Source organism: Sphingopyxis sp. SE2, assembly GCF_032227185.1.
In the GTDB taxonomy this organism is placed as follows: domain Bacteria; phylum Pseudomonadota; class Alphaproteobacteria; order Sphingomonadales; family Sphingomonadaceae; genus Sphingopyxis.
Map to the genome: position 1 here is coordinate 4,227,461 of NZ_JAPMXW010000001.1, position 102,276 is coordinate 4,329,736.

At 66.3% G+C, this 102,276-nt stretch carries 96 protein-coding genes (1 of these 96 running past the window's edge); 54 read left to right on the forward strand and 42 right to left on the reverse strand.

What is annotated here, in order from left to right:
* A protein-coding gene (locus OVY29_RS20080; RefSeq protein ID WP_037553627.1) for a rod shape-determining protein crosses the window boundary here: on the forward strand, positions 1-40 show its final stretch. 1,001 nt of this gene lie to the left of the window's left edge; 40 of the gene's 1,041 nt are visible here — the last part of the coding sequence; the start codon falls outside the window, past its left edge; its stop codon occupies positions 38-40.
* A gap of 6 nt (positions 41-46) precedes the next feature.
* Here the strand turns inward: OVY29_RS20080 and OVY29_RS20085 are convergent, their stop codons facing one another.
* The 4 genes from OVY29_RS20085 to OVY29_RS20100 all read right to left on the reverse strand — a co-directional run bounded on the left by OVY29_RS20085 (position 47) and on the right by OVY29_RS20100 (position 4,215).
* The gene (locus OVY29_RS20085) at positions 47-1,072 is read right to left on the reverse strand and encodes an adenosine deaminase (protein WP_313911988.1); all 1,026 of its coding nucleotides are present in this window, start codon (positions 1,070-1,072) and stop codon (positions 47-49) included.
* Positions 1,065-1,640 (reverse strand): phosphoribosyltransferase, encoded by a 576-nt coding sequence (locus tag OVY29_RS20090; protein WP_313911989.1) that lies wholly within the window; start codon positions 1,638-1,640, stop codon positions 1,065-1,067. Before OVY29_RS20090 ends, OVY29_RS20085 begins: the two co-directional genes overlap by 8 nt.
* A gap of 264 nt (positions 1,641-1,904) precedes the next feature.
* Positions 1,905-3,566, reverse strand: a complete 1,662-nt coding sequence (locus tag OVY29_RS20095) for a M20/M25/M40 family metallo-hydrolase (protein WP_313911990.1) — start codon at positions 3,564-3,566, stop codon at positions 1,905-1,907.
* A 124-nt stretch (positions 3,567-3,690) separates the two neighbouring features.
* On the reverse strand, positions 3,691-4,215 hold the full coding sequence (locus OVY29_RS20100) for a hypothetical protein (protein ID WP_052182003.1): 525 nt from the start codon (positions 4,213-4,215) through the stop codon (positions 3,691-3,693).
* A gap of 193 nt (positions 4,216-4,408) precedes the next feature.
* Here OVY29_RS20100 and OVY29_RS20105 point away from each other — a divergent pair, with 193 nt between their 5' ends.
* Positions 4,409-5,122 carry a 2OG-Fe(II) oxygenase gene (locus OVY29_RS20105; protein WP_313912085.1) on the forward strand — a complete coding sequence of 238 codons (714 nt, stop codon included), beginning with the start codon at positions 4,409-4,411 and terminating at the stop codon, positions 5,120-5,122.
* A gap of 127 nt (positions 5,123-5,249) precedes the next feature.
* Here OVY29_RS20105 and OVY29_RS20110 read toward each other — a convergent pair whose 3' ends face one another.
* The 3 genes from OVY29_RS20110 to OVY29_RS20120 all read right to left on the reverse strand — a co-directional run bounded on the left by OVY29_RS20110 (position 5,250) and on the right by OVY29_RS20120 (position 9,135).
* Positions 5,250-7,403 (reverse strand): S9 family peptidase, encoded by a 2,154-nt coding sequence (locus tag OVY29_RS20110; RefSeq protein WP_313911991.1) that lies wholly within the window; start codon positions 7,401-7,403, stop codon positions 5,250-5,252.
* 167 nt (positions 7,404-7,570) lie between these two features.
* Positions 7,571-8,887 (reverse strand): L,D-transpeptidase family protein, encoded by a 1,317-nt coding sequence (locus tag OVY29_RS20115; protein WP_313911992.1) that lies wholly within the window; start codon positions 8,885-8,887, stop codon positions 7,571-7,573.
* Positions 8,887-9,135 carry a hypothetical protein gene (locus OVY29_RS20120; protein WP_313911993.1) on the reverse strand — a complete coding sequence of 83 codons (249 nt, stop codon included), beginning with the start codon at positions 9,133-9,135 and terminating at the stop codon, positions 8,887-8,889. Before OVY29_RS20120 ends, OVY29_RS20115 begins: the two co-directional genes overlap by 1 nt.
* 229 nt (positions 9,136-9,364) lie before the next feature.
* Here OVY29_RS20120 and pip point away from each other — a divergent pair, with 229 nt between their 5' ends.
* The 7 genes from pip to OVY29_RS20155 all read left to right on the forward strand — a co-directional run bounded on the left by pip (position 9,365) and on the right by OVY29_RS20155 (position 19,635).
* On the forward strand, positions 9,365-10,456 hold the full coding sequence (gene pip, locus OVY29_RS20125; protein WP_313911994.1) for a prolyl aminopeptidase: 1,092 nt from the start codon (positions 9,365-9,367) through the stop codon (positions 10,454-10,456).
* Positions 10,457-10,640: 184 nt separating this feature from the next.
* On the forward strand, positions 10,641-12,917 hold the full coding sequence (locus OVY29_RS20130; protein WP_313911995.1) for a TonB-dependent receptor: 2,277 nt from the start codon (positions 10,641-10,643) through the stop codon (positions 12,915-12,917).
* A 25-nt stretch (positions 12,918-12,942) separates the two neighbouring features.
* Complete coding sequence (locus tag OVY29_RS20135; protein WP_313911996.1) at positions 12,943-14,577, forward strand: carboxylesterase family protein; 1,635 nt, start codon at positions 12,943-12,945, stop codon at positions 14,575-14,577.
* Positions 14,514-16,163, forward strand: a complete 1,650-nt coding sequence (locus OVY29_RS20140; protein ID WP_313911997.1) for an AMP-binding protein — start codon at positions 14,514-14,516, stop codon at positions 16,161-16,163. The genes OVY29_RS20135 and OVY29_RS20140 overlap by 64 nt, the downstream gene beginning before the upstream one ends.
* Positions 16,164-16,216: 53 nt before the next feature.
* Positions 16,217-16,909, forward strand: a complete 693-nt coding sequence (locus OVY29_RS20145) for a TetR/AcrR family transcriptional regulator (protein WP_313911998.1) — start codon at positions 16,217-16,219, stop codon at positions 16,907-16,909.
* An 86-nt stretch (positions 16,910-16,995) separates the two neighbouring features.
* Complete coding sequence (locus OVY29_RS20150) at positions 16,996-17,895, forward strand: SDR family NAD(P)-dependent oxidoreductase (RefSeq protein ID WP_313911999.1); 900 nt, start codon at positions 16,996-16,998, stop codon at positions 17,893-17,895.
* Between the two features lie 72 nt (positions 17,896-17,967).
* Positions 17,968-19,635 carry an MFS transporter gene (locus OVY29_RS20155; RefSeq protein ID WP_313912000.1) on the forward strand — a complete coding sequence of 556 codons (1,668 nt, stop codon included), beginning with the start codon at positions 17,968-17,970 and terminating at the stop codon, positions 19,633-19,635.
* Between the two features lie 3 nt (positions 19,636-19,638).
* Here the strand turns inward: OVY29_RS20155 and OVY29_RS20160 are convergent, their stop codons facing one another.
* Positions 19,639-20,928, reverse strand: coding sequence for a hypothetical protein (locus OVY29_RS20160; protein ID WP_313912001.1), 1,290 nt, complete (start codon positions 20,926-20,928; stop codon positions 19,639-19,641).
* A gap of 118 nt (positions 20,929-21,046) precedes the next feature.
* On the opposite strand from OVY29_RS20160, the gene OVY29_RS20165 reads away from it, so the two are divergent.
* Both OVY29_RS20165 and OVY29_RS20170 read left to right on the forward strand, forming a co-directional pair.
* Positions 21,047-22,690, forward strand: a complete 1,644-nt coding sequence (locus OVY29_RS20165) for a carboxylesterase family protein (RefSeq protein WP_313912002.1) — start codon at positions 21,047-21,049, stop codon at positions 22,688-22,690.
* A gap of 30 nt (positions 22,691-22,720) precedes the next feature.
* On the forward strand, positions 22,721-24,991 hold the full coding sequence (locus tag OVY29_RS20170) for an FdhF/YdeP family oxidoreductase (protein WP_037553610.1): 2,271 nt from the start codon (positions 22,721-22,723) through the stop codon (positions 24,989-24,991).
* Between the two features lie 141 nt (positions 24,992-25,132).
* Here OVY29_RS20170 and OVY29_RS20175 read toward each other — a convergent pair whose 3' ends face one another.
* From OVY29_RS20175 to OVY29_RS20185, 3 genes are all read right to left on the reverse strand, one after another.
* Positions 25,133-25,651: a molybdenum cofactor guanylyltransferase gene (locus tag OVY29_RS20175; RefSeq protein WP_037553609.1), complete on the reverse strand. Its 519-nt coding sequence runs from the start codon at positions 25,649-25,651 to the stop codon at positions 25,133-25,135.
* Positions 25,648-26,451, reverse strand: coding sequence for a formate dehydrogenase accessory sulfurtransferase FdhD (fdhD, locus tag OVY29_RS20180; protein ID WP_037553608.1), 804 nt, complete (start codon positions 26,449-26,451; stop codon positions 25,648-25,650). The genes OVY29_RS20175 and fdhD overlap by 4 nt, the downstream gene beginning before the upstream one ends.
* 369 nt (positions 26,452-26,820) lie before the next feature.
* Positions 26,821-27,735 (reverse strand): LysR family transcriptional regulator, encoded by a 915-nt coding sequence (locus OVY29_RS20185; protein WP_313912003.1) that lies wholly within the window; start codon positions 27,733-27,735, stop codon positions 26,821-26,823.
* An 89-nt stretch (positions 27,736-27,824) separates the two neighbouring features.
* On the opposite strand from OVY29_RS20185, the gene OVY29_RS20190 reads away from it, so the two are divergent.
* The 3 genes from OVY29_RS20190 to OVY29_RS20200 are packed head-to-tail and all read left to right on the forward strand — an operon-like array spanning position 27,825 to position 30,737.
* Complete coding sequence (locus tag OVY29_RS20190) at positions 27,825-28,859, forward strand: aldo/keto reductase (RefSeq protein ID WP_037553688.1); 1,035 nt, start codon at positions 27,825-27,827, stop codon at positions 28,857-28,859.
* Between the two features lie 14 nt (positions 28,860-28,873).
* The gene (locus OVY29_RS20195) at positions 28,874-30,037 is read left to right on the forward strand and encodes an MFS transporter (protein WP_037553606.1); all 1,164 of its coding nucleotides are present in this window, start codon (positions 28,874-28,876) and stop codon (positions 30,035-30,037) included.
* 40 nt (positions 30,038-30,077) lie between these two features.
* A complete protein-coding gene (locus tag OVY29_RS20200) occupies positions 30,078-30,737 on the forward strand; it encodes an MOSC domain-containing protein (protein WP_037553686.1) in 660 nt (219 codons plus the stop codon).
* Between the two features lie 75 nt (positions 30,738-30,812).
* On the opposite strand, the gene OVY29_RS20205 is transcribed toward OVY29_RS20200, so the two are convergent.
* A complete protein-coding gene (locus OVY29_RS20205) occupies positions 30,813-31,775 on the reverse strand; it encodes an AraC family transcriptional regulator (RefSeq protein WP_081932966.1) in 963 nt (320 codons plus the stop codon).
* 93 nt (positions 31,776-31,868) lie between these two features.
* On the opposite strand from OVY29_RS20205, the gene OVY29_RS20210 reads away from it, so the two are divergent.
* Positions 31,869-32,606 carry an SDR family oxidoreductase gene (locus OVY29_RS20210; protein WP_313912004.1) on the forward strand — a complete coding sequence of 246 codons (738 nt, stop codon included), beginning with the start codon at positions 31,869-31,871 and terminating at the stop codon, positions 32,604-32,606.
* Between the two features lie 6 nt (positions 32,607-32,612).
* Here OVY29_RS20210 and glpD read toward each other — a convergent pair whose 3' ends face one another.
* A complete protein-coding gene (gene glpD / locus OVY29_RS20215) occupies positions 32,613-34,163 on the reverse strand; it encodes a glycerol-3-phosphate dehydrogenase (RefSeq protein ID WP_313912005.1) in 1,551 nt (516 codons plus the stop codon).
* A gap of 184 nt (positions 34,164-34,347) precedes the next feature.
* Between glpD and zwf the strand changes: the two genes are divergently transcribed.
* From zwf to OVY29_RS20270, 11 genes are all read left to right on the forward strand, one after another.
* On the forward strand, positions 34,348-35,751 hold the full coding sequence (gene zwf, locus OVY29_RS20220) for a glucose-6-phosphate dehydrogenase (protein WP_052182008.1): 1,404 nt from the start codon (positions 34,348-34,350) through the stop codon (positions 35,749-35,751).
* A gap of 197 nt (positions 35,752-35,948) precedes the next feature.
* Positions 35,949-37,790: a phosphogluconate dehydratase gene (gene edd, locus OVY29_RS20225; RefSeq protein WP_037553602.1), complete on the forward strand. Its 1,842-nt coding sequence runs from the start codon at positions 35,949-35,951 to the stop codon at positions 37,788-37,790.
* Between the two features lie 123 nt (positions 37,791-37,913).
* The gene (gene eda, locus OVY29_RS20230) at positions 37,914-38,537 is read left to right on the forward strand and encodes a bifunctional 4-hydroxy-2-oxoglutarate aldolase/2-dehydro-3-deoxy-phosphogluconate aldolase (RefSeq protein WP_037553600.1); all 624 of its coding nucleotides are present in this window, start codon (positions 37,914-37,916) and stop codon (positions 38,535-38,537) included.
* Positions 38,538-38,625: 88 nt separating this feature from the next.
* Positions 38,626-40,164, forward strand: a complete 1,539-nt coding sequence (locus OVY29_RS20235; RefSeq protein ID WP_313912006.1) for an HAD-IB family hydrolase — start codon at positions 38,626-38,628, stop codon at positions 40,162-40,164.
* 3 nt (positions 40,165-40,167) lie between these two features.
* Positions 40,168-42,510: a glycerol-3-phosphate 1-O-acyltransferase gene (locus tag OVY29_RS20240; protein WP_037553596.1), complete on the forward strand. Its 2,343-nt coding sequence runs from the start codon at positions 40,168-40,170 to the stop codon at positions 42,508-42,510.
* Positions 42,511-42,625: 115 nt separating this feature from the next.
* Positions 42,626-44,194, forward strand: a complete 1,569-nt coding sequence (locus OVY29_RS20245; RefSeq protein ID WP_037553594.1) for a wax ester/triacylglycerol synthase family O-acyltransferase — start codon at positions 42,626-42,628, stop codon at positions 44,192-44,194.
* 23 nt (positions 44,195-44,217) lie between these two features.
* Positions 44,218-45,666 carry a DUF3336 domain-containing protein gene (locus tag OVY29_RS20250; protein WP_313912007.1) on the forward strand — a complete coding sequence of 483 codons (1,449 nt, stop codon included), beginning with the start codon at positions 44,218-44,220 and terminating at the stop codon, positions 45,664-45,666.
* A 2-nt stretch (positions 45,667-45,668) separates the two neighbouring features.
* A complete protein-coding gene (locus OVY29_RS20255) occupies positions 45,669-46,517 on the forward strand; it encodes a lysophospholipase (protein WP_313912008.1) in 849 nt (282 codons plus the stop codon).
* Between the two features lie 46 nt (positions 46,518-46,563).
* The gene (locus OVY29_RS20260) at positions 46,564-47,496 is read left to right on the forward strand and encodes an alpha/beta fold hydrolase (RefSeq protein ID WP_037553590.1); all 933 of its coding nucleotides are present in this window, start codon (positions 46,564-46,566) and stop codon (positions 47,494-47,496) included.
* A gap of 202 nt (positions 47,497-47,698) precedes the next feature.
* Entirely contained in the window at positions 47,699-48,700 is a 1,002-nt protein-coding gene (locus OVY29_RS20265; RefSeq protein ID WP_313912009.1) for an NAD(P)H-dependent glycerol-3-phosphate dehydrogenase, read from the forward strand.
* 118 nt (positions 48,701-48,818) lie between these two features.
* A complete protein-coding gene (locus tag OVY29_RS20270) occupies positions 48,819-49,157 on the forward strand; it encodes a hypothetical protein (RefSeq protein WP_037553586.1) in 339 nt (112 codons plus the stop codon).
* A gap of 183 nt (positions 49,158-49,340) precedes the next feature.
* On the opposite strand, the gene OVY29_RS20275 is transcribed toward OVY29_RS20270, so the two are convergent.
* Complete coding sequence (locus OVY29_RS20275; protein ID WP_313912010.1) at positions 49,341-49,964, reverse strand: TlpA disulfide reductase family protein; 624 nt, start codon at positions 49,962-49,964, stop codon at positions 49,341-49,343.
* Between OVY29_RS20275 and argH the strand changes: the two genes are divergently transcribed.
* The 4 genes from argH (at position 49,936) to OVY29_RS20295 (ending at position 53,915) form a co-directional block, all read left to right on the forward strand.
* Positions 49,936-51,345, forward strand: a complete 1,410-nt coding sequence (gene argH, locus OVY29_RS20280) for an argininosuccinate lyase (RefSeq protein ID WP_235211424.1) — start codon at positions 49,936-49,938, stop codon at positions 51,343-51,345. The two genes, OVY29_RS20275 and argH, sit on opposite strands and share 29 nt — an antisense overlap.
* Positions 51,342-51,590, forward strand: coding sequence for a hypothetical protein (locus tag OVY29_RS20285; RefSeq protein ID WP_052182001.1), 249 nt, complete (start codon positions 51,342-51,344; stop codon positions 51,588-51,590). The genes argH and OVY29_RS20285 overlap by 4 nt, the downstream gene beginning before the upstream one ends.
* Positions 51,591-51,712: 122 nt before the next feature.
* Positions 51,713-52,978: a diaminopimelate decarboxylase gene (gene lysA / locus OVY29_RS20290; RefSeq protein ID WP_313912011.1), complete on the forward strand. Its 1,266-nt coding sequence runs from the start codon at positions 51,713-51,715 to the stop codon at positions 52,976-52,978.
* 157 nt (positions 52,979-53,135) lie between these two features.
* Positions 53,136-53,915: a siroheme synthase gene (locus OVY29_RS20295; protein ID WP_313912012.1), complete on the forward strand. Its 780-nt coding sequence runs from the start codon at positions 53,136-53,138 to the stop codon at positions 53,913-53,915.
* Here OVY29_RS20295 and OVY29_RS20300 read toward each other — a convergent pair.
* The gene (locus tag OVY29_RS20300; RefSeq protein WP_313912013.1) at positions 53,886-55,034 is read right to left on the reverse strand and encodes an SMP-30/gluconolactonase/LRE family protein; all 1,149 of its coding nucleotides are present in this window, start codon (positions 55,032-55,034) and stop codon (positions 53,886-53,888) included. The genes OVY29_RS20295 and OVY29_RS20300 overlap by 30 nt on opposite strands.
* 173 nt (positions 55,035-55,207) lie before the next feature.
* Between OVY29_RS20300 and OVY29_RS20305 the strand changes: the two genes are divergently transcribed.
* From OVY29_RS20305 to lepA, 6 genes are all read left to right on the forward strand, one after another.
* On the forward strand, positions 55,208-55,354 hold the full coding sequence (locus tag OVY29_RS20305) for a hypothetical protein (RefSeq protein ID WP_161786524.1): 147 nt from the start codon (positions 55,208-55,210) through the stop codon (positions 55,352-55,354).
* Between the two features lie 52 nt (positions 55,355-55,406).
* Positions 55,407-56,483 carry a HEAT repeat domain-containing protein gene (locus OVY29_RS20310; protein ID WP_313912014.1) on the forward strand — a complete coding sequence of 359 codons (1,077 nt, stop codon included), beginning with the start codon at positions 55,407-55,409 and terminating at the stop codon, positions 56,481-56,483.
* A complete protein-coding gene (locus OVY29_RS20315) occupies positions 56,471-57,355 on the forward strand; it encodes a transposase (RefSeq protein ID WP_200880129.1) in 885 nt (294 codons plus the stop codon). Before OVY29_RS20310 ends, OVY29_RS20315 begins: the two co-directional genes overlap by 13 nt.
* 71 nt (positions 57,356-57,426) lie before the next feature.
* On the forward strand, positions 57,427-59,142 hold the full coding sequence (locus OVY29_RS20320; protein WP_313912015.1) for a site-specific DNA-methyltransferase: 1,716 nt from the start codon (positions 57,427-57,429) through the stop codon (positions 59,140-59,142).
* Positions 59,132-61,681 carry a DEAD/DEAH box helicase gene (locus tag OVY29_RS20325; protein WP_313912016.1) on the forward strand — a complete coding sequence of 850 codons (2,550 nt, stop codon included), beginning with the start codon at positions 59,132-59,134 and terminating at the stop codon, positions 61,679-61,681. Before OVY29_RS20320 ends, OVY29_RS20325 begins: the two co-directional genes overlap by 11 nt.
* Before the next feature lie 274 nt (positions 61,682-61,955).
* On the forward strand, positions 61,956-63,779 hold the full coding sequence (gene lepA, locus OVY29_RS20330) for a translation elongation factor 4 (RefSeq protein WP_037553581.1): 1,824 nt from the start codon (positions 61,956-61,958) through the stop codon (positions 63,777-63,779).
* A 5-nt stretch (positions 63,780-63,784) separates the two neighbouring features.
* Here lepA and OVY29_RS20335 read toward each other — a convergent pair whose 3' ends face one another.
* From OVY29_RS20335 to OVY29_RS20345, 3 genes are read right to left on the reverse strand one after another with little or no spacing between them, the layout of a single operon-like run.
* Entirely contained in the window at positions 63,785-64,342 is a 558-nt protein-coding gene (locus OVY29_RS20335; protein WP_313912017.1) for a hypothetical protein, read from the reverse strand.
* Positions 64,252-64,569, reverse strand: coding sequence for a hypothetical protein (locus tag OVY29_RS20340; protein ID WP_037553580.1), 318 nt, complete (start codon positions 64,567-64,569; stop codon positions 64,252-64,254). Before OVY29_RS20340 ends, OVY29_RS20335 begins: the two co-directional genes overlap by 91 nt.
* Positions 64,566-65,906 (reverse strand): hypothetical protein, encoded by a 1,341-nt coding sequence (locus OVY29_RS20345; protein WP_313912018.1) that lies wholly within the window; start codon positions 65,904-65,906, stop codon positions 64,566-64,568. Before OVY29_RS20345 ends, OVY29_RS20340 begins: the two co-directional genes overlap by 4 nt.
* 197 nt (positions 65,907-66,103) lie before the next feature.
* Here OVY29_RS20345 and OVY29_RS20350 point away from each other — a divergent pair, with 197 nt between their 5' ends.
* Positions 66,104-67,873, forward strand: a complete 1,770-nt coding sequence (locus OVY29_RS20350) for a tetratricopeptide repeat protein (RefSeq protein ID WP_037554884.1) — start codon at positions 66,104-66,106, stop codon at positions 67,871-67,873.
* A gap of 7 nt (positions 67,874-67,880) precedes the next feature.
* On the opposite strand, the gene OVY29_RS20355 is transcribed toward OVY29_RS20350, so the two are convergent.
* Complete coding sequence (locus OVY29_RS20355) at positions 67,881-68,222, reverse strand: helix-turn-helix domain-containing protein (RefSeq protein ID WP_052182168.1); 342 nt, start codon at positions 68,220-68,222, stop codon at positions 67,881-67,883.
* A gap of 166 nt (positions 68,223-68,388) precedes the next feature.
* On the opposite strand from OVY29_RS20355, the gene OVY29_RS20360 reads away from it, so the two are divergent.
* A complete protein-coding gene (locus OVY29_RS20360) occupies positions 68,389-69,024 on the forward strand; it encodes a GNAT family N-acetyltransferase (RefSeq protein ID WP_037554883.1) in 636 nt (211 codons plus the stop codon).
* 213 nt (positions 69,025-69,237) lie between these two features.
* Here OVY29_RS20360 and OVY29_RS20365 read toward each other — a convergent pair whose 3' ends face one another.
* The 4 genes from OVY29_RS20365 to OVY29_RS20380 all read right to left on the reverse strand — a co-directional run bounded on the left by OVY29_RS20365 (position 69,238) and on the right by OVY29_RS20380 (position 70,619).
* Positions 69,238-69,513 (reverse strand): hypothetical protein, encoded by a 276-nt coding sequence (locus OVY29_RS20365; RefSeq protein WP_037554882.1) that lies wholly within the window; start codon positions 69,511-69,513, stop codon positions 69,238-69,240.
* Positions 69,514-69,629: 116 nt separating this feature from the next.
* A complete protein-coding gene (locus tag OVY29_RS20370) occupies positions 69,630-69,836 on the reverse strand; it encodes a hypothetical protein (RefSeq protein ID WP_081933052.1) in 207 nt (68 codons plus the stop codon).
* Between the two features lie 100 nt (positions 69,837-69,936).
* Positions 69,937-70,236: a DUF1153 domain-containing protein gene (locus OVY29_RS20375; RefSeq protein WP_037554894.1), complete on the reverse strand. Its 300-nt coding sequence runs from the start codon at positions 70,234-70,236 to the stop codon at positions 69,937-69,939.
* A 2-nt stretch (positions 70,237-70,238) separates the two neighbouring features.
* The gene (locus tag OVY29_RS20380) at positions 70,239-70,619 is read right to left on the reverse strand and encodes a hypothetical protein (protein ID WP_037554881.1); all 381 of its coding nucleotides are present in this window, start codon (positions 70,617-70,619) and stop codon (positions 70,239-70,241) included.
* Positions 70,620-70,763: 144 nt separating this feature from the next.
* Between OVY29_RS20380 and mnmA the strand changes: the two genes are divergently transcribed.
* The 6 genes from mnmA to OVY29_RS20410 all read left to right on the forward strand — a co-directional run bounded on the left by mnmA (position 70,764) and on the right by OVY29_RS20410 (position 74,746).
* The gene (mnmA, locus tag OVY29_RS20385) at positions 70,764-71,900 is read left to right on the forward strand and encodes a tRNA 2-thiouridine(34) synthase MnmA (RefSeq protein WP_313912019.1); all 1,137 of its coding nucleotides are present in this window, start codon (positions 70,764-70,766) and stop codon (positions 71,898-71,900) included.
* 51 nt (positions 71,901-71,951) lie between these two features.
* Complete coding sequence (locus OVY29_RS20390) at positions 71,952-72,377, forward strand: hypothetical protein (RefSeq protein WP_235211485.1); 426 nt, start codon at positions 71,952-71,954, stop codon at positions 72,375-72,377.
* Positions 72,378-72,833: 456 nt separating this feature from the next.
* Entirely contained in the window at positions 72,834-72,971 is a 138-nt protein-coding gene (locus OVY29_RS20395; RefSeq protein ID WP_200880165.1) for a hypothetical protein, read from the forward strand.
* A gap of 32 nt (positions 72,972-73,003) precedes the next feature.
* Entirely contained in the window at positions 73,004-73,696 is a 693-nt protein-coding gene (locus OVY29_RS20400; protein ID WP_037554879.1) for a DsbA family oxidoreductase, read from the forward strand.
* Positions 73,697-73,750: 54 nt separating this feature from the next.
* Positions 73,751-74,062: a hypothetical protein gene (locus OVY29_RS20405; protein WP_037554878.1), complete on the forward strand. Its 312-nt coding sequence runs from the start codon at positions 73,751-73,753 to the stop codon at positions 74,060-74,062.
* Positions 74,063-74,170: 108 nt separating this feature from the next.
* Positions 74,171-74,746: a thermonuclease family protein gene (locus OVY29_RS20410; RefSeq protein ID WP_152567595.1), complete on the forward strand. Its 576-nt coding sequence runs from the start codon at positions 74,171-74,173 to the stop codon at positions 74,744-74,746.
* On the opposite strand, the gene OVY29_RS20415 is transcribed toward OVY29_RS20410, so the two are convergent.
* Together OVY29_RS20415 and OVY29_RS20420 are read right to left on the reverse strand one after the other, a co-directional pair.
* Positions 74,743-75,366, reverse strand: a complete 624-nt coding sequence (locus OVY29_RS20415; RefSeq protein ID WP_037554877.1) for a hypothetical protein — start codon at positions 75,364-75,366, stop codon at positions 74,743-74,745. The two genes, OVY29_RS20410 and OVY29_RS20415, sit on opposite strands and share 4 nt — an antisense overlap.
* Before the next feature lie 5 nt (positions 75,367-75,371).
* Positions 75,372-76,109, reverse strand: coding sequence for a hypothetical protein (locus OVY29_RS20420; protein ID WP_037554876.1), 738 nt, complete (start codon positions 76,107-76,109; stop codon positions 75,372-75,374).
* 138 nt (positions 76,110-76,247) lie between these two features.
* Here OVY29_RS20420 and OVY29_RS20425 point away from each other — a divergent pair, with 138 nt between their 5' ends.
* Positions 76,248-76,487: a DUF2171 domain-containing protein gene (locus OVY29_RS20425; protein WP_037554875.1), complete on the forward strand. Its 240-nt coding sequence runs from the start codon at positions 76,248-76,250 to the stop codon at positions 76,485-76,487.
* Between the two features lie 320 nt (positions 76,488-76,807).
* Here the strand turns inward: OVY29_RS20425 and OVY29_RS20430 are convergent, their stop codons facing one another.
* From OVY29_RS20430 to OVY29_RS20445, 4 genes are all read right to left on the reverse strand, one after another.
* Positions 76,808-77,305: a hypothetical protein gene (locus OVY29_RS20430; protein WP_152567594.1), complete on the reverse strand. Its 498-nt coding sequence runs from the start codon at positions 77,303-77,305 to the stop codon at positions 76,808-76,810.
* Positions 77,306-77,498: 193 nt separating this feature from the next.
* Positions 77,499-77,654: a hypothetical protein gene (locus OVY29_RS20435; RefSeq protein WP_200880164.1), complete on the reverse strand. Its 156-nt coding sequence runs from the start codon at positions 77,652-77,654 to the stop codon at positions 77,499-77,501.
* A 107-nt stretch (positions 77,655-77,761) separates the two neighbouring features.
* Entirely contained in the window at positions 77,762-77,944 is a 183-nt protein-coding gene (locus tag OVY29_RS20440; RefSeq protein WP_037554873.1) for a hypothetical protein, read from the reverse strand.
* A gap of 278 nt (positions 77,945-78,222) precedes the next feature.
* The gene (locus tag OVY29_RS20445; protein WP_037554871.1) at positions 78,223-78,777 is read right to left on the reverse strand and encodes a DUF4440 domain-containing protein; all 555 of its coding nucleotides are present in this window, start codon (positions 78,775-78,777) and stop codon (positions 78,223-78,225) included.
* Positions 78,778-78,945: 168 nt separating this feature from the next.
* Here OVY29_RS20445 and OVY29_RS20450 point away from each other — a divergent pair, with 168 nt between their 5' ends.
* Positions 78,946-79,452 (forward strand): hypothetical protein, encoded by a 507-nt coding sequence (locus OVY29_RS20450; protein WP_313912020.1) that lies wholly within the window; start codon positions 78,946-78,948, stop codon positions 79,450-79,452.
* 637 nt (positions 79,453-80,089) lie between these two features.
* On the opposite strand, the gene OVY29_RS20455 is transcribed toward OVY29_RS20450, so the two are convergent.
* The 7 genes from OVY29_RS20455 to OVY29_RS20485 form a co-directional block, all read right to left on the reverse strand.
* Complete coding sequence (locus tag OVY29_RS20455) at positions 80,090-80,365, reverse strand: DUF5343 domain-containing protein (RefSeq protein ID WP_313912021.1); 276 nt, start codon at positions 80,363-80,365, stop codon at positions 80,090-80,092.
* Positions 80,366-80,450: 85 nt separating this feature from the next.
* Positions 80,451-80,681 carry a hypothetical protein gene (locus OVY29_RS20460; protein WP_037554869.1) on the reverse strand — a complete coding sequence of 77 codons (231 nt, stop codon included), beginning with the start codon at positions 80,679-80,681 and terminating at the stop codon, positions 80,451-80,453.
* Between the two features lie 129 nt (positions 80,682-80,810).
* Positions 80,811-81,875 carry a ribonucleotide-diphosphate reductase subunit beta gene (locus OVY29_RS20465; RefSeq protein WP_037554868.1) on the reverse strand — a complete coding sequence of 355 codons (1,065 nt, stop codon included), beginning with the start codon at positions 81,873-81,875 and terminating at the stop codon, positions 80,811-80,813.
* Positions 81,876-81,938: 63 nt separating this feature from the next.
* Positions 81,939-82,379: an endonuclease domain-containing protein gene (locus OVY29_RS20470; RefSeq protein ID WP_052182167.1), complete on the reverse strand. Its 441-nt coding sequence runs from the start codon at positions 82,377-82,379 to the stop codon at positions 81,939-81,941.
* 65 nt (positions 82,380-82,444) lie between these two features.
* Positions 82,445-84,400 (reverse strand): ribonucleoside-diphosphate reductase subunit alpha, encoded by a 1,956-nt coding sequence (locus tag OVY29_RS20475; RefSeq protein WP_037554867.1) that lies wholly within the window; start codon positions 84,398-84,400, stop codon positions 82,445-82,447.
* Positions 84,401-85,126: 726 nt separating this feature from the next.
* Positions 85,127-87,418 (reverse strand): EAL domain-containing protein, encoded by a 2,292-nt coding sequence (locus tag OVY29_RS20480; protein ID WP_037554866.1) that lies wholly within the window; start codon positions 87,416-87,418, stop codon positions 85,127-85,129.
* Between the two features lie 114 nt (positions 87,419-87,532).
* Positions 87,533-89,275: an acyl-CoA dehydrogenase gene (locus OVY29_RS20485; RefSeq protein ID WP_313912022.1), complete on the reverse strand. Its 1,743-nt coding sequence runs from the start codon at positions 89,273-89,275 to the stop codon at positions 87,533-87,535.
* A gap of 53 nt (positions 89,276-89,328) precedes the next feature.
* On the opposite strand from OVY29_RS20485, the gene OVY29_RS20490 reads away from it, so the two are divergent.
* Positions 89,329-90,288, forward strand: coding sequence for an L-threonylcarbamoyladenylate synthase (locus tag OVY29_RS20490; protein ID WP_313912023.1), 960 nt, complete (start codon positions 89,329-89,331; stop codon positions 90,286-90,288).
* Between the two features lie 105 nt (positions 90,289-90,393).
* Here the strand turns inward: OVY29_RS20490 and OVY29_RS20495 are convergent, their stop codons facing one another.
* From OVY29_RS20495 to OVY29_RS20505, 3 genes are all read right to left on the reverse strand, one after another.
* Positions 90,394-91,296, reverse strand: a complete 903-nt coding sequence (locus OVY29_RS20495; protein WP_037554863.1) for a DMT family transporter — start codon at positions 91,294-91,296, stop codon at positions 90,394-90,396.
* A gap of 166 nt (positions 91,297-91,462) precedes the next feature.
* Positions 91,463-92,242 carry an SDR family NAD(P)-dependent oxidoreductase gene (locus OVY29_RS20500; protein ID WP_037554862.1) on the reverse strand — a complete coding sequence of 260 codons (780 nt, stop codon included), beginning with the start codon at positions 92,240-92,242 and terminating at the stop codon, positions 91,463-91,465.
* A 10-nt stretch (positions 92,243-92,252) separates the two neighbouring features.
* Complete coding sequence (locus OVY29_RS20505) at positions 92,253-92,777, reverse strand: thioredoxin family protein (protein ID WP_313912024.1); 525 nt, start codon at positions 92,775-92,777, stop codon at positions 92,253-92,255.
* Positions 92,778-92,797: 20 nt separating this feature from the next.
* Between OVY29_RS20505 and OVY29_RS20510 the strand changes: the two genes are divergently transcribed.
* A complete protein-coding gene (locus OVY29_RS20510; protein WP_037554860.1) occupies positions 92,798-94,321 on the forward strand; it encodes an acyl-CoA carboxylase subunit beta in 1,524 nt (507 codons plus the stop codon).
* Between the two features lie 107 nt (positions 94,322-94,428).
* Here OVY29_RS20510 and OVY29_RS20515 read toward each other — a convergent pair whose 3' ends face one another.
* Positions 94,429-95,280: a LytTR family transcriptional regulator DNA-binding domain-containing protein gene (locus tag OVY29_RS20515; RefSeq protein WP_152567593.1), complete on the reverse strand. Its 852-nt coding sequence runs from the start codon at positions 95,278-95,280 to the stop codon at positions 94,429-94,431.
* 91 nt (positions 95,281-95,371) lie between these two features.
* On the opposite strand from OVY29_RS20515, the gene OVY29_RS20520 reads away from it, so the two are divergent.
* The 3 genes from OVY29_RS20520 (at position 95,372) to OVY29_RS20530 (ending at position 97,912) form a co-directional block, all read left to right on the forward strand.
* The gene (locus OVY29_RS20520) at positions 95,372-96,505 is read left to right on the forward strand and encodes an acyltransferase family protein (protein WP_037554859.1); all 1,134 of its coding nucleotides are present in this window, start codon (positions 95,372-95,374) and stop codon (positions 96,503-96,505) included.
* Between the two features lie 12 nt (positions 96,506-96,517).
* Positions 96,518-96,715: a hypothetical protein gene (locus OVY29_RS20525; RefSeq protein WP_037554858.1), complete on the forward strand. Its 198-nt coding sequence runs from the start codon at positions 96,518-96,520 to the stop codon at positions 96,713-96,715.
* Positions 96,716-96,790: 75 nt separating this feature from the next.
* Positions 96,791-97,912 carry a S41 family peptidase gene (locus OVY29_RS20530; RefSeq protein WP_313912025.1) on the forward strand — a complete coding sequence of 374 codons (1,122 nt, stop codon included), beginning with the start codon at positions 96,791-96,793 and terminating at the stop codon, positions 97,910-97,912.
* Positions 97,913-98,021: 109 nt separating this feature from the next.
* Here the strand turns inward: OVY29_RS20530 and OVY29_RS20535 are convergent, their stop codons facing one another.
* Positions 98,022-98,501: a GNAT family N-acetyltransferase gene (locus OVY29_RS20535; RefSeq protein ID WP_037554856.1), complete on the reverse strand. Its 480-nt coding sequence runs from the start codon at positions 98,499-98,501 to the stop codon at positions 98,022-98,024.
* 184 nt (positions 98,502-98,685) lie between these two features.
* On the opposite strand from OVY29_RS20535, the gene OVY29_RS20540 reads away from it, so the two are divergent.
* Positions 98,686-99,261, forward strand: a complete 576-nt coding sequence (locus tag OVY29_RS20540) for a hypothetical protein (RefSeq protein ID WP_052182165.1) — start codon at positions 98,686-98,688, stop codon at positions 99,259-99,261.
* Positions 99,262-99,327: 66 nt separating this feature from the next.
* Here OVY29_RS20540 and ispG read toward each other — a convergent pair whose 3' ends face one another.
* Complete coding sequence (gene ispG / locus OVY29_RS20545) at positions 99,328-100,479, reverse strand: flavodoxin-dependent (E)-4-hydroxy-3-methylbut-2-enyl-diphosphate synthase (RefSeq protein WP_313912026.1); 1,152 nt, start codon at positions 100,477-100,479, stop codon at positions 99,328-99,330.
* Positions 100,480-100,670: 191 nt separating this feature from the next.
* Here ispG and OVY29_RS20550 point away from each other — a divergent pair, with 191 nt between their 5' ends.
* On the forward strand, positions 100,671-101,423 hold the full coding sequence (locus tag OVY29_RS20550) for a TorF family putative porin (RefSeq protein ID WP_313912027.1): 753 nt from the start codon (positions 100,671-100,673) through the stop codon (positions 101,421-101,423).
* A 235-nt stretch (positions 101,424-101,658) separates the two neighbouring features.
* On the forward strand, positions 101,659-102,276 hold a 618-nt coding region (locus OVY29_RS20555), incomplete at its 3' end, for a TorF family putative porin (protein ID WP_313912028.1).

A 102,276-nucleotide genomic window follows, 5' to 3' on the forward strand; every position in this document is an offset into this window, starting at 1 on the left:
CGAGGACCGCACCTATCATGGCGTGCTGATTGCCGCCTGACGCGGGTCAGGCGCAGGCGTCGATCGCGGCGAGGTGGCGCGCCTTGGCGGCGTCGTCGAGGAACGAGCCGGTAAAGCTGTTGCGCGCGAGCGCGAGGAGTTCGGCTTTCGACAGGTCGAGCGCGTCGGCGACCGCCTGGTAATTGGCGTTCACATAGCCGCCGAAATAGCTGGGATCGTCGCTGTTCACCGTGGCTTTGAGGCCCGCGTCGAGCATGGTCTTCAGCGGATGGTCGGCGATATCGCCCACGACGCAGAGCTTGAGGTTCGAGAGCGGGCAGACCGTGAGCGTCATGCCCTCGGCCGCGAGGCGCGCGACGAGCGCGGGATCCTCGAGGCTGCGGTTGCCGTGGTCGATGCGGTCGACCTTCAGCAGGTCGAGCGCCTCATGCACATATTCGGGCGGGCCTTCTTCGCCGGCGTGCGCGACGATTTTGAGCCCGAGGGTGCGGGCGCGCGCGAAGACGCGTTCGAACTTGGCGGGCGGGTGCCCGACTTCGGACGAGTCGAGCCCGACGCCGTCGATGCGGTCCAGATAAGGCAGCGCCGCGTCGAGCGTCGCTTCGGCCTCGGCTTCGCTGAGGTGGCGGAGGAAGCACATGATGAGCTTCGACGTCATGCCGTAACTGGCCTCGGCATCATCGAGCGCGCGTGTGATGCCGGTGACAACGGTTTCAAACGCAACGCCGCGCTCCGTATGCCCTTGTGGGTCGAAGAAAATCTCGACGTGCCGGACATTGTCGGCGTTGGCGCGCGCGAGGTAGGCGGCGGTCAGGTCATAAAAATCCTGCTCGCGGTGAAGCACGCCCATGCCCTGATAATAGATGTCGAGGAAATCCTGGAGGTTCGAAAAGGCATAGGCGGCGCGCACCTCCTCTACCGATCCGAAGGGGATGGCGACATTGTTGCGCTGCGCGAGCTCGAACATCAGTTCGGGTTCGAGCGAACCTTCGATATGGAGGTGCAGTTCGGCCTTGGGCAGCGCCGCGATGAAGGCGGCGCGCTCGTCGCGCGAAGCGAAGCCGTCAGGCACCGGGCACCTCCTCTTGCCGAAGGATGATCGCCGCCTCGGGCTTGTGGCGGCGGATTTCCTCGACCGTCAGCCCGTCGATCTCGTGCGGGAAGATCAGCCACTGGTCGGTTTCGCGGACGAAGAAATCGGGGCGGAGGTCGGTGACGTTGCGGCCGGGCTTGAACCAGACGGTGGCGATGCGGATGTCGCGCGGCATATTGTGGCGGCAGCGCGCCGTAAGTTCGGCGATAAAGGCGCGGATGCTGCGGCCGCTGTCGAAGACGTCGTCGATGATGAGCAGCCGGTCGTCGGGGTTCAGCGTGTCGATCAGATAGCCTAAAGCAAAGACCTTCACCTGCGGGTCCTGGCTGTCGATGCCTTTGTAGGACGAGGTTCGGATCGCGATATGGTCGCAATGGTGGCCGTGATAGTCGAGCAATTCCTGCACCGCGATCCCGACCGGCGCGCCGCCGCGCCATATGCCCACGAGGTGTGTCGGCCTGAAGTCGCTGTCGATGACCTGCATCCCGAGGCGCAGGGAATCGGCGAGCAGATCGTTCGCGCTGATGAAGATTTTTTCCGCGGTCATGAGATGCGGAGTAATCCTCCGGGCGAAAGGTCGCAAGACGCGACGGATTTGGGTGGGGAACTGCCATTAGACGGAGGGCATATCCTCCCTGTGGCGAAGCCATGGGGAGGGGGACCGTCGCCGCAGGCGATGGTGGAGGGGCAGCAACCTCGCGCAACAGCCCCTCCGTCAGCCCTACGGGCTGCCACCTCCCCACGGCTTCGCCGGAGGGAGGATTATAAGGAAGCTGCCGGTCGAAACCCGTCACCTCCGCGCATCGCGCCCCTATTTCCGCGACGCGGCGCTCCGGTCGCGGATAGCCTTGAACTCGCTGCCGGCCCTCCAGCCGGGCCAGCGCGCCGAGCGCGCCAATTCATCGCCGATCTGGTGGAAAATCTCGATATCCTGCACCGCTCCCTCGAGGTTCCAGTCGGGGGCCCAAGCGTCGCACGCCTGATGATAGCATTTGCCCGTATAGGCATCGACCCACGCCTGCCCCGCGTACTTGCCGCCCTCGACCAGATCGGACGCACCCGCGATGCCCATCATCAACAGGACGGGAACGCCGCGTTTGGCGAGGCTGAAATGGTCGGCGCGATAGAAGAGGCCGCGTTCGGGAAGGCTTTCTACGCTGACCGTGCGACCCTGCGTCGCGGCGACGCGGGCGAGATCGTCTTCGAGCGTGCCCTGCCCCTTGCCGACGAGGACGACATCCTTGGCGCGGCCGGCGGTCTGGAGGATGTCGAGGCCGAGGTTGGCGACGGTCTTTTCGAGCGGGAAGACAGGCTTTTCGGCATAGGCTTCGGACCCCAGAAGGCCGCGCTCTTCGGCGGTCCAGAAGGCGAAGGCGATCGTGCGGTCGGGCGGCGGCGCGGCCTTGAACAACCGCGCGATCTCGAACAGCCCCGCGACGCCGAGCGCATCGTCGTTCGCGCCCGCGCGATAGATGCGGCCCTGCTCGTCGGGCGGACCTTCTCCATAGGCGTCCCAGTGCGCGCCATAGATGACGACCTCGTCGGGCCGCTTCGAGCCCGAAATCTTGGCGAGCACATTCTGGCTTTGCACGACCTCCTGCGTCACGGGGACCTCGGCGTCGAAGCTCGTGCCGAGGTCGACGGGCTTGAAATCCTTCCGCCGCGCCGCGACGCGCAATGCCTCCAGATCCTGCCCGGCATCGGCGAAGAGTTTCGTCGCCGTCTCGCCCGAGATCCAACCCTGCAGTGCGAGGCTCGTCACCTTTTCGGGCGGAACGACGAGGCCGTAATTTTCGCCGCCGGCGCTTTTGACGACATTCCAGCCATAGCCGACGCCCTCGGCGTCGTGGACGATCAATGCTGCGACCGCGCCGCGGCGGGCGGCTTCCTCGAATTTGTAGGTCCAGCGGCCATAATAGGTCATCGTCCGGCCGCCGAATTTGCCGAACGCATCCTCGCCCTTCGCCGCGACGAAATCGGGATCGTTGATCAGAAAGACCGCGACCTTGCCCTTCAAATCCTGTCCCTTGAAATCGTCCCAGCCGCGTTCGGGGGCGCTGACGCCATAACCGACGAAGACCATCGGCGCGTTCGCGACCACCGCGCGCGCCTTCGGCTGGAGCGTCGAGACATAGATGTCGGTGCCGAAGCTCAGCGGCGTCGCCGCGCCCTTGCGATCGAAGGCAAGTTTTTCGGGACTGCCGAGGCGCGTGTGGAGCAACGGCACGGGCTGGGTCCAGCCGCCATCGACGCCCGCGGGTTCGAGCCCCATCGCCTCGAGCCGCCCGATGAGATAGCCGACCGTGCGTTCCTCGCCGACCGTGCCGGGGGCGCGGCCCTGGAACTGGTCGGACGCGAGCGTGCGTACCGTCTCGGTGAGATTGGCGGCGTCGATGCCCGTTTGCGCCGCCGCCGGCGCGGCGATGGCGGCGATGGCGGCGAGGAAAAAGGCGGCGGCAAGATGCGTTTTCATGAGGCGTTCCGGTTTGGTAGCGGTCGAGGCAGTTCGAAAGCCGGGTCTTAGCACGGCGACGCGCATTGTGAACCGCTGGCGCGGGTTATCGAGCGCGGGCGGCGTGCGGTGGGATGGAAGCCTGCTAGAGTGCCGCCACCAATGCGGTCAGCGTGGCGGCCGCGATCGCGAACAGCACCGCTACGCGCGGTCCATAGATGCGCACGAGATGCGCCGTTCGAGGCTCGGCGGGCGGCCAATCGGCGATGCCGGCGGGCTCGGCTTCGTCCCGCACGCCGGTGATGCGCTCCGGAACGCCGGGTCGCGACGACAGATCCGGCCCGCTGATCCCGCTTGCCAGCGCAAGCTTTTCGAAGGCGACCGCCATCTTCCCTTCCTTGAGAAGACGGGCGACGCGCCCCTGTCGCGGATCGTCGAACGAGACGGGGAGCGCGCCGACGAGGCGTTCGATCTCGCTATCGAGCGCGTGCAGGTCGTCGATCGCCTCCATCGCGCGCGACCGGTCGCCACGTTCGAGCGCGAGTTGCAGCCGCGTCAACGACAGAAAACCCACGCGGCAGAACTGGAGCCCCAGCGCGTAATCCTCCGCTGCCGGCGGGCCGCCGTGACGGACCGGGTCGGGCTCGTGCCGGGTCGAAAGGGCGCTCATGATCCTTGCTCCTGCCTTCACCCGCCCCTGTGGGATCGACTAGAGAGAAAATGCGCGGGCGCGGAAGCCCCGATCAGGCCCGCTGTGCCCCGGATGCGCCGGACGGTGGCGAGATCGGGGACTTCAGTTTGAAAGCAAGAAACGGAGCGCACACCGGCGTGCGCCATGGCATTGTCGGCGCATGACGAAGACGATGGAAACACGCATCGGCGCGCATATCGACGTGCCGGATGGAGACCCGATCGCCGCGGCGCTTGATCGCGACGGATGGGCGGTGCTGCCGGGGTTGCTGAACGCCGCCGATTGCGACGGCACTGCGGCACTTTATGCCCAGGACGCGGAGTTTCGCAGCCATGTGATTATGGCGCGGTACGGCTTCGGGCGCGGCGAATATCGCTATTTCGCCTATCCGCTGCCGCCGCTGGTCGAGGCGCTGCGCGGGATGCTCTATGCGCGGCTCGCACCGATCGCCAATCGCTGGCACGAACGGATGGGGATGGCGGCGCGCTTTCCGGCCGATCACGCCGAATTTCTCGCACGGTGCCATGAAGCGGGACAAAGGCGACCGACGCCCTTGCTGCTGCAATATGGCGCGGGCGATTATAATTGCCTGCACCAGGATCTATATGGCCAGCATGTCTTTCCGTTGCAGGTTGCGGTGCTGCTGTCGGCGCCCGGCGATGATTTCACCGGCGGCGAGTTCGTGCTGACCGAGCAGCGCCCGCGGATGCAATCGAGGGCCGCGGTCGTGCCGCTGGCGAAGGGCGACGCGGTCGTCTTCGCGGTGAATACGCGGCCGGTGCGCGGTTCGCGCGGGAACTATCGCGTGGCGATGCGCCACGGGGTGAGCGCCATCCGGTCGGGACGGCGGCACACGCTGGGGCTGATCTTTCACGACGCGGCGTGAGGGCCGCGGGGGCTGTTGGTTTACGCAACGCTGCTGAGTAAGGCCGCTAGCGGCGCCCGCCTTCGCAGGGGCGACGGTTAAAGAAACGCCCGCTTCCACCCCATAGCCAACCTGCTCGATGACCCGGTTATTCCCCCGCCGGGCGCGTCCAGCCCTTCCGGTATTTTTCGAACCAGGCGAGGATCGCCGAGGCCTTGGCGGCCGATTGCGAGGGGCGCGCGGCGATGCTGCCATGGCTGGCGCCGGGCACCTTGACCAGCGCGGTGGGCACGCCGCGGAGGCGGAGCGCGGTGTAATATTGTTCGGATTCGCTGACCGGTGTGCGGTAATCCTCGGCGCCGACGACGACCATTGTCGGGGTTTCGACATTGCCGACGAGCGACAGCGGCGAACGCGACCAGTAAAGTTCGGGATTCTCCCACGGTTGCGCGCCGAGCCAATAGCGCCCGAAAAAGGCGGGCCCGTCGGCGGTGAGCGTCTGCGTCGTCCAGTTGATCACCGGTTTTTGCGTGACAGCGGCCTTGAAGCGGTTGGTCTTGCCGACGATCCAACTCGTCAGCACGCCGCCGCCCGAGCCGCCGGTGACGAACAGCGCGTTGGGGTCGGCAACGCCGAGTTCGATCGCGCGGTCGACAATGCTGATCAGGTCGAAATAATCATTGCCCGGATAGGCCTTGTCGATCTCGTTCGCGAAGGCCGCGCCATAGCTGGTCGAGCCGCGCGGGTTGGCCGAGAGCACGGCATAGCCCGCGGCGGCATAAAGCTGGTTGTCGGTCGAAAAATGCGGGCCATAGGCGGCGAAAGGTCCGCCGTGGATTTCGAGGATCAGCGGCACGCGCTGCCCTTCGATATGGCCGGGCGGCAGGGTCAGCCAGCCCTCGATCGTCTTGCCGTCGTGGCTCGAGGCGACGGTGATCTTGCGGACCTCGCCGAACGATTTCACTTCGCGCAGCGAGCGGTTGAGGTCGGTGAGGATGCGCGCGTCGCCGCCGCGTGTCAGCTGCACCTCGGCCGGACGGGTCGCGGTGCCGCCGGTGAAGGCGATCGCGCCGCCGTCGGAGACGGTGAAGCTGCCGCCGGTGTACGGCCGGTCCATCCCGCCGCCCGACAAACCGGTAGCGGCAGTGCGTACGCCTCCGTCGAGCCCGATGCGCGCGACCTTGGTTTCGCCGTGATCGTCGTACTGCGCATAGACCGACTTGCCGTCACCGGCCCATTCGATCGCATCTATGCCATAGTCCCAATCGGCGGTCAGGCTGCGCTTGCCCGAGCCGTCGCGGTTCATGACGTAGAGCTGCGTGTTTTCATAAGCGCGCAATTTGTCGTCGAAGCCAAGGTAAGCGATCTTGCCGCCGTCGGGCGAAACGAGCGGGCTCGCGTCGGGACCGTTGCGGTCGGTAAGCGCGCTGACCCCGCCGCTCGCCACGTCGAGCGCATAGATTTCGCTTTCGACCGGATCGCTTTCCCAGTCGGGGCGGCGGTTGGCAGCGAAATAGAGTGTGCGGCCATCGCGCGACCAACTGAGCGGGCCGCCGTCGTGATAGGGCCCGAAAGTGAGCTGGCGCGGCGCGCCGCCGGTCGCGGGAACGAGGAAAATCTTCTCGAAGCCCGGCTCGACATAGCCCTCGCCATCGGCGCGATAGGTGAGGAGGTCGCGGATCTCGAGCGGTTCGGCCCATTTCGCGCCCTCGGGCTTGTTCGCGGGGGCGCTGCCGAACTTCGGCCCTTCGTCCTTGACCAGCATCGTATAGGCGATCGAGCGGCCGTCGGGCGACCAGGCGATGCTCGACGGGCTGGTGGGCAGACCGGTGAGGCGTACCGTCTCGCCGCCGTCCATCCAGCGCACCCAGAGCTGCGCGCCGCCGCCCTCGGTCGAGGCGAAGGCGAGGCGTTTGCCGTCGGGCGACCAGCGCGGCGAAAAGGCGCCGCCCTGCCGGCCGGCGACCGGCATTTCCGCACCGGTCCGGGTGTCGATCAGCCAGATCGAGCTGACCGCGCGGTCGGTCATGATGTCGTTCGCGCGGCGGACATAGGCGATGTGGCGGCCGTCGGGGCTGATCTGCGGATCTGCGGCGATCGCGAGGTCGAAAAGGTCGGCGCCGGTGAAGCGGCGGTTGGGGGCGATCCTGGCGCTCCCTACGGCGGAGGCCGACATGGCGGCGGGGGTCTCGGCGGGTGCGGTTTCCGCGGGCGGCGTGGCGGGCGGCTGTTCCTCCTGCGCAAGCGTGATCTGCGAGGTAAGAGCGAGGAGGCTCGCCCCGAACAATGCCAGTTTGCGCATGAAATATTTCCCCTTTTTTGGTTGGGGGTGGTCTGGCCCTTTCGCGCCGGACGGTCAACTACCTGTCCCATCGTCATCCCGGACTTGATCCGGGTCCATTCGCGCGACGTCTGGAAATGGATTCCGGATCACGCCCGAGGTGGCGGAAGCGGATTCAAGGAAGGAGACTATCCGTCCCGGCCGTAAACGTCGTTGCGGAAGGCGATGCCGTGCTCGGTCGCCATCGCGGTGATATAGGTGAGGTAGACGGGAACCTCGACCGGCAGCGGCACCGCCTGTTCGGGCGCCTTCGACTTGGTGTTGATCGAGCGGTGAAGCAGCCATTGGCCGAGCTTGGCCGCATTTTCGAGGCGGATGCAGCCGTTCGAAAAATGGCGGTCGGGCTTGCCGAGCAGCGCGCGGTCGGGAGTGTCGTGCAGATAGATGCCGTCGTCGTTGGGGAAGAGGAATTTGACCTTGCCCATCGAATTGGCGCCGCCCGGAAGTTCACGCAGGCGCAGCAGCCGGTCGCCCGCGGCGACCGCGGGCCAGTCGATCTCCGATTGTTCGAGCTTGCGCGGGTTGGGCCCCCAGTCGGAGAGCGCTTCCATGCGCAGCGACGCGAGGCTGCGGCCCGCGAGTATCTTGGGCGCGATGCTTTTTTGCGCGAGATAGTCGGGAACGTTCCAATAGGGGTTGAGGATCGCCCATTGCAGCTTGCCCGCGAGCATCGGCGTCGGCGTTTCGGGGGCGCCGACGACGACCTTCATCATGCCCACACGCTTGCCCGCGCCATAATACCAGAGCTGGCCCGACGAGGCATCGACGACGACATGATGCGTGTAGGGGCCCGGCAGGATGCGCGCGCGGTCGAGGTTGAGGCGGAGGCGGTCCATCGCCTCCTCGGGCACGCCGCCGCCCTGCGCGCGGCGCATCAGGCCGCGGAGGCGGACATAATGTTCGCTCATCCAGCCCATATTTTTCATATAGGCGCCAAAATCCTTGGGAAAGGCGGCGGCACGGAGGATGGTTTCGGTATCGGCCTTCTTCGGCTTCAGCGATCTGTCGGCATATTCCATCTTCGCATCGCCCGGGCGGCGCATGTCGCGGACATAGCGTGCGAAGGCGGTGGACAGCTCGACCTCGGCGCGCGCAAGAGCGCGCGGATCGCCGTCGCGGGCGCGCGCGATCGCCTGTTCGAGATCGCGTACATCGCCTGGCGCGGGCTTGAGGCCGTCGAAGCGCGCGGTCGAAAGATATCCGAGCAGCATCGCGGCTTCGGGCCCGACCTTGCCCGCGCGGACCCACAACGGCCGGTAGCCGCGCGCGGCGTAAAAGCGTTTGACGTCGCCGCCGGCCTCTTCGCGAATTGCGTTCGCGAGCAAGGGAACGGCACTTTGAGCGGCAGGGGCGGCGAGCGCGGGCGGCGCGAGCGTCCCGCCGAGCGCCAGCAGGGTCAGGAACAGGGGAGCGCAGCGGCGCCGCGCCCCCCGAACGGACGTCATCAGCCGCGTTCTCCCACCTGCGTCGGGGCGGGCGGCGGCGGGGGCGGCGGGGTGTAGTTCGGATGATAGATACCGTCGGCGGTGTAATAGCCGTCGATGATGCCGTCGCCGTCGCGGTCGGCGGCGATGCTCCCGGGGACCGCGCCCGGCGGCGGAGGCGGCGGGGCCGCGGCGATTTCTTCCTGCTGCGAACAGGCGGAGAGTGCGAGCGCGCTTAGCGCGCTTATCAAGACGGGTTGGAAACGCATGAGACCACTCCTTTTGATGCGGCCGGAATCGCTTTCCGGGCGCGAGCGCCCAACCCCGGGACTTGAGTCATGCGGACGAGCAAATATGCGCCGACCATCCCGCGATCAGGGGTGGTTTTTGAACGATGATCTGCGCCATAAGTTCCCGGCGTTTCGCCCCGCGCGGTGGACATGCCGGCGCGCATCGCTAAGCGGGCCATACAGCCCGATCATAAGTGAAGGGAAAGACATGGATTTTTCGCGATTGCAGGCGACGAGCAAGATCGGCGAGGACTGGGTCTACCCGCAGCCGCCCTGCCTGAATTTCGGCTGGCTCGAGGTCGACCGCGATCCCGCGCACCGCATTTATTGGGAGGAATATGGCAATCCCGCGGGCGAACCGGTGATGTTCCTCCACGGCGGTCCCGGCGGCGCCTGCGCCCCTGTCATGGCGCGCTTCTTCGACCCGAAACGCTATCGCGTCATCCTGTTCGACCAGCGCGGCTGCGGCAAGAGCGAGCCCAATGTCGCCTCGGCGGGACCCGCTGTGGCGCTCGCGAAAAACACCACCGCCGACCTGATCGGCGACATCGAGAAATTGCGCGACAAGCTGGAGATCGCGGGGCCGATGCACGTCTTCGGCGGCAGCTGGGGCAGCACGCTTGCGATGGCCTATGCCATCGCGCATCCCGAGCATTGCGCAAGCCTGATCCTGCGCGGCATCTTTCTGGGGGCGCCCGAGGATCTGCTCTATCTCTATCAGGGCAATGCCGCGACGTGGGCCGACGATCCCTATGCCCTCACCGAACCCGGCGCCTATATGAAATATCCTGGCGAGTGGGCCGAACTGCTGTCGGTGCTGACGCCCGAAGAGCGCGGCGACGTGATGAAATCCTACAAGGCGATCTTCGACATGGTCCCCGCGACCCCGGCCGAGAAAGAACGCCAGCTCAAGGCGGCGCTGACCTGGTCCTTGTGGGAGGGCGTGATTTCGAACATGATCCCCGATACGGCTGACACGGGCAAGTTCGGCGAGGCCGATTTCGCGCTCTGCTTCGCGCAGATCGAGGCGCATTATTTCGCCAACGCGCTGTTCCTCCCCGCGGGGCATTTCTTCGACAATATCGCCACGCTCGCCGGCATCCCCATCCATATCGTCCATGGCCGCTTTGACGAGGTGTGCCCGCTGACGCAGGCGTCGCGGCTCGTCGCGGCGCTGCGCGAAGCGGGCGGGGGACCCTACACTTATGTGGTCACCAATGCGGGGCATAGCGCGATGGAGCGCGAGAATGCGCTCGCCCTGACCGCGGTGATGGACGGGCTGGCGCGGATGGGGGCGTAACAAAGCCGCCTACCCGGCAAATCGCCCGGCAATCCTCCTCAAATTTCGCTCCGTAGCAAGGCTTTCCTCCTCTCTCTCATTTTATTCACACACGCGATAGTGAATATTGACTCGCGCGAGAATATTGCCGATAAGCTGGGCCCAGATCGGCGGCAATGACCGCTGACGGGAGGGAGAGTTTGATATGAAGGCTCAGCTTTTTGCGTCCGCCTCGGCGGCCGCGCTGTTCGCGTCGCCCGTTGCCGTCATGGCCCAAGGGGTCGAGGCGCCGCCCGCCGATACGGCGGCATCGGATCGGCAGAGGGGCGATAACGACATCATCGTCACCGCGACCCGCCGTACCGCCCGCCTGCAGGACGTGCCGCTCAGCGTCACCGCGTTCGGGCAGGAGGAACTCGACGATCTCGGCATCGTCGGGTTCGAGGGCATCGCCCAGAATACGCCGGGCATCGTCGTCAACCGTCCGACGCAGAATTTCAACAATTTCACCGCGCGCGGCATCAACACCAACGGCTATTCGGCCGGCCTGCAGAGCGCGGTCGCCATCTATGTCGACGAGCTGCCGATTTCGGCGAACGGCAATTCGACGATCCTCGATCCCAATCTCTACGACGTCGAGCGCGTCGAGTTCCTGCGCGGGCCGCAGGGCACCTTGTTCGGGTCGAACTCGCTCGCGGGTGCAATGCGGATCATCACCAAGAGCCCCGACCTCGACGATTTCGAGGCCTCGGCGAGTATCGACCTCGGCCTCACCGGGTCGAGCTCGGTGCGCCAGCGCTATAATGCGATGGTCAATTTGCCGATCATGAAGGACGAGATCGGGCTGCGCGTCACCGGCTATTATCGCAACGAGGACGGCTGGGTCGACAATATCGGCACCGGGATCGAGGATTCGAACAGCCTCGAGGCGTTCGGCGGCCGCGCGATCCTGCTCCTCCAGCCGACCGACCGCATGAAGGTGAAGCTGCTCGCGTCGTACGAGAACAGCAAGCCCGCCGATTCGGGGCTGACCAACCCGCTGCTCGGCAAGTTCGTGCGCCGCTCGGACCGTCCCGACCTGTTCCAGGGCAAGCTCACCAATTATAATGTGACGATCAATTACGAGTTCGATTTCGCCGAGCTGATCAGCTCGACGACGCTGTCGGACTATGACGCCTCCTTCTATGTCGACCTCGCGGGCACCTTTGCACAGGCCTTTCCCTTTGCGCTCGACGCTTATGGCTATGACGACCTGTTCGTGCAGGAAACGCGGCTTGTCTCGCGCCACGACGGGCCGATCGAATGGGTCGCGGGCTTTTTCTATTACGACAAGCGCCGTACCGTTGATTTCGCTTATCGGTCGAGCCTCGAATATCTGGCCGAGAATGGTCTGACCGGGCTGCCCGACGAATATTACCAGCGCTTCAACAGCTATACCGACCAGAAGGAAATCGCAGGCTTCGGCGAGGTGACCGGGCGCTTCAGCGACAGTTTCTGGGTCACCGGCGGCCTGCGCTACGGCAGCACCGAAGTGCAGAGCTTCACCCGTGGCGGCGGATACAACAGCAATTATCTGACCGCCGCTTTCCTCGGTCTGGAGAACATCCCGCTCACGGTCACGCCGATCGCCTATGCCGAAGGGCTGAAGGTCAAGGACGACCGCCTGTCGTGGAAGGCGAGCGTGTCGTGGAAGCCGGTCGACAGCCTGACCACCTATGCGACCGTCTCGACGGGCTTTCGCACCCCGGTCGTCAATGCGCGCGCCGGGCTGGTCAGCGCGATCGATCCCGACGACCTGATCATCCCCGACGGCGCGAAATCGGACAGCGTCACCAATTATGAGTTAGGGCTGAAGGGCCGCTGGCTCGGCGGCGATCTCGTCGCCAATATCGCCGCCTATTATATCGACTGGAAGGATATTCAGGTTCAGGCGAACCGCGTTTCGGACTCGATCCAGTTCGCGACGAATATCGGCGGTGCCGAAAGCTACGGCCTCGAATTCGAGTTCATCGCGCGGCCGGTGCAGGGGTTGAGCCTCGCGCTCAACGGTTCGTTCAACCGCGCGAAGGTGACCGACCTGACCCCGGGCGAAGCCGCGATTTCGGGCGCCGAGCTCGGCACGCGCCTTGCCTCGCCGCATTTCCAAGGGTCGGGCACGCTGCGCTACGATTTCGCGATCGGCGGTGCCGATACCGCTTATGCCGCGGTCAATGTGTCGCACGCGGGGGCCTTCCCGAACCAGTTCCCCAATGTGCCGGGCAATCCGAATGCCGTCGCCCCGACCTATGACTTCACCGAGGCGTGGACCAACGTGAACCTCTATGCCGGGGCAAAACTGGGGGCGATCGACCTCGGCGTCTATGTCGAAAATCTCTTCGACGACAGCAAGGTCACCTATGTCCATCCCGAGGCGTTCCTCGACGGCCGTTACGCCCGCATGCGTCCGCGCACCATCGGCGTCCGCGCCAACTACCGCTTCTGATCGGCGCGAGGAGATGAAAGGTCCGATGATCCGCCGCCTGTCCCGTCTCGCCGTTGTCGCCGCCGCCGTCTGTGCGGCGCCGGCCATGGCGGCGGGGCCGGTGATCGACGCGCCCGCGGGCAAGGTCGAGGGCAGCGAGACGAAGGATATCCGCGCCTTCAAGGGCATTCCCTATGCCGCGCCGCCGGTCGGCAAGCTGCGCTGGGCGCCGCCGCAGCCGGCGGAGGGCTGGGACGGCGTCCGCGACGCGACGCGCTTCGGCGCGGCGTGCATGCAGCCGGGGCCGCGCGGCCCCAGCATCTATGCCTGGGACCTGCCGGCGATGAGCGAGGATTGCCTGTCGCTCAACATCTGGGCACCCAAAGATGCGAAGGACGCACCCGTATTCGTGTGGATCCATGGCGGCGCGCTAACCGGCGGGTCGGGCGGCGATCCGATCTATGACGGCAGCGCGCTCGCCGAACGCGGTATCGTCGTCGTGTCGATCAACTACCGGCTCGGCGCGCTCGGCTGGCTCGCGCATCCGCAGCTCAGCGCCGAATCGGTCGAGGGCGTGTCGGGCAATTATGGGCTGCTCGACCAGGTCGCGGCGCTCGAATGGGTCAAGCGCAACATCGGCGCCTTCGGCGGCAGCGCGGGCAATGTGACGATCGCGGGCGAGTCGGCGGGCGCGCTCAGCGTCATGTATCTGATGACCGCGCCCGCGGCGCGCGGCCTGTTCCACAAGGCGGTCGCGCAGAGCGCCTATATGGTGTCGGCGCCGGGGCTGCGCGACAAGTTGAACGGCATGGTGCCGGCGGAGGCGCAGGGCGCCGACCTCGCCGCGAAACTCGGCGCCGCCGACCTCGCGGCGTTGCGCGCGATGCCCGCGAAGGAGATCGCCGAAAAGGCGCCGGCGACGGGCTATTTCCCTTTCCCCGCCGTCGACGGCAAGATCGTGCCGCGCCAGCTCGTCGACAGCTTCGACCGCAATGAGCAGGCGCCGGTGCCGATCCTCGCGGGCTTCAATGCGGGCGAAATCCGCTCGCTGCGCTTCCTGCTGCCAAAGCCGCCCGCCGATGCTGCCGCCTATGAAGCCGCGATCCGCGCCAGTTACGGCGAATTGGCGGACGCTTTCCTCGCGCGCTATCCGGCGAAGACGATCGAGGAAAGCATGCTCGCGGCGACGCGCGACGCGATGTACGGCTGGACCTCCGAACGGCTGGTCTCGAACCAGGCGGCGCTGGGGCAGGGCGCCTATCTCTATTATTTCGACCATGGCTATCCGGCGACGGCCCAGTGGAATCTCCACGCCTTTCACGCCGCCGAGCTGCCCTATATTTTCGGCACCGCGGGCAAGACGCCGCCGCTGTGGCCGAAAATCCCCGACGACCTGACCGAGCGCAAGCTGGCCGGCGCGATGGGCGATTATTGGGCGAGTTTCGCGCGCAGCGGCCGGCCGCAGGCGAAGGGCCAGTCCGACTGGCCCGACTATTCCGACGACGCCGGTTTCCTCCATATCGCCGAGGCGCCGAAAGCCGGGCACCGCCTGTTCCCCGGCACCGCGGCGCTGCACGAAGCGGTGATGTGCCGTCGCCGCGCGGCGGGCGACATTCCGTGGAACTGGAACGTCGGCGTCATTTCGCCGCCGCTGCCGCCGACAGCAGCGGGGTGCCAATGATCGACGGTTCGATGCAATCCTATGGCCTGACGCTCGACAAATTCCTTTCCCACGCCGCCAAATGGCACCCCAATGCCGAAACCGTGTCGGCCGGGGCGGATGGAAGCGTCGCGCGGATCGGCTATGCCGCGCTTTACGAGCGCGCGCGCGCGGTGTCGGGGGCGCTCCATGCGATGGGCGTGCGGGCGGGGCATCGTGTCGCGACGCTCGCGTGGAACACACAGGGGCATCTGGAAAGCTGGTACGGCATCATCGGCATGGGCGCCGTGTGCCACACGCTGAACCCGCGGCTGACCGCGGCGCAGATCGGCGCGATGCTGGTGCAGTCCGAAGCGGGGATATTGCTCGTCAGCCCGGACCTGCTGCCGCTCGCCGAGGCGGCGACGCGCAATGTCGGCACCGTGCGGCAGATCTTACTGCTCGACGCGACGGAAAGTGATGCGGGCGAGGCCGATGGCCGCGTCGCCGTCGGCGCGCTCGAACCCATGCTCGCAGGCGCCCCGGCCGATGTCGCCTGGGGCGAGTTCGACGAGAACAGCCCCTCGGGGCTCTGCTTCACTTCGGGCACCACCGGCGCGCCGAAGGGCGTCACCTACACCCATCGCGGCTGTTACCTCCATACGATGCGGCAGTTGCAGGCCGATGTGATGGGCGTGCGTGCGCGCGACGCGGTGCTCGCGGTAGTGCCGATGTTCCATGCCAATGCCTGGGGGCTGCCCTTTTCGGTGCCCGCGGCGGGCGGCAAGCTCGTGCTGCCGGGCCGCCACAGCGACGGCGCGCATCTGGCGGCGCTGATCCGCGGCGAGGGGGTGACCGCGGGGGTCGGCGTGCCAACCGTGTGGCTGGGGCTGGTCGAACATCTCGAGCGCGAGGGGGGCGAGGTGCCGACGCTCGAGCGCATCCTCGTCGGTGGCGCGCCGATGCCGCCCGCGCTGATGGAGCGGATCGAGCGACGGCTGGGCGCCGAGGTGCAGACGAGTTGGGGCATGACCGAGCTGTCGCCGCTCGGCACCGCGGCGGTCCCGGGCGATCCGGATCGCACCGCCGGCGTGTCGGGAAAGCCCGCGATCGGCATCGACCTCTTGCTGACCGATGCCGAGGGACGCGCGCTCGCCGAACAGCGCGGCGTGGAAGGACATTTGCGCGTCCGGGGGCCGAGCGTCGTCGAACGCTATTTCGGACAGGATAGGTCCGCGACCGATGCCGACGGCTGGTTCGACACCGGCGACCTCGCGCGGCTCGACCGCGCCGGCAGTCTGACGATCACCGGGCGGTCGAAGGATCTGATCAAATCGGGCGGCGAATGGATCAACCCCGCCGAGATCGAGGCGCTGGTCGGCGCGCTGCCGCAGGTGTCGCTCGCGGCGGTAATCGGGCGCAGCGATCCCAAATGGGGCGAGCGGCCGATCCTGCTGGTCGAGACCAACGGCGCGTCGGTCAGCGACGAGGACCTGCTCGCGCCGCTGCGCGAACGCGTCGCTTCCTGGTGGATTCCCGATGCGATCGTGCGGCTCGACGCGATGCCGCTCGCGCCCACGGGCAAGATCGACAAAATGCAATTGCGGGCCGATTACGGACAGGTGTAGGCCCGTTGGGCCGCAGTATGACAAGTGCGGATGAAGTGCGGAAGGACAGGAATTTGGCGTCGAAGGCAAAGAGTGCGGTGAAGCGCCCGTCGAAGGCGGAACAGCGCGCCGAGATGATGGAGCAGATCCTCGACACCGCCGAACTCCTGTTTTCGAAGCACGGCTTTCACGGCGTGACGCTGAAGGATGTCGCGAAACAGGTCGGGGTCCACCACACGCTGCTCAACTATTATTTCGACGACAAGCGGACGCTGTTCGACGCGGTATTCGCGCGGCGCGCTGTGGTGACGATCGACAAGCGGATGCAGGCGCTCGACGATTATGACCGCGCGGCGGGCGGCAAGCCGACGGTCGAGGGCGCGCTGCATGCCTTCCTCGACACCGACCTCGATCTCTATATTCAGGGCGGCGAAGGCTGGAAGAATTATGGCGCATTCGGCGCGCAGGCGTCGAACAGCCCCGAGGGCGCCGAGTTCATGGACAAATATTTCGACCCCGTCGTGCTCCGCCTGATCGAGATACTCAAAAAGGCGCTGCCCGACGCGGCCGAGGAAGATATTTTCTGGGGCTATCATTTCGTCACCGGCGCACTGATGCTGACGCTCGCGCGCACCGGACGCATCGACAAATTGTCGCACGGCCTGTGTCACTCGGACGATTATGAAGCGGTCAAGACGCGCATGGCGCGCTTCATGGCGGCGGGTTTCCGGGAAATCTGCGACCAGCGCAAACAGGACAGGGGCTAAAGGACTTCGCGGCGCCCGCGCACCAGCCAGTCTGCGAGATGAATGATATTCACTCACAAGTGAGTTATTATGATGAGGAAAGCGGAATGACGGACGAACTCAAGGACAGGGTGGCGATCGTGACGGGCGCCGGCAGCGGGCTCGGCCGCGCGCATGCGCTGCTGCTCGCGCGGCACGGTGCGCGCGTCGTGGTCAACGATCGCGACGGCGATGCCGCCGAACGCGTCGCGGCGGAGATCGCCGAAGCCGGCGGCCGGGCGATGGCGGTCGCTGCGTCGGTGACCGACGAGGCCGAGGTCGCGGCGATGGTCCATGCCGCGACGATGGCGTGGGGCGGCGTCGATATATTGATCAACAACGCCGGCATCCTGCGCGACAAGAGCTTCGCCAAGATGGATCTCGCCGACTTCCGCCTCGTCGTCGACGTCCATCTGATGGGCGCTGCAGTGTGTTCGAAGGCAGTATGGGACCAGATGCGCGAACGCCGCTTCGGCCGCATCGTGATGACGACCTCCTCGTCGGGCCTCTACGGCAATTTCGGGCAGGCCAATTACGGTGCGGCCAAGATGGCGCTCGTCGGGCTGATGCAGACGCTGGCGATCGAGGGCGGGAAATACAATGTTCGCGTCAACTGCCTCGCGCCGACCGCGGCGACGGCGATGACCGACGGCGTGCTCGCACCCGACGCGCTGGCGCAGCTCGCGCCCGGGGCGGTGAGCCCCGGCCTGCTTGCACTCGTGGGTGAAGATGCGCCGACGCGCGCGATCCTGTGCGCCGGGGCGGGGCATTTCGCGGCAGCGCATGTAACGCTGACCGAAGGCCTTTATGTCGGGCAGGGCGAGGGCGCGGCGCAGCGCGTCGCCGCCGAATGGGACCGCGTCGTGGATCGCGGCGGCGAAATCGTTCCGGCTTATGGTTTCACGCAGGCCGAACGCGAGCTGGCGAGCGCGGGCTTCACCGCGCCGACGATGGCGGCCGCGCGCTGAAATTCCCCGGGGGTGCGCGCGGACGGGCCACAGAGTCCGCCGCCGCTGTCGGGCTAAAATGGGAGAAGGAAGATGGCCACCGACGCGGAAGCCTTGCCGGCTGGCGGGGACAAGAAACAGAACGAAAAGCTCGTCATCGGCGCGTCGTCGCTCGGGACGGTTTTCGAATGGTATGATTTCTACCTCTACGGGCTGCTCGCCAGCGCGCTCTCGCATCATTTCTTCTCGGGCGTGAACGAGACGACGGGCTTCATCCTCGCGCTGATGGCCTTTGCTGCGGGCTTCGCGGTGCGGCCGTTCGGCGCGCTCGTCTTCGGGCGCGTCGGCGATATCGTCGGGCGCAAGAACACCTTTCTCGTCACCATGGCGATCATGGGTCTGTCGACCTTTGCCGTCGGTTTCCTGCCCGGCTACGACACGATCGGCGTCGCGGCGCCGATCATCCTGATGATCCTGCGGCTGCTCCAGGGGCTGGCGATCGGCGGCGAATATGGCGGCGCGGCGGTCTATATCGCCGAACATGCACCGCCCGGAAAGCGCGGTTTCTATACCAGCTTCATCCAGACCACGGCGATGATCGGGCTCATCCTCGCCTCGACCTTCGTCGTGTCGCTGCGGCTGTTCATGGATGCCGACACGTTCAACGACTGGGGCTGGCGTCTGCCCTTCATCTTCTCGATCGTCCTCCTGTCGGTCGCGCTGTGGATCCGCCTCCAGCTCGAAGAGAGCCCGGTCTTCCAGCGCATGAAGGCGGCGGGCGAAACGTCGAAGGCCCCGCTCAAGGAAGCCTTCGGCGAATGGCGCAACCTGAAGATCGTGCTGATCGCGCTCTTCGGCGCGGTCGCGGGGCAGGCGGTGATCGGCTTCGCCGCGCATCTCTATCCGCTCTTCTATCTCGAACGCATCGCGCGGGTCGACGGCGCGACCGCCAATTTCCTGGTCGCCGCGGCGCTGACGATCATCATCCCGAGCTTCGTCTTCTTCGGCTGGCTCAGCGACAAGATCGGGCGCAAGCCGATCATGATGACCGCCTGCGTCATCGCGGTCTTTGTCTATTTCCCGCTCTACAAGGCGCTCGTCGTCGCGGCGAACCCGGCGATGGCGGCGGCGATCGAGCGGGCGCCGGTCGCCGTGGTCGTCGATGGCGGCGAATGTTCGTTCCAGTTCGATCCGATCGGCAAGAACAGCTTCGACACCACGAGCTGCGACATCGCCAAATCCTATCTCGCCAGGAACGGCATCAACTATGCGAATGTCGAGGCCCCGGCGGGAACGCGCGCATCGGTGCGGGTCGGCGACCGGGCGGTCGCGGTCCCCGACCCCGCAGGGCTGGACAAGGAGGCGCGCGCCGCGGCGGTCGCCGCCTTTAGCGCCGAGGCCAAGGCCGCGCTCGACGCCGCGGGCTATCCCGACAAGGCCGATCCGGCGCAGGTGAACAAGACGAAGGTGATCCTGATCCTCTGCATCTTCGGCCTGCTCGCGACGATGGTCTACGGCCCGCTCGCGGCCTTGCTCGTCGAACTGTTTCCGGCGCGCATCCGCTACAGCTCGCTGTCCTTGCCCTATCATATCGGCAATGGCTGGATCGGCGGTTTCATGCCGACGATCGGCTTCGCGATGGTCGCGGCGACGGGCAATATCTATCAGGGTCTATGGTATGCTGTGGTGATCGCGGCGGTCACTGCGGTGGTCGGTATCCTCTTCCTGCCCGAAACCTTCAAGCGGGACATCGAAGCGTAGAAGTCAGGCGGCGGCGGTGACGAGCAATTGCCTAAACGCCGCCGTCGTTGCGGCGACCGCCGCCGCATCGACGCAGCGCGCGTCGTCGCCTTCGACATGGTGGAAGCGATGCACCCCGAACAGCCCGGCCACCGAGGGATAGCCCGCCTTGATGATCGCGGTCAGTTCGCCGGCCGAAATCCGGTCGCTGGCATAGGGCGCCTCGAGACCCGCAAGGCCCGCGAACAGCCGCCGCGCCGCGGGTAGCAGCGGCGGGCTGACCACCAGATAGCGCTGCGAATCGGTGCCGGGAAGCGGTGCAAGGCCGAACAGCCCCTCGTGCCAGTCGCGGGCCGCCAGATTGGCGCCGAGGTGCAGCCAGAAATGCGTTTCGGCGGGTTTGGGCGCTACGGCCTTCAGCGATTCTTCGGCGCCCAGATTTTCATACTCATGTCCGCTGTTGCACAGAAAAGCGATGTCATGGTCCGGGAAGGCCGCCGGCGCCCGGCGCGCGAGGTCGAGCCATGCGGCAACGCCGCCGCCGCGCTCGCCGCCGCAGACGGTCCAGCCCGAGCGCGGAGTCGAGACGACGAGCCAGCGCCGCTTGCCGCGGTCGAGCCGGCCGATGACGTTGAACGCCGCGCGCCGCCCGCCGCGGCCCGCCAGCGTCACGCGCGCGGGCTCGCGCCGCATCGCGGCGGCAAGGAAGGGCGCGGCCTCGGCAGGGGCAAGCAGCCCGACCGGTCCCGCGAACATCGGCGCGCGGCCGTCGGCGTTGAGCGCGATTACCTGTCCGGTCGGGCCGTTGGTGATAATCACCGCCGCCTTTGCGCCGCCCGCGAAGGCGGCATCGACCGGCGCGCGTACCGGCTTCGGCAGCGCCGACGACCAGCGCCCATAGGGCAGGTCGACGATCGCGATCGCGCCCGCAAGCGGCGCGTCGGTCTGGCCATGCGCATCGACGCGGACGAGCGGTCCGGATACGCCTCCGTTGGGGGTCGGGGTGACGATTGGCTGCGGATGCAGCGGCGCGCGCCTTTCGCCCGCCACGATTTCGCAGCCTTCTCCTTCGAACCAAGGGACGGAGATCGGCAGTCTCTCGACCGCGAAGCCCGCACGGTCGAGCTCGGTCGCCAGCCAATGGCCGCAGGCGGTGTCGCCCGCACCGCCCGACTGCTTGTTGCCGAAGCCGATATAGGTCGAGAGGTCGGCGGCGATCGCATTCGGCGCGGTCGCTGCGTCAACATGCACCGCCGTCGCGATCGGCAACGCCGTCGCCCCGGCCAGAAAGCCGCGCCGCGTGGGTTTCGTCATCTCGGCTCTCCCGCATCCATTCGATCGATCGCGCGCTGTCCGTGCTTGATATTCACTCGCGTGTGAGCGTAAGTCGGGTGCAGGACGATGGCAAGCATCGCCGAGGGGAGCCATGTTGATGAAGGATATTGCGGCATTGCGCCGGCATTTCGCCTTGACCCTTTTCCTGCTTGCGGGCGTTGGGGGCGGCGCAGCCTTCGCCGCCGAAGCGCCGGCCGCGACCGTCGCCGAGGGCCGCGTCGCGGGCGTCCGCGAGGACGGGCTGCGCGTCTTTCGCGGCATCCCCTATGCCGCGCCGCCGGTCGGCGAACGCCGCTGGCGCCCGCCCGCGCCTCCGGAAAAATGGGAGGGTGTTCGCGAAGCGCCGGCCTTCGGTCCCGACTGCGTCCAGCCCTCCTATCCCGCCGCGAGCGTCTATTTCGAGCCGCCGCGTCCGATGCGCGAGGATTGCCTGACGCTCAATGTCTGGGCGCCCGAAAGCACCGACGGCGCGCCGGTGATCGTCTGGATCCACGGCGGCGCGCTGCAATTCGGATCGAGCGCCAGCCCGATGTACGACGGCGGCGAATTTGCGAGGCGCGGCATTGTCTTCGTGTCGATCAATTACCGGCTCGGCGTCCTCGGCTGGCTCGCGCATTCCGCGCTCAGCGCCGAATCGCCCGAAGGCGTATCGGGCAATTACGGCCTGCTCGACCAGATCGCGGCGCTGCAATGGGTGCGGCGCAATATCGGCGCGTTCGGCGGCGATCCGGCGAATGTCACCGTGATGGGCGAGTCCGCGGGCGCGCTCAGCGCCACCTATCTGCTCGCCAGCCCGCGCGCGAAGGGGTTGTTCGCGAAAGCGATCGTCCAGAGCACGAACATGCGCGCCGTACCGCATCTCCGCGATGCGGCCTTTGGCATGCCGTCCGCCGAGGCGACCGGAACCGCGCTTGTCGCCAGCCTGGGCGTGACCGACCTCGCGGCGCTCCGCCGCGCCGATCCAAAGGCGCTTGTCGCCGCCGGGCTGCGTGCGCGCTTCGTCGCGCAGCCGGTGATCGACGGCGCCGTCGTGCCCGGTCAACTCGTCGATATTTTCGACCGCGGGGAGCAAGCGAAAGTGCCCGTGCTCGCGGGCTTCAACAGCGGCGAGGTGCGCAGCCAGCGTGCGCTGGTCCCTCCGGTTCCCGCCGATGCCGCGACCTACGAGGCCGAAATCGCGCGGCGCTTCGGCGATCTCGCGCCCGCTTTCCTGCGGCTCTATCCCGCGTCGGACCGCGAAGAGAGTCTGCTCGCCGCGACGCGCGACGCCGTCTATGGCTGGGCGACCGAGCGGCTCGTGCGGCAGCAGGCACGCGCCGGTCAGCCCGCCTATCTCTATCTTTTCGATCATTGCTACGCCGCGGCGCGTGCGCGGTCTCTCTGCGCTTTTCACGCCGGCGAGTTGCCCTTCGTTTTCGGCGTTGCAGGACGTCCGTTCGGCGGCCTCTCCAATTGGCCGATGCCGGCCGGCGAAGAGGATCGCGCGCTGGCGCGGCAGATGGTCGGCTATTGGGCGGCCTTCGCCGCGCACGGCGCCCCTTCGGCGGACGGTGCGCCGGCATGGCCCGCCTATGGCAAGGCGGAGAATTTCATGCGGTTCGGCGCTCGTCCGGTAGCTGGGCGCGATATGCTGCCGGGCATGTTCGAATTTCAGGAGGAGGTCATGCAGCGCCGCCGCGGCGCCGGCGAGCAATGGTTCACCAACACGAGCCCCCTCCCGAACCAAAGACTCATGGATTAGCACCCGCCGCTATGCTTTAATCGGCGCGCAATGGCCGAGCAGAAACCCCGGTACAAAACCTATGACAGCCCCGCCGGCGGCTGGGGCGCCGCGGCGGCGACCGCGAAGGTTCTGCTCGAACAGAGCGTCGTCACCAAGGGGTCGCGCGCGCTGCTCTCGATGAACCAGCCCGGCGGGTTCAAATGCCCGAGCTGCGCCTTCCCCGATGCGAGCTGTACCAAGAAGCTCGAATTCTGCGAAAATGGTGCGAAGGCGCTCGCGCACGAGGCGACGAAATTCCGTGTGACACGCGAATTTTTCGCGCAGCACAGCGTCACCGAGTTGATGGAACAGTCGGATTATTGGCTCGAGATGCAGGGCCGGCTGACCGAACCGATGCGTTACGACGCGGCGACCGATCGTTATGTACCCGTAAGCTGGGAGGACGCTTTCGCGCTCATCGGCGGCCATCTCCGCGCGCTCGAAAGCCCCGATCAGGCCGAATTCTACACCTCGGGCCGCACCGCGAACGAGACCGCTTTTCTCTATTCGATCTTCGTGCGCGAATATGGCACGAACAATTTTCCCGACTGTTCGAACATGTGCCACGAACCGACGAGCCGCGGGCTGCCGCCGTCGATCGGCGTCGGCAAGGGCACGGTGATCCTGGGCGACTTCGAACATGCCGAGGCGATCTTCCTGATCGGGCATAACGCCGGGACCAACGCGCCGCGCATGATGACCCCGCTCGTCGAGGCGCGAAAACGCGGGGTGCCGATCGTCGCGGTCAACCCGATGCCCGAACGCGCGCTGATCAAATTCACCGAGCCGCAGGACATCGTCCAGATGGCGACCTTCGGCTCGACCGAGATCAGCAGCGAATTCGTCCATATCAAGGTCGGCGGCGACCTCGCGTTGCTCAAGGGCATGATGAAAGTGCTGTTCGAGCGCGAAGCGGCGGGCGAGCCGGTGCTCGATCACGCCTTCATCGCCGAACATACGTCGGGTTTCGACGCACTCAAGGCCGATATCGAGGCGCAGCGCTGGCCCGACCTCGTCGCCGCGGCGGGGATCGGCGAGGCACAGATCCGCCGCTGCGCCGAAATCTATATCGCCTCGAACGCGACGCTCATCTGCTACGGCATGGGCGTGACCCAGCATCAGCGGGGGTCCGAGCTCGTCCAGCAGATCGCCAACCTGCTCTTGCTCAAGGGCAATTTCGGTAAGCCCGGCGCGGGCATTTCGCCGATCCGCGGCCATTCGAACGTGCAGGGCGACCGCACCGTCGGGATCGACGAGAAACCGGCTCAGGCCTATCTCGACCGGGTGCGCGACGTCTTCGGTTTCGAGCCGCCGCGCGGGCACGGTCACCACGCGGTCGAGTCGGTCGAGGCGATGCTGGCAGGCACCGCAAAGGTCTTCATCGGCCTCGGCGGCAATTTCGTCCGCGCGGTGCCCGACACCGACCGCTCATATGCCGCGATGCGGGGGCTCGACCTCACCGTCGGCATCGCGACCAAGCTCAACCGTGGGCACCTCGTCCACGGCAGGGATGCGTTGATCTTGCCCGTCGTCGCGCGCTCCGAACGCATCGAGACCGCGAAGGGCGAGCAGTTCGTGACGATCGAGGATTCGATGTCGAACGTCACCGCCTCGCGCGGCGTGCTCGACCCCGCGAGCGAGCATCTGTTGCCCGAGACCGAGATCGTCTGCCGGATGGCGATGGCGACATTGCCGGAGAGCAAGGTCGATTGGGCCAGTTATATCGACGATTACGGCCTGATCCGCGACAAGATCGCCGAGGTCTATCCCGCGCTCTACGAAGGATTTTCGGAACGCATCAAGGCGCCGATGGGGTTTCACCTCGACATTCCGCCGCGCCGCCGCGTCTGGGTGACGCGGGACGGCAAGGCGAATTTTCTCGTCCTGCCGGGGCTCGACGTCAACGCGCCGGTCGCCGATCCCGCCATGTTGCGGCTCGCGACGGTGCGTTCGCACGACCAGTTCAACACGACGATCTACAGCTACAACGACCGCTATCGCGGCGTGTATAACGACCGCATGATCCTCTTCATGAACGCCGACGACATCGCAGATCGGGGACTCGAGGCAGGCGCGAAGGTTGCGCTCGAAACGATCGGAACCGATGGCATCGCGCGCCGCGTCGACGGGCTCACGATCATCGACTATCCGATGTCGCGCGGGTCGGTCGCGGGCTATTACCCCGAACTCAACCCGCTGATGCCGCTGGGCTTTTACGACAAGGTCAGCGGTTGTCCGGCGGCAAAATCGGTTCCCGTGCGCGTCGTCGCGGCGCGCTAGAGCATGATCATTTTTGACTTGATCGTCATCCCGGCGAAGGCCGGGATCTCGCCGGTGAGTCATATCGCAACGATGAGATCCCGGCCTTCGCCGGGATGACGAGACAAGGGAAGCGGTATTTCAGTCTAACCCGCTCCTACTTTAGCCCTTCTCACCCGCCAGCCGGTCCAGATCGGCGGGGCTGTTGATATTGGGCGGCACGAAATCGCACGTCACCGCGCGCGCGCCGATCCGCCGGGCAAAGGCACGCACCGCCAGGTCGCTTTCGCTCTCGAGCATTGCCCGCAGCGTCTCCAGCGCCGAAACCGGCCACAGTCCGATCACCGGCTGGCTGTCCAGAAAGGCGGGCGCGGGTTCGAGCAGCGCGCGCAGATCGGGGGGCAGGCGCACGCAGTCGACCGATACGGTCAGCAACTGGTCGAACCCGCCGGCCGCCGCATGGCCGAGCGCGCCCGCAAAGGCGCCGAGCGGCCCCATGCCAGGGCGTGGCCAGTCGGCGATCCCGCCGTCGCGGCCGACGATGACGAGCGCGTCGCAGTGCGGCGCAAGCGCCCCCGACGCATGATCGAGCAGCGTCCGCCCAGCCAGCATCGCGCACGCCTTGTCCGACCCGAAGCGGCTCGACCGCCCGCCCGCGAGCACTGCGCCGAGCGTTCTCATGCGATCATCCCGTGCGGATCGCCGATCACCAGCGCCGAATCCGGCCGCGCCAGCGCGACGAGCGTCAGCCCCGCCGCCGCCGCGCGCTCCGCCGCCAGGCTCGTCGGCGCCGAGATGGTCACGAGCATCGGACACCCCGCGCGCACCGTCTTTTCGACGAGCTCGTAACTGCAGCGCGCCGACAGCAGGAAAAAGCCCGCCCCCGGATTGATGCCCGCGCGCGCCAGCGCGCCGACCAGCTTGTCGAGCGCATTGTGCCGCCCGACGTCCTCGCGCACGAGCCGGATCGTGCCGTCGGGCGAACAGAAAGCCGCGGCATGCACCGCACCCGTCGCGCGCCCGAGCGGCTGATGTTCGCCGAGCGCCGCGAGCGCCGCCGCGATGGCGCGGCGGTCGGTCCTGATCCGCGCCGCGACCGCAGGCAAGGGGCGCAGCACCTCCTCGATATTCTCGATCCCGCAGAGCCCGCAACTGCTCTCGCTCACCCGCTTGCGCGCGCGGTCTAGCGCGATGGCATTGCGCTCGGGCGGCAACCAGATGCGCAGCGCCCGGCCGCCCTCGATCGCATGCACATCGACGCGACCGATCTGGCTCGGCGTCTCGATCAGCCCCTCGCCCAGCGCAAAGCCGACCGCATAATCCTCCAGATCGGCGGGAGTCGCCATCATCACCGCATAGGCGATGCCGCCGACCTCGACCGACACCGGCGCCTCAGTTGCAATACTGCGCGTCAGCTCGGCGTCGCCGGGTTCGGCAAGGCCGAGACGGCGGACGGGGAGGTCGATTGTATCGTTGGTCATGGATGCACGATAGCCCATCGGTATCGGCTTGTCCCGACCGGGCGGCTTCGGGGCGGGGAGCTGTCATTAATATCCTCCCTGCGGCGAAGCCGTGGGGAGGGGGACCGACCGCGGAGTGGTTGGTGGAGGGGCGACGACGTTGCGCCATAGCCCCCTCCGTCAGCGCTTCGCGCTGCCACGTCCCCATCGCTACGCGACAGGGAGGAGCAAATGGCCGCAACCGGTCGCAACCCGTCCCCCCAATTTTTTTGCGCAGAGACGCAGAGAATCGGCATGAAAATCTCTGCGCTCTCTGCGCAGAATCTTAATTCTGCGCGAATCTCAATAATGGCCTGATGGCAACTTCCGGCCGTTCCCTGCCAACCCCAATCACCCCCCACGCCCCAGCCGCTCGACAAGGAAGTCGACGAACACCCGCACCCGCGCCGGCGTGTTCGCGCCGCCTGCGAACACCGCATGGATCGCCTCGATATCGCCCGGATTATAATCCTCAAGTATCGGCACCAAGGCTCCGGAATCGATCTGGTCGGCGATGCTGAACGCCCCGACGCGCGCGATGCCGACCCCCGCCGCCGCCAATTGCCCCAACGTCTCGCCATTATTCGCCTCGATATTGCCCTGCACCGACAGCGCATATTCCCGGTCGCCGTCGCGGAACGGCCACACCGGCTCAGCGCGGCGGAAGTTGAAATTCAGGCAATTATGGTCGTGCAGGTCCTCGGGCACGCGCGGCGTACCGTGCGCCGCCAGATAGGCGGGGGAGGCGACGATGACGCGGCGGCTTTCGCCGAGCTTGCGCGCGGTCAGTGGGCTGTCGGCGAGCGGGCCGAAGCGGATCGCGACGTCGGCCTGTCCCGCCGCGATATCGACCAGCCGGTCGGCAAGGCTGATGTCGACGAGGATGTGCGGATAGAGTTTCACGAACTCGCCGATCAGCGGCACGATCGTCAGCCGCCCGTGCGCCTGCGCCGCGCTGACGCGCAGCCGCCCGCGCGGCGCGCCCTGATCGGCGATCGCCTGTTCGGCATCGCCGAGGTCGGCAAGGATGCGCCGCGCCGCGCGCAGATAGGCCTCGCCCTCGGGGGTCAGCGTCAGCGAGCGCGTCGAGCGGAGCAACAGGCGGACGCCCAGCCGCGCCTCGATCCGGTCGATCGTGCGGCTGACCGCCGACGGCGTCAGGCCAAGACAGCGCCCGGCCCCCGAAAAACTGCCCTCGGCCACCGTCGCGGCAAAAACTTCCATCGATCGCGCGCGGTCGCCGCTTCCGTCCATCTTTGCGTTCATTTCAAAAATCCTTCGCTTTGCGCGACGCTACTCCGGCCATGCACGTGCGTCCATCTATGCGTTCGACACGCAATCGAAAGGGCAAGATCATGGAATATCGCCAATTGGGATCGTCGGGGCTGCGCGTTCCGGCCTTGAGCTTCGGAACCGGGACCTTCGGCGGGCAGGGGCCGCTGTTCAGCGCGTGGGGCACCAGCGATGCGGCCGAGGCGCGGCGTCTGATCGACATCAGCCTCGATGCCGGGGTCACGCTGTTCGACACCGCCGACGTCTATTCGAATGGCGCGTCGGAGGAGATTTTGGGCGAAGCGATCAAGGGGCGCCGCGATGCAGTGCTGATCTCGACCAAGACCGGGCTACCGATGGGCGACGGGCCGCAGGACTGGGGTGCGTCGCGCAGCCGGCTGATCCGCGCGGTCGAGGATGCGCTCCGCCGGCTCGGCACCGATCATATCGACCTGCTCCAGCTCCACGCCTTCGACGCCTCGACCCCGGTCGAAGAATTGATGGATACGCTCGCGACGCTGATCGCGGCGGGCAAGCTGCGCTACGCCGGCGTCTCCAACTATCCCGGCTGGCAACTCATGAAGGCACAGGCCGCCGCCGACCGGTTCGGCACCCCTCGCTTCGTCGCGCATCAGGTCTATTATTCGCTGATCGGGCGTGCCTATGAAGCCGACCTGATGCCGCTCGCCGCCGATCAGGGTATCGGTGCGCTCGTCTGGAGCCCGCTCGGCTGGGGACGCCTCACTGGCAAGATCGGGCGCGGGCGTCCGCTCCCTGCGGGCAGCCGCCTCCACGACACCGAACAGTTCGCGCCGCCGGTGAGCGAAGATCTGCTCTACCGCGTGATCGATGCGCTGGAGGCCGTCGCTGCCGAAACCGGCAAGACGGTGCCGCAGGTCGCGATCAACTGGCTGCTCCGGCGCCCGACCGTGTCGTCGGTGATCATCGGCGCACGCAACGAGGAACAGCTTCGCCAGAATCTCGGCGCGGTCGGCTGGGAACTGACCGCAGACCAAGTGGCGGCGCTCGACGCCGCAAGCGATGTCCTGCCGCCCTATCCGCACACACCCTACCGGCAACAGGCGGGCTTCGCGCGCCTCAATCCGCCGCTCGTCTGATCGGAACAACCGACATGAAAATCAACTTTCCCCTCCTTGCGCTCGCGACCGGTGCCTTCGGTATCGGCATCACCGAATTTGCCCCGATGGGGCTGCTCCCCGACATGGCCGAAGGGCTGGGGGTTTCGATCCCGGCCGCCGGGCTGCTCGTTTCGGCCTATGCGCTCGGCGTGATGCTCGGCGCGCCGCTGATGACGCTCACCACCGCGCGGATGAACCGCCGCACCCTGCTGATCGGGCTGATGGCGATCTTCACGCTCGGCAATTTCCTTTCCGCCGTCGCGGGCGATTACACGACGCTGATGGTCGCGCGCGTCATCACCTCGCTCAACCACGGCGCCTTTTTCGGCGTCGGTTCGGTAGTCGCGGCGAGTCTTGTCGCGCCTGAAAAGCGTGCGAGCGCGGTCGCGGCGATGTTCATGGGGCTGACGCTCGCCAATGTCATCGGGGTGCCGCTCGCGCCCTGGGTCGGCGAGACGTTCGGCTGGCGCACCGCCTTTGGCGCGATCGCCGTCTGGGGCCTGATCACGATGGCGGCGCTGCGCTTTGCGCTTCCCGACATCGGCCGCGATACGGGCGGCAATATGCTCGCCGAACTCGGCGTGCTGAAGCGCCGCGAGGTGCTGATCGCGCTCGCTTTGACCGCGATCGGTTCGTCGGCGATGTTCACGGTCTTCACTTACATCGCGCCGATCCTGACCGAAGCGACGCATGCAGGGACACTGTTCGTGACCGCGATGCTGGTGATTTACGGGCTCGGCCTCACCGCCGGAAACTGGCTCGGCGGTGTCTTTGCCGACAAGTCGATCGACCGCACCCTGATCGTCTCGCTCGCCGGGCTCGCCGCGACGCTCGTCATCTTCGCGGGCGCGATGTTCCAGCCACTTGCGGCGGCGGTCACCATCTTCGTCTGGGGTGTCGCGACCTTCGCCATCGTCCCGCCGCTCCAGATGCGCGTGATGGAGGCGGCGTCCGACGCCCCCAATCTGGCCTCGGCGGTCAATATCGGCGCCTTCAACCTCGGCAACGCCGTCGGCGCCGCGGTCGGGGGCGGGGTAATCGGCCTCGGGCTCGGCTATCCGGCGGTATCGTTCGCGGGAGCGGCGATGGCGCTTGGCGGTTTGGCGATCGTGTTCGCGACGCGGGCGCGGCCCGCCGCCTCGCTCGCGCAAGCCTGACGATTGCCATTCCCGCCGCTTGGCCTATGCAATCGGCGACATGAAGATCCCGATTCTCGCCGTCCTGACGGGCAAGGCGCGCCCCTTTCGCGGCGACGAGCCGAGCGCGATCGGCAAGCTGCCGGTTGCCGATGCGGTTGCGGTCGACGCGATGGGGCTCGTCGGCGATGAACAGGCCGACCGCAGCGTCCATGGCGGCATCGACAAGGCGATCCACCATTATCCCGCCGACCATTATGACTGGTGGCGCGGTCAGCTCGGTACCGCGCCGCTGCTCGATGCGGCGGGCGCGTTCGGCGAGAATATCTCGACCATCGGCCTCGACGAAAACAGCGTCTTCCTCGGCGACCGCTTCCGCCTCGGCACCGCGCTGGTCGAAGTCACGCAGGCGCGCCAGCCGTGCTGGAAGCTCGACCATCGTTTCGAAACCAAGGGCGTGATGGCGGGGGTAGTGAAGACGCGACGCTCGGGCTGGTATTACCGTGTGCTCGAACCCGGCACCGTTCGCGCGGGCGACGATTTGGAGCTGGTCGACCGGCCGTATCCCGAATGGCCGCTCGCCTCGCTCTTCGGCCTGCTGATCGGTGGCGAGGCGAAGGATCGCGTCGCCGATCTCCGCGCACTCCGTGACGTGCCCGTGCTTGCCGAAACATGGAAGGTCCGCCGCGCCAAGCTCGCCGAGCAGTTCGGCGCGGATTAGGGCATCGCGGTTAGACCCGGATTACGTCCTTTATTTCCGCTCGCCCTGAGCTTGTCGAAGGGCCGTTCTTCTCCGCTAAGGCTGAAAGAGAGGACGGCCCTTCGACAAGCTCAGGGCGAACGGTTGATGGTTCTCAGTCGCCCCGTTCGCTATCGCAAAGCGCTTCGGCGGCAATCCGACATGGCGGGTAAAGGCCGTGCTGAACGCGCTCGCCGAGCCATAGCCGACGCGCGCGGCAATCTCGTCGAGCTTGCCCGCGCGGCGGCGCAGCAAATCCTTGGCGATGCTCATCCGCCAGCCCTGCAGATATTCCATCGGCGGCACGCCGACGGTGCGTGCAAAGCGCTCGAAGAAAGCCGAGCGCGACAGCGCGGCTTCCTTCGCGAGCGCCGCGACCGTCCACGGCCGCGCGGGCGCGCCGTGGATCTGCCGGATCGCCGCCGCCAGCCGCGGATCGCCAAGGCCGCGCAGCAGCCCCGGCGGCGCATCGTCGCCCTCGACCGATCGCAGCGCCTCGACGATCAGCACCTCGACCAGCCGCGACAGGATCAGGTCGCATCCCGGCCGCTCTTCGCCCGCCTCCTCGCGCACCAGCCGTACCAGCGTCGCCAGCCGCTCGGCACCGCGGAGATGAATGAGCGCGGGAAGCTGCGACACCAGCAGCGCGGCGTCGGGCGATTCAAAGACGAAATAGCCGCCGAGCATCGTCACATCGGGCGCGCCCTCCTGCCGGCCGTGGCGCACTTCGCCGGTCAGGTCCGTCGCCGCGTGCGGATCGATCTCGACCGGCTCGGCGGGCTCGAACCCTCCCATGGTGAAGCCGGGCGTCGCGGGCAGGAACACGAAATCGCCCGCCTCGATCGTCACCGGATCGGCGCCATCGACCGACAGGCGGCAGCGTCCCTCGGTCACCGTGCAGAACCCCGGATGTCCGAAATCGCCATAGCGCACCGCCCAGCGTCCGGCGCCGCTGATCGCTTTCGCAAACACCGTGCGCGGGCGCAGCAGCGCGATAAGATCGGACAGGGGATCAGCCATATGGACTATCTCACATGAAATACGGATTTCAGATTATAGATCGTCCGCAAATGGCCGTCTAGGTTCCTTTCACCAACCACGAAGGGAAGACCCATGCAGACCATCCTCATCACCGGCTGTTCGTCGGGCTATGGCCTCGAAACCGCGCGCCATTTCCACGCGCTCGGCTGGAATGTGGTCGCCACCATGCGCAAGCCGCGCCGCGATCTCTTCCCGGCGTCGGAGCGCCTTCGCGTCGTCGCGCTCGACGTCACCGATCCCGACAGCATCGCGCTTGCGCTCGAACTGGCCGGCCCGATCGACGTGCTCGTCAACAATGCCGGCATCGGCCTGTTCGGCGCGCTCGAACATTCGCCGTTTCAGAAGATCCGCGATATTTTCGAAACCAATACGCTCGGCACGATTGCGATGACGCAGGCGGCGATCCCGCGGATGCGGGCACGCGGTTCGGGCGTCATCGTCAACATCACCTCGTCGGCGACGCTCGCGCCCTTTCCGCTCGCTGCCGCCTATACGGGCAGCAAGACCGCGATTCAGGGCTTCACGCGCAGCCTTGCGCACGAACTGGCGCCGCTCGGCATCGCGGTGAAACTCGTCGAGCCCGGCTATGGCCCGACCACCGCTTTCACGCAGAACACCGAGATCCGGCTCGAAGACGTGCTGCCCGAACCCTATTGGTCCTATGCGCAGCCGATCCTGGCCGGCATGACCGAACCGTCGCTGTTCACGACCGAGGCCGATGTTGCCGAGGCGGTGTGGCAGGCGGTGCACGACCGGAACGGCCGTCCCCATTTTCCGGCAGGTGCCGATGCGCTCGCGCTGGTCGAATGAGAGCGATCAAACCGTCGAGCGTTCGTCGAAATGAGCGGGGTCGGCGACCCGGGCTTCGACGACGAGCCGCTCGGCCTGTTCGGCAAGGCGTGCGACCTCGCCGGGCGTGAAATGCAGCCCCAGCTTGCTCCGCCTCCAGAGAATGTCGTCGGTTGTACGTGCCCATTCGTGCCGAACCATCCAGCGGACTTCGGCGACGCTCAGCCCATGCGCAATCTCGCCGCCGAGATCGTCCCAGCCCGTCGCCCCCGCCAGCCATTCGCGCGCATCGGTACCATAGGCCTTGACGATGCGGTCGACCGTCGCGGCGGGAAGAAATGGGTAAGCGAGTTTATATTCGGCCTTCAGCAAGGCGGCGCCATCGGCGGGGAAATCGCCGCCGGGCAGCGGGGCTTTCGCCGTCCAGCGCTTTCCCGAAAGCGCGGAAACATGGCCGGCCAGCCGGTCGACCGCCTCTTCGGCGACATGGCGATAGCTGGTGATCTTGCCGCCATAGATGGTGAGGAGGGGCGCCCCTTCATCCATGTCGAGGTCGATGCGATATCCGCGCGTCGCGGCTTCGGGGCGCCCCGATCCGTCCTCGATCAGTGGGCGGACGCCCGAATAGGTCCAGACGACATCGGCGGGGGTGACGGGCGTGCGGAAATAGAGGCTCGCGCCTTCGCAGAGATAGGCGATCTCTTCGTCGCTCGCCTCCGCTTCGCTCGCCGGACCGTCATGGTCCTGGTCGGTCGTCCCGATCAGGGTGAAATCGCGCTCATAGGGAATGGCGAAAAAGATGCGCCCGTCGGGGAGCTGGAAGAAATAGGCATAGTCATGCTCGAACAGCCGCCGCACGACGACGTGCGAGCCGCGGACGAGGCGCATCCGGTGATCGGGTTCGGCATCGGCGCGCCGCAGCACGTCGAGCACCGCGGGCCCCGCTGCGTTGACGACGCTGCGGCCGGTGAAGCGATAATGCTGCCCCTGATCGCCCACCGCATCGACGATCCACAGCCCGTTCTCGCAGCGCAGCATTTCGGCGCGCGTGCGCGTGCGTATCCGCGCGCCATGGTCGGCGGCGTCACGCGCGTTGAGCGCCACGAGCCGGGCATCGTCGACCCAGCCGTCCGAATATTCGAACCCGCGAACATATTGCGGCTGGAGCGGTCCGCCCGCGGCATGGCGGCGGAGATCGATGGAGCGCGTCGCGGGCAGTTTCTCGCGGCCGCCGATATGGTCGTAGAGAAACAGTCCGAGCCTGAGCAGCCAGCGCGGGCGCAGCCCGTCGCGATAGGGCAGGACAAAGCGCATCGGATGGATGATATGCGGCGCGATCCCCCACAATCGCTCGCGCTCCTTCAGCGCCTCGCGCACCAGGGCGAATTCATAATGTTCGAGATAGCGCAGCCCGCCATGGATGAGCTTGGTCGATTTCGACGATGTGCCCTGCGCAAGGTCGCCCGCCTCGATCAGCACGACCCGCGCGCCGCGGCCGGCGGCATCGCGCGCGACGCCCGCGCCGTTGACGCCGCCGCCGACGACGATGACATCATAAGGGGGGGCGCTGTCGGGCATCATTTTTCCCTATGGCAGCGTTACCCGATTTGCCAAGCTCCCGACATCGTATGCGGCTTACGTATGCGCGTTGCATTCGCGGGGTGCATCCTCCAATTCTGAAAGACCATCCAAGGGGACTATAGTGAGCGTGAAAGTCGAAACCCTGATCCTGTTCGGCGCAACGGGCGATCTTGCGCAGCGCATGCTCTTCCCCTCGCTCTACAATCTTCATGTCGACGGGCTGCTCGAAGATGCGCTGACGATCGTCGCGTCGGGGCGGTCGAAAATGGATCGCGACGGCTGCCATGCGATGGTACGCGAGGCGCTCGCCGACCATCTGGCCGACGACCGGCTCGATGATGGGCAGATCGCCGGCTTCCTGGGCCGCATCGATTATTGTGCGGTCGATGCGGGCGCGGGCACCGGCTATGACGAACTCGCGGCGCAGCTCGGCGATCGCCTCGGCCGCCCGATCGGCGCCTATCTTTCGACCCCGCCATCGATGTTCGGCCCGATCGCGCAGGGGCTTAAAAGCGCGAACATCGCTTGCGCCGACTGCCGCATCGCGATGGAAAAGCCGATCGGTCACGATCTCGCCTCGTCGCGCGCGGTGAATGCCGAGGTCGGCGACGCCTTCGCCGAGGACCGCGTCTTCCGCATCGACCATTATCTCGGCAAGGAAACGGTCCAGAACCTCCTCGCGCTGCGCTTCGCCAACATGCTCTTCGAGCCGCTGTGGAACGCGCAGGCGATCGACCATGTCCAGATCACCGTCGCCGAGACCGTCGGGCTCGAAGGCCGCGTTTCCTATTATGACGGCGTCGGCGCGCTCAAGGACATGGTGCAGAACCATATGCTCCAGCTGCTCGCGATCATCGCGATGGAGCCGCCCGCGAGCGTCTCGTCGACCGCGGTGCGCGACGAGAAGGTCAAGCTGCTTCGCAGCCTGCGCAAGATGACCGCCGACGATGTGAAGACGCATAGCGTGAAGGGGCAGTATACAAGCGGCGCGGTGGGCGGCGGCGCGGTCGCGGGCTATGCCGACGAGCTCGGCAATCCGTCGAACACCGAAACCTTCGTCGCCATCAAGGCGTTCATCGACAATTGGCGCTGGAAGGGCGTGCCCTTTTACCTGCGCACCGGCAAACGGATGCCGCAGCGCAAGTCGGAGGTGCTGATCCAGTTCAAGCCGGTGCCGCACAATATTTTCGCGCGCGTCGGCGCGGGCAAATTGAATGCGAACAGCATGATCATCAACCTCCAGCCCGAAGAGAATATCCGGGTCAAGGTAATGGCGAAGCAGCCGGGGCTCGACCGCGAGGGCGTGAAGCTGAAAGAAGTGACGATGGACGTCTCGCTCTCGCACAGCTTCGCCGGCGAGCGGCGCCGCATCGCCTACGAGCGGCTGCTGCTCGATTTCATCGAGGGCGACCAGACTTTGTTCGTACGGCGCGACGAGGTCGAGGCGCAGTGGCAGTGGATCGATTCGATCCGCGACGCCTGGGCTGCCGTAGACATGGCGCCGCAGAATTACACCGCGGGCAGCTGGGGCCCGTCGAGCGCGATCGCGCTGATCGAACGCGACGGAGCGAGTTGGCATGATTGAGGCCGCCCCAAAGCTTCTCCCCTTGGGGGAGAAGGATACGAAGCCTCGGCGCTCAGCGACTAGGCGTAGTTGGATGAGGGGTTCCACCGCCGCTTTCGCACGCCACGTCCGGACCCCTCACCCAGCTTCGACTAGGCAGCAAGCTGCCAAGTCTGCGCAACCCTCTCCCTCAAGGGGAGAGGGGATTGGATTTTCTTATGACTGATCTCCACCCGACCATCGCCGCGGTCACCGACCGCATCATCGCCCGCAGCGCGCCGCGCCGCGCCGCCTATCTCGACCTGATGGAGCGCCAGCGCGACGCCGGCACCAACCGCGGCAACCTGTCGTGCGGTAACCTCGCGCACGGCTTCGCGGCGTCGGGCGAGGACAAGCCCGCCATTCGCACCGGCACGGCGATGAACATCGGCATCGTCACCAGCTACAACGACATGCTCTCGGCGCATCAGCCCTATGGCCGCTACCCCGAGCAGATTAAATTATTCGCGCGCGAAGTGGGCGTTACCGCGCAGGTCGCGGGCGGCGTTCCCGCGATGTGCGACGGCGTGACGCAGGGGCAGGCGGGCATGGACCTGTCGCTGTTCAGCCGCGACAATATCGCGCAGGGCACGGTGATTGCGCTCAGCCACGCGATGTTCGAAGGCGCGCTGCTGCTCGGCATCTGCGACAAGATCGTCCCCGGGCTGCTGATCGGCGCGCTGCGCTTCGGCCATCTGCCGCAGATCCTCGTCCCCGCGGGGCCGATGCCATCGGGCCTCGCAAACAAGGAAAAGCAGCGCGTCCGCCAGCTCTATGCCGAGGGCAAGGCAAGCCGCGACGAACTGCTCGAGGCCGAGGCCGCCTCCTATCATGGCGCGGGCACCTGCACCTTCTACGGCACCGCGAACTCGAACCAGATGATGATGGAGCTGATGGGGCTGCACATCCCCGGCAGCGCCTTCACCAACCCCGGCACCAAGCTGCGGCAGGAACTGACGCGCGCCGCGACTCACCGGATCGCCGGGATCGGCTGGGACGGCAGTGATTATCGCCCGCTCTCGCGCTGTATCGACGAAAAGGCGATCGTCAACGCCGCGATCGGCCTGCTCGCCACCGGCGGCTCGACCAACCATGCGATCCATCTGCCCGCCATCGCGCGCGCGGCGGGGATCGTCATCGACTGGCAGGACTTCGACGAGCTCAGCCATGCGGTGCCGCTGCTCGCGCGCGTCTATCCGAACGGCGCCGGCGACGTGAACAATTTCCACGCCGCGGGCGGGATCGGCTATGTCGTGAAGGAATTGCTCGGCGCCGGGCTGCTTCACGGCGATGTGCTTACCGTCGGCGGGACGATGGCCGACTATGCCGCCGAACCCGTGCTCGTGAACGACGAGCTCCACTGGCAGGCGGCGCCCGAAACGAGCCGCGACGATACGATGCTGCGCCCTGTCGCGGCGCCCTTCTCGCCCGACGGCGGGATGCGGCTGCTGGCGGGCAATCTCGGCCGCGCGATCATCAAGACGAGCGCGGTTGCCGAGGATCGCTGGACGATCGAGGCGCCGTGCCGGATCTTCGACGACCAGAATCAGGTGCTCACCGCATTCAAGGCGGGCGAGCTCGAACGCGACGTCGTCGTCGTCGTCCGCTTCCAGGGACCGCGCGCCAACGGCATGCCCGAACTGCACAAGCTGACCCCGGCGCTCGGGGTTTTGCAGGACAAGGGCTTTCGCGTCGCGCTTCTCACCGACGGCCGCATGTCGGGCGCGAGCGGCAAGGTGCCGGCGGTGATCCACCTGTCTCCCGAGGCGCTGCCCGGCCCCGGCGGGATCAGCGGCCCGCTCGCCTATTTGCAGGACGGCGACATCGTCCGCGTGTGCGCGGTGAAGGGCGAAGTCGTCGCGCTGGTGGGCGAAGCCGAATGGGCGGCGCGCCAGCCCGCCGCCGCGCCCCCGCCGGCTGTCGGCGTCGGCCGCGAACTCTTCGCGCTGTTCCGCCATCACGCCGACGAGGCGGAGAAGGGCGGCTCGGCGGTGCTCGCGGCGATGGAAGCCGTCATTTAATTTCCGTCATCCCGGCGAAGGGTGTTCAGAGGCACGTCACTCTGAAACACGATCTCGACGGTGCGTTATAACGATAGGGTGAGATCCCGGCTTTCGCCGGGATGACGAAGAAAGTGAGATAGAATGTCCGACAGCGGTATCGAACAGATCATGGCGCTAGCGCCGGTCATCCCGGTGATCGTCATCGACCGCGTCGAGGATGCGGTGCCGATGGCCGAGGCGCTCGTCGCGGGCGGGCTCACGGTGCTCGAGGTGACGATGCGCACCCCCGCCGCGCTCGACGCGATCCGGGCGATGAAGAAGGTCCCGGGCGCGGTCGTCGGCGCGGGAACGGTGCTCAACCCGCGGATGCTCAGGGACGCGATCGACGCGGGCTCCGAATTCATCGTGTCGCCCGGCCTCACCGACAGCCTGGGCGAGGCGGCGGTCGCAAGCGGCATTCCCTTCCTGCCCGGCGTCGCCAATGCGTCGAACATCATGGCGGGGCTCGACCTCGGGCTCGACAGCTTCAAATTCTTCCCCGCGGCGACGAGCGGCGGCATCCCGGCGCTGAAGGCGCTCGCGGGTCCGTTCGGCGGGATCAATTTCTGCCCGACCGGCGGGATCAGCGCCGCCACCGCCCCCGAGTGGCTCGCGCTGGATCCGGTGCTCTGCGTCGGCGGCAGCTGGGTCGTTCCGTCGGGGCCGCTCGACACGGTGAAGATCGAGGCGTTGGCGCGCGAGGCATCGGCACTTTCGGGCCATTGATTAACCCCATCTTACCTGTCATCGTGCAGGGATAAGGCGGCAATAAGCCGTTGGTGGGGAGATGCGCGTGCCGAGGCCGCAGCCGCATTTGGAAGAAGTCCTGGCGTCCGAACCCGGACCGCATGTCGCCGCGCTCTTCGATTTCGACGGGACGATCATCTCGGGCTATTCGGCGACTGCGATGCTGCGCGAGAAATTCCAGCGCCGCGAAATGTCGGTCGAGGAAATCGCCGAGACCGCGAACGTCCTCGCGCAGCACAGTCTCGGCAGCATCGGCTTTTCGGGGCTGATGACCGCCGCCGCCAAATTCATGAAGGGCGTCGACGAGCAAAGCTTTGTCGAGTTCGGCGAGGAACTCTACAAGAAGCATATCGCGCGCAAAATCTATCCCGAGACGCGCGCGATCATCGAAGCGCATCAGGCAAAGGGGCATCGCGTCGCGATCATCTCGTCGGCGACGATCTATCAGATCGAACCGACCGCGCGCGACCTTGGCATCACCGACATCAAATGCTCGTCCTACGAGATCGAGGATGGCGTCTTCACCGGCGACATCATCCGCCCGCTCTGTTTCGGCGAGGGCAAGGTTCTCGCCGCCGAGGAACTCGCCGCCGAATATGGCCTCGATCTGGACCAGAGCTTTTTCTACTCGGACAGCGACGACGATATCGAGCTGCTCGAACGCGTCGGCAAGCCGCGCCCGCTCAACCCGAACATGAAACTGAAAGCCATCGCCGACGAACGGAACTGGCCGGTGCAGCGCTTCGCCAGCCGCGGCACGCCGAGCTGGGTCGATTACACGCGCACCATCTACGCCACCGGTTCGCTCGTCGGCGCCTTCGCCGCGGGGCTGCCGATCTGGGCGCTGACGCGTTCGCAGCGCGAGGCGGTCAATTTCTCGATGGGGCTGTTCGGCGATTTCGCGACCGCGATCACGGGCGTCGAGCTCGAGGTCGAGGACGAGCGCCACCTCTGGTCGTCGCGCCCCTGCGTCTTCATCTTCAACCATCAGAGCAAGGCTGATGTGATGATCCTCGCCAAGCTCATCCGCCGCGATATGGGCGGGGTGGGGAAGAAAGAGATCAAGGACATCCCCATCCTCGGCAAGCTGATGGAATGGGGCGGCACGGTCTTCGTCGACCGCGCCGACGGCAAAAGCGCGATCAGGGCGATGGAGCCGCTCGTCGACGCGATCCAGAAGGAAGGCAAATCGATCTGCATTGCGCCCGAAGGGACGCGCAGCCTGACCCCGAAGCTCGAACCCTTCAAGAAGGGCGCATTCCACCTCGCGATGCAGGCGGGGGTGCCGATCGTCCCGATCGTCATCCATAACGCGACCGACGTCGCGCCGAAGAATGAGTTCGTGATGCGCCCCGCGACGGTGCGCGTCACCGTGCTGCCGCCGGTCGATACGTCGGGGTGGAGCGTCAAGACGATCAATTCGCACGTCCGCGACGTCCGGAACATGTTCCTGCGCACGCTGGGCCAGGCGGAGGAGAGCGTCGCGGAGTCGGTGGCGGCGGAGCCAGTGAAAGCCAAGCCGAAAAAGGCGGCCGACAAGAAGCCTGCGGCGAAGAAGAAGGCGCCAGCAAAAAAAACCGCCGCGCGCAAGGGAAAGACCGGCTAAGCGGTGGCCGACGGAACGCCCCGCAACCCGATCGTGGCGGAGCAGGCGGCCGACCGGCTTTACATCATCGACGCGCGGCATGGCGTCGAACGGCGTATATTGCTCGACTGGATTCATGCGACGAGCGGCGATGACGAGCCCGCATGGGCGAGCCTCGATATCGAGGATGGCGACCATGCGCTTCCCGTCGACGTGCTGCAGGCGCGGCTCGGCGGCGCGGCGTCGCGGCAAGTCGTGCCGCTGCGCGTCGCATGGCGCATCCCGGGTTTCGACAAGGGCCGCGCGCTCAAATTCCGCCACTTGATCTTCGGCGACCCGCGCCATCCGGGGCCGCTGCGCGCGCGGCTGATCCTGCTCCGCGACCGCCGCCGCGCGCAGATATTGGTCGGCGAGGCGGCGACGCTCGACGCGCTTCGCGACCGCTTTTGCGCGCAGACCGGCGGGGGTGACGGCGAGGGGGCGGACAGCCCCGAATTCGCGGGCTTCGTCGCGCGGCAGGCGGCGCTCGCGCTCGACGTCGCCGAACGCGGGATTCGGGGGACGCGCTACAAGGTGCCGCGCTTCGTCGCCGATGGCCTGCGCACCAGTCCCAAATTTCGCGCCGCGCTCGCCGAGCTGGCGGAGAAGACGGAGCGTCCGGTCGCCGACCTGTTCCGCGAGGCGCGGCCGCTGATGAAGGAAGTCATAGCGCGGCCGTCGGCGCTTTTTCTCGATCTTCGCGCACGTCTCGATCGCATGATGTTCGGCGGCTATGCGCCCGAGATGGAGGTCGATGCCGCCGAGCTATTGAAATTGCGTGTAATTTTGCGCGAGCACCCCACCGCGATCCTCTTCACGCACAAAACCTATATCGACGGCGCGACGCCGAGCCGGCTCGCCTATGAGAATGACCTGCCGATGCTGCACAGCTTCGGCGGCGCCAACCTCGACTTCGCGGTGATGGGCGAATTCTTCCGGCGATCGGGGATGATCTTCCTCCGCCGCAGCTTTCAGGACCAGCCGCTCTACAAGCTCGTGCTGCGCCACTATATCGCCTGGCTGCTCGCCAAGCGTTTCCCGCTGAGCTGGGCGTTCGAGGGCACGCGCTCGCGGCTCGGCAAGCTGATGCCGCCCAAATATGGCCTGATGAAATATGTCCTCGACGCGGCGCATGCGACCGGGACGCGCGGTGTGCATTTCGTGCCCTTCGTCACCAGCTTCGATCTGATCCGCGACGTCGAGGAATATGCCGCCGAGCAGACCGGTCGGAACAAGAAACCCGAAAGCCTGTCGTGGTTCCTCGGCTATATGAAAAGCCTCAAGGAACCCTCGGGTCGTATCCGCCTCGACATCGGCGAGCCCGTTGTCATTGCCACCGCTCCGGGGCCCGACGACAAGCGCGCGCTCGAACGCATCGCCTTTGCCGTCGCGGTCGAGGCGAACCGCGTCACCCCGCTCACCGTCACCTCGGTGATGTGCCTGATCCTGCTCGGCATGGCGCCGCGCGGCGCGACCTCGGCCGAATTGCTTGGCGCGATCGGCGCGGTGACCGACTGGGCGCGGGCGCGCAGCATAAGGCTCAGCAAGGAGCTCGAAAGCGGCGATGATGCCGCGCTGTCGGCGACGGTCGACACGCTCGTCGCGAGCGGGCTTTTGACGCGCTACGAGGCGGGCAGCGAGACGATCTATTCGATCGATCCCGCCAAGCATCCGATGGCGAGCTATTATCGCAACATCATCGCGCATCATTTCCTCGATCGCGCGATGATCGAACTGGCGCTGTTCGAACTGCGCGACGCCGACAAGGGCGATGCGACCGCCGCCTTCTGGGCAAAGATCGATCGTCTGCGCGACCTGTTCAAATTCGAATTTTTCTACCCGCCGCGGGGCGAGCATCTTGCTGCGATCGAAGCCGAACTGGCGCGCATCGATCCCGTCTGGGACCGGCGGCTTGCAAGCGGCGACCGCGGCATCGCGCAGCTCCTGCGCCGCTGCCAGCCCGTCGTCGGTCACGCGATCCTGCTGCCCTTTGCCGAAGCCTATTCGGTCGTCGCCGAACAGCTTGCACGCGCGAAGCCCGGCGAGACGGTTGACGAAAAGGCGCTGCTCGACGCCGCGCTGGTCGAGGGGCGGCAGGCCTGGCTGCTCCGCCGGATCAGCAGCGAAGCGGCGATCGGCAAGTTGCTCTTTGCGGGCGGCCTGTCGCTGATGCGCCATATGGGGCTCGCCGATGAGGCGACGCCGGACACGCTCGCCGGGCGCCGCGCGCTGCTGACGGAACTGCGGGGGTTGGCCAACGTGATGGAAACGATGCGGCTGTCGACCGTCGCGCTGGCGGACCGGCTGCCGGGAACGAATGATGCCTGACATTCCCATTCATTTCTTCCGTCATCCCGGCGAAGGCCGGGATCTCATCGTGGCAATCTGACGCAATGGCGAGATCCCGGCTTTCGCCGGGATGACGATTTTAGGTGGAGGATAAATGCTCAAACAGCTCAGCGCACAGGACGCCCAGTTCCTCTACACCCAGACCGCGAACAACCTGACGCACATCATGGGGGTCTATATCTACGACCCCTCGACCGCGCCGGGCGGCTTCGTGCGCTTCAAGGATATCATCCGCCACGTCGAAAGCCGCGTCGACACCTCGCCCTTGTTCAAGCGCCGCCTTCACCGCCTGCCGTTCGACATCGACCATCCCTATTGGGTCGAGGACGAGCATTTCGATATCGAGGCGCATATGAGCCACGCGCGCCTGCCCGAGCCCGGCGACTGGCGGCAATTCTGCATCGCGGTCGCGCGCTGGTTCTCGAAACCGATGGATATGAACCGCCCGCTCTGGGACATCTATATCATCGAGGGGCTCGACCGCATTCCGGGCATCCCCAAGGGCAGTTTCGCAATGCTCCACCGCGTCCACCACGCCGCGGTCGATGGCGCGTCGGGCGCGCACGCCTTCATCGCGATGAGCGACATCGATGCGAAGGGCACCCCCGCTATTCCCGAACCGCCGCCGGTCGAGGAACTCGGCGATCCGCCGTCGAGCGCCGAAATCGTCTCGCGCGCCTGGTCGGCGTCGATGCAGTCGCCGGTCAAATTCATCAACGCGCTGATGAAGATGTCGCCCGCGATCGTCGCGTCGGCGCGCAAGTCGATCGCCGAGGGCGGGATGACCGCAGGGGTTCCCGAAACGCGTTTCAACGTGCCCGTCGGCCCGCACAAGATGTTCGACGCGACGACGGTCGCGCTGACCGACGTGGCGGAGATCCGCAAGAAAGTGCCCGGCGCGACCGTCAACGACGTCGTGCTCACCACCGTCGGCGGCGCGCTGCGCAAATATCTTCAGAAGCATAAGGAATTGCCGAAAGAGAGCCTTGTGGCGGTGGCACCGGTCAATCTGCGCGGCAAGGGCGGCAAGGCCAGTACGCCGGGCAATCAGGTCTCGGCGATGAGTGTTCCGATCCGCACCGATATCGCCGATCCGCTCGAACGGCTCGCGGCGGTGCGCGACTATACGGTCGAGGCGAAGGAGGCCAAAGCGGGCGTCAGCGCGCGGATCATGACCGACCTGTCGCAGCACATCCCCGGCGCGACGATGGCGGCGGTCGCGCGGCTCGTCACCAGCGAGCGGTTCGCGGTGCGTGGCACCAACCTTTTCATCTCGAACGTCCCCGGCGCGCAAGTGCCGCTCTACCTCGCGGGCGCGCAGCTCGTGCAGCAGCACGGCATGGCGCCGCTCGCCAACAATATGGGACTGTTCGTCGCAACGCCGAGCTATAACGGCCGCATCGCCTTTTCGATCATCGGCGAGCGCTCGATCATGCCCGACATCGCTTTCTTTCGCGAATGTATCGATGAAAGTTTTGCCGACCTGATGGCGGCGGTGCCGAAGCCCGAAAAGCCGAAAGCCGCTACGGCAAAGCCGAAAGCGGCGGCTAAGCCTGCTCCGAAACCCAAGGCGAAACCAAGAACTGCGGCCCAAACTGCGACAAAGAGCAGGGTGAAACCGGTTGCTAAAGCGAACGCAACCGGCAAGACTCGCAAAAAATAACGATGCTCTCGCAGGACTACCGAATGCTTTTCACCCCGACGCTCAGCGCCGACCGCGACCTTGTGACCGCGCCCGATTATGCTGCCTGGACCAAAGCGGCGCACGAGCATGACCGAAAATCGGGTATGCAGGCGTGGCGCGACGCCGACGAAAGCAAACATTTCGATTACAAGGCGATCCGCGTGCGGCTCGAAAAGCTGCGCAAGCTGTCGGCGGCGGGCGACGTCAAGGGGCTGCTCTTCGTGCTCAACGAAGGCATCCACGGCAATATCGACGGCATGGGGCACGAGCGGCTGTACCAGAAGGCGCGCTTCGGCACGAAAAAGCTGGTCGAGGATTATGTCGCTGAGGTCGTCGCATCCTTGGACAAGATCGCCGCAGCACGCAGCATCGGCCGCGAGGAAAAGCGCGATTTCTTCCGCCGCGCCCAGCATTGCTACGGCCGTTCGGCGCTGCTGCTCTCGGGGTCGGGCAGCTTCCTCTTCTTCCACATCGGCGTTGTGAAGGCGCTCTGGTCCGAAGGCGTGCTGCCGTCGATCATGTCGGGCGCCAGCGGCGGGTCGATCGTCGCCGCGATCGTCTGCACGCGCAAGAATGCCGACATCGGCGCCTTCCTCGAAAGCGAGCGGCTCGCGAACCCCGATCGCGGTCCCGAGGGACGCCGCCTCGCGTCCGACGAGGTGCGCGAACGCCTCGCCGAACTGATCCCCGACCTCACCTTTCAGGAAGCCTATGAAGTCAGCGGGCGCCACCTCAACGTCTCGGTCGCGCCTGCTGAGAAGCATCAGAATGGCCGCCTGCTCAACGCGATCACCGCGCCGAACGTGCTGATCCGCGAAGCCGTGCTCGCCTCCTGCGCGGTGCCCGGCGTGTTCCCGCCGGTGATGCTGATGGCGCGCGACGACGACGGCAATCGCATCCCCTATCAGCCCGACCGGCGCTGGGTCGACGGATCGGTGACGCACGACATCCCGACCAAGCGGCTCGAACGCCTCTATGGCGTCAACCATCATATCGTCAGTCAGGCGAACCCGATCGCGCTGCCCTTCGCCACCGACACGCGCAAGCAGATGGCGCCGATCGAGGCCATTCAACATGCGTCGATGACGACCTTCAAGGCGTGGCTCAACGCCAATATGGTGATCTTCCAGAAACCGCTCGAGCTGATCCCGCCCCTGAACAGCATCGCCAATATGGCGCGCTCGGTGATCAACCAGGAATATACCGGCGACATCAACATCATCCGCCCGCCCAAATTCTGGTCGCCCGCGAAGATTCTCTCGGACCTCGGGCAGGACGACATCGACGAGCTGATCGACACCGGCATGCGCACCGCCTGGCCGAAGATCGAAATGGTGCGCACCCAGACCGCGATCAGCCGCGCGCTCGAAGCGATATTGGCCAGGATCGACAAGGCGGGCGACGACGGCCCCGGACATCGCAGCGCGGCGCTCAAAAAGGCGGTGCGCTGAATATGGCGAGCGGCGCGCTCGTTCTGCCGCACGGGTCGGCGGGCGCGGGCGCGGTGCTTCATGTCACCCATTGGCTGCCCGAAGCCCCGCCGAGGGCAATCGTGCTGCTCGCGCACGGCTATGCCGAACATGCCGGGCGCTACGAACATGTGGCCAAGCGGCTCAACGACGCGGGTTATGCCGTCTACGCCGTCGATCATTGGGGGCACGGGCGGTCGGACGGCGAGGGCGGCTATGTCCCGCGCTTCTCGGCCTTTCTAGACGGCATGGCCGAGCTGCTGACTTTGGTCGAGATCAACCATGGCGACACGCCGCGCCTGCTCCTCGGCCATAGCATGGGCGGGCTGATCGCGGCGCTGTTCCTCGTCGAACGCCAGCAGGCCTTTGCCGCCGCCGCGCTTTCGGGCCCCGCGATCCTGCCCGCCGAGCCGCCCTCGCGCGTCACCGTCTGGCTTAGCCGCTTCCTGTCGCGCTTCTTCCCGCGCCTCGGCGTGTTGTCATTGGATGCGAACGGCGTGAGCCGCGATCCGGCGGTGGTCGAGGCCTATCGCGCCGACCCGCTCGTCTACGAAGGCAAGATCGGCGCCCGGCTCGGCAAGGAATTCATGGACGCGATGGCGGTCGCGCAGGCCGATGCGCCCAAGATCCGCCTGCCGATCCTGATCCAGCACGGCGAGGCCGACCGTCTCACCGCCCCGGCGGGCTCGCGCTATCTGTTCGCGAACGTCGCCTCGACCGACAAGGCGCTCAAAATCTACCCCGGGCTATTCCACGAAATCTACAACGAGCCCGAGCGCGATGCGGTGCTGGGCGATCTGGTCGGCTGGTTCGATACGCATGTGGGGGATTAGGCCTGATCGAACCCCTCCCCTGAAGGGGAGGGGCTAAGGAGACGCCATGAAAATCCTTCTCGTCCTCATCTTCGCGCCGCTCATCACGCTCGCGCTCTTCTATTTTCTCTTTCCCGAACAGCTTGTCCAGCTGATGCGCTGGCTGATGCGTCGCCGCGCGCGCGTGGTGCGCAAGACGGTGACGGTCGACGGCCGTGTCTGGCCCTATCTCGAAGGCGGTGACCCGTCGAAGCCCGTCCTCGTGATGGTCCACGGCTTCGGCGCCGACAAGGATCACTGGACTTTCTACGCGCCGTGGCTGACGCGCGACTACCGGCTGATCGCCCCCGACCTTCCGGGGTTCGGCGAGAATGACCGCGACGGCGAACTGCCCTTCGACGTCGCGAGCCAGGCGGCGCGGCTGAAAGCCTTCCTCGATGCGCTCGGGATCGAGCGCCCGCATCTCGGCGGCAACAGCATGGGCGGCTGGATCGCGCTGCGCTTCGCGATCGATTATCCGGGCGCGCTGCGCACGCTGACGCTGATGAACAATGCCGGCATCCTCGGAACCAACGAAAGCGAACTCCAAAGGCTGGCGGCCGACCGCGACTATAATCCGCTCGTGCTCGCCAATCTCGAGGATGCCGACCGCCTCGTCGCCTTCGTCGTGCGCAAGCCGACCTACGTTCCCGCCCGGCTGAAGCCCGTAATCTACGCCGACGCGCTGCGCCACCGCGACCTGCTCGACAAGATTTTCTGGGTTATCGCCGACGAGATGGAGGAAAAGCCGCTCAACGACGAGCTTGGCAAGGTGACGGTGCCGACGCTGATCCTCTGGGGCCGCCACGACAAGCTGATCGACGTCAGCTGCGTCGCGGTGCTCGAGGCGGGGATCGCGGGCAGCCGCAGCCACATCTTCGATCACGTCGCGCACGTCCCGATGATCGAGGATCCGAAAGCGACCGCCGAGGTTCAGCGCGCCTTCCTTGCGGAGCATTAGATCCTTCCTGTGGCGAAGCGATGGGGAGGGGGACCGTCGCCGTAGGCGATGGTGGAGGGGCCGCGACGGTAGCGCTATTAGCCCCTCCGTCAGCGGCTGCACCGCTGCCGCCTCCCCATGCCTTCGGCACAGGGAGGATCGGGCAAGCTTGCCAAGCCCCGAATACCCCGCCACTCTCCCTCCAAAATAGCGGGAGAGCGCGATGCGGTTGAAGGTGGGGCTGCTCGGCGGGGGCAGTTGGGGAACGACGGTCGCGGCGGTGGTGTCGCGCAACGCGCCGATCACGCTCTGGGCACGCGATGCCGAGACGGTCGAGAGCATCAACGGCGCGGGCGAGAACCGCAAATATCTTCCCGGCATCAAGCTGCCTTCGGCGCTCCGCGCGACGAACGACATGGCCGAGGTCGTCGCGGGCGCCGATGTGCTCGTCATGGGGGTGCCCTCGCACAGCTTTCGCGCCGTGCTCGAGGAAGCGCGGAACCATCTGCGCCCGTGGGTGCCGGTGATCAGCCTCACCAAAGGCCTCGAACTCGCCTCGGGCAAGCGGATGACCGAGCTGATCGAGGAAGTGCTCCCCGGCCACCCCGTCGGCGTGCTCACCGGACCCAATCTGGCGCGCGAGATCATGACCGGGCAGGCTGCGGCGAGCGTGCTGTCGATGGAGGACGAGATCGTCGTCCGCGCGCTGCAGCCCGTGTTCCACTCGGGGCTGTTCCGCGTCTACACCAACACCGACCTGCTCGGCTGCGAGCTCGGCGGGGTGCTCAAGAATATCATCGCGATCGCGGTCGGCATGGGCGACGGGCTCGGCGCGGGCGACAATACCCGCGCCGGGCTGATGACGCGCGGGCTCGCGGAGATCACGCGGCTCGGGGTGGCGATGGGGGGACGCCCCGAAACCTTCGCGGGGCTCACCGGCATGGGCGACCTGATCGCGACCTGCACCAGCCCCCTGTCGCGCAACCGCCACGTCGGGGTCGAACTCGGCAGGGGGCGCCCGATCGACGAGATCATCGCGGGGATGAACATGGTGGCGGAGGGGGTGAAGAGCGCGCCGACGGTGATGGCGCTCGCCGACCGATATGATGTCGACATGCCGATCGCGCGCGACGTGTTCGACGTGACGCAGGGCCGGCGCAGCGCGCTCGACGTGTTTCGCGGGCTCCTCAAATCGAGCGTCGGCGACGAGGCGCATCCCGGCTGAAATCCGTGGGTTTCGGCGATTCTACCGCGAAGCGTGCCGAATCGTCGTCGAGCCGGGAATAAAAGGCGCCGCTGCTTCGTTTCTCTCCTGTCCAACAGGATCCAGAAGGAGACGAAAAATGAAAAAATGGACGACTCTGGCGATGCTCGCCGCTCTCCCCGCCACGGCCGCGGTTGCCGCCGTTCCCTATCATGCGATGCCCCCCGGCTTCGAAGCGCCGCCGATCCGCGCCGAACCCATCGCCGGCATCGTGAACCAATATTGGTACAATTATAAAGCCGATATCCTCGAAGCCGAGAAGGAGCTGCGCAGCGACCTTCACCGCGCGACCGACCGCGAAGACCGCTGGGACGCGTGGGACGAATGGACGGTCGAGGTCGTCGATGCCGACAAGGATTATGTGAAGGAAATGCGCAAAAAGGGCTATCGCGTCGGCCGCGTGACGGTCGGCGGATAAATCCTTCGATTTCCTCGAGTTCCCCGAGCCCTGCTCGGGTCGCAGGGAAGGGCGGGTGTCATGGGGCACCCGCCCTTTCTTTTTTCCCATCGCCCCCGCGAAGGCGGGGGCCGCTGTCGTTTTACGCAGCGATGAAGGGCAAGGCTGCCCGCGGCCCCCGCCTTCGCGGGGGCGACGGAGGAGCTAACCGCCCCCCTCAGCCAGCAGCACAGCCGCCTCCTTGCCCTGCCAGTCGATCGCGCCGATCACGCGCCAGATTTCGTGGCCCTCGGCGTCGTAATAGATGCTCGTCGGCAGCGCGCTGTTCGCGGCGTCGAGCAGCCCGTTTTCGGGATCGAGATAGGGCTGGAGTGCTTTCAGCCCCGCCTTTTGGAACCAGGGATCGACGACCTCGGCGCCCTTCAGATCCTGCGCGACCGCGATCACGCGCATCGTTTCGCCATTCTTCGCCGCGAGCGCGTCGAGCGTCGGCATTTCGGCGACGCACGGCGCGCACCAGGTCGCCCACAGGTTGACGAGCAGCGGCTTGCCGCGGAACGACGCCAGCGTCACCGGCGCGTCGTCGGGACCGCGAAACGCCGCGGTGGGTGCCGCTTCGCCCTTGTGGCTGCGATCGATCACATATTCGAACTGGTCGATGCCCTTCGCTTGGCCCGCCGAAACATTTGCTTGGCCCTGCGCCGCTTGCCCGCCCGGCTGCTTTTCCCTATCGCAGCCCGCGATCGATCCGGCCAGAAACACGGCGAGGATCGCAAGGGACGGATTTGGAACGCGGCGGATGGCGAATACTCCGGACAGCAACAGCATGTGGGGTGGCCGCTTCGGTGGCGGACCCGCGGCGATCATGCAAGAGATTAACGCATCGATCCCAGTCGACAAGCGCCTGTGGGAAGAAGATATCACCGCGAGCCGCGCGCATGCGGCGATGCTCGGCGCGACCGGAATCATCGCCGCCGAGGACGCCGCCCAAATCGACCGCGGCCTTGCCCAGATCGCAGACGAATTTGCACGCGATGGCGTGCCCGTCGACCTCGCGCTCGAAGACATCCACATGACCGTCGAATCGCGCCTGAAGGAGCTGGTCGGCGAAGCCGCCGGGCGGCTCCACACCGCGCGCTCGCGCAACGATCAGGTCGCGACCGATTTCCGCCTGTGGACGCGCACCGCGTGCGAACGCATCGATGCGGGGCTGAAGGCGATCCAGACGGCGCTGCTGACGCGCGCCGACGAACATGCCGACAGCATCATGCCGGGCTTCACGCACCTGCAGGTCGCACAGCCGGTCACGCTCGGCCATCACCTGCTCGCCTATGTCGAGATGTTCGCCCGCGACCGCTCGCGCTTCGCGGATGCGCGGGCGCGCCTCAACGAATCGCCGCTCGGCGCCGCGGCGCTCGCCGGAACCAGCTTCCCGCTCGATCGCGATGCGACGGCCTCGGCGCTCGGCTTCGACCGCCCGATGGCGAACAGCATCGACGCGGTGTCGGACCGCGACTTCGCGCTCGAATTTTGTGCCTCGGCGTCGATCGCCGCGATCCATTTGTCGCGGCTTGCCGAGGAAGTGGTGATCTGGGCGAGCCAGCCCTTCGGTTTCGTGGCTTTGCCCGACGCCTGGTCGACGGGCAGCTCGATCATGCCGCAAAAGCGCAACCCCGACGCCGCCGAACTGGTGCGCGGGCGCGCGGGGCTGCTGCTCGGCGCGTTCCAACGCCTGTCGGTGATCGTGAAGGGGTTGCCGCTCACTTATTCGAAGGATCTGCAGGACGACAAGGAGACCGTGTTCGGCGCCTTCGATGCGCTCGCGCTGTCGCTCGCCGCGATGACCGGCATGGTCGAAACCTTGACCTTCCGCACCGACCGCATGCGCGCGCTCGCCGCGTCGGGCTATTCGACCGCGACCGACCTCGCCGACTGGCTGGTGCGCGAAAACGGCCTGCCGTTCCGCGAGGCGCATCATGTCGTCGGCGCCTGCGTCAAGCGCGCCGAGGAACTCGGCGTCGAACTGTCGGCGCTGCCCGCGGCCGACGCCGCCGCGATCCATGCGGCGATCACGCCCGATGTGCTCGCCGCGCTCACCGTCGAAGCGTCGGTCGCCAGCCGCATGAGCTATGGCGGCACGGCGCCCGAACGGGTAAGGCAGGCCGTCGCCGCGGTCCGCGCGGCGCTCGAAGGGACGAATTTACGGTGAAGAACCACCTCGTCATCGCGACATTGGCTGCGACCGCGCTGCTCGGCGCGTGCGGCAGCAAGCAGGATCTGAAGCCGGTGGCGGGTCAGCCCGACCCGGTCATTCCCGTCGGCGCGACCCGCGCCCCGACCACGGAGGAGCTTACGACGCCTGACGCGCAGGCCCGGCCCGCGCGCAGCGACGAACTTCTCAAACGGTCCGAACAACGCGAACCCGACGATTTCGACTTGCCGCCCCCGGGCTGAGCAAAGCTAGTTTATCCGCTCGTGTCGAGCGAAGTCGAGACACCCATCGGTGTGGCTCTGACCTTCGGGGCATCTCGACTTCGCTCGATGCGAACGGACATGATAATCAGGACTTTCCTTCGATGGACCATTTTGAACTTCGTGACGGCGTGATGCACGCCGAAGATATTCCGCTGCCGCGTATCGCCGAGGAAATCGGCACCCCCGTCTATGTTTATTCGCGCGCGACGCTGGAGTGCCATGCGCAGGCGTTCCGCGACGGGTTGAAGGATGTGCCCAGGAAGCACCTCGCCTTCGCGATCAAGAGCAATCCCAACCTCGGCGTGCTGCGCGTGCTCGCGCGGCAGGGCTATGGCGCCGACGTCGTCTCGGGCGGTGAGCTCGAACGCGCGCTCGCGGCGGGCATGGCGGCCGAGGACATCGTCTTTTCGGGCGTCGGCAAGACGCGCGCCGAGCTGGCGCTCGGCCTCGACCGCGGCATCGGCCAGTTCAACATCGAGCATGAACCCGAGGGCGTCGCGCTTGCCGAGATTGCGCTGCGCAAGGAAATGACCGCGCCGGCGGTGCTGCGCGTCAACCCCGACGTCGACGCGGGCACCCACGCCAAGATCTCGACCGGTAAGGCCGAGAACAAGTTCGGGGTCGGCATCGACGTCGCGCCCGAAATCTTCGCGCGCCTCGCGGGGCTGCCGGGGCTCAACATGCGCGGCATCGCGGTGCATATCGGCAGCCAGCTCACCAGTCTCGCGCCGTTCGAGGCGGCGTTCAAGCGCGTGGGCGAGCTCGTCGCCGATCTTCGCGCCGCGGGGCACAGCATCACCCATGTCGATCTCGGCGGCGGGCTTGGCGTGCCGTATCGCGCGGGCGACAATGTCCTTCCGCCGTCGCCCGCCGACTATGGCGCGATGGTCGCGCGGGTTACCCGCGATTGGGACGTCACGCTGATGTTCGAACCCGGCCGCGCCATCGCGGGCAATTCGGGGGTGCTGCTGACGGAAGTTTTGTGGGTCAAGCCCGGTGCAACCCACCCCTTTGTGATCGTCGATGCTGCGATGAACGATCTTGCACGGCCCGCACTCTACGACGCCTGGCACGATTTCGCCGCGGTAAAGCCCTCGGGCGAGACGATGACCGCCTCGATCGTCGGCCCGGTCTGCGAAACCGGCGACACCTTTGCGCGCGACCGGCTGATCGACAAGGTCGAGTCGGGCGACCTCGCAATCTTCCGCAGTGCGGGCGCCTATGGCGCGACGATGGCGTCGACGTACAACAGCCGCAGTCTCGTTCCCGAGGTACTCGTCGACGGCGACCGCTATGTCGTCGTCGCCGACCGCATCGCCGCCGGCACGATCATGGCCGCCGAGCGCGTCCCCGACTGGATCGACTAGCCTTTAAACCCCTCCCCTTCGGGGGAAGGGCAGCGAGACTTGGTCCGGCATAGCCGGGTCTTGGTCGAGCGGGGTGGGGTCTATCGGCCTTGCTCCATGTTTCGAGGCCCCACCCCAACCCCTCCCCTAAAGGGGAGGGGCTTGCTATAGGCGCTCCATGCACCAACTCCCCGTCTTCCTGAACCTCGCCGGCCGCACGGTCGTGCTGGTCGGGGAGGGGGAAGCCGCCGACGCCAAGGCGCGGCTGATCGCCCGCGCCGGCGGGCGGATCGTCGCGTCGTGGGAAGTGGGCGCGACGATCGCTTTCGTCGCGCTCGATGACGGAACCGAAGCGCGCGCCGCCGCCGATGCGCTGCGCGCGCGCGGACTCCTCGTCAACGTCGTCGACCGCCCCGACCTCTGCGACTTCACCACTCCCGCGATCGTCGACCGCGCGCCGGTGACGATCGCGATCGGCACCGGCGGCGCGTCGGCGGGGCTCGCGAAAGCGATCCGGCAGCGCATCGAAGCTCTGCTGCCCACGCGGCTGGGCGCGCTCGCATCGGCGCTCCATGCCGCACGGGGCGCGATGAAGGCGCGCTGGCCCGACGCCGCCGGCCGCCGACGTGCGATCGACGCCGCGCTCGCGCCGGGCGGCGCGCTCGATCCGCTCGACGGCGATGCGGCCGACAAGGTCGATGGCTGGCTTGCGGACGAAACGCCCGCATCGCCATCGCGCCTCGAAACGATCCGCCTGACGAGCGCTGATCCCGACGACCTCACGCTGCGCGCCGCGCGCCTGCTCGGCGAGGCCGACCATGTCTTCCATCCCCCAACCGTCGCGCCGGCGATCCTCGACCGTGCGCGCGCCGACGCGGTGCGCTACGTCGCCGATGCGCCGCCCGCCAACCCGCCCGCGGGCTTGTCGCTATGGTTGATGCCCCCACGAACCGAATAGTCGCAACGACCGGAAACGACCGGAATCGACCGAACCTAGCCGTCGCCCCCGCGAAGGCGGGGGCCGCTGTCGTTTTACACAATGCCGCTGAGTAAGGCCGCTAGCGGCCCCCGCCTTCGCGGGGGCGACGGTTGTGGAATGTCCGCTTCCCACCCCAAAACCGCCTAGGGCGCGATCGCCAGCCCGTCGCCCTGCTTTCCCGCCGCGATCCGGCGCAGCACCTTGGCCGTAGCGACGTCGATCTCGGCGACCTTGTCGTGCCCCGTCTCGGCGGCATAGAGCCGCTTCGAATCGGGGCTGAACAGCAAGGTCACCTGCCCCTTCGCCGCCTCGCCGGACACTTTGATCGTCTTCAGCGGTGCGCGGGTTTCGGCGTCGAACAGGCTGATCGATCGTGCCCGACGCGATATTGCTCGTCGCGACGAGCCTGCCGTCGGGGCTCGCGAGCACGCGGATCGCGACCGGGTCGACCGGCAATTCGGCGATCTTCTCGCCCGATTTCGTATCCCACACCGACACGCGCGGCGCATCGAGGTCGCCGACCCACAGCTCGCGCCCGCCCTTCGTCAGCGCCAGCCCCTCGGGCTTGCCGCCGACGGCCAGGTCGCGCAGCTTCTTCCCGTCGTCGAGGTCGAGCACGCTCACCGTCCCCGACCCGATATTGGCGGTGTAGGCGGTGCGATTGTCGGGCGCGACGGCGATCATATGCGTGCCCTTCTGCCCGGTCGCGATCGATGTGAGCTTGCCGTCCGGCGCGACGACCGCGACCGACTCGCTGCCCTCGGCGGTCGCGACGAGCCGCCCGTCGGCCAGCCAGAGCAGCCCGTGCGGCCGCTCGTTGGGGCTGATGTCGATCGTCCGGAGCTTGGTGCGCTTCGCGACGTCGAATATATCGATCGTCGTCCCGCCATAAGCGACGACCGCCGCCTGCCTGCCGTCGGGCGAAATCGCGATCTCGTGCGGCATTCTGCCCGTCGGCAGCCGCGCAAGTTCGGCGCCGCTATCCAGCGCGACGACGCTCAGCGTGTCCTCGCCCTTGTTGCCGACGAGCAGCGTTTCGGCGGCCGCCGGACTGGCGAGGAGGACGCCGGAAAGGGCGGCGAGGACGGCGCGGCGCATGAGCAATCTCCCGGTTGTGACGGCGCATCCTATCCCGCCGGCGCGGCGCCGCAACCGCGCTTCGACCGACGGCATACGCAAATTACGTAAAGTTAACTCGGCGATCGGCACGCGCCCGCCTAGCCCAGACCGCGGCGGCAGGTCGCGCCGCCGGTCAGGACAGGAGGGGGAATATGGAACTGCCGCCCATTGATATCGCCGCGCTGCCGTTGCTCGATACCGCGGTCGGGTTGTTCGGGTCGCTGATGGGCGAAAGCGTCACGTCGGGGCCGTCGGTCTTCGAGATCGCGGTCACCATCGCGCTGATCGTCCACGACTGATCGCGGGCGGGGGCAGGCGGCGCGTTCCGCCGCCTGCTCCCGCGCTTTTCGCATGACCGCCGCCCGCTCGCGCCACGACCATTTCCCCCGCACCGACCCCGCGCGCCGCCAGCGCATCGGCGAAGCGGTCGCCGCCGACGACGCGGCATGGCGCCGCGCCGATAGCGCGCCCGGCGGCCTGTTCGCCGCGATCGACGCGGCCCAAGGCAAAGCGCCCGCGGTCGCGGTCGCGCGCCTCCTCCCCTGGCTTGCCGACACGGCGTGGCTGCGGGTCCGGCTCGACGCCGCGCTCGCGCTTGTCGCCGCCGACCCCTTCGCGCGCCCGCCGCTGCGGCTCGTCGGCGGCGGTGATGGCGGCGCGGGCGGGCTCGTCCTCGCCGATCGCGGCGGCGTTCGGCTGACGCTTCTCGTCCGCCCGGCGGGCAGCTGCATCGCGCCGCCCGCGACCGCCGTCTTCGTCCCCGGCCGCGCCGCGATCCGCGTCCTCGCAAGCGGCGGCGCCGCGCTCGTCACGCACGAGGTCGCCGTCGGCGCCGCCGAGGAAGCGGGCGGCTTCACCGCCGCCGCCGCCGCGCCGTGCCACAGCCACCCGCCGCGCGCGCTCGGTCCCGGCGAGCTGCTCCAGCTCGACACCGCGCGCCAAAGCTACAGCCTCGCCGATGCCCGCCGCGACGTGCTGCTGCTCGAACTCGCCGTCCAGCCGCCGTCGCCGCTTCCGATCCGCGCCTATGACGTCGCGAGCGGCCGGCTGATCCATATCAGCGCCTCGCGCCGCGACAGCAGCTTTCGCGCCATGGCGCTGACCCTGCTCCGCCACCTCGGCCGCACCGACGCCGCGCCGCTTTTCGCCGCCGAAACCACGGCCGGCGATTTCGCTGCGCGCTGGCACGCGATGCGCGAACTGGTCGCCCTCGATCCCGCCGCCGCGCGCCCGCATCTCGCGGCGATGGCGGCGAGCGATCCGCATCCCGAAGTGCGCCGCGCCGCCGCGTCAACGCTGACGCTCTTAACCCCCCTCCCGCTGGCGGGAGGGGTTGGGGGAGGGCCTGTTTCGGTCCATGCCGGCGAACATGCTCCACCCAAACCCTCCCCTGAAGGGGGGGGCTTAAGCGCGCCATGCCCCGCCTGATCGACCCGCCCGCCGGCCCGCCGCTCGACCTCGCCGAAGTCGCCGCGCGCCTCGACGAAAGCGGCGTCGACCTCGCCGACGAAGCAAGCGTCGCGCATTGCGCCGCGCTCCTCGCCGGGCTCGGGCGCAACCGCTTGTTTCTAGCCGACCGCGTCATCGCCGCGCTCAAGGCGAGCCACGCCGACCAGCTCGAAATCAACCGCCATTCGGCGCAGGTCTTCCTCCTCCATCGCGGCACGCGCGGCTTCTACCTCCGCGCCAACCTCTGGCCCGCCGCGACCGACGCGGTCTATTCCGCGAGCGGCGCCGCCGCCTTCTCCTACGGCGTCCCGCACGACCATAATTTCAGCTTCCTCACGACGGGCTATTTCGGCCCCGGCTATGTCAGCGACTATTATGACTATGACGCGGAGGCCGTCGACGGCCGCCTCGGCGAACCGCTGAACCTCCAATTCGTCGAGCGCAGCCAGCTCGATGAAGGCAAAATGCTCCTCTACCGCGCCCACCGCGACATCCACAGCCAGCTCCCGCCCGAAAGCCTGTCGGTCAGCCTCAACATCATGGACGAGGGCGAGCACGTCCCCTGGCGCGACCAATATATCGTCGACCTCGAAGGCGGCACGATCGCCCGCCGCCCGACGCTGACCAGCGGCGAAATGCTGCTCCGCTGCGCGGTGCATCTGACCGACAATGGAAGGGACGTGGCCGAGCAATTCGCGAAGGCGCACCCGATGCCCCGCGTGCGCGCGAACGCCATCGCCGCGCTGGCGGCGGTGGAGGAAGGCAAGGGCAGGGCGACAGTGCTGGAACGGGGGATGGGGGATAGCGACGCGCGGGTGCGCGATGATTGCCTAAGATGGCTTGCGATTTAGCCGCGCCCCCCTGTTGCGCCCCGCGACGGCATCCGCCAAGGATGCGGACCACGTCGCGGGAGGAGTGAAGCGTGCCCACGCTCGATTTCAAGGGTAAGCCATTTGTCTATTCGCACCATCTGTCGGTGCCCTTCCGCGAACTGGTGGTCGACGCGAGCAAAAGCGTGCCGCCCGCGGGCGAGGCGCCCGGCCTCGACGGCAATCTCATCATCCACGGCGACAATCTGGAGGCGCTGAAGGCGCTGCTCCCGCGCTACGCGGGCAAGGTCGATGTCATCTATATCGACCCGCCGTACAATACGGGCAACGAAGGCTGGGCCTATAACGACAATGTCAACGCCCCGCAGCTCAAGGCATGGCTCGGCAAGACCGTCGACGCCGACGATATGGAACGCCACGATAAATGGCTGTGCATGATGTGGCCGCGGTTGCAGTTGCTGCGGGAGTTGTTGAGCGAAACCGGTGTTATTCTTGTAAGTATGGATGAGACTGAAATCTCTCTGCTTTACAGTGCTATGGATGAAATATTCGGTAGCGATAACCGGTTTGAGAATATTATTTGGAAGAAGCGCTATGGAGGAGGGCCAAAGGAAAAATTCTTTGTAAATCTGCATGAGTATGTTTTGGTTTATGCTAAATCAAAGTCTGTAATTACGAAAATAGACAGGCCACTGACGCCAGAAAAAATCGAGCGCTACTATAAGTGGACTGATGAAAAACTTGCTATTCGTGGGCCTTACCGGCGTCAGCCTTTAGAGGCCGCCAAGAGCTTGGATAAGAGAGACAATTTGCGTTATGCCATCGAGGCGCCTGATGGCTCCTCGATTTGGCCAGGATATCAGTGGGTTTGGGAACCGGCTCGATATAAGCAAGCGAAAGACGCCAACGAAATTGAGATAATTGCCGGTGCTAGCGGCGGCTGGTCGGTACAGTACAAGCAATATTTGAACGACGAAGATGGCGCTGAGCGTAGCGAGAAGCAGGCTAGCGTGCTCTCGGGAGAGTCTACCTTCGTCGATGGAATTTATACGCAGACTGGATCCGCAGAATTGAGGTCAATTTTGGGGCCAGACGCGTTTCCCTATCCCAAGCCATCTTCGTTGTTGTCAACGATTCTGGAAGCGAAGTTTCACCCGACGGACAATGCTAATGTTTTAGTTCTCGACTCCTTCGCCGGCTCGGGCACCACCGCGCACGCCGTTCTCGCGCTCAACAAGGCCGACGGCGGCAACCGCAAATTCATCCTCGTCGAGACCGAGGATTATGCCGACGCGCTGACCGCCGAGCGCGTGCGCCGCGTGATCAAGGGCGTGCCGGGGGCGAAGGATGCGGCGCTGAAGGACGGGCTCGGCGGTAGCTTCACCTTTTGCGAACTCGGCGAACCGATGGATATGGAGCGCTTCTTTGCCGAGGATGGGAAGGCGCCGTCGTGGGATCAGGTCGCGCGCTATGTCGCCTATACCGCAACGGGTGAAACGCTCACGCGCGCGGAAGGCGAAGATGGTTTCGCCGGCCATGCCGGTCCCTACCGTCTGCACCTCCTCTACCGCGATGACCCGAAATGGATGCGCTCGAACGACGCGATGCTCGACCTCACCACCGCTGAACGCATCGCGGCGGCGGCACAGGCCGATGGCGGCAAGCCCGTGCTTGTCTTTGCCGCGGGCAAGCTGATGGGCCAGCGCGCGCTCACCGATCTCGGCATCACCTTCTGCCAATTGCCTTACTCGGTGCACCGCATCCTGGGCGACGGGAGTGAGGGCGTGGCGGGCGTCGATGCGGCTTAAGGAGTATCAGCTCGAAACGCTGGACAAGCTCGACGCCTTCGTCGCGCTGCTCGCGGCCGAACGCGCCGAAGAGGCCGCCACGCGCGCCTTCATCGCCAGCGCACCGGAAGCGATGCGCGAAAAACTGATGGAGGGGCAGGTCGATCCCGCCATCACGGCATGGAAAAAGGCGCAGGAACAGGATATCGCCGTCTCGCCCGACCCGTGGCGCGAACTGGCCGACGGACACGGCGCGCAGGTTCCACACGTCTGTCTGAACCTGCCGACGGGTTCGGGCAAGACGCTGATCGCCGGCCATGCCGTCGGCCGCATCCTGTCGGGTCTCGACGGCGCGATGACGGGCTTTGTCCTCTGGGTGATGCCGTCCGACGCGATCTACAAACAGACGCGCGCGCAGCTTCGCGATCGCGGCAGCGCGGTGCGACAGGCGCTCGAAGTCGCGAGCGGCGGGCGGCTCAAGCTCGCCGAAAAGGCGAATGATTTCACCCGCGCCGACATCGAACACGGCCTCGTCGTGATGACGCTGATGCTCCAGTCGGCAGGCCGCCGTGACAAGGAAACGCTGAAAGTGTTCCGCGACAGCGGCAATTACGCGACCTTCTATCCCGACGCCGACGACCTCACCGCGACGCAGGCGCTGCTGGCGCGCGTTCCCAATCTCGAAACCAACGACCTCGCCGACGGCACCCCCGGTTCGGTGCGGCAGAGTCTAGGCAACACGCTCCGCCTCGTCCGCCCGCTGATAATCCTCGACGAAGGCCACCGGGCGTACAGCGAGACGCAGAGGAGCACACTCGGCGGCATGAATCCGCGCTTCCTGCTCGAACTCACCGCGACGCCCGATCGCGAACAGTCCAATATCCTCGTCAAGGTCGGCGGGCGGCGGCTGCGCGATGCTGAAATGATCAAGCTGCCGATCCAGCTCGTTTCGGATGAACGGGCGCACTGGAAGGACACGCTCAAGGCCGCGCTCGACAAGCGCGCCGAACTGGAGGCGCAGGCGCGCGAACATCACGCCCGCACCGACCGCTTCATTCGCCCGATCCTGCTCGTCCGCGTCGAGCGGACCGGCAAGGATCAGCGCGACGGTGTCCATATCCATACCGAGGATGTGCGACAGGAACTGCTCAGCCAGCCCGGCATGCAGGCCGACTGGATCAAGGTCCAGACCGCGACCGAAAAGGAACTCGACGACACGCTGATGGACGAAACCAGTCAGGTGCGCGTCATCATCACCAAGGATGCGCTGCGCGAAGGTTGGGACTGTCCCTTCGCCTACGTCCTCGCGCTGCTGTCGAAGACGCAGGCAAAGACCGCGCTCACCCAGATGATCGGGCGCGTGCTGCGCCAGCCGGGCGCGAAGCGCACCGGTGTCGACGATCTCGACAGTGCGTGGGTCTTCTGCTCCGACCTGTCGGTCAAGGATGCCGTCGAGGGCGTGCGCAAGGGGCTCGACGAAGAGGGGATGGGCGATATCAGATCCTCGGTCCGCGCAGGCGACGAGGTCGTGGCCGAAATCCGCCGCGCCGACCGGCGCGATGCCTTCAAGGGCGAACGCATTCTGATCCCGAGCGTCACGCACGACGATGGCAGGGGCGGACGCCGCGCGCTCGATTTCGACGCCGACATTCTCGGTGCGCTCGATTGGGACGCCTTGCATTATGACGGCGGCGCGGCGCTCGACCTCGACGCCGCCGGCGCGCGGCGCGCGCGCGCGAGCTTCGATTATGGCGCGGCCGAAACGATCGAACGCCGTGGCGCCGTCATGCGCGAAGAACTCGCCAATGCGATCGACCGGCCCGACCTCGCGCGGCGCTTGCTCGGCCTCATTCCCAATCCGTGGATCGGAATCCGCCTCGTCGACGAGGGCCTTGTGGCATTGCGCGCGCGCGGAATCGCTGACGAAGAGATTGCGAAGGGGCGGCTCGATCTGCTCGATTCGATGCGCACCGAGCTGGAAGCAAAGATCGACGCGCTGGCGCGCGCGGTGTTCGAGGCGAAGCTGGCTGACGGCACCATCGCCTTCAGGCTGACCGGCAGCAAGGCCGATTGGGATATGCCGCAGTGGGAGGAGATCGAGTTCCGGCCCGGCCATGATCTGTGGCAGCGTAACAACGACGATCACGATCTGCAGCGGAGCCTGTTCGTTGATGCGATCAAGCAGGGCGATCTCAACGGCTTCGAGCGCGATGTCGCGCTCTATCTCGACGGCGAAAATGCGATCGCATGGTGGTGGCGGCTCGCTTCGCGCGGGGCATGGGGTGTTCAGGGCTGGCGCCGGCACAGGGTCTATCCCGACTTCCTGTTGCGTCTCGATGGGGAAGGGCAGCGGCTCATGCTGCTCGAAACCAAGGGTAAGCAGCTCGATAATCTCGATACGGCGTTCAAGCGCGACCTGATGGAATTGCTAGAAAGGGCTTACACCAAACCCGCGCCCGGCGAGGTCGACCTGTTCGACGATGCGGCCGACAGTATCCGTTTTCGTATATTGATGCAGGAGGCCGACTGGCGGACGAAGCTTCGGCAGGCGACGGCCTGAACAAACCCCTTTCCTACATTATCCCGCCATGCCAGCCTCGCGTTTCCGGCTCTTTGACTCGTCCGCAACCGCTGCCCCGCCGCCCGCGCGAAACATCGCGCCCGCGTGCGACCTTTGCGATCTTTCGCCCGTCCGCACCGTGGGCAATCTTTGCGATCTTGGCCCAGCCGTCCCTCGCACGCGATGGGGCGTCAACTTCGTCAACTTCCGCCGTGCGGCCGGGAAGGCGTCACTCCCTGCTGACAGCGCCGCAAACCCCTGCTAACGGCGCCCGATGACGACTCCCCTTTCGCATATCCGCAATTTTTCAATCATCGCGCACATCGACCATGGCAAGTCGACGCTCGCCGACCGGCTGATCCAGTTCACCGGCGGGCTGACCGCGCGCGAGATGTCGGCGCAAGTCCTTGATAATATGGACATCGAGAAGGAGCGCGGGATCACGATCAAGGCGCAGACGGTGCGCCTCAAATATACCGCGAAGGACGGCGAAACCTACGAGCTCAATCTGATGGACACGCCGGGGCACGTTGACTTCGCCTATGAAGTGTCGCGGTCGCTCGCGGCGTGCGAGGGTGCGCTGCTCGTCGTCGACGCGGCGCAGGGGGTCGAGGCGCAGACGCTCGCGAACGTCTATCAGTCGATCGAGCATGATCACGAAATCGTGCCGGTGATCAACAAGATCGACCTGCCCGCGGCCGACGTCGACAAGGTGAAGGCCGAGATCGAGGATATCATCGGGCTGCCCGCCGACGACGCGGTGCTCGCGTCGGCGAAGTCGGGGATCGGCATCGAGGAATGTCTCGAGGCAATCGTCACCAAAATCCCGCCGCCGAAGGGCGATCCGACCGCGCCCTTGCTCGCGATGCTCGTCGACAGCTGGTACGACCCCTATCTGGGCGTCGTCATCCTCGTCCGCGTCGTCGACGGCGTGCTCAAGAAGGGCCAGCAGATCAAGTTCATGCAGGCGGGCACCACCCACCTGATCGACCGCGTCGGCTGCTTCACGCCGAAGCGCGAGGAGCTGACCGAGATCGGCCCCGGCGAGATCGGCTTCATCACCGCGCAGATCAAGGACGTCGCGCAGGCGCGCGTCGGCGACACCGTGACCGACGCGAAAAAGCCCGCCGCGGCGCCGCTGCCGGGGTTCAAGGAAGTCCAGCCGGTCGTCTTCTGCGGCCTGTTCCCGACCGACGCGAACGATTTCGAGAAATTGCGCGAGAGCATCCAGAAACTCCGCCTCAACGACGCGAGCTTCAGTTTCGAGATGGAAAGCTCGGCCGCGCTCGGCTTCGGCTTCCGCTGCGGTTTCCTCGGTCTGCTCCACCTCGAGATCATTCAGGAGCGGCTGACGCGCGAATATGACCTCGACCTCATCACCACCGCGCCGTCGGTGGTCTACAAGCTGAAGCTCGGCCACACGAAGAATGAGGCGGCGAAGGAGATCGAGCTCCACAACCCCGCCGACATGCCCGACCCCAACCGCATCGACGAGATCGAGGAGCCGTGGATCGAGGCCGTCATTTACGTGCCCGACGACTATCTCGGCCCGATCCTGAAGCTCTGCCAGGACCGCCGCGGGGTGCAGAAGAACCTCACTTATGTGGGCGGCCGCGCGCAGATCACCTATGAGCTGCCATTGAACGAGGTGGTGTTCGATTTCTATGACCGGCTGAAGAGCATCAGCCGCGGTTATGCGTCGTTCGACTATCACCAGATCGGCCACCGCGCCGGCGACCTCGTCAAGATGAGCATCCTCGTCAACAACGAGCCGGTCGATGCGCTGAGCATGATCGTCCACCGCGGCAGCGCCGAAAGCCGCGGCCGCGGCATGTGCGAGCGCCTCAAGGACCTGATCCCGCGCCACATGTTCAAGATCCCGATCCAGGCGGCGATCGGCGGCAAGGTGATCGCCCGCGAAACCATCGCCGCGCTGCGCAAGGACGTGACCGCCAAATGCTACGGCGGCGACGCGACCCGCAAGAAAAAGCTGCTGGAAAAGCAGAAAGAGGGCAAAAAGCGGATGCGGGAGTATGGCAATGTGAACATTCCGCAGGAGGCGTTTATCGCCGCGCTGCGGATGGGGGATGATGCGTAGTTATGCTAAGAGCTGTAAGACATAATTTTTCTAAGTTCGTCCTTGGACAAATCTTGTCTATTTAGTTCGTAATACAGAAATGGAGCATATCGCTGCAGGCCTGCTAAAGAGACAATATCATTGCAGTAATTTTCTACGTATTCTTGTCTCGATTCTATGCATCTTTCCTCGTTAAGCTTTAGTCTGACAATTGTCGATTCTGCTAAATCGATAATATCTTTATTTAAATTTTCGGATATTTTAAGCTGTAGAGAAGGGAAGTCGATCTGAAAAGGACTTGCCGTTATGCTGGCGGGGTCGAGGACATCTTGATGATCTCCTTTCCGACCATTTAAGCGTCCGCAAACTAGTCGGAAGTTGCTCCATTCATATGCAAGTGCCGGATTTACGCTCTTTGGCGTAAAATGTTCGACCGTATCGCTCCCTGTATCCTTGGGAATGTAGTGACAGGTGTAAGCAAGAGCGACTCTATCTATCTGAGCGGTTCTTTCTCTCTTTCCTCCTCCAACCGCACGATCCGCACCACGCACCGCGCCGGAATCTCGATGATCCCGCTCAGCCACAGATGCTCGTCTCCGACGAGCATGGCCGATCCGGCGAGGACCTTCACGCAATCGTCGTCGTGGATCAGTCGGCCGACCGACAGGCAGACTTGCGTCTCGCCGGGATCGAAGTCGGCGTAGCTGGTCCAGCCGCCTTCGGGCTCGCGCGGCTGGATCCATTCGATCGCGACGGTGCGGCCGAAGCGGGCCGCGATGCGGTTGGCGCGGATGTCGTCCGGGAGGCTCATGCTTCGCCTCCCGCCCGCGGCTGGTTTGCTCCGGTCGCGTCCGCGTCCGCTTCGGCGGTGCCGGCGGCTTCGGCTTCCCGCGCCTGCTTCGCTGCCTTCCACGCCGCCCAGCTTTCCTCGCTGTACGCTGCGTTCCATTCGCGTTCGAGCTCGGCGATCGTGCGTTCGATGCGGCGGCGGGTGGTGTCGCGTTCGCTTCCCGTGCCGCCGCCGCGAAGGCGCTTGTCGGCGAGGAAGCCGTGGGGGTGCCGGTACACCGGCTGGCGCGCTTGCTGCCAGGCCTCGGCGCGTTCGCGGAGGCGGTTGGCGCCGGCGCGCATGTCGCCACGGGCGATTTTTCCGGCGGCAATGTCGCTTTCGCCGGCCTCGCCCGCGACCATGAAATCCTCGTAGCGTTCGAACCAGATTTCGTCCTCGCGGCCGCCCTCGGCCCACGGGACATGATCGGCGGGGGGCGGGCTCGGGTTCGACAGGTCGCCGCCTTCCTGCGCCTCCCAGTCGATATTGCCCGCGCCCGCGGCCAGCGGCACGATCATGTCGGGGTGGTGCATGTGCCACTCATGCTTTTGCGGGTTGGTATAGGCGTCCTCGCGGCGCACCGCGTCCCAGTCGGTGCCGGGGCCGGTGAGCATGTCCCATGCGGCGCGCTTGACCGGATCGTGCGAGATTTGGCGCTGATAGGCGGTGCGGATGATGCGCAGGCGGTCGTCGAGGTCGCCCTCCTGCCGGTTCGCGCGCTGCTGATGTTCGAGCAGCTTCGCCTGCCGCTCGGCCTCCCACTCGGCGCGCCATTTTTCGCGCAGGCGGCGGATCGCGTGCGGCACCGCACTGGCGGGGCGGCCGTCGACGGGATCGACGCCGGCGAAATTCTCGGGAAAGCGGCTCGCGGCGATATGCTGCATCGCGCGGATGTGCGGGCGGCGGCGCTCGAGGATGACCTCTCCGCGCTTCGAGATCGTCTCGGGCACGCCATAGATCGCATATTCCATCAGCAGGTCGGCGACGCGGCGCGCGCCCGCCTCGACCGCGCGGTCCCATGCCGCGGCGAAGCTCTCGGCACCCGCGCGCTTGCGGAGATGGTAGAGCGCGGAGGTGCTGTGGCCGATCGCCTTCGCCGCCATGCTGACCGCGCCGGTCGCGGCGAGCTGCGCGATGAAGATGCGCTGTTTCTGCGCGTTGATGCCGGTCCAGCGCTTGCTGTGCTGCGGGGCGGGGGTGAAGGCGAGCTCGGGCGGGAGGTCGTCGGGGTCGATGGTGGCGTCGATCGCGGGGTCGGGGACGGGGTCGGCGCCGGGATCGATGAGGGCGGGGAGGGGCGGGAGGATTTCCTGCGGCATGGCTCGGCTCCTTGGTTCATGGATTTCCATAAGTGAACCATATAGGAATAATGTAGGAAAGCGGTTTTTCACGTGCGGCCGGCGGGCGCCTGTCGGGATCGGGCGTGCGGTGGGGAAAAACCCGGGGTTTGGGCGCTCCGGCTTTCGTGGTAAGAAACGCGTGCTGCTTCGGTTCGCCTTGGGGAAGGGGAATTGTCATGCGTCATCATTTCCGGATCGCGGCGGCCGTCGGCGTGGGGCTGTCGGCCGCGAGTTTCACGCCGCCCGCGGGCTTTTCGGCGGCGGCGCTCGACGCGCTCGACCCGAGCCGGCTCGCGAGCCTGTCGTGCGGCGCGCGGCGCGCGGGGTCGATGCTGGCGAACGAGCTGCTGATCGCGGCGGCGGTCGCGGCGCCGGCGAGCGCGGGGCGGACGATCCCGCTCTATCCCGATCTTGCGAAATCGCGCTTTCCGGTGTCGACGCGCGACGACCGGGCGCGGCGCTATTTCAGCCAGGGTCTGCTGATGAGCTATGGCTTCAACCATGCGGGTGCGGTGCGGTCGTTCCGCGAGGCTCAGCGCGCCGACCCCGGATGCGCGATGTGCTGGTGGGGCGAGGCGGCGGCGCTGGGGCCGAACATCAACGCGCCGATGGACGAGCGCGACCGGGATGCGGCGCTGGGTGCGATGGAGCGCGCGATGGCGCTGCGCGCGGGCGCGACGCCGATCGAGCGCGCGCTGATCGAGGCGGTGGCGCGGCGCTATTCGCGCGACGCGGGGCAGGACCGCGCGGCGCTCGACGCCGCCTATGCCGATGCGATGCTCGATGTCGCGCGGCGCTTTCCGGGCGACGACGATGTCGCGGTGCTCGCGGCCGAGGCGGCAATGAACACGACGCCGTGGAATTATTGGGAAGCCGACGCGAAGACGCCGGTCGGGCGGAGCGGGGAGGCGGTGCGGCTGGTCGAGGGGGTGCTCGCGCGCAATCCCGACCATGTGCAGGCGAACCACCTCTATATCCACCTCGTCGAATCGACCGACCCGGCGCGCGCCGAGGCGGCGGCCGACCGGCTGGCGAACCCGCTGGCGCCGAGCGCGGCGCATCTTGTGCATATGCCGGGGCATATCTTTCAGCGGCGCGGGCGGCATGCCGATTCGATCCGCGTCAATGTCGCGGCGGCGCGGGCGGACGAGGCCTATATCCGCGATGCGGGCGATCAGGGGCTCGTGCGCTACGGCTATTATCCGCACAATGTCCATTTCATCGTGACCTCGGCGCAGATGGCGGGCGACCTTCGCACCGCGATCGAGGAGGCGCGGCGGCTGCGCAGCCTGCTCGATCCCGACACGTCGGCGTCGATCGCGTGGATCCAGTCGATCGACGCGGCGCCTTATTTTGCGATGGCGCAGTTCGCCGAGCCGAAGGCGATCCTCGCGATGCCCGCGCCCGACGCGCGGCTGCCCTATCCGAGCGCGATGCGCCATTATGCGCGCGCCACCGCCCTTGCGCGGCTGCGCGATCGCAAGGGGTTCGAGGGCGAACTGGCGGCGATGGCGAAGCTCAGGACATCGGACGCGTTCCAGGTGATGGTCGATCAGGGGGTGCCGGGACCAGATCTGGTGCTGCTCGCCGAAACGGTTGCGCGCGGGCGCTTCGCCGCGGCAGAGGGGCGTCACGACGCGGCGGCAGGCTTCTACCGCGAAGCGATCGGGATCGAGGCCAAGCTGCCCTATCAGGAGCCGCCCTACTGGTATTTCCCGGTGAAACAGTCGCTGGGCGCCGCGCTGTTCGAGCAGCGCCGCTATGCCGAAGCGAGCGAGGCGTTCCGCGGCGCGCTGACGCAGATGCCGAACAATGGCTGGGCGCTCTATGGGCTTCAGCGCAGCGAGGCGATGCAGGGCAAAAGGCTCGAGGCGGCGGCGGCGGGCAAGGCCTTGTCGAAGGCGTGGCTCGGCGACCGGCGCTGGCTGCGCATGGATCGGCTGTAGAGACGGTCTACATCTCGATGGTGATCCGCACCTTCGACGGGGTGGTGCCCGCGGCATGGGCGATTTCGGCGCGCATCCGGCCGACGAGGTCGGCGAGATGGTCGCCGCCGGGCGCGCTGTCGCGGCTCAGCAGCTCGGCCGGCGAGGTTCCGAGGAGGTCGGCGAGCGCCTGAAGCCGCGCGAGCCGCGGGCGTGAGCGACCCTGTTCCCAATAGCAGATCGAGGTGACGGTGACGCCGAGCCGGTCGGCGAGATCGGTCTTGCTCAGCCCCCGGCTTCGGCGCAGCCGCGCGAGGCGGTCGCCGAGCACTTCGTAAGACGGGTTGATGTCCGGGTGGGCGGGGATCACGGGGGCGCAACCTTTCCGACTTCGAGGTGCAACATTAGCAAAGTTAAGCATTGTTCGGCTTTCAACATTTCACTGATCCAGGCCGGAGAAATTGCTGAGGGTTTGGCGGTGCAACGATTGCCGCGATGCCTTGCATTGCCTATCGTCGGAGCATCGGGAGACTGCGATGACCGGTACGGACGGGCAGCGTATGGCGAAAATCCAGCCGCGGATCGAGGATGTCGCGGTGCATAGCGCGCTCAACGACGGCACCGCGGTGTGCCTGCGCACGATCACCCCCGACGACGCGCCGCTGATTCGCGACGGCATCGCCAAATTGTCGGCGGAATCGCGCTATCTTCGCTTTTTCTCGCCCGCGCCAGTGCTGCCCGATGCGGTGGTACGCAAACTCGCCGATGTTGACGGCCACGACCATATCGCATGGGGCGCGATCTGCAGCGAATGCCCCGGGCGCCCGCCGATCGGCGCGGTGCATGCGGTGCGACACCGGGCGGGCGGTCCGGTGGGCGAATTTTCGATCGCGGTCCTCGACGAATTTCAGGGACAGGGGCTCGCGCGGATGATGACCGCGGCGCTGCTCGTCCACTGCCGCGCCGAAGGACTCGGCACGCTCGACGTCCATATGCTGTCGGAAAATGCCGCAGCGCGGCGGCTGGTCAAATCGCTCGGCGCGGCATGGGCGGGCGAGACGGCGGGGGTCGCCGACTATAAGCTCGACGTCGCGGCGGCGATCGATGCGCTGCGCGCCGACGCCGGCGCGCCGGGGGTGCAGGACGTGCTACGCGCGCTCGAAGGGGAATAGTCCCTCCCGCCGCCCCGGGTCGCTTGGGGTGGCGGGAGGGTGGTCCGTTAGCGGTCGCTGAAAGCGTGTGCCCGTCCCGAACCCGTCATTAACCCTATTTGCGGAACGCCGGCGTGACGCCGATCACAGTGCGCACCGAAAATGCGGCGCGCAAAACAAAGGGCGCCGGAATCGACCGGCGCCCTTCGCCCTGCCCTTTAGGGAAGGCAGCCCTTATTTCGTCTGCGTGTCGCCGACGCCGCTTTCGGACGGGGCGATTTCGCCGTTGTCGTCCATCGCGTTGGCCTTTTCTTCGCCCATTTCCTCGACGACATCAGCCTTGTTTTCCATGGCTTCCTTCGCGGCGCCTTCGGGCATCGCGTCGGCCTGATCGTCGATCGCTTCGGCCTGAGCTTCAGCCTGATCCTCGACCTTGTCGGCCTGCGGGCTCTGGCAGGCGCCGAGTGCGAGGGCCGAGGTGGCGGCGAGGGTGATGAACATCTTGCGCATATTGAGTGACTCCCAAAGTTGACTCGGGGGCTTAACGCGGGATGAACAATTGGGTTGCAACAAAATCGTCATCACATTGGAATCGCGCCGATTTTCTTTTATACGCAGGTGCCGCGTCAGCCGTCCGACTTGACCTTCACCCACACCTGGACCGTCGCGGCGAACTTGCCCGGCGCGGGCGGCGTGACGTCGATGCGCTCGGCGGTGACGAGCTCGCCGGTCGCGAGATTGAAGCTGGCCCAAGGCTTGGGCATGCGGCCGAAGCTCATCTTCTGGATCGGCTGGCCGGAGGCGATGTTCATGATCGTAGCGGTGATACCCATGGCGCGCCGCTAGCGGGATGCCCCCACCGCTGTCCAGCCGCAGGCAAAAAAAGAGGGCGCCCGAAGCGCCCTCTTCATGCCTGGTCCGGTCCCGCGGCCCTTAAAAGCGCTGTTGGCGCTCGTAGAGGTCGCGGTAGTGCTGGATGCGCGTGACGCGCAATCCGGGCATGCCGCTGCGGTCGATCGACCGTTGCCAGCCGGCAAATTCCTCGAGGGTCAGCCCATAGCGTTCGCACGCTTCGTCGACGGACAGGAGCCCGCCGTTGACGGCCGCGACGACTTCCGCCTTGCGGCGAACGACCCAGCGGGTCGTCGTCGACGGGGGCAGCGAGTCCAGCGTCAGCGGTTCGCCCAAGGGGCCGATGACCTGTGCGGGACGGATTTTCTGATTCTCGATCATGCTCATTCCATATTTGCAACGTCGGAGGGGGGTGTGTCCGACGCTTCATGCTCTAAATCAGAGGGATTCAACATCGATTGAAATCCTCTGGTAAACAGGCCGTTCATAGTTTCGGGCAGGGCGTTCGCATCGTAGGACAGATCGAAGAAGCGAACGACGGGAGGAGCCTTTTGTTCCGTCGAACCGCGTTCGCCGCACAGAATGCTTCGAAGGGCGTTAAGCTTTGCCGCATGGCGATCGCGCTGCGCCTGCGCCCGCAACTGGCGCACCGTCGGCAGCATCGCCTGGCGCGCGCTGGAGACGGCCAATATGATGTCGAAGCCGGGCTTCGACAGTCGGGCCGCGCCGGCGATGCGCGGAAGATCGGACGGAACGAGGTTCATGCGACTCGTCTAGCCCACAGGAGCTAAGGTCCAGTAAATGCCCGTTTCAGCACCCGTTAGCGAAGCTTAACCCCCGTCAATATCTTGACAGGCACGGCGGAAAAGCTGGCATTTTTCTCTTCCTATCCCTAGATGGCGCCAACCATGATCGAGACGATTTCCTCCCCCGCCGGGCTCGCCCAGGCCGATTTTCAGCTGCCGATGCCGCTGAAAGACAGGCGAATCGTCGTCGCGATGTCGGGCGGAGTCGACTCGAGCGTCGTCGCCGCGCTCGCCGCGCGGTCGGGCGCCGAGGTCATCGGCGTGACGCTGCAGCTCTACGATCATGGCGCGAAGGCGAAGCGCGTCGGTGCCTGCTGCGCGGGGCAGGACATTCGCGACGCGCGGGCGGTGGCCGACCGGCTGGGCTTCGCGCACCATGTCTATGATCATGAAAGCCGCTTTCGCGATACGGTGATCGACCAGTTCGCCGACGAATATCTAGCCGGCCGGACGCCGATCCCGTGCGTGCGCTGCAACATGGGGGTGAAGTTCACCGACCTGTTTCGCCTGGCAAAGGATCTGGGCGCCGATTGCCTTGCGACCGGCCATTATGTCCGGCGCGTGATGGGGCCTGCGGGCGCCGAGCTTCACCGCGCGGTCGACCCGGCGCGCGACCAGAGCTATTTCCTGTTCGCGACGACGCAGGACCAGCTCGACTTCCTGCGCTTTCCCCTGGGCGGCCTCGAAAAGAGCGTGGTGCGCGAGATCGCGCGCGAGCTGGGGCTCGGCGTCGCGGGCAAGCCCGACAGCCAGGACATCTGCTTCGTCCCCGACGGCGACTATGCGACGCTGGTGAAGAAGCTGCGTCCCGAGGCCGACGATCGGGGCGACATCGTCCATGTCGACGGCAGCGTGCTCGGCGCGCACAAGGGGCTCATTCATTATACCGTCGGCCAGCGGCGCGGGATCGAGATCGGCGGGCAGGCCGAGCCGCTTTACGTCGTGCGCCTCGATGCGGAGAAGAAGGAGGTCGTCGTCGGGCCGCGGCGCGCGCTTGGCGTTTCGGGTGCGCGGCTGGGCGAGGCGAACTGGCTCGCCGCGGTCGAAGGCCGCGACGTTCTGGCGAAGGTGCGCAGCATGGCGAAGCCGGTGCCGGCGAAGGTCGCGGACGACCGGCTGATCTTTGCCGAAGCCGAATATGGTGTCGCGCCGGGGCAGGCGGCGGTGCTGTACGATGCCGCCGACACTTCGCGCGTGCTGGGCGGCGGCTGGATCGAAGAGACGTTCGCGGCGGAATAGATTGAACTTTCTTCCCCGATGCCGCAGCTTGCCGGCAAACAGGGGAGAAATATGATGGTCAATATGGTCTTGCGCGGCGCCGTTCTGCTCTGGGCGGCTTTCTTTGCCATCGTCGGCGCGCGCGGGCTGTTGGACCCCGCGAGCTATACCGAGACCTTCGGCTTTACGATCAGCGGCGTCGCGATCAACACGCTGCGCGCCGATCTGTCGTCCTTTTTTCTCGTCTCGGCGGGCACGGCGGCGCTCGGCGCATTGGTCCCGGCGTGGGTGCGTGCGTTGCTGGTGCCCGCGGCGCTTTACGGCACCGCGCTCGCCGGACGGTTGATCGGCGTCGCGATGGGCGACCCGACCAATTTCGGCATCGTGCAGGGCATGATCGTCGAGGCATTGTCGGTACTGCTGATGATCGGCAGCTGGTGGGTGCTGTCGCGGCCGGCGGTAGCGCCGGTCGATGGGGCGGCGGACACGGGATATTAGTTTCTCGGGTGGCGGCTTTGGGCCGGAAGCAGCCATTTAATCCTCCCTGCGGCGAAGCCGTGGGGAGGGGGAGTGCAGGGTCGTCCAGTCCCCCGGACTGGACTTGGATTGCCGGGGGCAATCCAACCCTACACTCCGCCGCAGGCGGTGGTGGAGGGCGACGACGGTAGCGCCATCGGCCCCTTCGTCAGCGCTTCGCGCTGCCACCTCCCCATGCCTTCGGCATAGGGAGGATATTTCTTTCCTCGTCATCCCGGACTTGATCCGGGATCCATTCTCGCAGCGTTGAGTGGATCCCGGATCCGGGATGACGAATATTGGAAAACGGCAGCTCCCCACCCCAATACCGACGCGCTGATATCGGCGGATTTCGGGCGTTGCTTGTCTTTTTAACCATTATGTGAGCTACTGCGCGCCGGGTCGCTTCTGTTTTCCTTTGTGGTGGGGAGGAAGCATATGACAAGCGATGGGGACAAGAGGTCGAGCAGGGACCGGCGGGCGAGCGACCGCCGCGTCGCCGACGACCCCGATTTCAAGGGACCGGATCGTCGCAAGGGCGACCGGCGAACGGGCAAGGATCGTCGCTCCGACTGAGTGCGACGGCGCGCGCGGACAGGAGAAGAATTTTGACCGAACCGTGCGTGCCGCGCCTCAGCGTCGATATCGTGTCCGACGTGATGTGTCCGTGGTGCATCATCGGCTGGCTGAAATTCCGCAAGGTGATGGACCATTTTGCGGGCCGGCTGGATTTCCGCGTCCAGTGGCATCCGTTCGAACTCAATCCCGACATGCCCCCCGAAGGCGAGGATGCGGCAGCGCATGTGATGCGCAAATATGGCATCAGCGCCGAGCAGAGCCGCGCCAATACGGGACGGCTCGCAGGCATCGCGGGGGAGCTGGGTTTCGCTTTCAACCGTGGCCCGGCTTTCCGGATGCGCAACAGTTTCGACGCGCACCGCCTGCTGACCTGGGCGGGGGCGATCGAGGAACCCGAGCAGGACGGCCCTACGGGGGTGCAGACCGCGCTGAAGCTCGCCTTGTTCAAGGCGCATTTTAGCGACAATCGCGATGTCGGCGACGTGCAGGTGCTCGCCGATGTCGCGGTATCGGTCGGGCTCGACCGCGACCGGGCGGCGGCGATCCTCGGCTCGGGCGAGTTCGGCGAAATGGTGCGCACCGAGGAAGCCTATTGGGCGGACCGGAATATCACCGGCGTGCCCGCCTTCATCCTCGGCGGCCGGATGCTGGTTCCCGGCGCGCAGGATCCCGAGATGTTCATCCGCGTGATCGAGAATAAGATACTGGCCGCAGCGGCCTGAGGAACGGTGGCCGGGCGCCGCGCGTTTTCAGGCTACCCCTGAAAGGAGCCGGCTATGATCGACGATCCCCGCAAACCCGAAAACGACGCCCCCGAGGCGCGCAACCGCGAGCAGGACGATGAGGCGGCGCAGGCGCAGAGCGTCGCCGAGGCGGCGCGGCGCGAGGCGCGGCTCGAGGACAGCGACAAGAAGCCGAGCGGCGATGCCAGCGACGATGTGCAGGATCTGGTCGACCATATGCGCCAGATGGAGCGGTCGGGCCGCATCGACATGGACGCCTATCGCGGCGAGCGCAGCGACGATGACGAGGATGACGAGCTGGGCCCCGGCGGGGTCGAGGACGGCGAACCGCGCGGCGCGCCCTGAGATTGCGACCGAAGCGACGCCATAGCGGGCCTGATTCGGCCGGTTGCTCTGCATAGCGGAGCGGCCTCGTCAGGATTTCGCTAAGCTTCTGGCCCTAGGGTCGCGGGCATGGCGGGACCCGATTTTCACTATCCAAGGCGCGGCGCGACGCGCCGGCGCGGACCGGCGCGCGGGCGGCGACGCCATGTCGGATCGAATCTGTGGCTGACACCGATGATGGCGGTGGCCTTCGTCGCGGTGCTTGCCACCTTCCAGCGCTTCCCGGCCGGTTCGGATGCGATGCCCGCTCCCGTCGCCGCATTCTTCGCGGCGGAAGGAGCAGGGACGCGCGACGCGTTGTCGGCGCGCTTCGGCTTTTGCCACAGCGGTGGCGGGCGCGACTGCGTCGTCGACGGCGATACTTTCTGGTTCGCGGGCGAGAAATATCGCGTCGCCGACATCGACACGCCCGAAACGCATCCCGCACGCTGCGCCGAAGAAGCGGCGCTCGGCGAGGCGGCGACCGGGCGGCTCCGCGACTGGCTGAACGCCGGATCGTTCAGCCCCGAAAGTGCGGGGCGCGACACCGATCGTTATGGGCGCAAGCTGCGTATCGTCACGCGCGGCGGAACGAGCGTCGGGTCGGCACTCGTCGCCGAAGGGCTGGCGCGGCCGTGGGAGGGTTCGCGGCGCCCTTGGTGCTAATCCTCGCCGGGGGTTCCCCACAGCGCCTCGTGCACCGTGCCGCGGCCGAGCGACGGTTTGAAGATGAAGGCGAAAAGATAGATGCCGAGCGCGAGGCTGATAACGGCCAGCCCCGCGACCGGATGGACGACGAGCCCGATGATCGCTCCCGTCGCGGCCGAGAGCGAGAGCAGGGTCAGTCGTTGGTGCGCCTTGAGGTCGTGGCTGCGCCGGTCGGTCGCGCGGCCGATAATCGACAGTGCGACGCGCGCGATCGGCGGCAGCGCGAAGGCGAGCGCCATCCACAGCCAGTGATCGCTATCGTTGCCTGCGTCGAACAGGCGGCCGACGAGCCCGGTCGGCGCGCCGCCGAACACCCCGATCGCCGCCATGATCGCCGCCATCGCGAGCGTTTCGGCCAGGTCGACCGCGGCCTCGGGCGCGCCATAGCGCCGCACGCCGTCGGCTCCGGGGAAGGCCGCAATCGCGCCTTCGCCATATTGCGCGCCGAAATAGAGGAGCATCAGCAGCGCCGCCCAGACGTGCAGCGCGTCGGGAAAGGGGGCGGTGAGCGAGCCGTAAAGAAAGCTGCCGAGGAAGGCGGGGTAGATCAGGCTGTAGACATAGGTCGGCAGCCGCATCGGGGTCAGGCTTCGGGGCCGGAAGGGTCGGACTCGGGCGCCCCGTCGTCGGTGTCGGCAGCGGCGTCGGCCGCGCTTTCCGCCGCCGCGTCGTCGGGCGGCAGCAGCGCATCCCTGAGCGGCGCGTTCGGGCCTTCGAGCTGGCGGCCGATGTCGGCGGCGATCAGCTGCGCGACGGGATCGTCGTTGATCGCGGCGAGTTCTTCGTGGCGCGCGGCCAGCGCGGCGGCGCGCTCCTCCTCGGGCAGCTTCGCGACCGCGACATAGAAGCGCACTGCCTGCAGCCATGGTGCGTCGTCGGTCAGCACATCCTCCGCCCAGCGGCTGAACGGCCCGCCCGACACCTGCCACTCACCGTCCTGCCGGTCGAGGAAGAAGAGCACGCGCGACCCGCGCGGGAAGATGTAGCGGACGCAGGCGCCGGCGAGGCTCTGCGGATGCGCCTCTTCGAGCTCATAGGGATTGCTGAGCCGGGCGGCAGCGTCGGTCGCGATCATCGCGGGGAGGGCGATGGGCGCCGAGGGCATCGCGCCCTTGAGCGCCTCGACGGGCTCGATCGCGATCATCTGTTGCCCGGCGTCGTCGGAATCGCCGGCGGTCACGGTGCCGAGCAGGATCAGGTCGGCGCGTTCGACGAGTTCCATATTGGTCGGCACGCGATAACCCGCCGCGACCGAGCAGGCGTATGCGCTCAGCGGCGCGGCGGCGAGCGCGAGGGCGGCGGCGGAGAGGAGCGAGCGCATCGGCAAAGGCTAGCGTTGTCGAAGCCGGTTGGGAAGCCGGCGCGGCTTTCGGGCGTCCCGTCCTGGCCTATGGAGCCGACTCGCTTTCCATGCGTATCATCGCCAGGCTCCCTCCCCGGAGCGGCAAGGAGAATGACCATGGCAGAGCATGACCATAGCGCGATCAAGGAAGACATGACCGTCGTCGGCGCCGACGGCGTCCACATCGGCACGGTCGACCATCTCGAAGGCGAACGCATCAAGCTGACCAAGGCCGACAGCGGCGACGGCAAGCACCATTACCTGCCCGCGGGACTGGTCGCCGCGGTCGAGGGCGACACGGTGCGTCTGTCGGCGAACGCCGCCAATGCGGTTGACCTGTTCGAAGAGGCCGAATAGCCGATCCTGCGAACAACAGAGGGCCGGGCGCGCAATCGGGCGCGCCGGCACCGAACTGGCCTGCCCTCTCCCCTGGGGCGGGCCATTTTCATATGCCGGGCGGCTCGGCTTGGTGATCAGCGCCGGACCTAGGTTTTTCGGGGAGGGGTTTTCCGGGGAGCTGAAACGGCGAAAGGGAGCCGGCATTCCGGCTCCCTCCCCGATCGCGGACGCGATGCGGTTTCTCAAATCCGTGTCTGGCGGGGAGCCAGGTGCACCCGGCTCCCCCAGCGCGCGGCAACATCTCTCCGTTCGGGAGGTCGCCGCGGCTTGTCCGGATATCAGCGCGATTCGACCTCGGCGGTCGTGCGCGCCTGAATCTCGGCGCTCGACAGCTTGGTGACGAGGCCGTGGGTGGCGCCCACTGCGCCATGATAGATCTCGGCGAGCGGTACATTGTAGAGCTTGCCACCGCGGACGACGACCGCCACGTCGCCCTCGACGCTTTGCACCGTGCCGACGCTGCTGCCGTCGGTGCCGTAAAGCTCGGCGCCGGCGCGCACCTGTTCGCGCGTCGCGAGGGTGAGGTTCGCGGCATCGACGCTTTTCTGGACGGCGCCGTCGACCTGATCAACGGTCTCGCCGACGGGATCGGCCGTGTCCTGAATCGCGGCGTTGCCATTGAGGCCGACCTTTCCGACGAGGTTGACGTTGGCCACGCCGTCGCTGCCCACAGCGGGAGCAGTCGAAGCGGCTTGCGCGAGCGCGGGGGTTGCGGCGAGAAGGGCGGGGGCGGTTGCCAGAAGGGCCAGCGCGCCAAGAGCGGGGGGCTTGCGCATCTCTCTCTCCATGATCTGGTCGGCATCGTCGCCGCCCCCGGGGGGGGGTGAGGGGCGGCGACGATGCCTTCGCACGAGAAACCGGCGCGAACTCCGTCCGTTGCATCGCGCGGCGCCCGGATGCGACGGACGGCCGCATCCGGGCGACGAATGGCGGCGACGAGTGGCTGGGGCTGGGGCTGGGGCCCCGACTCTAGTGCGCGCGCGGACGCGGCGGGGCGGCGATCAGCTTGTTGAGCGTCGCGATGCGGCGGCGCGCCTGGGTCCAGTCGCGCTCGGGATGCGCCTGAATCTGGTCGAGGAGGCTCCTCACCTCCTTGCGGCGGTCGCCTTCGGTTACGGCCTGCATGGGCTTTCTCCTTTCGAGTCGCAGTATAGCATCGTCTAAGCGAAGCAGTGGGCGCTTCGCCGTGCGGCCGGGGCGGTTAACCCCGGCGGAGGGCGGCGCGCGCGGGCTCAGGCCGCACCGCCCTCCGCCTCCCGCGCCTTCTGGTCGCGGTCTTCCTGTTCGCGGCGGATGCGCGTCGCTTCCTCGGTGCGCCGTTCCTCGGCGCGGCTGCGGCGGTTGTTGAGCATCGCCCAGGCGAGCACGACGGCGAGCAGGATCGGCCCGACGATCGTGATGAGGGTCCATTCCATAATGGGTCTCCTGTGTCCCCCTCGCTACCGGGTCAACGGGCGGCGAAGGCAAAGGCTGCGTTGCCGAAGGGCGAAGGGCGTGCGGGCCGAAAAATCGCAAAGGTCGCCCACGCCGCGCATGCGCCAAAGATCGCAAACATCGCGCGCAGTGCGATGTTTCATCGGGTCGAGGGCAGAGAATTCAGCATGTCAAAGAGCCAGCGCGCGAGGCTGGCACGCGGCGGCAATGTAGGAAAGGGGGCGCCGGTCCTATTTCGCACCGGCGGGCGTCGCGGGCGTCAGGGCGGGGCCGCCTCCGCGCCCCGCGGCGGATAGGGCGCGGCGGGGGCGTGGTCGTAGCTCAGGCTTTCGGACAGGCGGAAGCGGCCCTCGGCGGGGATCCATTGCCAGACATTCATATATTTGGCGCCGCCCACGAGCGTCCAGCGCGGCGCGCGCGGCGTCCATTCGAAAAAGACATGCGCGCCCTCCTCGAGCGCGCCCCAGTCGCCCATCGGGCGGACGATGCGCGATCCGGGGACGAGCTGGCGGCGGTTCTTGTAGCCTTCGTCCGCGCCGCCCGGCCGGCGCCGCGCGCATTGCCGTTCGAACCCCGCGACCATGTCGGCGCGGTCCTTCGCCGACAGCCCGCCGCGATCGTGGATCATGCGATAATCGGGGGTGAGCAGGTCGGTCAGCGCCGGCGGCGTGCAACCCTCGAACGCCGCCCAGAAGAGGCGCGCGTCGTTTTCGGCGATCGCGGCGGTCAGCGCGTCGCCCGTCGGCATCGGGGCGGGCGCGGAGGGAGACACGGGCGCCGCGAGCGCGGCGGCGAGGAAAAGCGCGAAGGACATGGCAGCAGGCTCCATAGTGTATTGCCATGATAATACGGTATCGAGCCGCAGACGCAAGCCCGTGACATCGCGGTGCGCGGAGGGGCGACGACGTCGGGGGCGGGGCCGGTGCGTGCGCCTGCGCGCCGGACTGGCGCGGCGCTGCGGCGCTTCCTATGTAGGCGCGCGATGACAGGCGGATTTTCCAGGCAGATCGTGATCGGCCGGCTGAAGGCGAAGCCGTTGCTGGCGGGGCAATTGCTGTGCGGCCTTGCCGCGGCGGCGCTGGTCGTGCGGCAGGCGAACGGCGCGTGGGGCGACGGCGCGGGCGAGGTGCTGCGCGCGATCCTGTTCAGCAATCTGCTGGCGAGCGCGGGAATCGTGGCGGCGTTGCTCGGCTTCGCGGCCTTTTTTCGCGCGTGGCGGCGGCGCGATGCCTTTATCTGGCACGACGGCGCGCGCCTCCATCGCGGGGCGTCGGATAGCTGGCCGCTGCCGTTGATCCGCGACGTGGTGATTTCGAAGGGCGAGTTCGGCGTTTCGTCGTTGCGGCTGGTCGTTGACGACGACAGCGAGGTGACGCGCGAGCTGGTGAAGCTCTACCTGCTTGCGGATTCGCCCGAGGCGGTGCGCGGCGGGGTGATGTTCGCGGTCGCGGGGCTGCGCGGGTTTCCGGCGGGGTCGGCGATGAATTGAGGGCTAGGCCACTCTCGTGATTTCCACGTTCGTCACCCCGGACTTGATCCCGCATCCGTGATAGAAGAGGTCAAAGTGGGAGGGGCGGACGGTGACTGACGAATTTTTCGTTTATGACAACTGGGTTCGGTCGAAGGCCATCGTCCACAGGGGCGGGTGTTCGTTCTGCAACAACGGCGACGGGTTGCACGGGAAGCGTAATACCAAAAGTAGTACGTGGCATGGCCCCTATTTCACCGCTGCTGATGCTCGGTCGAAGGCGAAATCCCTACAGCGAGATCGCAACGACGATTGCCAGAGTTGCGCCCCGTAGATTTTTACCGCTCGCACGCGCTGGATTCAGGAGCGAGGTGACGCCGGTGTAGAGCGTGCCGTGCCGCGCGCTGGCCATGATATAGGCGCAGGGCTGGAAGTCGGCGTGCATAGAGTGGAGGCTAGGGCGGCGATGGACCCCGGATCAAGTCCGGGGTGACGAGATTAGGTTGAACCGGATGCTTCTCTTCACATCGTCATGCCGGACTTGATCCGGCATCAGGAGGCAAGGAGCGGGAGTTGCAGAGCAATCCCAAATCCCACAGACTACTCTGACAGCCCGTACCAATCCCGTATTGCCAGTTTCAGTCTTACGACCTCATCTTCAGGCAGATAGACGCCCATCTGATCCGACAAAGCCAGTCCTTTTTAAGATGGCAGGTATGGGGCTCGCGGACCCGCCAGTCACACCCAGATAGGTTTCGATGTAATCTTTGTTAAAAATTTCCGGTCGTTCAGCGGCTACGAGGTTCGTGAGAACCGTTTTGAGCTTGCCGGGAGTCGCTGTGTAGGAGAAGTCGCCAGGAATCGTTCGCCTTGGCTTTGCGCCTTTGGTTTCGCTGCCGGTAGCTTCGGATGCTGAAGGCGATTGTTCAGCCATTGGTTTTCCCCCGCTTCACGATCTATTCTCAGTTTAATTATCCTAGCTCGCATCCATCTTAGCAATTTACTACTATTTTTCTAGGTCAAACCGAAAACCCGCCCGAGTTGCGCCGGTTCGAGCTTGCCGCCAGCACCTTCTTGCCCGTCGGTGTCAGCGCCCATTTGGCGCCCTGCTTCACGACGAGGCCCAGCGTGACGAGTTCGTCGCGGACCGGGTCGGTGGGGAGTTGGGGGCGGCGGTTCGAGAGGCCTTCGAGGGTCGCGCGCTGCGGCTGGCTGAGGATCAGGAGTTTCTCTTTTTTCTTTTCGGTCATTTTTGGCCTCGGGCTCTTCGTGTGTTGTGCCGGGGGGCTGGCATTGCTGGCCCTCCCCGCGGCGACTAGGGAGCATAGCTCCCAAGTCTTGCTGCCCCTCCCGCAGGCGGGAGGGGTTTGAAAGTGCGCTTATTCGGCGGCGATGCCGGCTTTGGCGAACATGTCTTCGCCGTCGTTTTCGGCGTCGCCCGCGGGGGCGGCTTCGTCGCCGGTCTTCGCCTTCTTGCGGTTGTCGAAGCTCGACCAGACGGTGTTCCAGTCGCCGCGCGTTGCGCCCTTGCTGTACTCGGTCGCGCGTGTTTCGAAGAAGTTGGCGTGCTCGACGCCGTTCAGCAGCGGGGCGAGCCAGGGGAGCGGGTGTTCGTCGATCATGTAGATCGGCTGGAAACCGAGCTGCCCCAAACGCCAGTCGGCGATGTAGCGGATGTAGCGCTTGATTTCCTTCGGCGTCATGCCGGGGACGGGGCCCTGTTCGAAGGCGAGGTCGATGAACGCATCCTCGAGCCGCACCGTCTTCTGGCACGTGTCGATGATGTCTTCCTTCACCGCCTTGGTCAGGCAGCCGCGTTCCTTCACGAAGGTATGGAACAGCTTGATGATGCCTTCGCAGTGGAGGCTTTCGTCGCGGATCGACCAGCTGACGATCTGGCCCATGCCCTTCATCTTGTTGAAGCGCGGGAAGTTCATCAGCATCGCGAAGCTGGCGAAGAGCTGCAAGCCTTCGGTAAAGCCGCCGAACATCGCGAGGGTGCGCGCGATATCCTCGTCGCTCTCGACCCCGAAGGTGCCCATATAGTCGTGCTTGGCGCGCATCTCGTCATATTCGAGGAACATGCCATATTCGCTCTCGGGCATGCCGATCGTGTCGAGCAAATGGCTGTACGCCGCGATATGCACGGTTTCCATGTTGCTGAACGCGGTCAGCATCATCTTGATCTCGGTCGGCTTGAACACGCGGCCGTATTTTTCGTGGTAGCAATCCTGCACCTCGATATCGGCCTGGGTGAAGAAGCGGAAAATCTGCGTGAGCAAATTGCGCTCATGGTCGCTGATCTTTTGCGCCCAGTCGCGGCAATCCTCGCCCAGCGGCACTTCCTCGGGCACCCAGTGGATCTGCTGCTGGCGCTTCCAGAAATCGAACGCCCAGGGATATTCGAAGGGCTTGTAGGTCTTGCGGGCTTCGAGAAGGGACATTGAACGGTCTCCGGACTGGTATCTTTACTCCTCTCCCACCGGGAGAGGAAGGGCCCCAAGGCGTCAGCCTTGGGAAGGTGAGGGTGTTCGGCGGTGGCCGGGTGCCGGCGGTTGATCGCCCTTACCCTTCCGCCGCTGCGCGGCTCCTTCCCTCTCCCGGAGGGAGAGGGAGATTTGGGTCATGACGCCGTTCGTGTTCGCGAGGACGTCGTTGTTCCAGAAGCGGAGGACGGTGAGGCCCTGCGCCTGCAGAAATTCGGTGCGGCGGGCGTCGTGGGACGCCGCCTCGGCGTGCTGGCCGCCGTCCACTTCGATCACCAGCTTTGCCGTAAAGCTGAAGAAATCGGCGAAATAGGGGCCGATCGGAACCTGCCGCCGCCATTTGAGGGCGGCAAAGGTGTCGCGCAGTGCCTGCCACATCCGCTTTTCGGCGTCCGTGGCGTCTCTGCGCAAGGTCCGGGCGCGCGCGACGGTGCCGGAGGGTGGATTGCGATAGCTTCGCATGGGGATCGTCACCCTCACCCTTCCGGCGCTGCGCGCCCCCCTCCCTCTCCCGGTGGGAGAGGGAATTACTGGCATGCCAGACACTCGTCGTAATCGGTGCTGCCCGCGAGTTCGAACTTCGCCGCCTCGGGGGTGTTGTCGGCCTCGACCCCGCCCGCGAAGCCGGCGCGCTGCACCGATTTCGAGCGGAGATAATAGAGCGATTTGATCCCGAGCTCCCACGCGCGATAGTGGAGCATGAGCAGATCCCATTTCTCGACGTCGGCGGGGATGAACAGGTTCAGCGATGCCGCCTGATCGATGTACGGCGTGCGGTCGGCGGCGAGTTCGAGCAGCCAGCGCTGGTCGATCTCGAAGCTGGTCTTGTAGCAGTCCTTCTCGTCCTGCGTCAGGAAGTCGAGGTGCTGGACGCTGCCGCCCTTTTCGAGGATCGAGTTCCACACCGCGTCGCTGTTCTTCGCCTTGTCGACGAGCAAAGCCTCGAGGTGCGGGTTGCGGATCGAGAAGCTGCCCGAGAGCGTCTTGTGCGTGTAGATGTTCGCCGGGATCGGCTCGATGCACGCGCTGGTGCCGCCGCAGATGATGCTGATCGACGCGGTCGGCGCGATCGCCATCTTGCAGCTGAACCGTTCCATCACGCCCTGATCGGCGGCGTCGGGGCAGGGGCCGCGCTCGTTGGCGAGCAGCATCGACGCGGCGTCGACCTGCGCGCGGATATGCTTGAAGACGCGAAGGTTCGACGATTTCGCCATCGCGCCCTCGAACGGCAGGCCGCGCGCCTGCAGGAAGCTGTGGAAGCCCATGACGCCGAGCCCGACGCTGCGTTCGCGGCTGGCGCTGTACTTGGCCCGCGCCATTTCGGGCGGGGCGCGGTCGATATAGTCCTGCAGCACATTGTCGAGCATGCGCATGACGTCTTCGATGAAGCGCTTGTCGCCGTTCCACTCGTCCCAGGTTTCGAGGTTGAGCGACGAGAGGCAGCAGACCGCGGTGCGATCGTTGCCGAGATGGTCGCGGCCGGTGGGCAGCGTGATTTCGGAGCAGAGGTTCGAGGTGGTGACCTTGAGCCCGAGGTCGCGATGATGCTTGGGCATCATGCGGTTCACCTGATCGATGAAGATGATGTAGGGCTCGCCGGTCGCGAGGCGCGTCTCGACGAGCTTCTGGAACAGGCCGCGCGCGTCGACGGTGCCGCGGACGCTCTGGTCCTTGGGCGAGCGGAGGTTGAATTCGGCGCCGTCGCGGACGGCCTCCATGAACTCGTCGGTGATGAGGACGCCGTGGTGGAGGTTCAATGCCTTGCGGTTGAAGTCGCCCGACGGTTTGCGGACCTCGAGGAACTCCTCGATCTCGGGGTGCGAGATGTCGAGGTAGCAGGCGGCCGAGCCGCGGCGGAGCGAACCCTGGCTGATCGCGAGGGTGAGGCTGTCCATCACGCGGACGAAGGGGATGATGCCGCTGGTCTTGCCGTTCAAACCGACGGGTTCGCCGATGCCGCGCACCGCGCCCCAATAGGTGCCGATGCCGCCGCCGCGGCTGGCGAGCCAGACATTCTCGTTCCACGTGCCGACGATGCCCTCGAGGCTGTCGTCGACCGAGTTGAGGTAGCAGCTGATCGGCAGGCCGCGGCCGGTGCCGCCGTTCGAGAGAACGGGGGTCGCGGGCATGAACCACAGCTTCGAGATATAGTCGTAGAGGCGCTGCGCGTGATCCTGATCGTCGGCATAGGCGTCGGCGACGCGCGCGAAGAGATCCTGGTACGATTCGCCGGGCAGGAGATAGCGGTCCTGCAGCGTTTCCTTGCCGAAATCGGTGAGCAGCGCGTCGCGGCTCGCGTCGGTCACGATGTCGAAGCGGCGCGCGTGCACCTTGGGCTCGCTGTCGCCGCCCAGCTTCGCCGCGGGCGCCGAATCATCCTTCGAATCGCTCTTCGATTCGGGGGCCGCCGGAGCGTCATTCTTCGCCAGTTCCATCGTCGCCACGTCGCTCGTCTCCACCCGTTCGCTTTCCCGAAAATCCATCGCATTCGCCCCCGATCTAAACGCGCACATGGGTGCGCTTTGTTCCTGTCTTGTTCGACTCAGGGCGAAGCCCCGATCCTAGCATCTAAACCCGTCCACGGGGCACTTTTTTTGGGCGCAGCAAGGGTTTTTCCGGGTCCATATGCGATGGACGACGGAAATCCGCCACTTGCAGCCGAATACTATTTATTGGGGTGCCCCCGTGGCTGACCCACCACCTATAGTGCCACGTCGGCGCGACGATGCAAGACGGTAAATGACAGAATGGAGACTCGACTCGTCGATAATTTGATTCGTCTCGTCGTCCCCGATGCACGAGCCGAAGGCATCGCGCCAGCGTTTCCGCGGCTTTCCGCGCGAAGGGGCGGATACGGGTGTCGGGCCGAAATTTTTTCGGTCGGGAAGAAGGGCTTGCCGCCCCCCGCCACGCTTATGTGAGGTGCGATGCGGCAGCGGCGGGAGACGGCTTCGTCCAGGCGCGCATCGAGCGACACCGGGCAAAAAGAAAGGGCCCCGGCGATGCCGAGGCCCGATCTCTAACTCTATGCTTTCGGGTCAGGCCTGACCGCCACCGCTTTCGGTGCCGCCGCCGCCCATGAATCGCCAAAACCAACCCATGACCAATCTCCTGTTCAGACTGCTCACGAGGAACAGTTAACGGAGCGTATACCTTAATTAGTAAGGTAAATCGAGTCTTAACTATGATCATTACCGCCAATCTGGCAGTTATGCGGTGCGGTTCTGGGGGGAAGCGGTAAGGGTCGCGGTCAGCTCGGAAAACAATTGCGGTTTTCCAAGATGATAGCCTTGCCCGACGTCGCAGCCGAGGCCGGCGAGCAACGCCATGGTTTCACCGTCTTCGATACCTTCGGCGACCGCGACGGCGCCGAGGCGGTGGGCCAAATCGATTGTCGATTTAACAACTTCGAGGTTCCGCTGCGAATCGCGCATTGTCATCACGAATCGCTTGTCGATCTTGATTTCGTCGGCCTCGATCTCGGTCAGATATTCGAGGTTCGACTGGCCGGTGCCATAATCGTCGATCGACAGGCGGATACCCGTCCGGCGCAGCTGCGCCAGCGTCTGGCGCGCCTGCCGGCTGTTTTCGATCTGCGCGGTTTCGGTGATCTCGATCGTCAGAACCTCGGGCGGCAGGTGGTGCGCGGTCAGCATGACGCGGATCGTGCCGACGAGATCGCTGTGATCGAGCAGGCTCGCCGACAGGTTGACCGACATATTGATGTGGAATCCGCGCTCGCGCAGCTGCGCCGCCGAGCGGATCGCCTGATCCATCACGAACAGGGTGAGGCGATAGATGTCCTGGCTCTTTTCGGCCTGGACGATGAACTCGTCGGGCGGGATGGGGCCACGCGTCGGGTGCGTCCAGCGCGCGAGCGCTTCGACCCCGACGAGCTTTTTCGACGCGATTTCATATTGCGGCTGGAAGGCGACCCAGATGTCGCCGCCGGTGAGCGCATCCTCGAGCTGCGAGTGAAAGCTCAATTGCCAGCCGGCGTCTTCCTTTTGGCGCGAAGTATATTTCGTCCACAGCGACCGGGTGCGGATCGCGCGTTCGGCGGCGACGAGCGCCGCGGCGAGCCGCTGGGCGTTCGACCCTTCGAATTCGTCGTTGACGCCGAAGGCGATCGCGACGTCGACGCGCAGCTCGCCGATCGTCAGCGGCGCGTTGAACAGCGCGGCGAGGCCCGCGAGCTGCCCCTCGATCTGGCTGTGCTGGTAATAAGGCACGAGCCAGGCGAAGGTGCCGTCGAGATCGTGGTGGAGCGTCGTGCCTTGCGAGGCGAGCTGGAGGCGGCGGGTGACCTGTTCGACGAGCTTGCCGATGCCGTCGCCGGGGATGAAGGCGGCGAGATCCTCGAAATTCACGACCTTGGCGGCGACGACGGTCGCGCTGCCGAACGGCGGCAGCGAACGCAGCGCTTCGAAGTTCGGCAAGCCCGAAACCGGGTTCTCGCGCTGTGCCGAATCGCGGCGGCGTGCTCGCGCCACATTGGAACCGATGGCTGCAAGGAAGAACAGCCCTGCCCCGATCGAGACCGTGACAAGCTGCGTCGCGAGCAGCAATTGCGAGGCGATGAGGAGGGCGGCGACCGCCGATCCGAAGACGCTGAACCACCGGTTGCCGCTCCGTAGCAGCAGGGGCAGCGTTAGAAATAGTGCAAAGCCCAATGGCGGCAACCAGCCGAGGCTCACTGGATTACCCCGGCGCAGCGTTTCCGCCGCGAGCACATGGACGTAGGCGCCGGGAACCTTGTCGTGTCCCGGCAAATAGTGACGGTCCGCATGCCGCGATGCCGTGGGTGCAAAAATAACGTCCTTGCCCGCCAGTTCGTTCGCGCCGACCTTGCCGTCGATCACGTCGATCGCGCCATATTGGCGGATGCTGCTTGTCCTGTACGAAAAATCGATGCGAAACTGCGAAGGCGCGCGCCCCGATTTGCCCGCCAGAACAGCCGCGAAACTCGGCAGCAGCTTTCCTTCGGCAAGGTACATCAACGGGATGTCCCAGACCTGCCAGAATTGATTTTCCCATGCGATGCTGGCGCGTTTGGCGCGATCGCCGAAAGAGGCGTCAGGAAAAATGGTAACGAGCTGATCGGTGCCGGGCACCGATCGCGTGGGAACGGCGAGCACAGCCCGGTCACCCATGTTGCGCACTGCCCCGCTTACTTCTTCCAGGCCTCCGTTGTTGTCGGGGCGCTCATAATCGAAATCGATGAAAAGGCGCTTCGCATCGGCGCGATCGACGGCGCGTATCAGGCGGGCATGATCGTGCCGCGTGAATTCGCCATTGCGGGATTCGGCCAAAGTTCGATCATCGATGCCGATCACCACGATGTCGCCCGATACATCGCGATAGGCGACGCGGCTTGTCGCCATCGCGATAAGACGATCGGGCAATTCGCCAAAACCGCTGACCCCTACGACGACGCTGAGCAGGAGCGACAGCGCAAGAGCTCGCCAGCTGATGATCAGACTTTTGACCGGAATGGGCACGCACGTCTCCAGCAATTGCCGGTCGCGTCTAGTGTCAGATGGTTATCATCGCGTTAATTATGAACAAAATCCTGCGCTGTCCGGCACGGCGGAAAGCGCAGGATTTCGGGGGATTCAGGCGATCGTAGCCAGCGGTTCGAGCGCGGCGTCGCCGGCGAGGGCGGAGGCCGCGAGCCCGGTGGCGGCGGGAACGATCTGCTGAAGGTAAAAGCGCGTCGAGGCGATCTTGGCTTCGAGGAAGGCGCGGTCGCCGCCGCCCTCTTCGAGCGCCGCGCGCGCCGCCTTGTGCTGGATCGCCATCAGCCAGCCGCAGGTCGCCGTCGCGAGCATGGTGAGATAGGGGTAGCTGCCCGCGAGCCGGTCGGCGGTGTTCGCGTTCACCATCCAGTCGGTGACCGCGCGGCACGCGTCGACGAGCTGTTGCAATTCGGGGGAATCGGCGGCGCCGTGCGCGATATCGTCGATCAGTCCGCGGACGAGGTCGCCGCCCGCCATGCCGAGCTTGCGCCCCACCAGATCGGCCGCCTGGATGCCGTTGGTGCCTTCGTAGATCGGCGCGATGCGCGCGTCGCGATAATGCTGCGCAGCGCCGGTTTCCTCGATGAAGCCCATGCCGCCATGGACCTGCACGCCGAGGCTCGCGACCTCGCAGCCGATGTCGGTCGCGTGCGCCTTGACCAGCGGGATGAGTATTTCGGCGCGCATCGCTGCGGCTTCGTCGCCCAATTTTCCGAAGTCGATCTGCGCCGCGGCATAATAGGTCAGCGCGCGCGCCGCCTCGGTCTGCGCGCGCATCCGCCACAGCATGCGGCGGACATCGGGGTGCCGGTCGATCGTCACCGGGGTGCGGTCGGGCGAGCCCGCGAGCGCCGACTGGACGCGCTCGGCGGCGAAGCGCTGCGCCTGCTGCGTCGCGCGCTCGCCGATCTGGATGCCCTGACAGCCGATCATCAGCCGCGCGTTGTTCATCATCACGAACATCGCGCGCATCCCGCCCATTTCGCCGCCGACGATCTCGCCGAGGCAATCCTCGTCCTCGCCATAGACCATCACCGCGGTCGGCGAGCCGTGGATGCCGAGCTTGTGCTCGATCGAGGCGCAGTGGACGCCGTTCGAGATGGTCGGATTGCCAGCGTCGTCGAGGCGATATTTGGGGACGAGGAAGAGCGAGATGCCGCGCGTCCCCTCGGGTGCGCCCGGCGTGCGCGCGAGAACGAGGTGGACGATATTGTCGGTGAGGTCATGCTCGCCGAAAGTGATGAAGATCTTCTGTCCCTTGATCCGGTAGAGGCCGGCGTTCGGGCCCTCGGTGACCTTCTCGGCGGTCGAGCGCAGCGCGCCGACGTCGCTGCCCGCGGCGGGCTCGGTCAGGTTCATCGTGCCGTTCCACTCGCCGGTGACCAGCTTGGGAAGCCAGGTCGCACGCTGCTCCTCGGTGCCATAGGCCATCAGCGCGTGGATCGCGCCGGGGGTGAGGATGCTGCAGAGCGAAAAGCCCATGTTCGCGCTGCCGAGCGCTTCGATCACCACGGTCGCGAGGGTGAAGGGCAAGTCCTGCCCGCCATATTCGCCGGGGCCGTCGATACTGCCCCAGCCCGCGTCGACGAACTGCTTATACGCGTCCTTGAAGCCCGGGGGCATGGTGACCTTGCCGTCCTGCCATTTGGGATTTTGCGTGTCGCCGACGCGGTTGAGCGGGGCGTAGACGTCGGCGGCGAACTCGCCGATACCGGTGACGATCGCCTCGACCATATCGGGGGTCGCGGCGGCGAAACGCTCATGCTGCGCCATCGCGTCGATGCGCGCGATATGGTTCAAGACGAAAAGCTGTTCGGTGGTGGGCGGCGTGTAGGTCATAGAGGGGACCGACTTTCCTGGTGAATATCGTTGCGCGGGCGCTATAGCGCGGCATGGCCGAGGGTCAAAGGAACGAGAGCATCGCGACCGCAAGCGCCCCCTTCGGTGCGGAGGCGATCGCGCGCGCCGCCGCGCTGATCGCGGCGGGGCGGCCGGTCGCGGTGCCGACCGAGACGGTCTATGGCCTCGCCGCCGATGCGCGCAATCCGCAAGCGGTCGCGCGCATCTATGCCGCGAAGGGGCGGCCCGATTTCAACCCGCTGATCGTGCATGTGCCGACGCTCGCCATGGCCGAGACGCTGGGCGAGTTCGGGACCGCCGAGCGCGCGCTCGCGACGCGTTTCTGGCCGGGGCCGCTCACGCTCGTCGTTCCGCGCACGCCGGGCTGCCCCGTTGCGAGCGTGGCGACGGCGGGGCTCGACACGATTGCGCTCCGGGTTCCCGGGCATCGCGCGATGCAGGCGTTGCTTGCCGCGTCGGGTGCGCCGCTCGCGGCGCCGAGCGCCAATGCGAGCGGGCGGGTGAGCCCGACCAGGGCGGAGCATGTGCTCGCGAGCCTTGCGGGGCGGATCGACCTCGTCATCGACGACGGGGCGACGAGTGCGGGAGTCGAATCGACGATCGCGCGGGTGAAGAACGGCGCGGTCGAAATACTGCGGCCGGGGCCGGTGACGGCGGAGATGCTGGGCGAGGCGAGCGGCCTTGCGGTGACCGGGATCGAAGGATCGGAGATCGTCGCGCCGGGGATGCTCGCGAGCCATTATGCGCCCGGCAAGCCGGTGCGGCTGGGCGCGCGCGATTTCGCGGCGGACGAGTTTGGCATCGGCTTTGGCGCGGTTCGAGGCGATTATGACCTCAGCATCGCGGGCGACCTGATCGAAGCGGCGGCGCGCCTTTTCGACGCGCTGCACGCGGGGGCGACGAGCGCGAAGGCGAAGATCGCGGTGGCGGCGATCCCGGTCGAGGGGCTCGGCGCGGCGATCAACGACCGGCTGGCAAGGGCGGCGGTTTAAGTCCCCCTCCCATTTATGGGAGGGGTTAGGGGAGGGCCTGTTTCGGTAGCTCCCAAGAACGACATGCCCTCCCACAACCCCTCCCGCACGCGGGAGGGGAGAAGGTCAGGCCGCCGCCGGCTCGATCGGATCGCCATGCGGCGCCTTGCGCGCGACGATCAGGCAGGCGGCGACGATCAGGCAGGCGCCCGCGAGCGTCGGCAGCGTCACCGCTTCGTCGAAGAAATACCAGCCGAAGACCATCGCCCAGAGAAAGCCGGTATATTCGGTCGTCGCGAGGATCTGCGTTTCGGCGCGGGCATAGGCCCAGCTCAAAAGCAGCAGCGAGGTGGTTGCGAGGATCGCGGCGCCGACGATGTTCGGAGCCTGTTCCGTGCCGGGGACGGCGAGGAACCACGGTGCGCCCAGCGCGAGGATCGCGGCGACGAAGAAATTCTGGAAGAAGGCGATCTCCATCGGCTCGGCCATCTTCGCCTGCCGCCGCGCGAGGATGAGGTTATAGGCGTAGAAGACCGCCGACAGGAACACCGCGCCGACTGCGAGCAGCGCCTCGTCGGAATAGGCGCTGCCGCCGAGCTTGCCCGCGACGATGACGATCACCCCCGCGAGCCCGAGCAGCGACGCGGCGATCGAACGCGGGCCGATCTTCTCGCCAAGGAAGATCGCGGCCATGTAGAGCGCCATCAGCGGCGCGACGAAAGCGAGCGCGATCGCCTCCGCCATCGGCAGCCGCGCGAGCGCCCAGAAGAAGCTGAGCGCCATGCCTGCGACGAAAAGCGAGCGCCACGCGTGGATCCGCATCGTCGGCCGGTCGGGCCATCTGGGGCGCGTCGCGAGATAGAGCAGGCCGCTGACCAGCGTCCCGGTGCCGGTGCGCCACAGCACCGCATTATAGGCGCCGATGTCGATCGACAGCCCCTTCATCAGCACGTCCATCGCCGAAAAGGTCGCGATTCCGGCGCAGGCGATCAGGAAGGGGATGACGGGCGAGGGCGAATCGGGGCGCATGGGAGGGGGCTGTATTCTACCTGATCCTCCCTGTCGCGAAGCGATGGGGAGGGGGACCGCTTGCGAAGCAGGCGGTGGAGGGGCTGCGACGTCGCGTCATTGCCCCTCCGTCAGCGCTGCGCGCTGCCACCTCCCCATGGCTTCGCCACAGGGAGGATGGGGTGGGTTAGCGAAACGTCGCCTGTCCCGCGCCGTCGATGTTGAGCTTCTGGCCCGAGCAATAGCTGTTCGCGTCGCTGACGAACCACACCACCGCCGCCGCCACATCGGCGGGGACGGCGACGCGGCCGAAGGGCATTTTGGCGTCGAGGTGGTGGATGTCGGCCTGCCCGGTGATTGCGCGCGAGAGTTTTTCGCCCATGTCGCTGACGGTGAGCGCGGGGGCAACGATGTTGACGCGGACGCCGTTGCCGAGCTCTTCCTTGGCGAGCGTCAGCGCGAGGGCTTCGCCCGCGGCCTTGGCCATCGTGTAGGGGGCGCCGTTCGGCGAGTTCACATAGGTGGCGATGCTCGAAATCACGATGATGTCGCTGCGCTTGTGCTGGCGGAGCTGCGGCAGTGCGAGACGAGACAGGCGGTGCGGACCGGCGGCGTGGACGGCGAAAAGCTTGTCGACTTCTTCGGGACTGGTGTCGGCGACGGAGAGCCCGCGGCTGGCGATGCCGGCGTTGTTGACGAGGATCGACATGGGGCCGAAGTCGGCCTCGACCGCGGCGACCATCGCGGCGCAGGCGGCTTCGTCGGTGACCGACGCCTGATAGGCCTTCGCCTTGCGCCCCAGCGCCTGAATCGCGGCGACGGTTTCGGCCGCGGCCTCTTCGCCGCGGGTGTAGTTGACCGCGACGTCGGCGCCCGCCTCCGCCAGACCCAGCGCGATGCCGCGGCCGATGCCGCGCGAGGCGCCGGTAACGAGCGCGACGCGCCCCGCAAGGTTCATCTCGGCCATGTCGCTCTCCCTATTTCATCAGTTCTTTGTAGATGTCGTCGTCGCTGCGGCTCGCGGCGTTGCGCCATTTGGGAGCGGCCTTGCGGTTGAGCACGCGGCCCTCGGCATCGAGGACCGCGGCGGTCGGCGTGCCCTTGATCCGGAAGCCGAAGCGTTCGGGAACGGCGGGATTGCGTCCCTGGCCCTTCACATGCGGCATGCCGATGTCGGCATAGACGATTTCGTAGCGGGCGCGGACGGGCGCGAAGCGGTCGGTCGTGAGCAGGTTCGCGAGCCACGCGCTGTCGTGGCAGGCGCCGGTGCCCATGACGAGCAGCACGGGCTTGCCCGACGCCTTTGCCCGCGCGAGTGCGGCGTCGATCGCGGGCATCGGGTCGGCGATGAAGGCGTCGGTCTTGTATGGCTCCTCGATGCCGGGGAGCGTGCGCTTTTCGGCCGCGATGGCGGGCGCGAGCGTCAGCAATGCGGCGGCGAGGGCAAAAGCGATCGAGCGGGTCATGCGGCGACGATAGGTTTTGCATGACGTTTCCGTCAACGTAAGATAGCCTCCTTCGCATGAGCTGGAAAAATGAGATCGAAGAACTCGGCCAACGCCGCGCGATGGCCGAGAAGATGGGCGGCGAGGAAAAGGTCGCGCGCCAGCACGGGCGCGGCAAGATGGATGCGCGGGCGCGGATCGCCGCGATTGTCGATCCGGGCAGCTTTCGCGAGATCGGCAAGATCGCCGGGCGCGCGACTTATGGCGCCGATGGCGAGCTGGAAGACCTTGCCGCGAGCAATTTTATCTTCGGGCGCGCGAATATCGACGGCCGGCCGGTCGTCGCCTCGGCCGACGATTTCACCGTGCGCGGCGGCGCGGCCGATGCGGCGCTGCACAGGAAGTTCGTGCAGTGTGAGGCGATGGCGCACGAATATCGCCTGCCGCTGATCCGCATGATCGACGGCACCGGCGGCGGCGGGTCGGTCAAGACGCTCGAGGATATGGGATACACCTATATTCCGCACGTGCCCGGCTGGGACGAGATTATCGCGAACCTCGACACGGTGCCGGTCGTGGCGCTGGCGCTGGGGCCGACCGCGGGGCTGGGCGCGGCGCGCGTCGTCGCGAGCCATTACAGCGTGATGGTGCGCGGGCTGTCGCAGCTGTTCGCGGCCGGGCCGGCGGTCGCGGCGGCGATCGGCGACACGCTCGACCGCGAGGAACTCGGCGGCAGCGACGTCCATACGCGCAACGGCGTTGTCGACGACGAGGTCGCGAGCGAGGCCGAAGCCTTTGCGGCGGCGCGGCGGTTCCTGTCCTATCTGCCGTCGTCGATCCACGACCGGGCCTTGCGCACCGAATGCAGCGATCCGGCGGATCGCCGCGACGAGGCCTTGCTTTCGATCGTGCCGCGCGAGGCGAAGCAGGTCTATTCGATGCGGCGCATCGCGAATTCGGTGTTCGATGCGGGCAGCGTCTTCGAGATGGGCGCGCGCTGGGGGCGCGCGGTTATCACGGCGTTCGCGCGGCTCGACGGCTATCCGGTCGCGGTGCTCGCGAGCGATCCGTCCTATCTCGGCGGGTCGTGGGACGCGAAGACGAGCGAGAAGGCCGAGCGCTTCGTGAAGATGGCCGACCAGTTCCGGCTGCCGATCGTCCACCTCGTCGACAATCCGGGCTTCATGATCGGCGGCGAGGCCGAGCGGACGGGGACGATCCGATATGGCGTGCAGGCGATGAACGCGATCTACCGCGCGACGGTGCCGCTCGCTTCGGTCGTGGTGCGCCGCGCTTACGGGATCGCGGGGAGCGCGATGTCGAACGCCGAGCGCTTCCAGTACCGCTTCGCCTGGCCGTCGGGCGACTGGGGCAGCCTGCCGATCGAGGGCGGGGTCGAGGTCGCGTACAAGAGCGAGCTCGAGGCGGCCAAAGACCCGGCGGCGCATCTGGAAGCGATCCGCGAGCGATTGAACCGTGTGCGTTCGCCGTTCCGGACGGCAGAGAAATTCGGGGTCGAGGATATCATCGACCCGCGCGACACGCGGCCCTTGCTGTGCGAGTTTGCCGAGCTGGCGTGGCGGGTGGTGGGCAAGAATTAATCAAAATCCGTTCGCCCTGAGCTTGTCGAAGGGCCGTTCTTGTCTTTGGCGGTGTCGAAGAAGAACGGTGCTTCGACAAGCTCAGCACGAACGGAGTTGAGAGCCCCCTATCCCGACACATTCTCGCGATAACGCCGGCTGCCGCGCAGCGTCTCGCCGCTTTCCATCTCGACGTCGAAGTCGCCGCTCTTTAGCGTGACGACGCGCCGTACCGCGTCGCGGCGAACGATACGGCCGCGATGGATGCGTGCAAAGCCCGCCCCGGCGAGTTCACCCTCGATCGCCGTCAGCGTCGCGCGGTGGAGCAGGCGCTGGCCGCGCCACGCGACCTCGACATAATTGCCCGCCGCCGCGACATGCTCGATCTCGTCGACCGGCAAATGATGCGTGACCGACCCGTCGCCGATCGCGAGCGTTCTGCGTTCGGGCGTCCTTGCCGGCGGCGCGGCATAGCGTGCGACAAGCCATTGGACGAGGAAGAGGATGAAGACGAGCTCGGCATAGGCCGAGAGATCCTTGCGCAATTCATAGAGGATCGGCGATCCGTCGGGCGAAGTGAATTCATAGTCCAGCCCCATCGTCCACCACAGCATCGTGCGAAAGGCGACCATCAGCGCGATATGGCCGAGCGAAACCGGGATCGCGAGCAGCGCGTGGATCGCGATCGTCGCGGGCAGCGAAACGCGCGGCGGGCGGATGCGCCGGACCGCGAACCAGCAAGGGATCATCATCGCCACCCAAGCGGCGAGGCTGCTTCCTTCGAGCATCCAGGCGATCGTCGGCGAGGTGGCGAGGCCGGCGCCCTGCCGGTCGGCGATATAGGAATAGACGTTGGCGGTAATGCGAACGAGCCCGAAGAGGAAAATCGCCGTCAGCAGCAGTGCGGTGAGCGCGCGCGCGCTGAAGCCGCTCGTCCCCGCTGTGCCGCCGCTCGTCCCCATGGCTTGCTTGTCCGTCACTCCGGCCCCGCTGTTCGTCCCGCCGGGATCGCCCGCCGTCCGCCCTTTCGATTAGCGGCTGCCGCAGGCCCCGCAAAGGAGATTTGGGCAGATGACGACGACACGGCATTACGGAATGGACTGGCTGCGCATCGGCGCCTTCGGCTTGCTGATCTTCTATCATATCGGCATGTATTTCGTGCCGTGGGGCTGGCATGTGAAAATCGCGGCGCCGATGGACTGGGTGCAGATCCCGATGATGGCGACGAACAGCTGGCGGTTGCCTTTGCTGTTCCTCGTGTCGGGCTATGCGAGCGCGGCGCTGTTTGCGAAGACGGAAGGGGCGGGCGCATTTATGCGGTCGCGGAGCGCGCGGCTGCTGATCCCGCTCGCTTTCGGCATCATCGTCGTCATCCCCGTGCAGCCCTGGATCGAGCTGGTGACGCAGCATGGCTATGCGCATGGCTTCGCGCATTTCTGGCTCTACGATTATTTCCGCTTCGGAACGCTCGGGGGCATCGTGCTGCCGACCTGGCAGCATCTGTGGTTCGTCGTTTACCTGTTCGTCTACACCGCGCTGGCTGCGCTGCTGCTCGTCGTGTTTCCTGTCGCGGCGCGCGCGCGGATCGCCGATGCGGCTGCGCGGTGGCTCGGCGGTTGGGGGATGCTGATGGTGCCGTTCGGAATGTGGCTCGCCATCCTGTTCGCCTTTCCCGGGCATCGCGATACGCACGCGCTGTTCGATGACGGGCCGGCGCATCTTCATTTCCTTGTCCCCTTCTTCATCGGCTGGTTGCTGCGTGTGCGACCGGCGCTGTTCGACGCGGTGGCGCGGTGCTGGCCGGTCGCGGCGGTGCTCGCGCTGGCCGCATATGTCTGGATCGTCTGGGCGATGTGGGCGGCGCCGGGCGAGGGGCCGCCGCCCGCGGGAATTGTCACCCCCTTCATGGTCGTGCGGCTGGTGCAGGGCTGGGCGTCGATCGTCGCGCTCGTCGGGGTCGCCGACCGGTACTGGAATCGCGACCATCCGCAGCGCGCGATGCTCGCCGAGGCGGTCTTTCCCTTTTACATCATCCACCAGACGATCATCGTCGTCGTGGGCTGGTGGCTGTTGCGCGCGGATATTGCGGCGCTGCCGTCATTCCTGATCCTCGTCGCGGCGACAGTGAGCGGATGCTGGCTTTTCTACCGGATCGGGCGCAGCATCGGCTGGCTGCGGCCGCTGATCGGATTGCAGCGCCAATAGGGGAGAGCGGGAATGGGTGCGTTGAAAGGCATAATGGCGATCGTCGGCGTCGCGATGATCCTCGTCGGCGGACTGTGGGCGTTGCAGGGGCTCGATATCGTGCGCTGGCCCGCGAGCAGCTTCATGCTGGGCGACACCGCGTGGACGCGCAACGGCGTGATCCTTGCGGTGGTCGGGGCGGTTCTGGTCTGGTTCGCGCGCAAGAAATAGACGACTACAAATGTAGTTGATCTGTATTGTCGATGTGATACACTTCGATCCGCCGGGGCCGGATTGGAGACAGGAATGATTCGTTCGTCGCTTGTTATGCCCGCATTGTTGCTTGCTGCCGGAATGGCTGCGACCCCCTTGCTCACGCCGTCTCCCGCGCTCGCGGCCGACGAGGCCGGCGCCGATGCGATCGCCGGGAAATATGCCGCGCTGCTCGAGCGTGACTATCTCTATCCCGAAACGGGAAAAAAATATGCAGATGCGATCCGCGCGGCGATCGCCGCAGGCCGCTACAAGGGGCTCTCCGGCGAGGCGCTCGGCGCCGCGATCGACAGCGATGTGAACGCGGTGTCGCCCGACGGGCATCTGCGGCTGCGCGTTCCCGAAGCGGCGGCGGGGGCGGCCGCGCCGGCGCCGGCGCCGGCGCCGGGCAGCGCCGCGCCGGGGCGCCGTCCGCCCAAGGTGCCGGTCGAACAGGCGGGATGGATCGCGCCGGGGATCGCCTTTGTGCGCTTCAACGTCTTTCCGATGGACGATGCGGTGACGGCACAGGCGGCGAAGTTCATGGCCGACCACGCCGATGCCAAGGCGATCATCTTCGACATCCGCACGCACAATGGCGGCGGGCTCGACCAGATGGACGTCATCTTCCCGTGGCTGTTCGGCAAGGAGACGCGGCTGGTGACGATGGCGACGCGCGCGTCGGTCGACGCCGAAGGCGGCTCGCCGATCGCGGGCATCGCCTCGATGCGCATGGCGAAGGGCGATGCGGGCATGGTCGCGCGCGAACATTGGGCGACGCCGAACGCCGACGCTCGGCTGCGCGATGCCAAAATCTATGTGCTGACCTCGGGCGCGAGCGCGTCGGCGGCCGAGCATTTCGCGCTCGCGATGAAGCACACGGGGCGCGGCACGCTGGTCGGCGCGCCGACCGCGGGCGCCAATCATTTCGGGCGCGGCGAGGATCTGGGCGGCGGCTATGGCGCCTTCATCCCGGTCGGGCGGACCTATGATCCGGTGACGGGGAAGGATTGGGAGGGCGAGGGCGTGTTGCCCGACATCGCGGTGGCGCCCGCCGACGCGCTGGCGCGCGCGCTGACCGAACTCGGTGTCGCGCCCGCCGAAGCGAAGACGCTGTCGGACGCGCATATGCCGAGCTGGCCGATGGAGCGACGGAAGCCGCGCGGGGCGCGTTAATTTCCCTCTTTCGTCATGCCGGACTTGATCCGGCATCCATGCTACGGCGCGAGTTTGGACCCCGGATCAAGTCGGGCAAGTCCCTTGCCTTGCCCGAGGGTGACGAAGGTTATGAACCTGCCAGCTTGATCAGCGCCTCGCCATCGACCCGCATCACCGTCCATTCGTCCATGAGCTTTGCGCCGAGGCTCTGGTAGAAGCCGATCGACGGCGCGTTCCAGTCGAGCACCCACCATTCGAGCCGCGCGCAGTCGCGCTCCACGCAGAGCTTGGCGAGGTGCGCGAGCAGCGCCTTGCCGAGCCCCGAGCCGCGCGCTTCGGGGCGTACGAACAGATCCTCGAGATAGATGCCGGGGCGCCCCTCGAAGGTCGAGAAATTGTGGAAGAAGAGCGCGAAGCCCTGCGGCGTGCCATCGATCTCGCCGATTACGACCTCGGCATAGGGACGCGCGCCGAACAGATTTTCGCCGAGCTTCGCCTCGTCGAAGCGGACTTCGTGCGACAGCTTTTCATATTCGGCGAGGTCGCGGATGAACCCGGCGATCAGCGGCAGATCGGCGGGGATGGCGGGGCGGATCGATAGGGTCACGCGATTATCCTGCAAAGAGAGACGTCGCGGCGCTTTTTAACGAGGACGGGCTCGCGGGCAATGCCGCTTGTCCGGTCGGGCCGCTCGCATCGAAGCGGCTATCGGAAAGAGCGTCCTTGTCGTCAGGCCAGCGACCTGTAATCAGGGTCGACGACAGGATGGGGCGAATGGCGGGAGAGGCTCGATGATGAGCGCACGATTGCTGGTGCTGGTGTTGCTGATGGGCGGCGCGGGCGTTTCCGCGACGGCGCATTCGGCACCGGATGCTTCGTCCGCGGAGGCAGTCCGCGATGGTCAGCACGATTTCGATTTCGAAATCGGAACCTGGGCAACCGACGTGCGTGTGCTGCGCAACCCGTTGTCGGGCAAACAACCGGTCTGGGCCGAATATCGTGGCACGAGCCTCGTTCGAAGCCTGATGGATGGCCGTGCGAACAGCGTCGAGCTGTCGGTCGCGGGACCTGCGGGGAAGATCGAGGGTATCTCGCTACGGCTTTATGACCCCGGCGCTCGCCGCTGGAGCCTCAACTTTGCCAGCCTGCGCGACGGTGCGCTGACCCCGCCGGTGATCGGCGGTTTCGGCGCCGATGGACGCGGCGTCTTTTACGGCGACGACAAGCTCGGCGAGCGGCCCATCCGCGTGCGGTTCGTCATTACGCCGGTCTCGGCCGACGAGGCGCGTTTCGAGCAGGCCTTTTCGGCCGATGGCGGCGCGACATGGGAAGTGAACTGGATCGCGGTCGACCGGCGGACGGCCTGAGCCGCCATCTGCATATCGCGCAATCCGGTTCGGACGGGGCGGGCGCTGGCGTACCGCCTGCGGGCGCTACGCCGCCTTGCCGTGGAGCGTATCCATGCTCACCGCGCTGCCCGCCTCGATCTCGGCCGCCTTCGCTTCGACCAGCTTCACGATGTGCGCGATCATGTCGGCGTCCTCTACATGGTGGTCGGTGACCCCCGACAGGAAGACCATATGCTTGCCGTTGCCGCCGCCGGTGATGCCGATGTCGGTCTCGCGCGCTTCGCCGGGGCCGTTGACGACGCAGCCCAATACCGAGAGCGACATCGGGGTCTTGATGTGCTGGAGCGCCTCTTCGAGCGCCTGGACGGTGCGGATCACGTCGAAGCCCTGCCGCGCGCAGCTGGGGCAGGAGACGACGCGGACGCCGCGGGTGCGAAGGCCCAGCGACTTCAGGATTTCATAGCCGACGCGCACCTCTTCTTCGGGTTCGGCCGAGAGGCTGACGCGGATCGTGTCGCCGATCCCGGCCCACAGGAGGTTGCCGATGCCGAGCGCCGATTTGACCGTGCCGCCGATCAGCCCGCCGGCTTCGGTGATGCCGAGGTGCAAGGGACAATCGACCGCGTCGGCGAGCTGCGCATAGGCGGCGACCGCGAGGAAGACGTCGCTCGCCTTTACCGCGACCTTATATTCGTGGAAGTCGTGGTCCTGTAAGAGCTTGATATGGTCGAGCGCGCTTTCGACGAGCGCCTCGGGACAGGGCTCGCCATATTTTTCGAGCAGATCCTTTTCGAGGCTGCCGGCGTTGACGCCGATGCGGATCGCGCAGCCGTTCGCCTTGGCGGCGCGGACGACCTCGCCGACGCGCTCGGATGAGCCGATGTTGCCGGGGTTGATGCGCAGGCACGCGGCGCCGGCGTCGGCGGCTTCCAAAGCGCGCTTATAGTGGAAATGGATGTCGGCGATGATCGGGATGCGCGACGCGCGGACGATCTTCCCCAGCGCCGCGGTCGAATCGGTGTCGGGGCACGAGACGCGGATGAGGTCCGCGCCCGCCTCTTCGCAGCGGCGGATCTGGTCGATCGTCGCCACCGGATCGCTGGTCAGCGTGTTGGTCATCGTCTGGACGCTGATCGGCGCACCGCCGCCGACGGGGACGTTGCCGACCATGATCTGGCGGCATTCGCGCCGTGCAATATCGCGCCAGGGGCGCAGGCCGGGATTGTGATCGCTCATCGCTAATGGCTCGACAGATGGGGAGATATGGTCGCTCTTTAGCCGGGCGGGGGCGGCTTGGCAAAGCCAAGCGACGGCGCGCGGCTTGTAGCGCGACATTCGCGGCCTTATGCTGACCCGATAAGGGCCACCGTTTCCGATCGCGCCGCGCGGCGCGACCGGCGTTTCGGGCCAGAGATGAAAGACTATTGATGCGTTTTTTCAACACGGCCGGCGCCGGCCTGTTGCTCGCGGCCGCGGCCATGTCGGTCCCCGCTTTTGCCCAGGATGATCCGATTACCGGCGGCGGAGCCCCGCTTTCGCTGTCGGGCGAGGTCGCCGTCGTCAGCGACTATCGTTTTCGCGGCATTTCGCTGTCGGACGAGGAAATCGCGCTCCAGCCGACGCTGACGCTTGCCCACGAAAGCGGCTTTTACGTCGGCGTCTGGGGCTCGACGATGCCCGACAATCCGCTGTCGGGTAAATTCGAATTCGACCTCTATGGCGGCTATGCGACCGAGGTCGCGCCGGGCACCTCGGTCGACGCCGGGGTGATCTGGTACAGCTATCCGGGCAACCGGAGTTGGGCGGGACCGGCCGATTATGTCGAGTTCAGCGGCAAGCTGTCGCACGACATCGGCCCGCTTTCGGCGACCGGAACCGTCGCCTATGCGCCCGCGCAGCGCTCGAAGGGCGACAGCTGGTACTATAACCTCGGCGTCTCCTCAGGCATCCCCAATACTCCGGTCACGGTCCATGCCGGGGTCGGCTATTCCGACGGCTCGCTCGCGCTGACCGCCCCCCCGGGCGACTATGTCGACTGGTCGCTCGGTGCATCCTGTGTCGTCGGCCCGGCGACGCTCTCGGCGCGCTATGTCGACACCGACATCAAGAAAACCGGCGTGAAGGCGGTCGACACGCTTTACGACCCGACGCTGGTACTGACGCTCGGCTTTTCCTTCTGACCGCGCGTCGACAGGCGATTTTGTATAATATAATTTCGCCCAACCCATTTATTCATAGTCAACTGTTGCACAAAAGTCGCATCGTCCCGTTTTAACACGGCGCGCGCAACTTTTTCGTTTGTGCGTCGCACCAAAGTGGTGAAGATCGGCGCACGCACGACGGGACCAGACCCGAAAAGAGGCTGGCAGCCGTGCGGCAGGCAGGGACGATCCATCAACGAACAGGGATCTGTCCATGAAAACTCTTGTCCGCGCGTGCCTTGGCGCGCTTGTCGCCGCGACGGCGATGTCCACCCCGGCCTTTGCTCAGGAAGAAGAAGCCGCCGGCCCGTTCACGCTGTCGGGCGGCATTGCGGTCACGAGCGACTATCGCTTCCGCGGCATTTCGCTGTCGAACGAAAAGGTTGCGGTGCAGCCGACGCTGACCGTCAGCCACGAAAGCGGCTTCTATGCCGGCGTCTGGGGTTCGTCGCTTCCCGACAGCCCCGCCTATGGCAAGTTCGAACTCGACGTCTATGGCGGCTTCAACACCGAAATCGCACCGGGTACGACGGCCGACATCGGCGTGACCTGGTACACCTATCCGGGCAGCGACGACGGCGGCGCGCCGACCGACTATTTCGAAGGCATCGGCAAGCTGTCGCACGATATCGGTCCCGTGTCGGTCACGGGGATGGTGGCCTATGCGCCCAAGCAGGATTCGCTTGGCGATCAGGACAATATCTATCTGAACCTCGGCGCCGGATACGGAATTCCGAACACGCCCGTCACGCTGACCGCGGGGATCGGCTATAATGACGGGTCGCTCGGCCTCGTGTCGCCCGACGGCCAATATGTCGACTGGTCGCTCGGG

Excerpts from the sequence above, each read along its gene's own strand:
- OVY29_RS20090 (WP_313911989.1), bottom strand. The coding sequence starts at position 1,640 with ATGACCGCGGAAAAAATCTTCATCAGCGCGAACGATCTGCTCGCCGAT.
- OVY29_RS20095 (WP_313911990.1), bottom strand. The coding sequence starts at position 3,566 with ATGAAAACGCATCTTGCCGCCGCCTTTTTCCTCGCCGCCATCGCCGCC.
- OVY29_RS20100 (WP_052182003.1), bottom strand. The coding sequence starts at position 4,215 with ATGAGCGCCCTTTCGACCCGGCACGAGCCCGACCCGGTCCGTCACGGC.
- OVY29_RS20105 (WP_313912085.1), top strand. The coding sequence starts at position 4,409 with ATGGAAACACGCATCGGCGCGCATATCGACGTGCCGGATGGAGACCCG.
- OVY29_RS20110 (WP_313911991.1), bottom strand. The coding sequence starts at position 7,403 with ATGCGCAAACTGGCATTGTTCGGGGCGAGCCTCCTCGCTCTTACCTCG.
- OVY29_RS20115 (WP_313911992.1), bottom strand. The coding sequence starts at position 8,887 with ATGACGTCCGTTCGGGGGGCGCGGCGCCGCTGCGCTCCCCTGTTCCTG.
- OVY29_RS20120 (WP_313911993.1), bottom strand. The coding sequence starts at position 9,135 with ATGCGTTTCCAACCCGTCTTGATAAGCGCGCTAAGCGCGCTCGCACTC.
- pip (WP_313911994.1), top strand. The coding sequence starts at position 9,365 with ATGGATTTTTCGCGATTGCAGGCGACGAGCAAGATCGGCGAGGACTGG.
- OVY29_RS20130 (WP_313911995.1), top strand. The coding sequence starts at position 10,641 with ATGAAGGCTCAGCTTTTTGCGTCCGCCTCGGCGGCCGCGCTGTTCGCG.
- OVY29_RS20135 (WP_313911996.1), top strand. The coding sequence starts at position 12,943 with ATGATCCGCCGCCTGTCCCGTCTCGCCGTTGTCGCCGCCGCCGTCTGT.
- OVY29_RS20150 (WP_313911999.1), top strand. The coding sequence starts at position 16,996 with ATGACGGACGAACTCAAGGACAGGGTGGCGATCGTGACGGGCGCCGGC.
- OVY29_RS20155 (WP_313912000.1), top strand. The coding sequence starts at position 17,968 with ATGGCCACCGACGCGGAAGCCTTGCCGGCTGGCGGGGACAAGAAACAG.
- OVY29_RS20160 (WP_313912001.1), bottom strand. The coding sequence starts at position 20,928 with ATGACGAAACCCACGCGGCGCGGCTTTCTGGCCGGGGCGACGGCGTTG.
- OVY29_RS20165 (WP_313912002.1), top strand. The coding sequence starts at position 21,047 with ATGAAGGATATTGCGGCATTGCGCCGGCATTTCGCCTTGACCCTTTTC.
- OVY29_RS20170 (WP_037553610.1), top strand. The coding sequence starts at position 22,721 with ATGGCCGAGCAGAAACCCCGGTACAAAACCTATGACAGCCCCGCCGGC.
- OVY29_RS20175 (WP_037553609.1), bottom strand. The coding sequence starts at position 25,651 with ATGAGAACGCTCGGCGCAGTGCTCGCGGGCGGGCGGTCGAGCCGCTTC.
- fdhD (WP_037553608.1), bottom strand. The coding sequence starts at position 26,451 with ATGACCAACGATACAATCGACCTCCCCGTCCGCCGTCTCGGCCTTGCC.
- OVY29_RS20185 (WP_313912003.1), bottom strand. The coding sequence starts at position 27,735 with ATGAACGCAAAGATGGACGGAAGCGGCGACCGCGCGCGATCGATGGAA.
- OVY29_RS20190 (WP_037553688.1), top strand. The coding sequence starts at position 27,825 with ATGGAATATCGCCAATTGGGATCGTCGGGGCTGCGCGTTCCGGCCTTG.
- OVY29_RS20195 (WP_037553606.1), top strand. The coding sequence starts at position 28,874 with ATGAAAATCAACTTTCCCCTCCTTGCGCTCGCGACCGGTGCCTTCGGT.
- OVY29_RS20200 (WP_037553686.1), top strand. The coding sequence starts at position 30,078 with ATGAAGATCCCGATTCTCGCCGTCCTGACGGGCAAGGCGCGCCCCTTT.
- OVY29_RS20205 (WP_081932966.1), bottom strand. The coding sequence starts at position 31,775 with ATGGCTGATCCCCTGTCCGATCTTATCGCGCTGCTGCGCCCGCGCACG.
- OVY29_RS20210 (WP_313912004.1), top strand. The coding sequence starts at position 31,869 with ATGCAGACCATCCTCATCACCGGCTGTTCGTCGGGCTATGGCCTCGAA.
- glpD (WP_313912005.1), bottom strand. The coding sequence starts at position 34,163 with ATGCCCGACAGCGCCCCCCCTTATGATGTCATCGTCGTCGGCGGCGGC.
- zwf (WP_052182008.1), top strand. The coding sequence starts at position 34,348 with ATGCTCTTCCCCTCGCTCTACAATCTTCATGTCGACGGGCTGCTCGAA.
- edd (WP_037553602.1), top strand. The coding sequence starts at position 35,949 with ATGACTGATCTCCACCCGACCATCGCCGCGGTCACCGACCGCATCATC.
- eda (WP_037553600.1), top strand. The coding sequence starts at position 37,914 with ATGTCCGACAGCGGTATCGAACAGATCATGGCGCTAGCGCCGGTCATC.
- OVY29_RS20245 (WP_037553594.1), top strand. The coding sequence starts at position 42,626 with ATGCTCAAACAGCTCAGCGCACAGGACGCCCAGTTCCTCTACACCCAG.
- OVY29_RS20250 (WP_313912007.1), top strand. The coding sequence starts at position 44,218 with ATGCTTTTCACCCCGACGCTCAGCGCCGACCGCGACCTTGTGACCGCG.
- OVY29_RS20255 (WP_313912008.1), top strand. The coding sequence starts at position 45,669 with ATGGCGAGCGGCGCGCTCGTTCTGCCGCACGGGTCGGCGGGCGCGGGC.
- OVY29_RS20260 (WP_037553590.1), top strand. The coding sequence starts at position 46,564 with ATGAAAATCCTTCTCGTCCTCATCTTCGCGCCGCTCATCACGCTCGCG.
- OVY29_RS20265 (WP_313912009.1), top strand. The coding sequence starts at position 47,699 with ATGCGGTTGAAGGTGGGGCTGCTCGGCGGGGGCAGTTGGGGAACGACG.
- OVY29_RS20270 (WP_037553586.1), top strand. The coding sequence starts at position 48,819 with ATGAAAAAATGGACGACTCTGGCGATGCTCGCCGCTCTCCCCGCCACG.
- argH (WP_235211424.1), top strand. The coding sequence starts at position 49,936 with ATGGCGAATACTCCGGACAGCAACAGCATGTGGGGTGGCCGCTTCGGT.
- OVY29_RS20275 (WP_313912010.1), bottom strand. The coding sequence starts at position 49,964 with ATGCTGTTGCTGTCCGGAGTATTCGCCATCCGCCGCGTTCCAAATCCG.
- lysA (WP_313912011.1), top strand. The coding sequence starts at position 51,713 with ATGGACCATTTTGAACTTCGTGACGGCGTGATGCACGCCGAAGATATT.
- OVY29_RS20295 (WP_313912012.1), top strand. The coding sequence starts at position 53,136 with ATGCACCAACTCCCCGTCTTCCTGAACCTCGCCGGCCGCACGGTCGTG.
- OVY29_RS20300 (WP_313912013.1), bottom strand. The coding sequence starts at position 55,034 with ATGCGCCGCGCCGTCCTCGCCGCCCTTTCCGGCGTCCTCCTCGCCAGT.
- OVY29_RS20305 (WP_161786524.1), top strand. The coding sequence starts at position 55,208 with ATGGAACTGCCGCCCATTGATATCGCCGCGCTGCCGTTGCTCGATACC.
- OVY29_RS20310 (WP_313912014.1), top strand. The coding sequence starts at position 55,407 with ATGACCGCCGCCCGCTCGCGCCACGACCATTTCCCCCGCACCGACCCC.
- OVY29_RS20315 (WP_200880129.1), top strand. The coding sequence starts at position 56,471 with ATGCCCCGCCTGATCGACCCGCCCGCCGGCCCGCCGCTCGACCTCGCC.
- OVY29_RS20325 (WP_313912016.1), top strand. The coding sequence starts at position 59,132 with ATGCGGCTTAAGGAGTATCAGCTCGAAACGCTGGACAAGCTCGACGCC.
- lepA (WP_037553581.1), top strand. The coding sequence starts at position 61,956 with ATGACGACTCCCCTTTCGCATATCCGCAATTTTTCAATCATCGCGCAC.
- OVY29_RS20340 (WP_037553580.1), bottom strand. The coding sequence starts at position 64,569 with ATGAGCCTCCCGGACGACATCCGCGCCAACCGCATCGCGGCCCGCTTC.
- OVY29_RS20345 (WP_313912018.1), bottom strand. The coding sequence starts at position 65,906 with ATGCCGCAGGAAATCCTCCCGCCCCTCCCCGCCCTCATCGATCCCGGC.
- OVY29_RS20350 (WP_037554884.1), top strand. The coding sequence starts at position 66,104 with ATGCGTCATCATTTCCGGATCGCGGCGGCCGTCGGCGTGGGGCTGTCG.
- OVY29_RS20360 (WP_037554883.1), top strand. The coding sequence starts at position 68,389 with ATGACCGGTACGGACGGGCAGCGTATGGCGAAAATCCAGCCGCGGATC.
- OVY29_RS20365 (WP_037554882.1), bottom strand. The coding sequence starts at position 69,513 with ATGCGCAAGATGTTCATCACCCTCGCCGCCACCTCGGCCCTCGCACTC.
- OVY29_RS20370 (WP_081933052.1), bottom strand. The coding sequence starts at position 69,836 with ATGGGTATCACCGCTACGATCATGAACATCGCCTCCGGCCAGCCGATC.
- OVY29_RS20375 (WP_037554894.1), bottom strand. The coding sequence starts at position 70,236 with ATGATCGAGAATCAGAAAATCCGTCCCGCACAGGTCATCGGCCCCTTG.
- OVY29_RS20380 (WP_037554881.1), bottom strand. The coding sequence starts at position 70,619 with ATGAACCTCGTTCCGTCCGATCTTCCGCGCATCGCCGGCGCGGCCCGA.
- mnmA (WP_313912019.1), top strand. The coding sequence starts at position 70,764 with ATGATCGAGACGATTTCCTCCCCCGCCGGGCTCGCCCAGGCCGATTTT.
- OVY29_RS20390 (WP_235211485.1), top strand. The coding sequence starts at position 71,952 with ATGATGGTCAATATGGTCTTGCGCGGCGCCGTTCTGCTCTGGGCGGCT.
- OVY29_RS20395 (WP_200880165.1), top strand. The coding sequence starts at position 72,834 with ATGACAAGCGATGGGGACAAGAGGTCGAGCAGGGACCGGCGGGCGAGC.
- OVY29_RS20405 (WP_037554878.1), top strand. The coding sequence starts at position 73,751 with ATGATCGACGATCCCCGCAAACCCGAAAACGACGCCCCCGAGGCGCGC.
- OVY29_RS20410 (WP_152567595.1), top strand. The coding sequence starts at position 74,171 with ATGGCGGGACCCGATTTTCACTATCCAAGGCGCGGCGCGACGCGCCGG.
- OVY29_RS20415 (WP_037554877.1), bottom strand. The coding sequence starts at position 75,366 with ATGCGGCTGCCGACCTATGTCTACAGCCTGATCTACCCCGCCTTCCTC.
- OVY29_RS20420 (WP_037554876.1), bottom strand. The coding sequence starts at position 76,109 with ATGCGCTCGCTCCTCTCCGCCGCCGCCCTCGCGCTCGCCGCCGCGCCG.
- OVY29_RS20425 (WP_037554875.1), top strand. The coding sequence starts at position 76,248 with ATGGCAGAGCATGACCATAGCGCGATCAAGGAAGACATGACCGTCGTC.
- OVY29_RS20430 (WP_152567594.1), bottom strand. The coding sequence starts at position 77,305 with ATGCGCAAGCCCCCCGCTCTTGGCGCGCTGGCCCTTCTGGCAACCGCC.
- OVY29_RS20435 (WP_200880164.1), bottom strand. The coding sequence starts at position 77,654 with ATGCAGGCCGTAACCGAAGGCGACCGCCGCAAGGAGGTGAGGAGCCTC.
- OVY29_RS20440 (WP_037554873.1), bottom strand. The coding sequence starts at position 77,944 with ATGGAATGGACCCTCATCACGATCGTCGGGCCGATCCTGCTCGCCGTC.
- OVY29_RS20445 (WP_037554871.1), bottom strand. The coding sequence starts at position 78,777 with ATGTCCTTCGCGCTTTTCCTCGCCGCCGCGCTCGCGGCGCCCGTGTCT.
- OVY29_RS20450 (WP_313912020.1), top strand. The coding sequence starts at position 78,946 with ATGACAGGCGGATTTTCCAGGCAGATCGTGATCGGCCGGCTGAAGGCG.
- OVY29_RS20455 (WP_313912021.1), bottom strand. The coding sequence starts at position 80,365 with ATGGCTGAACAATCGCCTTCAGCATCCGAAGCTACCGGCAGCGAAACC.
- OVY29_RS20460 (WP_037554869.1), bottom strand. The coding sequence starts at position 80,681 with ATGACCGAAAAGAAAAAAGAGAAACTCCTGATCCTCAGCCAGCCGCAG.
- OVY29_RS20465 (WP_037554868.1), bottom strand. The coding sequence starts at position 81,875 with ATGTCCCTTCTCGAAGCCCGCAAGACCTACAAGCCCTTCGAATATCCC.
- OVY29_RS20470 (WP_052182167.1), bottom strand. The coding sequence starts at position 82,379 with ATGCGAAGCTATCGCAATCCACCCTCCGGCACCGTCGCGCGCGCCCGG.
- OVY29_RS20475 (WP_037554867.1), bottom strand. The coding sequence starts at position 84,400 with ATGGATTTTCGGGAAAGCGAACGGGTGGAGACGAGCGACGTGGCGACG.
- OVY29_RS20485 (WP_313912022.1), bottom strand. The coding sequence starts at position 89,275 with ATGACCTACACGCCGCCCACCACCGAACAGCTTTTCGTCTTGAACCAT.
- OVY29_RS20490 (WP_313912023.1), top strand. The coding sequence starts at position 89,329 with ATGGCCGAGGGTCAAAGGAACGAGAGCATCGCGACCGCAAGCGCCCCC.
- OVY29_RS20495 (WP_037554863.1), bottom strand. The coding sequence starts at position 91,296 with ATGCGCCCCGATTCGCCCTCGCCCGTCATCCCCTTCCTGATCGCCTGC.
- OVY29_RS20500 (WP_037554862.1), bottom strand. The coding sequence starts at position 92,242 with ATGGCCGAGATGAACCTTGCGGGGCGCGTCGCGCTCGTTACCGGCGCC.
- OVY29_RS20510 (WP_037554860.1), top strand. The coding sequence starts at position 92,798 with ATGAGCTGGAAAAATGAGATCGAAGAACTCGGCCAACGCCGCGCGATG.
- OVY29_RS20520 (WP_037554859.1), top strand. The coding sequence starts at position 95,372 with ATGACGACGACACGGCATTACGGAATGGACTGGCTGCGCATCGGCGCC.
- OVY29_RS20525 (WP_037554858.1), top strand. The coding sequence starts at position 96,518 with ATGGGTGCGTTGAAAGGCATAATGGCGATCGTCGGCGTCGCGATGATC.
- OVY29_RS20530 (WP_313912025.1), top strand. The coding sequence starts at position 96,791 with ATGATTCGTTCGTCGCTTGTTATGCCCGCATTGTTGCTTGCTGCCGGA.
- OVY29_RS20540 (WP_052182165.1), top strand. The coding sequence starts at position 98,686 with ATGATGAGCGCACGATTGCTGGTGCTGGTGTTGCTGATGGGCGGCGCG.
- ispG (WP_313912026.1), bottom strand. The coding sequence starts at position 100,479 with ATGAGCGATCACAATCCCGGCCTGCGCCCCTGGCGCGATATTGCACGG.
- OVY29_RS20550 (WP_313912027.1), top strand. The coding sequence starts at position 100,671 with ATGCGTTTTTTCAACACGGCCGGCGCCGGCCTGTTGCTCGCGGCCGCG.